At 70.9% G+C, this 113,147-nt stretch carries 99 protein-coding genes, 2 tRNA genes and 1 pseudogene (2 of these 102 cut by a window edge); 46 read left to right on the forward strand and 56 right to left on the reverse strand.

Translation table 11 applies throughout. The features are described from left to right. A protein-coding gene (locus ACTWQF_RS21765) for an RNA polymerase sigma factor SigF (RefSeq protein WP_443281287.1) crosses the window boundary here: on the forward strand, positions 1-955 show its 3' portion. The gene continues 35 nt to the left of window position 1, outside the view; only the last 955 of its 990 coding nucleotides appear in the window; its start codon lies off the left edge, out of view; the stop codon is at positions 953-955. 116 nt (positions 956-1,071) lie between these two features. On the opposite strand, the gene ACTWQF_RS21770 is transcribed toward ACTWQF_RS21765, so the two are convergent. From ACTWQF_RS21770 to ACTWQF_RS21780, 3 genes are read right to left on the reverse strand one after another with little or no spacing between them, the layout of a single operon-like run. Beyond that, on the reverse strand, positions 1,072-1,398 hold the full coding sequence (locus ACTWQF_RS21770) for an antibiotic biosynthesis monooxygenase family protein (protein WP_443281288.1): 327 nt from the start codon (positions 1,396-1,398) through the stop codon (positions 1,072-1,074). Further along, positions 1,395-1,838, reverse strand: coding sequence for a MarR family winged helix-turn-helix transcriptional regulator (locus ACTWQF_RS21775; RefSeq protein WP_443281289.1), 444 nt, complete (start codon positions 1,836-1,838; stop codon positions 1,395-1,397). The genes ACTWQF_RS21770 and ACTWQF_RS21775 overlap by 4 nt, the downstream gene beginning before the upstream one ends. Beyond that, positions 1,835-3,259: an MFS transporter gene (locus ACTWQF_RS21780; protein WP_443281290.1), complete on the reverse strand. Its 1,425-nt coding sequence runs from the start codon at positions 3,257-3,259 to the stop codon at positions 1,835-1,837. The genes ACTWQF_RS21775 and ACTWQF_RS21780 overlap by 4 nt, the downstream gene beginning before the upstream one ends. Positions 3,260-3,513: 254 nt before the next feature. Between ACTWQF_RS21780 and ACTWQF_RS21785 the strand changes: the two genes are divergently transcribed. Then, entirely contained in the window at positions 3,514-3,930 is a 417-nt protein-coding gene (locus tag ACTWQF_RS21785; RefSeq protein ID WP_443281291.1) for a helix-turn-helix domain-containing protein, read from the forward strand. 16 nt (positions 3,931-3,946) lie between these two features. Here the strand turns inward: ACTWQF_RS21785 and hutI are convergent, their stop codons facing one another. From hutI to hutU, 4 genes are read right to left on the reverse strand one after another with little or no spacing between them, the layout of a single operon-like run. Beyond that, on the reverse strand, positions 3,947-5,137 hold the full coding sequence (hutI, locus tag ACTWQF_RS21790; RefSeq protein ID WP_443281292.1) for an imidazolonepropionase: 1,191 nt from the start codon (positions 5,135-5,137) through the stop codon (positions 3,947-3,949). A gap of 25 nt (positions 5,138-5,162) precedes the next feature. Next, entirely contained in the window at positions 5,163-6,578 is a 1,416-nt protein-coding gene (locus ACTWQF_RS21795; protein WP_443281293.1) for a formimidoylglutamate deiminase, read from the reverse strand. Further along, positions 6,575-7,789: an allantoate amidohydrolase gene (locus tag ACTWQF_RS21800; protein ID WP_443281294.1), complete on the reverse strand. Its 1,215-nt coding sequence runs from the start codon at positions 7,787-7,789 to the stop codon at positions 6,575-6,577. Before ACTWQF_RS21800 ends, ACTWQF_RS21795 begins: the two co-directional genes overlap by 4 nt. Further along, a complete protein-coding gene (hutU, locus tag ACTWQF_RS21805; protein WP_443281295.1) occupies positions 7,789-9,477 on the reverse strand; it encodes a urocanate hydratase in 1,689 nt (562 codons plus the stop codon). Before hutU ends, ACTWQF_RS21800 begins: the two co-directional genes overlap by 1 nt. 257 nt (positions 9,478-9,734) lie before the next feature. On the opposite strand from hutU, the gene ACTWQF_RS21810 reads away from it, so the two are divergent. The 4 genes from ACTWQF_RS21810 (at position 9,735) to ACTWQF_RS21825 (ending at position 12,794) form a co-directional block, all read left to right on the forward strand. Beyond that, on the forward strand, positions 9,735-10,448 hold the full coding sequence (locus ACTWQF_RS21810; protein WP_443281296.1) for a type 1 glutamine amidotransferase domain-containing protein: 714 nt from the start codon (positions 9,735-9,737) through the stop codon (positions 10,446-10,448). Between the two features lie 135 nt (positions 10,449-10,583). Continuing rightward, positions 10,584-11,480, forward strand: coding sequence for an aldo/keto reductase (locus tag ACTWQF_RS21815; RefSeq protein WP_443281297.1), 897 nt, complete (start codon positions 10,584-10,586; stop codon positions 11,478-11,480). Positions 11,481-11,695: 215 nt separating this feature from the next. After that, the gene (locus tag ACTWQF_RS21820; RefSeq protein ID WP_443281298.1) at positions 11,696-12,094 is read left to right on the forward strand and encodes a VOC family protein; all 399 of its coding nucleotides are present in this window, start codon (positions 11,696-11,698) and stop codon (positions 12,092-12,094) included. 4 nt (positions 12,095-12,098) lie between these two features. Next, on the forward strand, positions 12,099-12,794 hold the full coding sequence (locus ACTWQF_RS21825; protein WP_443281299.1) for a TIGR03086 family metal-binding protein: 696 nt from the start codon (positions 12,099-12,101) through the stop codon (positions 12,792-12,794). Here the strand turns inward: ACTWQF_RS21825 and ACTWQF_RS21830 are convergent. Both ACTWQF_RS21830 and ACTWQF_RS21835 read right to left on the reverse strand, forming a co-directional pair. Beyond that, on the reverse strand, positions 12,782-13,351 hold the full coding sequence (locus ACTWQF_RS21830; RefSeq protein ID WP_443281300.1) for a GNAT family N-acetyltransferase: 570 nt from the start codon (positions 13,349-13,351) through the stop codon (positions 12,782-12,784). The genes ACTWQF_RS21825 and ACTWQF_RS21830 overlap by 13 nt on opposite strands. Before the next feature lie 225 nt (positions 13,352-13,576). Further along, complete coding sequence (locus ACTWQF_RS21835) at positions 13,577-14,428, reverse strand: MurR/RpiR family transcriptional regulator (protein ID WP_443281301.1); 852 nt, start codon at positions 14,426-14,428, stop codon at positions 13,577-13,579. Positions 14,429-14,575: 147 nt separating this feature from the next. On the opposite strand from ACTWQF_RS21835, the gene ACTWQF_RS21840 reads away from it, so the two are divergent. Next, the gene (locus ACTWQF_RS21840; RefSeq protein ID WP_443281302.1) at positions 14,576-15,013 is read left to right on the forward strand and encodes a hypothetical protein; all 438 of its coding nucleotides are present in this window, start codon (positions 14,576-14,578) and stop codon (positions 15,011-15,013) included. A gap of 161 nt (positions 15,014-15,174) precedes the next feature. Here the strand turns inward: ACTWQF_RS21840 and ACTWQF_RS21845 are convergent, their stop codons facing one another. Then, complete coding sequence (locus ACTWQF_RS21845; RefSeq protein WP_443281303.1) at positions 15,175-16,563, reverse strand: cystathionine beta-synthase; 1,389 nt, start codon at positions 16,561-16,563, stop codon at positions 15,175-15,177. A gap of 314 nt (positions 16,564-16,877) precedes the next feature. On the opposite strand from ACTWQF_RS21845, the gene ACTWQF_RS21850 reads away from it, so the two are divergent. The 3 genes from ACTWQF_RS21850 to ACTWQF_RS21860 all read left to right on the forward strand — a co-directional run bounded on the left by ACTWQF_RS21850 (position 16,878) and on the right by ACTWQF_RS21860 (position 20,756). After that, positions 16,878-17,918 carry an SGNH/GDSL hydrolase family protein gene (locus tag ACTWQF_RS21850; RefSeq protein ID WP_443281304.1) on the forward strand — a complete coding sequence of 347 codons (1,041 nt, stop codon included), beginning with the start codon at positions 16,878-16,880 and terminating at the stop codon, positions 17,916-17,918. Between the two features lie 291 nt (positions 17,919-18,209). Beyond that, the gene (locus ACTWQF_RS21855; RefSeq protein WP_443281305.1) at positions 18,210-19,430 is read left to right on the forward strand and encodes an acetyl-CoA C-acetyltransferase; all 1,221 of its coding nucleotides are present in this window, start codon (positions 18,210-18,212) and stop codon (positions 19,428-19,430) included. A 285-nt stretch (positions 19,431-19,715) separates the two neighbouring features. Next, entirely contained in the window at positions 19,716-20,756 is a 1,041-nt protein-coding gene (locus tag ACTWQF_RS21860; RefSeq protein WP_443281306.1) for a hypothetical protein, read from the forward strand. Here the strand turns inward: ACTWQF_RS21860 and ACTWQF_RS21865 are convergent. Continuing rightward, positions 20,743-21,108, reverse strand: coding sequence for a hypothetical protein (locus ACTWQF_RS21865; RefSeq protein ID WP_443281307.1), 366 nt, complete (start codon positions 21,106-21,108; stop codon positions 20,743-20,745). The two genes, ACTWQF_RS21860 and ACTWQF_RS21865, sit on opposite strands and share 14 nt — an antisense overlap. A 114-nt stretch (positions 21,109-21,222) precedes the next feature. Here ACTWQF_RS21865 and ACTWQF_RS21870 point away from each other — a divergent pair, with 114 nt between their 5' ends. Continuing rightward, the gene (locus ACTWQF_RS21870; RefSeq protein WP_209237481.1) at positions 21,223-21,450 is read left to right on the forward strand and encodes a DUF4287 domain-containing protein; all 228 of its coding nucleotides are present in this window, start codon (positions 21,223-21,225) and stop codon (positions 21,448-21,450) included. Between the two features lie 175 nt (positions 21,451-21,625). Here the strand turns inward: ACTWQF_RS21870 and ACTWQF_RS21875 are convergent, their stop codons facing one another. Together ACTWQF_RS21875 and ACTWQF_RS21880 are read right to left on the reverse strand one after the other, a co-directional pair. After that, complete coding sequence (locus ACTWQF_RS21875) at positions 21,626-22,501, reverse strand: Bax inhibitor-1/YccA family protein (protein WP_443281308.1); 876 nt, start codon at positions 22,499-22,501, stop codon at positions 21,626-21,628. Positions 22,502-22,667: 166 nt separating this feature from the next. Beyond that, the gene (locus ACTWQF_RS21880; RefSeq protein WP_443281309.1) at positions 22,668-23,246 is read right to left on the reverse strand and encodes a DoxX family protein; all 579 of its coding nucleotides are present in this window, start codon (positions 23,244-23,246) and stop codon (positions 22,668-22,670) included. 118 nt (positions 23,247-23,364) lie between these two features. On the opposite strand from ACTWQF_RS21880, the gene ACTWQF_RS21885 reads away from it, so the two are divergent. Further along, the gene (locus tag ACTWQF_RS21885) at positions 23,365-23,874 is read left to right on the forward strand and encodes a MarR family winged helix-turn-helix transcriptional regulator (protein WP_443281310.1); all 510 of its coding nucleotides are present in this window, start codon (positions 23,365-23,367) and stop codon (positions 23,872-23,874) included. Here ACTWQF_RS21885 and ACTWQF_RS21890 read toward each other — a convergent pair. The 4 genes from ACTWQF_RS21890 to ACTWQF_RS21905 form a co-directional block, all read right to left on the reverse strand. Next, positions 23,823-24,728, reverse strand: coding sequence for a nitroreductase/quinone reductase family protein (locus tag ACTWQF_RS21890; protein ID WP_443281311.1), 906 nt, complete (start codon positions 24,726-24,728; stop codon positions 23,823-23,825). The genes ACTWQF_RS21885 and ACTWQF_RS21890 overlap by 52 nt on opposite strands. A 458-nt stretch (positions 24,729-25,186) precedes the next feature. Beyond that, positions 25,187-26,413: an aminotransferase-like domain-containing protein gene (locus ACTWQF_RS21895; protein WP_443281312.1), complete on the reverse strand. Its 1,227-nt coding sequence runs from the start codon at positions 26,411-26,413 to the stop codon at positions 25,187-25,189. A 77-nt stretch (positions 26,414-26,490) separates the two neighbouring features. Beyond that, positions 26,491-27,273, reverse strand: coding sequence for an SDR family NAD(P)-dependent oxidoreductase (locus ACTWQF_RS21900; RefSeq protein ID WP_443281313.1), 783 nt, complete (start codon positions 27,271-27,273; stop codon positions 26,491-26,493). Between the two features lie 88 nt (positions 27,274-27,361). Then, the gene (locus tag ACTWQF_RS21905) at positions 27,362-27,790 is read right to left on the reverse strand and encodes a VOC family protein (protein ID WP_443281314.1); all 429 of its coding nucleotides are present in this window, start codon (positions 27,788-27,790) and stop codon (positions 27,362-27,364) included. Positions 27,791-27,986: 196 nt separating this feature from the next. Between ACTWQF_RS21905 and ACTWQF_RS21910 the strand changes: the two genes are divergently transcribed. Then, the gene (locus ACTWQF_RS21910) at positions 27,987-28,346 is read left to right on the forward strand and encodes a hypothetical protein (RefSeq protein ID WP_443281315.1); all 360 of its coding nucleotides are present in this window, start codon (positions 27,987-27,989) and stop codon (positions 28,344-28,346) included. A 201-nt stretch (positions 28,347-28,547) separates the two neighbouring features. On the opposite strand, the gene ACTWQF_RS21915 is transcribed toward ACTWQF_RS21910, so the two are convergent. Further along, positions 28,548-28,633 (reverse strand) — tRNA-Leu (locus ACTWQF_RS21915). A gap of 532 nt (positions 28,634-29,165) precedes the next feature. Here ACTWQF_RS21915 and ACTWQF_RS21920 point away from each other — a divergent pair. Beyond that, positions 29,166-29,915 (forward strand): ABC transporter ATP-binding protein, encoded by a 750-nt coding sequence (locus ACTWQF_RS21920; RefSeq protein ID WP_443281422.1) that lies wholly within the window; start codon positions 29,166-29,168, stop codon positions 29,913-29,915. 224 nt (positions 29,916-30,139) lie between these two features. Further along, positions 30,140-32,677, forward strand: coding sequence for an ABC transporter permease (locus ACTWQF_RS21925; RefSeq protein ID WP_443281316.1), 2,538 nt, complete (start codon positions 30,140-30,142; stop codon positions 32,675-32,677). A gap of 89 nt (positions 32,678-32,766) precedes the next feature. Here the strand turns inward: ACTWQF_RS21925 and ACTWQF_RS21930 are convergent, their stop codons facing one another. Further along, the gene (locus tag ACTWQF_RS21930) at positions 32,767-34,182 is read right to left on the reverse strand and encodes a class I SAM-dependent methyltransferase (protein WP_443281317.1); all 1,416 of its coding nucleotides are present in this window, start codon (positions 34,180-34,182) and stop codon (positions 32,767-32,769) included. A 205-nt stretch (positions 34,183-34,387) separates the two neighbouring features. Continuing rightward, the gene (locus ACTWQF_RS21935; protein ID WP_443281318.1) at positions 34,388-35,836 is read right to left on the reverse strand and encodes an NAD(P)/FAD-dependent oxidoreductase; all 1,449 of its coding nucleotides are present in this window, start codon (positions 35,834-35,836) and stop codon (positions 34,388-34,390) included. A 486-nt stretch (positions 35,837-36,322) separates the two neighbouring features. Here ACTWQF_RS21935 and ACTWQF_RS21940 point away from each other — a divergent pair, with 486 nt between their 5' ends. The 7 genes from ACTWQF_RS21940 (at position 36,323) to ACTWQF_RS21970 (ending at position 43,118) form a co-directional block, all read left to right on the forward strand. Continuing rightward, complete coding sequence (locus ACTWQF_RS21940) at positions 36,323-36,982, forward strand: lysoplasmalogenase family protein (protein WP_443281319.1); 660 nt, start codon at positions 36,323-36,325, stop codon at positions 36,980-36,982. Between the two features lie 82 nt (positions 36,983-37,064). Further along, positions 37,065-38,339 carry a cytochrome P450 family protein gene (locus ACTWQF_RS21945; protein WP_443281423.1) on the forward strand — a complete coding sequence of 425 codons (1,275 nt, stop codon included), beginning with the start codon at positions 37,065-37,067 and terminating at the stop codon, positions 38,337-38,339. 179 nt (positions 38,340-38,518) lie between these two features. Continuing rightward, a complete protein-coding gene (locus tag ACTWQF_RS21950; protein WP_443281320.1) occupies positions 38,519-39,562 on the forward strand; it encodes a transglycosylase family protein in 1,044 nt (347 codons plus the stop codon). Between the two features lie 143 nt (positions 39,563-39,705). Continuing rightward, positions 39,706-40,986: a phosphopyruvate hydratase gene (gene eno, locus ACTWQF_RS21955; RefSeq protein ID WP_443247983.1), complete on the forward strand. Its 1,281-nt coding sequence runs from the start codon at positions 39,706-39,708 to the stop codon at positions 40,984-40,986. Positions 40,987-41,081: 95 nt separating this feature from the next. Further along, entirely contained in the window at positions 41,082-41,567 is a 486-nt protein-coding gene (locus ACTWQF_RS21960) for an FtsB family cell division protein (protein ID WP_443281321.1), read from the forward strand. 49 nt (positions 41,568-41,616) lie between these two features. Next, complete coding sequence (locus ACTWQF_RS21965) at positions 41,617-42,156, forward strand: DUF501 domain-containing protein (protein WP_443281322.1); 540 nt, start codon at positions 41,617-41,619, stop codon at positions 42,154-42,156. A gap of 2 nt (positions 42,157-42,158) precedes the next feature. Continuing rightward, entirely contained in the window at positions 42,159-43,118 is a 960-nt protein-coding gene (locus tag ACTWQF_RS21970; protein WP_443281424.1) for a Ppx/GppA phosphatase family protein, read from the forward strand. An 8-nt stretch (positions 43,119-43,126) separates the two neighbouring features. Here the strand turns inward: ACTWQF_RS21970 and ACTWQF_RS21975 are convergent, their stop codons facing one another. After that, positions 43,127-44,101, reverse strand: a complete 975-nt coding sequence (locus tag ACTWQF_RS21975; RefSeq protein ID WP_443281323.1) for a nucleoside triphosphate pyrophosphohydrolase — start codon at positions 44,099-44,101, stop codon at positions 43,127-43,129. 53 nt (positions 44,102-44,154) lie between these two features. After that, complete coding sequence (locus tag ACTWQF_RS21980; RefSeq protein ID WP_443281324.1) at positions 44,155-44,823, reverse strand: SurA N-terminal domain-containing protein; 669 nt, start codon at positions 44,821-44,823, stop codon at positions 44,155-44,157. A gap of 252 nt (positions 44,824-45,075) precedes the next feature. On the opposite strand from ACTWQF_RS21980, the gene ACTWQF_RS21985 reads away from it, so the two are divergent. After that, entirely contained in the window at positions 45,076-46,338 is a 1,263-nt protein-coding gene (locus ACTWQF_RS21985) for an FUSC family protein (protein WP_443281325.1), read from the forward strand. Here the strand turns inward: ACTWQF_RS21985 and mfd are convergent, their stop codons facing one another. The 6 genes from mfd to ACTWQF_RS22015 form a co-directional block, all read right to left on the reverse strand. After that, complete coding sequence (gene mfd / locus ACTWQF_RS21990) at positions 46,339-49,926, reverse strand: transcription-repair coupling factor (RefSeq protein WP_443281326.1); 3,588 nt, start codon at positions 49,924-49,926, stop codon at positions 46,339-46,341. A 189-nt stretch (positions 49,927-50,115) separates the two neighbouring features. After that, the gene (locus tag ACTWQF_RS21995; RefSeq protein ID WP_443281327.1) at positions 50,116-51,036 is read right to left on the reverse strand and encodes a cellulose-binding protein; all 921 of its coding nucleotides are present in this window, start codon (positions 51,034-51,036) and stop codon (positions 50,116-50,118) included. Positions 51,037-51,126: 90 nt separating this feature from the next. Then, positions 51,127-52,137: an LCP family protein gene (locus ACTWQF_RS22000; protein ID WP_443281328.1), complete on the reverse strand. Its 1,011-nt coding sequence runs from the start codon at positions 52,135-52,137 to the stop codon at positions 51,127-51,129. 70 nt (positions 52,138-52,207) lie between these two features. Continuing rightward, positions 52,208-54,655: an SUKH-4 family immunity protein gene (locus ACTWQF_RS22005; protein WP_443281329.1), complete on the reverse strand. Its 2,448-nt coding sequence runs from the start codon at positions 54,653-54,655 to the stop codon at positions 52,208-52,210. A gap of 7 nt (positions 54,656-54,662) precedes the next feature. Further along, the gene (locus ACTWQF_RS22010) at positions 54,663-55,676 is read right to left on the reverse strand and encodes an SMI1/KNR4 family protein (RefSeq protein ID WP_443281330.1); all 1,014 of its coding nucleotides are present in this window, start codon (positions 55,674-55,676) and stop codon (positions 54,663-54,665) included. A 101-nt stretch (positions 55,677-55,777) separates the two neighbouring features. Continuing rightward, complete coding sequence (locus ACTWQF_RS22015; protein WP_443281331.1) at positions 55,778-56,629, reverse strand: hypothetical protein; 852 nt, start codon at positions 56,627-56,629, stop codon at positions 55,778-55,780. Between the two features lie 186 nt (positions 56,630-56,815). Between ACTWQF_RS22015 and ACTWQF_RS22020 the strand changes: the two genes are divergently transcribed. Beyond that, positions 56,816-57,457: a YwqJ-related putative deaminase gene (locus tag ACTWQF_RS22020; RefSeq protein ID WP_443281332.1), complete on the forward strand. Its 642-nt coding sequence runs from the start codon at positions 56,816-56,818 to the stop codon at positions 57,455-57,457. Further along, complete coding sequence (locus tag ACTWQF_RS22025; protein ID WP_443281333.1) at positions 57,454-57,996, forward strand: SUKH-3 domain-containing protein; 543 nt, start codon at positions 57,454-57,456, stop codon at positions 57,994-57,996. Before ACTWQF_RS22020 ends, ACTWQF_RS22025 begins: the two co-directional genes overlap by 4 nt. Positions 57,997-58,025: 29 nt before the next feature. On the opposite strand, the gene ACTWQF_RS22030 is transcribed toward ACTWQF_RS22025, so the two are convergent. Next, positions 58,026-59,618 (reverse strand): sensor histidine kinase, encoded by a 1,593-nt coding sequence (locus tag ACTWQF_RS22030; RefSeq protein WP_443281334.1) that lies wholly within the window; start codon positions 59,616-59,618, stop codon positions 58,026-58,028. A 226-nt stretch (positions 59,619-59,844) separates the two neighbouring features. Between ACTWQF_RS22030 and ACTWQF_RS22035 the strand changes: the two genes are divergently transcribed. The 5 genes and pseudogenes from ACTWQF_RS22035 (at position 59,845) to pth (ending at position 64,365) form a co-directional block, all read left to right on the forward strand. After that, positions 59,845-59,915, forward strand: a tRNA-Gln gene (locus ACTWQF_RS22035). A 131-nt stretch (positions 59,916-60,046) separates the two neighbouring features. Further along, positions 60,047-61,492 (forward strand): annotated as a pseudogene (glmU, locus tag ACTWQF_RS22040) (bifunctional UDP-N-acetylglucosamine diphosphorylase/glucosamine-1-phosphate N-acetyltransferase GlmU); the annotation flags it as partial. 302 nt (positions 61,493-61,794) lie between these two features. Beyond that, on the forward strand, positions 61,795-62,772 hold the full coding sequence (locus ACTWQF_RS22045; protein ID WP_209267267.1) for a ribose-phosphate diphosphokinase: 978 nt from the start codon (positions 61,795-61,797) through the stop codon (positions 62,770-62,772). A gap of 252 nt (positions 62,773-63,024) precedes the next feature. Then, positions 63,025-63,633 (forward strand): 50S ribosomal protein L25/general stress protein Ctc, encoded by a 609-nt coding sequence (locus ACTWQF_RS22050; protein ID WP_443281335.1) that lies wholly within the window; start codon positions 63,025-63,027, stop codon positions 63,631-63,633. Positions 63,634-63,774: 141 nt separating this feature from the next. Next, positions 63,775-64,365 carry an aminoacyl-tRNA hydrolase gene (gene pth / locus ACTWQF_RS22055; protein WP_443281336.1) on the forward strand — a complete coding sequence of 197 codons (591 nt, stop codon included), beginning with the start codon at positions 63,775-63,777 and terminating at the stop codon, positions 64,363-64,365. Between the two features lie 15 nt (positions 64,366-64,380). Here the strand turns inward: pth and ACTWQF_RS22060 are convergent, their stop codons facing one another. The 8 genes from ACTWQF_RS22060 to ACTWQF_RS22095 form a co-directional block, all read right to left on the reverse strand. Further along, on the reverse strand, positions 64,381-65,184 hold the full coding sequence (locus ACTWQF_RS22060; RefSeq protein WP_443281337.1) for a hypothetical protein: 804 nt from the start codon (positions 65,182-65,184) through the stop codon (positions 64,381-64,383). 197 nt (positions 65,185-65,381) lie between these two features. After that, positions 65,382-66,014 carry a hypothetical protein gene (locus ACTWQF_RS22065; protein WP_443281338.1) on the reverse strand — a complete coding sequence of 211 codons (633 nt, stop codon included), beginning with the start codon at positions 66,012-66,014 and terminating at the stop codon, positions 65,382-65,384. 1,099 nt (positions 66,015-67,113) lie between these two features. Then, positions 67,114-67,857, reverse strand: coding sequence for a methyltransferase domain-containing protein (locus ACTWQF_RS22070; RefSeq protein WP_443281339.1), 744 nt, complete (start codon positions 67,855-67,857; stop codon positions 67,114-67,116). 50 nt (positions 67,858-67,907) lie between these two features. Further along, on the reverse strand, positions 67,908-68,483 hold the full coding sequence (locus tag ACTWQF_RS22075) for a DUF421 domain-containing protein (RefSeq protein WP_443281340.1): 576 nt from the start codon (positions 68,481-68,483) through the stop codon (positions 67,908-67,910). A gap of 191 nt (positions 68,484-68,674) precedes the next feature. Next, positions 68,675-71,044: an MMPL family transporter gene (locus tag ACTWQF_RS22080; protein WP_443281341.1), complete on the reverse strand. Its 2,370-nt coding sequence runs from the start codon at positions 71,042-71,044 to the stop codon at positions 68,675-68,677. A gap of 123 nt (positions 71,045-71,167) precedes the next feature. After that, on the reverse strand, positions 71,168-71,437 hold the full coding sequence (locus ACTWQF_RS22085; RefSeq protein WP_443281342.1) for a hypothetical protein: 270 nt from the start codon (positions 71,435-71,437) through the stop codon (positions 71,168-71,170). Then, entirely contained in the window at positions 71,434-71,763 is a 330-nt protein-coding gene (locus tag ACTWQF_RS22090) for an ArsR/SmtB family transcription factor (RefSeq protein ID WP_443281343.1), read from the reverse strand. Before ACTWQF_RS22090 ends, ACTWQF_RS22085 begins: the two co-directional genes overlap by 4 nt. Before the next feature lie 145 nt (positions 71,764-71,908). Further along, positions 71,909-73,177: an SUKH-4 family immunity protein gene (locus ACTWQF_RS22095; RefSeq protein ID WP_443281344.1), complete on the reverse strand. Its 1,269-nt coding sequence runs from the start codon at positions 73,175-73,177 to the stop codon at positions 71,909-71,911. Positions 73,178-73,332: 155 nt separating this feature from the next. On the opposite strand from ACTWQF_RS22095, the gene ACTWQF_RS22100 reads away from it, so the two are divergent. Then, positions 73,333-73,848 (forward strand): hypothetical protein, encoded by a 516-nt coding sequence (locus ACTWQF_RS22100; protein ID WP_443281345.1) that lies wholly within the window; start codon positions 73,333-73,335, stop codon positions 73,846-73,848. Positions 73,849-73,980: 132 nt separating this feature from the next. Here the strand turns inward: ACTWQF_RS22100 and ACTWQF_RS22105 are convergent, their stop codons facing one another. Continuing rightward, positions 73,981-74,556: a CGNR zinc finger domain-containing protein gene (locus ACTWQF_RS22105; RefSeq protein ID WP_443281346.1), complete on the reverse strand. Its 576-nt coding sequence runs from the start codon at positions 74,554-74,556 to the stop codon at positions 73,981-73,983. A gap of 109 nt (positions 74,557-74,665) precedes the next feature. Between ACTWQF_RS22105 and ACTWQF_RS22110 the strand changes: the two genes are divergently transcribed. Beyond that, positions 74,666-75,847, forward strand: a complete 1,182-nt coding sequence (locus ACTWQF_RS22110; protein WP_443281425.1) for an epoxide hydrolase family protein — start codon at positions 74,666-74,668, stop codon at positions 75,845-75,847. A gap of 222 nt (positions 75,848-76,069) precedes the next feature. Here the strand turns inward: ACTWQF_RS22110 and ppc are convergent, their stop codons facing one another. Further along, the gene (gene ppc, locus ACTWQF_RS22115) at positions 76,070-78,805 is read right to left on the reverse strand and encodes a phosphoenolpyruvate carboxylase (protein WP_443281426.1); all 2,736 of its coding nucleotides are present in this window, start codon (positions 78,803-78,805) and stop codon (positions 76,070-76,072) included. Positions 78,806-79,202: 397 nt separating this feature from the next. Here ppc and ACTWQF_RS22120 point away from each other — a divergent pair, with 397 nt between their 5' ends. From ACTWQF_RS22120 to ACTWQF_RS22135, 4 genes are all read left to right on the forward strand, one after another. Then, positions 79,203-80,333, forward strand: coding sequence for an acyl-CoA desaturase (locus ACTWQF_RS22120; protein WP_443281347.1), 1,131 nt, complete (start codon positions 79,203-79,205; stop codon positions 80,331-80,333). Between the two features lie 157 nt (positions 80,334-80,490). Then, positions 80,491-81,093 carry a TetR/AcrR family transcriptional regulator gene (locus tag ACTWQF_RS22125; protein ID WP_221506569.1) on the forward strand — a complete coding sequence of 201 codons (603 nt, stop codon included), beginning with the start codon at positions 80,491-80,493 and terminating at the stop codon, positions 81,091-81,093. A gap of 258 nt (positions 81,094-81,351) precedes the next feature. Further along, positions 81,352-82,005 carry a TetR/AcrR family transcriptional regulator C-terminal domain-containing protein gene (locus ACTWQF_RS22130; RefSeq protein ID WP_443281348.1) on the forward strand — a complete coding sequence of 218 codons (654 nt, stop codon included), beginning with the start codon at positions 81,352-81,354 and terminating at the stop codon, positions 82,003-82,005. Between the two features lie 111 nt (positions 82,006-82,116). Next, a complete protein-coding gene (locus ACTWQF_RS22135; RefSeq protein WP_443281349.1) occupies positions 82,117-82,677 on the forward strand; it encodes a GNAT family N-acetyltransferase in 561 nt (186 codons plus the stop codon). Between the two features lie 121 nt (positions 82,678-82,798). Here ACTWQF_RS22135 and ACTWQF_RS22140 read toward each other — a convergent pair whose 3' ends face one another. After that, on the reverse strand, positions 82,799-83,602 hold the full coding sequence (locus ACTWQF_RS22140; RefSeq protein WP_443281350.1) for a trans-aconitate 2-methyltransferase: 804 nt from the start codon (positions 83,600-83,602) through the stop codon (positions 82,799-82,801). 71 nt (positions 83,603-83,673) lie between these two features. Between ACTWQF_RS22140 and ACTWQF_RS22145 the strand changes: the two genes are divergently transcribed. After that, positions 83,674-84,171 (forward strand): MarR family winged helix-turn-helix transcriptional regulator, encoded by a 498-nt coding sequence (locus ACTWQF_RS22145; RefSeq protein ID WP_443281351.1) that lies wholly within the window; start codon positions 83,674-83,676, stop codon positions 84,169-84,171. A 112-nt stretch (positions 84,172-84,283) separates the two neighbouring features. Next, the gene (locus ACTWQF_RS22150) at positions 84,284-85,045 is read left to right on the forward strand and encodes an SDR family NAD(P)-dependent oxidoreductase (RefSeq protein WP_443281352.1); all 762 of its coding nucleotides are present in this window, start codon (positions 84,284-84,286) and stop codon (positions 85,043-85,045) included. A gap of 21 nt (positions 85,046-85,066) precedes the next feature. Here the strand turns inward: ACTWQF_RS22150 and ACTWQF_RS22155 are convergent, their stop codons facing one another. The 5 genes from ACTWQF_RS22155 to galT form a co-directional block, all read right to left on the reverse strand. Then, positions 85,067-85,498 (reverse strand): PPOX class F420-dependent oxidoreductase, encoded by a 432-nt coding sequence (locus ACTWQF_RS22155; protein ID WP_443281427.1) that lies wholly within the window; start codon positions 85,496-85,498, stop codon positions 85,067-85,069. Positions 85,499-85,605: 107 nt separating this feature from the next. Further along, on the reverse strand, positions 85,606-86,547 hold the full coding sequence (locus tag ACTWQF_RS22160) for a response regulator transcription factor (RefSeq protein ID WP_443281353.1): 942 nt from the start codon (positions 86,545-86,547) through the stop codon (positions 85,606-85,608). Positions 86,548-86,827: 280 nt separating this feature from the next. Further along, positions 86,828-87,985 (reverse strand): galactokinase, encoded by a 1,158-nt coding sequence (galK, locus tag ACTWQF_RS22165; RefSeq protein WP_443281354.1) that lies wholly within the window; start codon positions 87,983-87,985, stop codon positions 86,828-86,830. Then, positions 87,982-88,989, reverse strand: a complete 1,008-nt coding sequence (galE, locus tag ACTWQF_RS22170; RefSeq protein ID WP_443281355.1) for a UDP-glucose 4-epimerase GalE — start codon at positions 88,987-88,989, stop codon at positions 87,982-87,984. Before galE ends, galK begins: the two co-directional genes overlap by 4 nt. 82 nt (positions 88,990-89,071) lie before the next feature. Further along, complete coding sequence (gene galT / locus ACTWQF_RS22175) at positions 89,072-90,184, reverse strand: galactose-1-phosphate uridylyltransferase (protein ID WP_443281356.1); 1,113 nt, start codon at positions 90,182-90,184, stop codon at positions 89,072-89,074. A 259-nt stretch (positions 90,185-90,443) separates the two neighbouring features. On the opposite strand from galT, the gene ACTWQF_RS22180 reads away from it, so the two are divergent. Then, positions 90,444-92,114 (forward strand): sodium:solute symporter family protein, encoded by a 1,671-nt coding sequence (locus ACTWQF_RS22180; RefSeq protein ID WP_443281357.1) that lies wholly within the window; start codon positions 90,444-90,446, stop codon positions 92,112-92,114. A 28-nt stretch (positions 92,115-92,142) separates the two neighbouring features. Next, complete coding sequence (locus tag ACTWQF_RS22185) at positions 92,143-92,451, forward strand: hypothetical protein (RefSeq protein ID WP_443281358.1); 309 nt, start codon at positions 92,143-92,145, stop codon at positions 92,449-92,451. A gap of 105 nt (positions 92,452-92,556) precedes the next feature. On the opposite strand, the gene ACTWQF_RS22190 is transcribed toward ACTWQF_RS22185, so the two are convergent. The 6 genes from ACTWQF_RS22190 to ACTWQF_RS22215 form a co-directional block, all read right to left on the reverse strand. After that, on the reverse strand, positions 92,557-93,234 hold the full coding sequence (locus ACTWQF_RS22190; RefSeq protein WP_443281359.1) for a helix-turn-helix transcriptional regulator: 678 nt from the start codon (positions 93,232-93,234) through the stop codon (positions 92,557-92,559). A 258-nt stretch (positions 93,235-93,492) separates the two neighbouring features. Further along, the gene (locus ACTWQF_RS22195) at positions 93,493-95,304 is read right to left on the reverse strand and encodes an outer membrane protein assembly factor BamB family protein (RefSeq protein WP_443281360.1); all 1,812 of its coding nucleotides are present in this window, start codon (positions 95,302-95,304) and stop codon (positions 93,493-93,495) included. A gap of 305 nt (positions 95,305-95,609) precedes the next feature. Then, positions 95,610-97,478: an ABC-F family ATP-binding cassette domain-containing protein gene (locus tag ACTWQF_RS22200; RefSeq protein ID WP_443281361.1), complete on the reverse strand. Its 1,869-nt coding sequence runs from the start codon at positions 97,476-97,478 to the stop codon at positions 95,610-95,612. A 76-nt stretch (positions 97,479-97,554) separates the two neighbouring features. Beyond that, complete coding sequence (locus ACTWQF_RS22205; RefSeq protein WP_443281428.1) at positions 97,555-98,415, reverse strand: EamA family transporter; 861 nt, start codon at positions 98,413-98,415, stop codon at positions 97,555-97,557. A 140-nt stretch (positions 98,416-98,555) separates the two neighbouring features. Then, positions 98,556-100,199: a penicillin-binding transpeptidase domain-containing protein gene (locus ACTWQF_RS22210; RefSeq protein ID WP_443281362.1), complete on the reverse strand. Its 1,644-nt coding sequence runs from the start codon at positions 100,197-100,199 to the stop codon at positions 98,556-98,558. Between the two features lie 316 nt (positions 100,200-100,515). After that, entirely contained in the window at positions 100,516-102,312 is a 1,797-nt protein-coding gene (locus tag ACTWQF_RS22215) for a dolichyl-phosphate-mannose--protein mannosyltransferase (protein ID WP_443281363.1), read from the reverse strand. A 103-nt stretch (positions 102,313-102,415) separates the two neighbouring features. On the opposite strand from ACTWQF_RS22215, the gene rsmI reads away from it, so the two are divergent. The 5 genes from rsmI (at position 102,416) to ACTWQF_RS22240 (ending at position 106,727) form a co-directional block, all read left to right on the forward strand. Further along, positions 102,416-103,312, forward strand: coding sequence for a 16S rRNA (cytidine(1402)-2'-O)-methyltransferase (gene rsmI, locus ACTWQF_RS22220; RefSeq protein WP_443281364.1), 897 nt, complete (start codon positions 102,416-102,418; stop codon positions 103,310-103,312). A gap of 168 nt (positions 103,313-103,480) precedes the next feature. After that, positions 103,481-103,771 carry a hypothetical protein gene (locus ACTWQF_RS22225; protein WP_443281365.1) on the forward strand — a complete coding sequence of 97 codons (291 nt, stop codon included), beginning with the start codon at positions 103,481-103,483 and terminating at the stop codon, positions 103,769-103,771. Between the two features lie 67 nt (positions 103,772-103,838). Next, positions 103,839-104,729 (forward strand): TatD family hydrolase, encoded by an 891-nt coding sequence (locus ACTWQF_RS22230; RefSeq protein WP_443281366.1) that lies wholly within the window; start codon positions 103,839-103,841, stop codon positions 104,727-104,729. Positions 104,730-104,805: 76 nt separating this feature from the next. After that, the gene (rsmA, locus tag ACTWQF_RS22235; RefSeq protein WP_443281367.1) at positions 104,806-105,777 is read left to right on the forward strand and encodes a 16S rRNA (adenine(1518)-N(6)/adenine(1519)-N(6))-dimethyltransferase RsmA; all 972 of its coding nucleotides are present in this window, start codon (positions 104,806-104,808) and stop codon (positions 105,775-105,777) included. Beyond that, positions 105,774-106,727: a 4-(cytidine 5'-diphospho)-2-C-methyl-D-erythritol kinase gene (locus ACTWQF_RS22240; RefSeq protein WP_443281368.1), complete on the forward strand. Its 954-nt coding sequence runs from the start codon at positions 105,774-105,776 to the stop codon at positions 106,725-106,727. Before rsmA ends, ACTWQF_RS22240 begins: the two co-directional genes overlap by 4 nt. Before the next feature lie 90 nt (positions 106,728-106,817). Here the strand turns inward: ACTWQF_RS22240 and ACTWQF_RS22245 are convergent, their stop codons facing one another. The 4 genes from ACTWQF_RS22245 to ACTWQF_RS22260 all read right to left on the reverse strand — a co-directional run bounded on the left by ACTWQF_RS22245 (position 106,818) and on the right by ACTWQF_RS22260 (position 110,975). Next, positions 106,818-108,029, reverse strand: coding sequence for a serine hydrolase domain-containing protein (locus tag ACTWQF_RS22245; protein WP_443281369.1), 1,212 nt, complete (start codon positions 108,027-108,029; stop codon positions 106,818-106,820). Between the two features lie 253 nt (positions 108,030-108,282). Beyond that, the gene (locus ACTWQF_RS22250; RefSeq protein WP_443281370.1) at positions 108,283-109,083 is read right to left on the reverse strand and encodes an energy-coupling factor ABC transporter ATP-binding protein; all 801 of its coding nucleotides are present in this window, start codon (positions 109,081-109,083) and stop codon (positions 108,283-108,285) included. Continuing rightward, complete coding sequence (cbiQ, locus tag ACTWQF_RS22255; protein ID WP_443281371.1) at positions 109,071-109,835, reverse strand: cobalt ECF transporter T component CbiQ; 765 nt, start codon at positions 109,833-109,835, stop codon at positions 109,071-109,073. The genes ACTWQF_RS22250 and cbiQ overlap by 13 nt, the downstream gene beginning before the upstream one ends. A 15-nt stretch (positions 109,836-109,850) precedes the next feature. Continuing rightward, a complete protein-coding gene (locus ACTWQF_RS22260) occupies positions 109,851-110,975 on the reverse strand; it encodes an energy-coupling factor ABC transporter permease (RefSeq protein WP_443281372.1) in 1,125 nt (374 codons plus the stop codon). Between the two features lie 284 nt (positions 110,976-111,259). Here ACTWQF_RS22260 and ACTWQF_RS22265 point away from each other — a divergent pair, with 284 nt between their 5' ends. Beyond that, on the forward strand, positions 111,260-111,673 hold the full coding sequence (locus tag ACTWQF_RS22265; RefSeq protein WP_443281373.1) for an SsgA family sporulation/cell division regulator: 414 nt from the start codon (positions 111,260-111,262) through the stop codon (positions 111,671-111,673). 129 nt (positions 111,674-111,802) lie between these two features. Here the strand turns inward: ACTWQF_RS22265 and ACTWQF_RS22270 are convergent, their stop codons facing one another. After that, positions 111,803-113,147, reverse strand: partial view of an MMPL family transporter gene (locus ACTWQF_RS22270; RefSeq protein WP_443281374.1) — the 3' portion only. Its footprint extends 899 nt past the window's final position; only the last 1,345 of its 2,244 coding nucleotides appear in the window; its start codon lies beyond the right edge, outside the window; its stop codon occupies positions 111,803-111,805.

The raw sequence follows: 113,147 nt of genomic DNA on the forward strand, positions 1-113,147 counted from the left end.
CGCGCATTCGCAGGTCGCGACCGTTCCCGCCGTTCCGGAGCAGCACAGCACGGACCGGCTGCCGGATTCCCAGTCCCTGACCCACGAAGCGCTCACCGAGCAGACGAGCGCCGAGCAGATCGCGGATGCGGTCGAAGCCGACCTCTTCGACCAGCTCCAGCTTCCCGAGATCCCACCCTATGACGAGGTCGGTCCGCTGGACGCGCGGGCCCTGTCCAAGACGCTGTTCGAGCGGCTGGAGAACCTCGAAGAGGGCACCCACGAATACGCGTACGTACGCAACACCCTGGTCGAACTCAACCTCGCCCTGGTGAAGTTCGCGGCCTCCCGGTTCCGCTCGCGCAGCGAGCCCATGGAGGACATCGTCCAGGTCGGCACCATCGGCCTCATCAAGGCGATCGACCGCTTCGAGCTGAACCGCGGCGTGGAGTTCCCCACCTTCGCGATGCCGACCATCGTCGGCGAGATCAAGCGTTTCTTCCGTGACACGTCCTGGTCGGTGCGGGTACCCCGGCGCCTTCAGGAGCTCCGGCTGGATCTGGCCAAGGCGGGCGACGAACTCGCCCAGAAGCTGGACCGGTCGCCGACCCCCGATGAGCTGGCCAAACGGCTCAACATCTCCAGCGAGGAAGTCATCGAGGGCATGGCGGCGAGCAACGCCTACACCGCCAGCTCGCTGGACGCACAGCCCGAGGAGGACGACACCGAGGGCGCGCTGGCCGACCGGATCGGCTACGAGGACCACGGGCTCGAAGGCATCGAGTACGTCGAGTCGTTGAAGCCGCTGATCGCCGAACTCCCCGCGCGGGACCGCAGAATCCTCTCGCTGCGCTTCGTGGCGAACATGACCCAGTCGGAGATCGGTGAGGAGCTCGGCATCTCCCAGATGCATGTCTCCCGCCTGCTCTCCCGGACCTTGGGCAAGCTCCGCAAGGGGCTGATGATCGAGGAGTGACACGGGGCGCCGCCCAGCGTGGTGCGGCGACTCCGCGTGCCGAGGGCCCGGCCGGACTTTGCAGCACAGTCCGGCCGGGCCCTCGGCGTTGCTCAGGGCTCCGCTGAGTAGTCCGCTCAGAACTGCGCGACTATGTCGTACAGCCCGGTATTCGGGCGCAGCGGTGTGTCCGTGGCCTGCTGCGCCGCCTGGGCGCGGCTCGCGAAGTCCATGTCGGTGCTGGCCGCTTCCCACGCCTCCTGGCTCTCCCAGTGGGCGACGTTCACAAGCTGGAAGCGGCCCTGGGCCGAACGGGCCTTGTGCAGCCGGGAGTCGAGGAAGCCCGGCTTGGTGCTCATCACCGCGGCGCGCTCGCGCCACTTGGCGGCGACCGCGTCGGCGTCCTCGGCGGCCACCTCGAAGATGTTGATGAACGTGACGAACGGCTGGTCGTCCTGCGTCATGAGTTTCCCTCCTGGGTGGTGAGTTTCGTAAGGATGCGGTCCAGGGCCGCCAGGTCCTCGGCGTCGAGCGCGCGCAGGGCCTGGGGCGGGGTGTCCGTCAGCCGGATCATCTCGGCCACGGCCGCCGCGCCCTCCTCCGTGACCTGGACCAGCTTCGAGCGGCGGTCCTCGGGATGGGGGGTGCGCGTGGCGAGACCGCGCTTGACCAGGTGGTCGACGGTGATCGTGGTGTAGGGCGCGTCGGCCATCAGCCCCGTCGACAGCTGCTTCAGCGTGAGGGGCCCCTCGGTGGCGATCAGGCGCAGTGCCTTGGCGCGGAAGAAGCTCATGCCGAGCGCGTCCATGACCTGCTTGCGTTTGTCGGCGCTCTCCAGGACGTACGTACGCATCGCACGCCAGGCGCGTACGGCCGCCTCCGGCTCCGTGTCCTTGGAACTCATCGCGGTGTCACCTCGCTCTGCCGGGGCGCGGCCGGTGCGGCGGGCCCTTCCTCCTCCAGATTCCGCGCGGCCCGCTCCGCCGTGGCACGTGCCCGGCGGCCCGTGGTGAGCGCCCCAAGGACGAGAACGGCGAGGCCGCAGGCCGCGATGATCCACCACGCCATACGCTGATCGGCCACGAAGCTCCCCGTGGCGCCCCCGCCGGTCACCGTCGCCGAGGCCGTGACCGCGCCGATCACGGCGACGCCTAGCGAGGTGCCGACCTGGCGGCTGGTGGAGGCGAGCCCGGCGGCGACCCCGGCCTGGGCGCGCGGCATGCCGGAGACGGCGGTGTTGGTGATCGGCGCGTTGACCAGCCCGAAGCCGATGCCGAAGACGACGAAGCCCGCGAGAAGCACGCCCGGGTGGAGGTCCCTCGATGCGGTCAGCGCGAAGAGCGCGCCGGCGGCCGTCATCGTCACGCCCGCGACGAGCAGCGAGGGGCGCGGCCCGCGCGCGCCGACGAGGCGCCCCGAGAGCGGTCCGCAGAGCAGGGTCATCGCGGCCATCGGCAGCAGATACAGCCCGGTGTGCAGGGCACTCAGGCCGCGTACCCCCTGGAGGTAGAGGGTGTTGAGGAACAGGAAGCCGCCGAGCGAGGCGAAGGCGCACACCGCGATGACCGTGGCCCCGGCCAGCGGCACGCTGCGGAAGAAGCGCAGGTCGATCAACGGCTCGGCGCGGCGCGGCTCGTACCGGAGCAGGCCGAGCAGCGCCAGCACCGCCAGCGCGGCGCAGCCCAGCACCACCGGGGAGGCGTAGCCGTGCTGCGGGCCCTCGATGATCCCGTACGTCAGGGAGCCGAGGAGGACGATCATCAGCGTCTGCCCGACGGGGTCGGCGCGGCGGGCGCGCGGGGCGCGGGACTCGGGGACGTAGCGCCCGGTGAGGGCGAGGGCCGCGAGGCCGATGGGAACGTTGACCCAGAAGACCGCCTGCCAGCCGCGCCAGTCCACGAGCAGCCCGCCCAGCAGCGGCCCGGCCGCCATGCTGATGCCGACGACGCCACCCCACACCCCTATCGCACGGGCGCGCTCGCGGGGCTCGGTGAAGGTGTTGGTGATGATCGACATCGCCACGGGGTTGAGCATCGAGCCCCCGACGGCCTGGAGCACCCGCGCCGCCACCAGCCACCCCAGGCTGGGCGCGAGGCTGCACGCGAGGGAGCCGAGGACGAAGAGCACGAGCCCCGTACGGAAGACCCGGCGCCGCCCGATCCGGTCGGCAATCGAGCCCGCGAGCATCAGCAGCGAGGCGAGCACAAGCGTGTACGCGTCGAGCACCCACTGCAGCCCGGAGACGGAGGTGTGCAGGTCCTCCCGGATCGCGGGCAGTGCGACATTGAGCGCGGTGACGTCGATGCTGACGATCAGCAGCGACATGCAGCAGATCGCCAGGACCAACGTCCGGCGACGCGGCGTGAGTTCGGCTTCGGGCAAGGCGGCCCCCGATTGCTTATAGAGCTACAACAGTTGTAACTCTACAACCAGCCACCGACTACCGCCTCGGGACGACCCGGGCGCCGGCTCAACCCCTGGTTCGACCCGGAGTTGGAACCAGCACGGGATTCGCCGCGACCTGCGGCTTCCTATCGTCCGGAGGGCTGGAACAGCTTCTGACCTTCCGGGGGGACGACATGGTGCACATCTGCCGGCAGGAGCGCCCGGTGGCGACGGCGGCCGGCGCCCAGGAGACCGTCGACCACCGCCGCGCCCTGTTCGCCCGGATCCAGAGCTTCATCTGGGAACACCTGGGCGACCCCGCCCTGTGCCCCGACGCCGTCGCCGCCGCTCACCACATCTCCACGCGCAGCCTGCACCGGCTCTTCCAGAGCCAGGGCTGCACCGTCAGCTCCTGGATCCGCCGCCAGCGGCTGAACCGCGCCCGCCGCGATCTGGCCGACCCGCAGCTCGGCGACCACACCATCCAGGCCGTCGCCGCCACCTGGGGCTTCCCACGCGCCGCCGACTTCACCCGCACCTTCCGCGCGGCCTACGGCATCACCCCGCAGGACTTCCGCAGCGAAGCCCTGGGCCGCTCCCGGCGCCCGTAGGGGCAACCGCCCCGTCTCACACCTGGCGCACGCCCTGCCGCCAGACCTCCGCGACCAGGGGGACGCCCGGGCGGTAGGAGAGGTGGACATGGGAGGGAGCGTCCAGCAGCGCGATGTCGGCCCGGGAGCCGGGAGCCAGCCGGCCGACATCCGTACGGTGCAGCGCCTGGGCCCCGCCCGCCGTCGCGGACCAGAGCGCCTCGTCGGGCGTCATGTTCATCTCCCGTACGGCGATGGCGATGCAGAACGGCATCGAGGAGGTGTACGAGGAGCCCGGGTTGCAGTCGGTGGACAGCGCGACCGTGACGCCTGCCTCCAGGAGGCGGCGGGCGTCCGGATAGACGGCACGGGTGGAGAACTCGCAGCCGGGCAGCAACGTCGCCACCGTTTCGCTGTTCGCCAGTGCGTCGACGTCTGCGTCCGTGAGGTGCGTGCAGTGGTCCGCCGATGCCGCACCCACTTCCACCGCCAGTTGCACACCCGGACCGTGGGTGAGCTGGTTGGCGTGCACGCGGGGAGTGAGCCCCTCGGCCTTGCCCGCCAGGAGGATGGCACGCGACCGGTCCTCGTCGAACGCGCCCTCCTCGCAGAAGACGTCCACCCAGCGGGCGTACGGGGCGCACGCCTGAAGCATCTCGCCCGCCACCAGCGCGGTGTACGCGTCGGGGTCCGCCGCGTACTCGGGCGGAACGATATGGGCACCGAGGTAGGTGACCTCGTCCACGCCCGACTCCGCCGCGACCCGGAGGGCGCGGGCCTCGTGCTCGGGAGAGAGCCCGTAGCCCGATTTCGTCTCGACAGTGGTCGTCCCCTGGGAGCGCATCTCCCGCAGATGGGCTTCCAGGGTTGCCGCCAGGTCCTCGTCGGTGGCCTCGCGGGTCGCCTGCACGGTGGTGCGGATGCCGCCCGCCGTGTAGGGGCGGCCGGACATCCGGGCGTTGAACTCCTGGGTGCGGTCGCCCGCGTAGAGCAGGTGGGAGTGGCTGTCGACGAAGCCCGGGATCGCGGCCCTGCCGCCCGCTTCGTACGTCTCGTCGGCCGCCGGCGCCTTGTCGCTGGGGCCTACCCACGCCACCTCGCCGCCCTCGATGACGAGGGCGGCGTTCTCGATGATGCCGAGCGGGCTTCCGTCGCCCTGGCCGGGGTCGTTGGTGACGAGGGTCGCGATGTCGGTGAGGGAGAGGGAGCGTGACGTGGCGTGAGGCATGGGTCGGTTGTCCTTGGCGCAGGTGTCAGGGGCGGAGGGCGGCGACGGCTTCGGCGAGGGCCTTGGGGACGGAGTCGACGCGGGCGTGGGAGCCGTCCCGCACCACATGCCGGCCGCCCACCACCGTATGGCGCACGTCGGCAGCGGTCGCGGCGAACACCGCCGTCTCGGCGCCCAGCCGCACCACAGGCCCGGCCGTCCGCACCGAATCCAGCGCGACGGTGACGAAGTCCGCCAGCGCCCCCGTCTCCAGGCGGCTCGCCTCGGGCCAGCCCAGCGCGGCGTGCCCGCCCTCGGTGGCGGCCCGCAGCAGCTGCCCCGCGGTCCAGTGGCCCCGCGTACGGCTGGCGAGGCGCTCGTTCAGTTCCAGGGCACGGGCTTCCTCGAACAGGTCGATGACGGCGTGGCTGTCGCTGCCCAGCGACAGCCCGGCCCCCGCGTGGTCGAGCGCCGGCGCCGGGCCGATGCCGTCGGCCAGATCGCGTTCGGTGGTCGGGCACATGCACACACCCGTTCCGGAGCCGCCCACCGTGCGGATGTCGTCCGCCGACAGATGGGTGGCGTGGACGGCGGTGGTCCGGGGACCGAGTACGCCGTGCTCGGCGAGCAACGCGGTCGGCGTCATGCCGTGCACGCCCTGGCACGCCTCGTTCTCCGCGGTCTGCTCGGACAGATGGACGTGCAGCGGCGCGCCACGCTGTTCAGCCCACTCGGCGACAGTGCGCAACTCCCGTGCGGGCACGGCACGTACGGAGTGCACCGCGGCGCCGACCCGCGCGTGGCTGCCGTCCGGGCTGAAGGCGGAGGCACGTTCGGCCCATGCCTCGGCGGTGCCGTCGCTGAAGCGGAGCTGCTGCCGGGTGGGCGGCTCGCCGCGGCCCTTTTGGCCGATGCCGGAGGCGAGGTAGGCGGTGTCCAGCAGGGTGATGCGGATACCGGCGTCCGCGGCGGCGGAGACCAGCGCATGGCTCATCGCGTTGGGGTCGTCGTAGCGTTCGCCGCCCGGCGCGTGGTGCAGATAGTGGAACTCGCCCACGCAGGTGATCCCGGCCAGTGCCATCTCGGCGTACACCGCGCGCGCCAGCGCGTAGTAGCTGTCCGGGGTGAGCAGCGACGCCGTCTGGTACATGGCGTCGCGCCAGGTCCAGAAGGTGCCCGAGCCGACCTGGACGGTGCCGCGCAGGGCCCGGTGGAACGCGTGCGAGTGGGCGTTCGCCAGCCCGGGCAGCGTCAGCCCTTGCAGGGTGACCGCACCGGGCGGCGGTGTCCGCACGCCGGTACGGATGGCGCCGAGCCGGCCCTGTGCGGTCACCTCCAGGACGACGTGCGGTTCGACGGTGCCGTTGAGCCACGCGTGCTCGCACCAGTAGACCTTCTCCGCCGGAACGCCGCCGGGATCGGGGCCTGTCGCGTTGGGGTTCGTCCTGGTCCTCGTGGTCACACCAGACCCTCCAGTACGTCGGCGAGCGCGCTGACGCCCGCCACACAGTCGTCCTCCTCGGCGAACTCGGCGGGCGAGTGCGAGACACCGGTCGGGTTGCGGACGTACAGCATGGCCGTGGGCACCGAAGCGGACAAAATACCCGCGTCGTGTCCGGCGCCGGTGGGCAGTACCGGTACATCGCCGCCCAGCAGACCGACCAGTCGGTCCCGCAGCACATGGTCGAACTCCACCAGCGGCGTCTGAGACTCCCGCGTGACCTCGACGTCCACGCCGTCACGCCCGCCCCGCTCCCCGGCCGCGCGTTCGATCTCGGCAACGACGGCGGCCAGTGTCTCCTCGTCCGGAGCCCGCGAGTCGAGCCACCCGCTGACCAGGGACGGAACGGCGTTCACCCCGTTCGGCTCCACCGCCACCTTGCCGAAGGTGGCCAGCGCGCCCGCCAGCCGAGCCTTCTTGCGGGCTGCGAGGACGGTGTTGGCGTAGGTGAGCATCGGATCCCGGCGGTCCTCGAGCCGGGTGGTGCCCGCGTGGTTGGCCTCGCCCCGGAAGTCGAACCGCCAGCGCCCGTGCGGCCAGATCGCCGAGGCGACGGCGACCGGATGCGGGGTCTCGGACAGCGCGCGGCCCTGCTCGATGTGGAGCTCCACGAACGCGCCGATACGGGCGAGGCGCCCGGGGTCGGGGCCGAGCGCCTCGGGGCTGTACCCCGCCGCCTCCATGGCCCGTGGGAGGGTCACCCCGTCGGCATCCCGCAGCGCGTGGGCACCCTCCTGGGTGAGGGCGCCGGTCAGCAGGCGGGAGCCCACGCAGGACAGCCCGAAGCGGGCGCCCTCCTCGTCGGCAAAGTTGACGATCGCGAAGGGACGGGTGAACTCCACGCCGCGGTTGCGGAGTTCGTCGTAGGCGGCGAACGCCGAGATGACGCCGAGAGGGCCGTCGAAGGCGCCGCCCTCGGGTACGGAGTCGAGGTGGGAGCCGGTCACCAGCGCGTTCCCGGCGCTCCTGTCACCGGCCCACGCCCATTGGTTGCCGTTCCCGTCGACCTCGTACGCCAGCCCTCTGGCCTCCGCCTGCTCCCGGAACCACGCCCGGCACTCCATGTCGGGCCCCGACCAGGCGAACCGGCGGTAGCCGCCGCCGCTCGCCTGGCCGAGCGGGAGCAGCTCTTTCCACATCTGGTGGAAGGACGGTGGGCCGTCCCCGTCCATCACAGCTCTCCCTCCCGCATCGGAATGCGGACTCCGCGGGTTTCCGCGACCGCCTCGGCCTCGGGGTACCCCGCGTCGACGTGACGGATCACTCCCGTGCCGGGGTCGTTGGTGAGCACGCGTTGCAGCTTCTCGCCCGCCAGGGCCGTACCGTCGGCGACCGTGACCTGGCCGGCGTGGAGGGAGCGGCCCATGCCGACCCCTCCCCCGTGGTGGAGGGAGACCCAGGAGGCGCCGGAGGCGACGTTGAGCATGGCGTTCAGCATGGGCCAGTCGGCGATGGCGTCGGAGCCGTCCCGCATGGCCTCCGTCTCGCGGTAGGGCGAGGCGACGGACCCGCAGTCCAGGTGGTCACGGCCCAGCACGAGCGGGGCCTTGAGCTCCCCTGCCGCCACCATGTCGTTGAACCGTTCGCCGGCCGCGGCCCGCTCCCCGTAGCCGAGCCAGCAGATCCGCGCGGGCAGCCCCTGGTAGTGCACGCGCTCACCGGCAAGCTTCAGCCAGCGCGCCAGCGACGCGTTCTGCGGGAACAGGTCGAGCAGCGCCCGGTCCGTCGCGGCGATGTCGGCCGGGTCGCCGGACAGCGCCGCCCAGCGGAACGGGCCCTTGCCCTCGCAGAAGAGCGGGCGGATGTAGGCGGGGACGAAGCCGGGGAAGTCGAACGCGCGCGCGTACCCGGCGAGCTGCGCCTCGCCGCGGATGGAGTTCCCGTAGTCGAAGACCTCGGCGCCGGCGTCCTGGAAGCCGACCATCGCCTCGACATGCGCGGCCATCGACTCCCGTGCGCGCCGGGTGAAGTCGGCGGGCTTCTCGGCGGCGTACGTGGCCATGTCCGCGAAGTCGACACCGACGGGCAGATAGGCGAGCGGATCATGGGCCGAGGTCTGGTCGGTGACGATGTCGATGGGGGCACCGTCGGCGAGCAGCTGGGGCAGTACCTCGGCGGCGTTGCCCAGCAGCCCGATGGACAGCGGGCGGCGCGCGTCCCTGGCCTCGACGGCGAGCCGCAGCGCCTCCGCGGTGTTCGCGGCCCGGACGTCCAGATAGCCGTGTTCGATACGGCGCTCGATGCGCGAGGGGTCGCACTCGACGACGATGGCGACGCCGTCGTTCATGGTGACGGCGAGCGGCTGGGCGCCGCCCATCCCGCCGAGCCCGGCGGTCAGGGTGATGGTCCCGGCCAGCGAGCCACCGCTGTGTTTGTTTTCAGAAGCGAGCTTCTCGGCCACCGCCGCGAACGTCTCGTAGGTGCCCTGGAGGATGCCCTGGGTACCGATGTAGATCCACGAACCCGCGGTCATCTGGCCGTACATGGTCAGACCGAGCTGCTCCAGGCGCCGGAACTCCTCCCAGTTGGCCCAGTCGCCGACCAGGTTGGAGTTGGCGATCAGCACGCGCGGGGCCCACTCGTGGGTGGTCATCACCCCGACGGGACGGCCGGACTGTACGAGCATCGTCTCGTCGCCGCGCAGCGTGCGCAGGGTGCGGATCATCGCGTCGAAAGACGCCCAGTCGCGGGCAGCCTTTCCGCTGCCGCCGTAGACGACGAGCTTGTCGGGGTGCTCGGCGACCTCGGGGTCGAGATTGTTCTGGAGCATCCGCAGTGCGGCCTCCTGCTGCCATCCGAGCGCGCTCAGCTCGCTGCCGCGCGGTGCCCTGACCGGGCGCGGTCCTGCGGTGCTGGTCATGTTGGCCCTGCCTCCTCGACTCGCGTCGTACGCGCACGCCAGTGGTGTCGTGCCGGACGCGCACGCCTGTGGTCGCGTAACGAATCTATTCACCAACGATACGCGCTGAATAGTTCTAGTCAACGGGGTCCTCGGCCTCCCCGGGCTGCGGCGGCCAGGGGATGCGGCGGGCTCGCCCGGTGACGTCAGCCGCTGTGGGCGCCCGCAGCGGCCTACCGTCGTCGGGTAGCCCTCCCTCGCAGCCCCCGGAGAACGACATGCCGCAGATCCTTTTCGTGCTGACCGGCGCCCGCCACTGGACGCTCGCCGACGGCACCCAGCACCCCACCGGCTTCTGGGCCGACGAGGCCGTCGCCCCCTACGAGGCGTTCAAGGCGGCGGGCCACCAGGTCGTCGTCGCCACCCCCGGCGGGGTGCTCCCCAGCGTCGACCAGGCCAGCCTGTCCGCTGACGCGAACGGCGGACAGGCAGGCGCCGACCGGGTGGCCGGGGGGCTGGAGTCCTTCACCGAGCTGGGCCAGCCGCTGAGCATCGAGGACGTACGGATCGACAGCGGCGGCGGCCCGGCAGGCTTCGACGCCGTCTTCTACCCCGGCGGGCACGGCCCCATGGAGGACCTGGCCACCGACTCCGACTCCGGCACGCTGCTGGTGCGGACGCTGGCCTCCGGCAGGCCCCTCGGCGTGGTCTGCCACGGGCCCGCGGCGCTGCTGGCCGCCCACACCCAAGAGGGCGCCAGCGCGGTGTACGGGTACCGGCTGACCGGCTTCACCAACTCCGAGGAGCACCAGACGGGGCTGGCCAACAAGGCCAAGTGGCTGCTCCAGGACCGGCTCGTCGAGGCCGGGGCACACTTCGACGCGGGTGAGCCGTGGGCGCCGCACGTGGTCGTGGACCGCAACCTGGTCACCGGTCAGAACCCGGCGTCAGCGGGGCCGGTGGCCGCCGAGGTCATCAAGATGCTCGGCTGAATCGGTCAGCGTCACCCCCGCCGAATCGGCAGGCGTCACCACGCCGCCGAACCCCTCAGGCGTCACCGCGCCGCCCAACCCCTCAGGCGTCACCGGCGCCGAATCGTCAGGCGTCACCGACGAAGGGAACGACTCGTGTCCGACTCCCCAGCAGCCTCAGCAATCCACGCCGGCCGGCCCGTCGGCGCCGCCGGAACCTTCTCGCTCGGCGGACAGCTGCCCGTCAACCGGCTCGGCTACGGCGCCATGCAGCTCACCGGCCCCGGCGTCTGGGGCGAGCCCCGGGACCCGGACGAGGCCGTACGGGTGCTGCGGCGCGCCGTCGAGCTGGGCGTCAACTTCATCGACACGGCCGACTCCTACGGCCCGTTCGTCAGCGAGCGCCTCATCCGCCAGGCCCTGCATCCGTACCCCGACGGGCTGGTCGTCGCCACCAAGGGCGGACTGACCCGGGCCGGCCCGGACGACTGGCGCCCCGTGGGCCGGCCCGCGTACCTGCGCCAGCAGTGCGAACTGAGCCTGCGTCACCTGGGCCTGGAGCGTATCGACCTCTACCAGCTGCACCGCATCGACGAGGAGGTGCCGGTCGCCGACCAGCTGGGCGAGCTGTCACTGCTCCAGCAGGAGGGCAAGATCCGGTTCATCGGACTGTCCGAGGTCTCGGTGGCAGAGCTGGAGGAGGCCCGGAGACTGGCGGACGTCGTCTCCGTACAGAACCTGTACAACCTCGCCGACCGCAGCGCGGAGCCGGTGCTGGAGTACGCCGAGCAGGAGAACGTCGCCTTCATCCCCTGGTTCCCCATCGCCACGGGTGAACTCGCGCGCCCGGGCGGCCCACTGGAGACCGCCGCCCAGCAGCACGGCGCCACCCCCTCCCAGCTCGCTCTGGCCTGGCTGCTGCGCCGCTCCCCTGTGATGCTGCCGATCCCGGGCACCTCACGGCTCGCGCACCTGGAGGAGAACGCGCAGGCGGCCCGGATCGAACTGACCGACGCGGAGTTCGAGGAGCTGGCGGCCGCGGTCCAGGTGTGAGGTACGTGGCATGAGGCTGCGCCCCGAAGGGGCGCGGGGAACTGCGCGACCAACCACAACTCACGTGCACCCCACAAGCGTCGGGCAGGGGCACACCCCTCACCGGAACAAGGGAAATCGGCACCCGGCGATGAGTTTTCCGGCCGGTCCCGGTCCATCTCCTCAAGAGCCGGAGCAACGTGCCCGGCGTCCGACAGTTGCGGGAGGCAGACCTCATGACCGAAGCGACCGGTCCCCGGGTGGGCGGCATCGTGCTGGGAAGCACGGACCCGAAGAAGCTGTGGGAGTGGTATCGCGCCGCGTTCGCCCCGGACGCGGAGGACGGCGACGGGCCGGTGCTCGCCCTGGAGCTGTCCGGGACGTATCTCATCTTCGAGAGCCGGGACGACGTGGGCCGCAGGTCCGTCGAGCCCGGCAGGATCCTGGTCAACTTCGAGGTGACGGACATCCACGGCATGGCCGAGCGGCTGACCGAGCAGCTCGATCCGCGCTGGGTGCGACCTGTCGAGGCAGCGGACGAGCACGTCCTGCTGGGCACCCTGGAGGACCCGGACGGCAACTACGTGCAGCTCTTCGAGACCACCGACGGCTCCGACACCAAGTCGTCCTCCTAGCGACATGTTCCGCGAGCAGGAAGACGGAGAACCGCGGGACGGTGGTGGCAGCCGGGACAGCACCGCGCGGGCGACCGAACTGCTGCGGCACGCGGTCGGCTACGCACTGGGCACCGCGCAGTGCGTGACCCCGGCCCTGCTGCACCTGCCCACCCCGTGCACGGAGTGGGACCTGGGCGGGCTGATGGCCCATGCGGACGACTCCCTGGCGGCGCTGCACGAGGGCATCGCGGAGGGCACTGTCTCGCTGCACCCGAACCGGGCGCCGGGGACCACCGCGGAGAGCGGGGATGCCGCAGAGAGCGGGTGCACCGCGGAGCCCGGGGACGCCGCGGGGGGCGACCCCGCGGCGGCCTTCCGGCTGCGGGCGGCCCGGCTGCTGGGGGCGTGGACCGCCGCCGGTCCGGGCCGCCGCCTGATCGTGGTGGCCGACGCACCACTGACGGCGACGGCCCTGGCGCTGACGGGCGCGGTCGAGATGGCGGTGCACGGGTGGGACATCGCACGGGCCACCGGCAGCGCCGACCGGCCCATCCCGGCGCCGCTGGCGGCCCGGCTGCTGCCCGTGGCCCGGCAGTTGGTGCCGCACGAGGGTGCCCGGCATCCGCTGTTCGCGCCGGAGGCCCCCGTCGCACCTGGCGCCCCACCGGGGGACCGGTTACTGGCCTTCCTCGGCCGCGATCCGGCCTACGGCCGGTAGACGCACTCCGTCAGGATGCTGTGCGCTTTCCAGCCCAGCGTCTCGTAGAGCGCCCGCCCCTGCGGAGTGGCGCCCAGCAGGCCGAGGGTGGCGCCCGCGGCCACCGCGCTGTCGGTGAGGGTGCGCATCACGAGGCTGCCCAGGCCGCGGCGGCGGTGTGCCTCCTGGGTGACGATGCGGTCCATGACGGCGTTCCCGCCCAGCACGGACGCCTGGCCGGAGGCCGCGTTCTCGTCTGTCGCGTCGTCGCGTACGCACACATAGGTGACACCGTCGCGGGTCTCGACCGTACGCGAATAGCCCTCGGGCGGCACCGGCCCGGTCACCTGCAGATCAACGGTCATGAGGTGGCCGGTTTCCGCGTGGTCCACTTCCCAGCCGCGCGGCAGCCAGGCGGCGACCTGTTCCGGCTCGTCGAAGACCATCAGCCAGGTCTGCGGCACGGTCACCGCGGCGGCGGCCTGGTGCACCGTCGCCTCGTCGGCGTGCAGCAGCACGTGCCGCCCCACCAGACGCTCGTCGCCTACCGCCATGTAGACCCCCCACGGGCGCTCCACCGGTGCGGGGGTACCTCGGGAGGCGGCCCAGCCCGCCACCCAGTTCCTGATGAGCTCGGGGTCCGCGGCAGGGTGCGGCAGACCCGTAAAACGGGAGTCGTGCAATCAGGGCTCTCCTATGGGATGCGCATGAGGTGCGTATATGACGCGCATGCGATGCATGGCTTACGGCCGCGCACAGTACGACAGAACGCGCCCTGGAGCACCCGGATTTCGGCCCTGCGCTCACTCCGCGAAGAGGCCGCGCTCGCTCGCCCTCGCGTCGAACTCCTCCAGCCGAGCCTGCGCGTCCGGCAGCCCGTCACACATCGCCTCCAGCAGCACCCGCCCCAGCAGCATGGGGGCGCAGGCCGTGTCGAAGGCCAGGCCCGTACCGACGGCGGCGGGCAGCAGCAGATCTCCTGGGTGCGCAACGGGTGCGAAGGCGCTGTCGGCGACGGTGACGATCGACAGCCCCGCCTGCCGCGCACTGTCGAGCGCCTCCACCGTCTCCTGCGGGTGCCGCGGCAGCGCGAAGCACAGCAGCGCGTCGGCCCCGGCCCGTACGCAGCCGTCGATGCGGTCCGCCAGCATGGAGCCGCCCTCGGTGAGCAGCCGTACGTCGGGGTGGACCTTGGCGGCGAAGTACGCGAAGCCGCTCGCCTGCGCGGCTGCGGCCCGCAGCCCGAGTACGGGCAGCGGTCGGGAGGCGGCCAGCAGTGCTCCGGCACGCTCGACCGGCGCCGGGTCGTCCAGCAGCGCGGCCAGGTGCCGCAGATTCTCGATCTCGGCGTGCACGGCCTGCTGGTACTCGTTGAACCCGCCCGGCCCCTCGCCCTCGCCGGTGGACTCGGCCCCCTCGGGCGGCTCGCTCTCCCGCAGGTGGCGGCGGAGCGCCGGATAGCCGTCGAAACCGAGCGCGACCGCGAACCGCGTCACGGAGGGCTGGCTGACCCCGGCCAGCTCGGCGAGCTCGACGCTGGAGAGGAACGGCGCGTCGCCTGCCCTGCGGACCATGCAGTGCGCGATACGGCGCTGCGTCGGGGTCAGCCGGTGCCCCTCGAAGAGCTTCAGCAACCGCGCGCTCGCGCTGCTCATCCCGCACCTCTCATTCAGCCCGCTCCTCCCCTGCATAAGGCTATGCAGCACCGGCCGCCTCCGGCAAGGCGCAGCCGGAACGGACGTCCGGCAGAAGTAGTGCTAGCACCACTGCCCCGGGGGCGCGGCGCCCGTACTGTAACGGGTATGAGCGCACCCGACCCCGAGCTGAAGAAGGAACTCGACGCGACCGTGCAGACGCGCCGGGAACTGGGCCCCGAGTACGAGGACGAGCTGCTGGACTCCTTCCTGGAGAAGGTGGAACAGCGGCTGGACAACGTCGTCGACAAACGGGTGCGCCGCCAGCTGGCCGAGCAGCAGATGGTGGTCGCGCGGGGCGGCAGCACCGGCGTACGGCAGGAGCGGCAGACGCCGCCGCACGGCTTGCCGGACGGGATCGGCGCCCGGCTGGGCCTGGCGGTGGCCTCCCTGGTGCTGGCGATCCCGCTCTCGGCGATAGCCGTGGCCAACGCGGGGCTGACGGGCCTGGTCACCTGCTGGGCGGGCATCGTCGCCGTCAACGGCCTCCAGGCCAGCCGCTCCTGGTTCTCCCACGGCGAACGCGGCGGAAAGGACACCGAGTAGGGCCCGGTAAGGCCCGGCCGAGCAGGGCTCCGAGCGCGCCCGGCGACAGCGCCCCCGCGCCGCCTCACCGTCGAAGAACGGGAGGACAGGCGCAGGGGCCACATCACACATCACCCACGCACGTCTCACCACACGCACATCTCACCGCACGCGCGGCGCCCTCACCGGCCCTCGTTCGCCAGGAACGCCAGCAGGTCCTGACGGCTCACCACCCCGCTCGGCTTGCCCTCCGCGAGGACGATCGCCGCATCGGCCCCCTCCAGTACGGCCATCAGGTCGGCAACGCTCTCCCCCGCGCCCACATGCGGCAGCGGCGCACTCATGTGCTTGTCCAACGGATCATCCAGGGAGGCCCGCTGAGTGAACAGCGCATCAAGCAGCTCCCGTTCGACGACGGACCCGATCACTTCGGCGGCCATCACATCCGGGTGCCCGGCGCCGCGCTTGACGACGGGCATCTGCGAGACGCCGTACTCGCGCAGCACCTCGATGGCCTCGCCCACCTTCTCCTCCGGGTGCATATGCACGAGGGAGGGGATGGGGCCCGCCTTGAACCGCAGCACCTCGCCGACCCGCGCCCCGGTGGTGCCGCCCTCCTCCAGGAACCCGTAGTCGTTCATCCATTCGTCGTTGAAGATCTTGCTCAGATAGCCACGCCCGCCGTCCGGCAGCAGCACGACCACCACATCGTCAGGTCCGAGCCGCTTGGCCACTTCCAGCGCACCGACCACGGCCATCCCGCAGGAGCCGCCGACCAGCAGCCCCTCCTCCTTGGCCAGCCGCCGCGTCATCTGGAAGGAGTCCTTGTCGGAGACGGCCACGATCTCGTCGGTGATGTCCCGGTCGTAGGCGTCGGGCCAGAAGTCCTCACCCACTCCCTCGACCAGATACGGACGGCCCGAACCGCCCGAGTAGACCGAGCCCTCCGGGTCGGCGCCCACGATCCGGACCCGGCCACCGCTGACCTCTTTCAGGTATTGCCCGGTGCCGCTGATGGTGCCGCCGGTGCCGATGCCCGCCACGAAATGGGTGATCCGGCCGGCGGTCTGCTCCCACAGCTCGGGGCCCGTCGTTTCGTAGTGGGAGCGGGGGTTGTTGGGGTTGCTGTACTGGTCGGGCTTCCAGGCGCCCGGGGTTTCGCGGACAAGCCTGTCGGAAACGTTGTAGTAAGAGTCGGGATGTTCGGGATCGACGGCCGTTGGGCAGACGACGACCTCCGCTCCGTAGGCCCGCAGCACATTGATCTTGTCCATGGAGACCTTGTCGGGGCAGACGAAGAGGCACCGATACCCCTTCTGCTGCGCCACGATGGCCAGTCCCACGCCGGTGTTTCCCGAGGTCGGCTCCACAATCACCCCACCGGGCCGTAGTTCGCCGGACTCCTCTGCCGCCTCGATCATGCGCAGCGCGATCCGGTCCTTCACGGAACCGCCTGGATTGAAGTACTCGACCTTGGCAAGGACGGTGGCCTGGATGCCGTCCGTGACACTGTTGAGCTTGAGCAGCGGGGTGTTTCCGACAAGCTCGATCATCGACTCGTGATACTGCACCGTGGTCTCCGCGCGTAGTCGTGGTCGCAGGGCCGCGGGGTCGCGAGCCCGTTCCCGACAGCCTATGGGGCAACACGTGCACACCTCAGGCGCGTTGCAGGGCGGGCCGCACGGGGCAACACAGTCATGGGGGTTGCGAGCCCCGGCGCACGTACGGACAGTGCGCTCCCGGAGCACACCGGACCCGGAACCCAAGGACCGGAAACGCACGACCTCATGAACAGACGGACGTACCAAGCAGACGTACCAAGCAGCCACGAACCCATGACCGCGAGAACCGGTGGGACCGAAAATTCGGGAGGCGGAACAGCACAATGCCGATGTCGAAGGCGTCGAGCGCGAGAGTAGCCCGGCGAATCGCGACCGCAGCCGCCTACGGAGGCGGCGGACTCGGCCTGGTCGGTGGAGCGGCGGTCGGGCTGCTCTTCACCGAGCTCCAGCTGGCGAAACGTCATATCGGCGGCTCCGAGGACGAGCCGCCCAGGGCCGACGGTCTGTACGGCAGCGCCTTCGGCAGGCTCTACTCCGGACGGCCGCTGCGCGTTGCCTTCCTCGGCGACTCCACGGCGGCGGGCCAGGGTGTGCATCGCCCGCGCCAGACCCCCGGCGCGCTGCTGGCCTCGGCGCTTGCCGCCATCGCCGAACGCCCCGTCGAGCTGCGCAACGTGGCCCTCTCCGGCGCCATGTCCGACGATCTGGAGCGGCAGATCACCCTGCTGCTGAGCGAGCGGGAGCTGTCCGAGGCGCCGGACGTATGCGTCATCATGGTCGGGGCCAACGACGTCACCCATCGCATTCCCCCGGCCCGCTCGGTCCGCTATCTCTCGGACGCGGTGGCGCGGCTGCGCACGGCCGGCTGCGAGGTGGTGGTCGGCACCTGCCCCGATCTGGGCAGCGTCGAGCCGGTCGGACAGCCGCTGCGCTGGATCGCGCGGCGGCTGTCGCGTCAGCTGGCGGCGGCCCAGACCATCGCCGTCGTCGAGGAGGGCGGCCGTACGGTCTCGCTGGGCGATCTGCTGGGACCCGAGTTCTCCGCCAATCCTCGCGAGTTGTTCGGACCCGACAACTACCATCCCTCCGCCGAGGGGTACGCCACGGCCGCGATGGCCATACTGCCCACGCTGTGCGTGGCGCTGGGGCTGTGGCCGACCGAGGACGAGCGGCCGGACGCCCGTCGGCGCGAGGGCATCCTGCCGGTCGCCCGCGCGGCGGCGGAGGCTGCCGCCGAGGGCGGCACCGAGGTCGCCGGGATGCGCGGCCCCTGGGCCCTGCTCAAGCACCGCCGCCGACGCCGGCTGCCGCCTCCGGAGGAGGCCCGCCCCAAACCCCCCGAGGGCGTCGCCGAAAACCGCTGACGACCGGCTCTCATGCGGGCCCGCAACGGATTGCAGCCGCCACGGAGGGTGCCCCCGCTGCGGCGGGAAGGTGGGGCGGCGAAAGTTCGCGGGCCCACCATTGAGCGCGGGCCCCCACTTGGGGGCCCCATTGAGCGCGGGCCCCATCGGTGGCGGCGCTCTCTTGACCGGGAGGCGGAAAAAGCAAACGCTTATAAGAGGCCCGCATCACATCGCCGGGGCCGTGACCCGCACCCTACGGGCGGGTAGCTTCCGCAGCGTAGCCACTCGCCGACTCCCTCAGGAGCCCTGATGCCCGAAGCAGTGATCGTCTCCGCCGCCCGCTCCCCCATCGGCCGCGCCTTCAAGGGCTCCCTCAAGGACGTCCGCCCGGACGATCTGACGGCCGAGATCATCAAGGCGGCGCTCGCCAAGGTGCCGGAGCTGGACCCGGCCGACATCGACGACCTGATGCTGGGCTGTGGCCTCCCGGGCGGCGAGCAGGGCCACAACCTCGGCCGGGTGGTGGCCGTCCAGCTGGGCATGGACCACCTGCCGGGCTGCACCATCACGCGCTACTGCTCGTCGTCCCTCCAGACGACCAGGATGGCGCTGCACGCGATCAAGGCCGGCGAGGGCGATGTGTTCCTCTCGGCAGGCGTCGAGATGGTCTCCCGCTCGGTGAAGGGGAGCTCCGACGGGATGCCCGAGACCCACAACCCGCTGTTCGCCGAGGCCGAGGCTCGCACCTCGGCCCGCGCCGAGCAGGGAGGTGAGGGGTGGGCCGACCCGCGTGCGGAGGGGGAGGTCCCGGACGTCTACATCGCCATGGGCCAGACCGCCGAGAACCTGGCGCGTCACAAGGGCATCACGCGCCGTGAGATGGACGAGTTCGGCGTACGGTCCCAGAACCTCGCCGAGAAGGCCATCGCCGACGGCTTCTGGGAGCGCGAGATCACGCCCGTGACCACCCCCGACGGCACCGTGGTCAGCAAGGACGACGGCCCGCGTGCTGGCGTGACGCTGGAGGGCGTCGAGGGGCTCAAGCCCGTCTTCCGCCCCGATGGCATGGTCACGGCGGGTAACTGCTGCCCGCTCAACGACGGTGCGGCCGCTCTCGTCATCATGTCCGACACCAAGGCCCGCGAGCTGGGCCTGACGCCGCTTGCCCGGATCGTCTCGACCGGCGTCTCCGCGCTCTCCCCCGAGATCATGGGCTACGGCCCCGTCGAGGCGAGCAAGCAGGCGCTGGCCCGCGCGGGCATGTCGATCAGCGACATCGACCTGGTGGAGATCAACGAGGCGTTCGCGGCCCAGGTGATCCCCTCCTACCAGGACCTCGGTATCGACCTGGACAAGCTCAACGTCAACGGCGGCGCCATCGCCGTGGGTCACCCCTTCGGGATGACCGGCGCCCGTATCACCACGACGCTGCTCAACTCGCTCCAGTGGCACGACAAGCAGTTCGGCCTGGAGACCATGTGTGTGGGCGGCGGCCAGGGCATGGCGATGGTGCTCGAGCGGCTGAGCTGACGCACAGAAGTCGCCACGTACCGGTATACAACGACGAGACCGAAGCGCCCTCAGGATGTGATATACACCCTGAGGGCGCGGCGTTCTCGCAGGTCACAGCGGTGCGTGCGAGGCGGGTTCCGGAGTTCCTCTGTCCAGTTCGACGGGATTTGCACTACGGTCGAAGAACCTTGAACAACCTTCCCGACGACGCTGTTGTTGTAATACAGCGCTGTTGTAGGAATGCAGGGGCAATGACCGGGGGGACCGCGTCAGGGGACCGAACCGGAACCGGGAGTCAAGTCAGTGAGCGCCATATCCCTCATCCTGCTGTGCGCGGCGGCCGCGGCCACCGCGTTGGGCGGTGCGGCACTGCACACGGCGCGCGGTCTGCGCCGCCAGTTGACGGCGCTGCGTGCACAGCTGGAGACGGCACCGACGGCGGCCCGGGCCACCGCGATCCCGCGGGCCCGCGACGCCGCGACGGCCGACCGGCAAGCCGACGAACACGGTGCGGACGGGGAGAAGCCGGCCGCCGCCTTCGCGCACGAGATCCGGGCCGCTGTCGCCGCCGCGCTGGCCGACGAGCGCGAGCGCGAACTGGCGGAGGCCCGCGCCTTCTGGGCCGCCCAGGAGGCACGCGACGCGGGCCCCGGGACGGGCTCGCTGCTGGCCGGCCATGGCACGGAGTACGAGGTGGCACCGGACGACGTCGGGGACGAGTTCACCGACGACCTCGACGCGCTGCTGGAGCCCGAGGCCCGCGGACTCTTCATCCCCCGCCAGCTCGGCCCCGAGGACGGGGACACGGACATCGAGCCGGATGCCGCCCCGTACGACCGCGCGGACGACGAGCGCGGTGCGGACGAGGAACTCCGCGCGGCATCCGACGCGGCCCGTACCGATGACGAGGACGACACCGCGGAGGCGGAGTCCCCGGGGCTGGCAGCGGCGCGGCGCCGTCACCCGTCCCAGCCGGACTACAACCTCAACGGGGAGCCGGTCACCCCCGGTGCCGCTCCGTCTCCGGCGACCCCCACCGTCACGTTCCACGAGCGCACCGTCGAGCGGCTGGCCGAGCTCGCCGATTCGCGTACACCGCTGGCCGACGTTCGCCCCGGACCGCTGGGGACGCTGGACGTATACGTCTTCGAGGACGGTACGACGGTGTGTCTGTCGCCGGGCCATCGCGCCACGAGCGAGGCGCTGGCCGACGGCATACGCCGGGGCGAGCCACCGGTTCTGATGGGCGGCTCCGGCATCGCCGGCTCCTACACACTCACCTTCGGCTTCCCCGACGGCAGGACCGCCTACCTGCTGGCCGACCGGATCATCACGCCCCTGTAGCGCCCCGCGGGAAAGCCCTCCGCGAGGACAGCGGGGAGCTCGCCAGCAGATGGAGGGCTTCCCGCAGGGCGGGTTCCGCAACGGCGGGAGGGGCCGTTTCCAGGGCCGCAACCACATCGTGACCTGCGACCGCGAGTTGATCTCCGACGGCGAAGACACCGGCGTCGGGCAGCACCCGGGACATGCAGTCCCCGGGGAACTCGAGGCGCTGGGCCAGCAGCGCCAACTCCCTCGCGAGCGCGAGCCCTTCCGCAGCGGCCCCCCGCTGCAAGGTGCTCTGCGGGAGGGTCCGCAGCCGGTCGGCGAGCCGTTCCACGGCATCGGTCAGGGGGCGGGTGTCGAGCCAGGGCACATCCCCACCTTATTCGGCCGTGCTCCGGCGCAGCGCCTCCGCACTGTTGCCAACACACGAACGCTCAGGCAACGTGTCGTCAAGGACTCATTGCAGAAGCGTCCGGAGGCGCCGATGTCCCAAGTCTTCTCCGAAGAGACCCACCGGAACATGCTGTCCCGCATTCCTCAGTGCACTGGTCGTGAAGTCTCAGAATGGCTCCGCGCGGTCGACGAGGGCCCTGCCCTGCTCCGTTTCGAGGAGAAGGTGAGCTGGCTCCGCGGTGAGCACAACCTCGCCTACGGGCACGCCAAAGCAATCATCCACGAGCACGATCTGCGGCGCGCCGCGCGCCACCGTTAGGCCGGGCCTCGTGCCCCGGTCCGGACAGACGACCCGAAGACCCGGAAGACCCGGAAGACCCTAGGACAAAGGACGCGAGCACGCCGAGGGCCCGGGAGGTTCAGTTACCTCCCGGGCCCTCGCGGTGCTTCGGCGTCGGGGACCGGCGGCTTTCGTCACCTGCCGCCGACGACGGCTAGTTGTCGCCCTGCAAGATGGCGATCAGACGCAGGAACTCCAGGTAGATCCACACCAGGGTCAGCGTCAGCCCGAAGGCGGCGAGCCACGACTCCTCCTTGGGGGCGCCGTAGGCGATGCCGTCCTCGACCTGCTTGAAGTCCAGGGCGAGGAACAGCGCGCCGAGCACGACGCCGATGACGCCGAAGAGGATGCCCAGGCCACCGCTGCGGAAGCCGAGCCCGTCACCGCCGTTGAAGGCGGCGAAGAGCAGGTTGACGGCCATCAGCAGCACGAAGCCGATCGCGGCGGCCATCGCGAAGCGGTAGAACCGCTGGGTGACGCGGATGATGCGGGTCTTGTAGAGCACCAGGACGGCGGTGAACACCGCCAGCGTGCCCAGCACCGCCTGCATCGCGGCACCGTTCACGAACTGGTTGACGAAGTTGCTCAGCGCACCGAGGAAAAGACCCTCGAAGGCGGCGTACGCCAGGATGAGTGCGGGCGACGGCTTGCGCTTGAACGCCTGCACGAGCGACAGCACCATCGCCACGAGGCCCGCGCCGAGGGCGAGTGGCAGCGACAGTCCGGTGATCCAGGCGAGGGCGGCGGTGACGATGACGAGGCCGAGGGTCATACCCGTACGGGCGACGACATCGTCGATCGTCATCCGCCCGGCGGACGGCGGTGCGGCCGGCGGCGCGTACGGCTGGCCGGGGGCCTGGGTCTGCTGGGCGGCGTACGGACCTGGCTGCTGTCCGTACGGGTTCGCGGCGTAAGGGTTGGTCGCGTAGGGGTTCCCGGCCTGCTGCGGCTGCTGCTGGGCGTCGAAACCGGCATAGCCGCCTGAGCGGCTGAACCCCCGTCGCGAGAAGACCGGGTTGCTGCTCCTCATCTCACTCCTCCATGGCCACACTGCGCGGCCTTGCAGTACAGCGTAATGCGTTAGCAAAAACAGCACGCTAGTGCAGAGTCAAGAACGAGCGAAAGCTGTCTGTTGTTCCCTTCCCCTGCGCGGCGCCGACCTCACCCGGGCGGATCTCATGTCGCCCCCGAGAGGGTCACGAACGCATGAGGAGCACAGCGCCCGCGAGTACGGCGCCGAGCACGAGCAGGGCCACGCCGTGGGTGAGCCGGTGGGGGCGCGGCAGGGGCAGCACCCGGTCGGCCGCCAGCCGACCGGGGCCGGTGAGGATGAGCGCCCCGGCGCCGGCGGTAAGCAGCAGTTCGTACTCGACGCCCTCGGGCGCGAAGAAGCCGCCGCCCCACTTCACCGCGAGCACGTTGAGCATGGTGCCGAACACCGCGGCACCCGCGAGCGGAGTGAGCAGGCCCAGCACGAGGCCGAGGCCGCCGAGGGTTTCGGTGAGCCCGGCGACGACGGCCATGGTCTTCGCCGAGGGGTAGCCGGAGGCGCCGAAGAACTGCGCGGTCCCGTCGATCCCGCCACCGCTGAACCAGCCGAACAGTTTCTGTGATCCGTGCACGGCCATGGTGAGGCCGACCGCCAGGCGCAGCACGAGCAGTCCGGCGTCGTAGCCGGACTGCTCGGCGGGTGCGGCGTCGGGACTGCCTGGGACGCCGGCCGTCGGGGCGTACCGAGCGGTGTCAGTGGTCTCTGGGGCGTGGGGGGACGACATGAGCGGAGCCTCCTGCACCTGTGCGGCGGGACAGGCCGGACAGGTTGTTGAGATTTGAATGGCGGGCCTCGACCGTAACAAGAGGTTCGAATTTGAACAACCGAGTAGGATGGATGCCATGGCTGGAACCAGGTGGCTCGATGAGCGCGAAATGGCGGCCTGGCTGGGCTTTCTGGAGGCCACCAGCCGGGTGTCCCGCCATGTGGAGCAGCAGCTGAAGGACGAGGCGGGGCTCTCCCATGCGCAGTACGAGATCCTCGTCAAGCTCGCCACGGCACCCGACGGCGAGGCCCGGATGACCGATCTGGCACACGGCCTGTTCACTTCCAAGAGCGGCCTCACCTACCAGGTGAGCCAGCTGGAGAAGCGCGGCCTGGTCGAGCGCCGCTCCTGCCCCACCGACGTACGGGGCGTTCTGGCGGTGCTCACCCCGGAGGGCCGCGACACGCTGCGTGCCGCGGCCCCCGGTCATGTGGCCGCCGTCCGCGCCGCCCTGATCGACGTGCTGGAGCGGGACGAACTCGATGCCGTCGCCCGCGCGCTGGGCCGCGTCGGCGCGCGGCTGCGGCCTCCGGATCAGGGCCCGGGCATGGCGGCCAGCGGCGGGATCAGCACCTCCTCCTCGTAGTCGAGGTGTGCTTCGAGCTCGCCCGTCATCCGGGACAGTTCGGCCCGGAAGCGGTCCGGATCGGCCGTCGCCAGATCGGCCAGCAACGCCTCCAGCTCGCCACGGATCCGCTCCACCGTGCGGTGCTCGGCACGCAGCCGTTCGAGCGCCGGGGCCAGGTGCGGGAACTTCTGCGCCAGTACGGGAAAGACCCCCTGGTCCTCCGAGGTGTGGTGGACGTGCAGGGACTCGCAGAAGGCGAGGCAGTGCTGCCGGATCTGCAGTCCGAGCGGGGGCGGCGGGGTGTCATCGGTGGCGCTCCGCGCCGAGAAGTGCGCCTCCGCCTCGGCCGCCACATGGCGCAGCTGCTCACGCAGCCAGGTGTGCACCTCGAGCAGCTTGTCGACGAGGCCGGTGAAGGGTGCGTCCGCGTACGGGCGTTCGAGCCGGATCACGGGCAGCGGTCGGTCCGTCCGCGCCTGGTAGTCGGCGTACCCGGGCTGCTGCCGCACCACGTGCGCGAACAGCCGTGCCCGCTCGGCCCCCTCGGTGGGCACGGCCACGGCGCCGAACGAGTCGGACCCCACCTCCACGCGGACCATCGGGTGTGCGAGGAGGTTGTGGTACCAGGCGGGATTGCGGGGCGCGCCGCCCGCCGAGGCGACGACGAGAAGGTGACCGTCTTCGTCGCGGACGAACGCGAGCGGTGAGGTCTGCTCCAGGCCGGTACGGGCTCCGCGAGTGGTCAGCAGCAGCAGATCACCGCCGGCGAACGGCCCGCCGACCCGGCCGGAGTTGGCGCGGAACTCCTCGATGACAGCGCGGTTGAAGTCCGTGACGCGGGGCGGGTCGGACTGGATGGGTGAAGGGGTCAAGAAAGCAGCTCCATGGGAAAGGGAGCTCTCCCCAGGGCATGGGTGAGCGCACGGGTGGCCGGAACGGCACGCGGGCACCTCCGGGCAGGGGAGAGCCCGGCGAGGAAAGTGGAAGAGAAAGGGCGCGCTCGCTCTGTCAGCAGGCGGCGCGGGACGGCGGCTGCGCTGCGCGCAGGCCGTCAGAGATCACGTGTCAGACGAGCCCTGCGGTGTGTGTACCCACGATGCACTCCTCACGTCAGGGTGCCTCCATGACACTGCCGTACAAGCGACAGCGGCACGCGGCACGGTTGGCTATTCAACCGGCCGCGTGCCCTCTGTTTCAAGAGTTCCCGGGATCCGGCGGACGAACGGCAGAAGCGAAAGACCGGCCGCGTGTTCGTCGCGCTGACAGGCGTGCTCGGCGTCATCGCACTGCTCGCGCTCCCCCGCGCCCGGCCCGCTCCGGGCCCGGACGGCTACCGCTCGGCCGGCCGCAGCACCCCGCCGAGCCGCCGCAGCCCCTCCCGGATCTCCTGAGGGGTGTGCGTGGTGAACGACAGCCGCAGCGCGGCAGGGTCGGGAGAGCCCGCGAAGAAGGGCGCACCCGGAACATAGGCGACGTCCTTCGCGACGGCCTCGTGCAGCAGCTCCGTCGCGTCGTACCCCTCCGGCAGCCGTGCCCAGACGAACATGCCGCCCTGCGGGTGGTTCCACGTACTGCCCGGCGGCAGTGCGGCGGACAGCCCGTCGAGCAGCGCGTCACGGCGGTCGCGGTAGGCGTCGCGGACCCGCGTCAGATGCGCGTCCAGGTCGTTGTCCGCCAGATAGCGGGCGGCTGCCGCCTGGTCGACGGTGGAACAGTGCAGATCCAGCGCCTGCTTGGCGATGACGCAGGCGCGGCGCAGATCGGCTGGGGCGCGCAGCCAGCCGAGCCGCAGTCCGGGCGCCATCACCTTGGAGAAGCTGCCCAGCAGCACCGTGCGGTCGGCGGCCTGCGGCAGCGAGGCGACCCACGGCTCGTGCTCGCCCTCGAAGCGCAGCTCCCCGTACGGATCGTCCTCCACGATCCACATCCCGTACCGCGCGGCGACCTCTGCTACGGCCTGCCGGCGGGCAAGCGGGAGGGTGCGTCCGGTCGGGTTCTGGAAGGTGGGGATCAGATAGAGCATCTTGGGACGCTCGCGCTCCACCACCTCCGCCAGCGCCACCGGGTCGACACCCTCGTCGTCGGCGTGGACGGGCACCACGCGCGCACCCGCGAAACCGAAGCACTGCAGCGCCGCCAGATACGTCGGGTCCTCCACCAGCACGGTGTCGCCCGGCTCCAGCAGTGCGGTCGCCAGCAGGGTGAGGGCCTGCTGCGAACCGGTCGTCACCAGCAGTTCGTCGGGCCCGGTCGGCAGGCCGCGCTCCCCCAGCCGCCGCGCCACGGCCCCGCGCAGCGCCGGATCGCCCTCGGAGGTGGAGTACTGAAGCACCCGCTGCGGCTGCTCCGCGAGCACCCGGTCGTAGGCGGCCCGTATCGCCTCGGCGGCGAAGAGCTCGGGCGCCGGGAGCCCACCGGCGAAGGAGATCACCTCGGGCCGCTGGGTCAGCGCCAGGATCTCCCGTACGGGCGAGGAGCCGACCGAGGCGGCGCGGGCGGCGAGCGGGGGTGCGGGAACGGTGGCGGGAGCGGGCCCCGGGAGCGTGCTGGGAGTCATTCCCGCAGCTTAGAAGCGTCCTGCGGAACCGCCCCAGTGGTTTCCGGAACGTGGACAGCGGGCGTGGGTCCGCCGCTTCAGAGCGCGTGACCGCCCGCGGTCTGGAGGACCTGACCGGTGATCCAGCGGGCCTGGCGGGAGGCGAGGAAGACCACCGCGTCCGCGATGTCGTCCGGCAGCCCGACCCGGCGCAGCGGGATCTGCGGGACGACCTGCTCGACGAGTTCGTCCGGCATCCACCCCGTCTGCACCGGACCTGGTGCGACCGCGTTGACGCGGATGCCGCGCGGGCCCAGGTCGAGTGCCGTCGCCCGGGTGAGGGCCTCCAGTGCCGCCTTGGAGGTGCCGTAGGCGGTCTGTCCGGGGAAGGCGCGGGCTGCGTCCGTGGAGATGTTGACCACCGCTGCCTCCCGGCCCCGCCGGGCGAGGTCGGCGATCAGCAGGGCGGGCGCGTAGGTGTTGACCCGGTAGGTGCGCTCCAGGGACTCGGCCGTCAGCTCGTCGGCGCTGTCGACGACCTCGCAGTGCGCCGCGTTGTTCACGAGCACATCGACGGGGCCGAGGCGGGCGGCGACGGCGTCGAGCAGCGGACCCGCCGCCGCACCGTCCGCGAGGTCGGCGGGGAAGAGCTCGGCCGCCGCCGCGCCCGCGGTGTGCAGCCGCCGCAGCGCTGCCTCGGCTTCCTCGCGCCCCGGCGTCCGGTGCGCGAACGGGACGCTCTGCGGGCTGCCGTCGGCCGGATACCAGTGCGCGGCGACCCGGGCGCCGAGGCGGGCGAAGGCGAGCGCCGTCGCCTCACCGATCCCGCCCACGGCGCCGGTCACCAGCACGGTGCGTCCGGAGAGTCCAGGATCGATCATCACTTGACCGTGACAGCGGACCCTGACCCGCTCAACCGGTTTTCCGACGGCGGCACCTGGCCCAGGACCCCTCCCCGCCCCGCTCGCCTCAGTGGCCCTCGCCCGCTGTCCCGGCCTGGATCAGCCAGATGTGGCCGTCCGGATCGGCGAAGGCGCCCGAATAGCCCCAGGGCTGGTGTGCCGGTTCGCTGACCGTCCGGGCACCGGCACGGACGGCGCGGGCGATCATCTCGTCCACGTCGCTCTCCTCGCCGACCGGCACCGCGAGGACACACTCGCTCTGACCGGGCTCCGCGACGGTGTGGTCGCCGGTCACCCAGTCGAAACCGCCGGTGGGGATGAGCATCAGCCGCAGCCCGTCGTTGACGATGAACCGCAGCGGCTCGGGCACCCCGTCCTCGGCGAGCTTTCCGACAGCCTCCAGGCCCAGCCCGTCCCGGTAGAAGGTGTACGAGGTCATGCGCTCGGCGACGGGCAGGCTGACGGTGACGGCTCCGAGCGTTCGGGTGGCTGCCATGGGTACCTCCTGGGAGTGGTTGCGGACCTTCGGATACGGACCATCCATCGCACCCTTCTTCATCGCTCCGGCACGGTTGCTTCGGCACGCGCGCCGCACCGGGGGCGCGAATCGCCGGTTGGGGTCACGCCGAACGGGTACCTGCGGGCCGATATTGGGCCCTGGAGCGAATTCGCGAGAAAGGGAGGCCCGCACCATGACGGCGGAGATGTCCGAAGGGGAGATGGAAGTATCCGTGGAGCTCAGCGGCTGTGCCTGCGAGGACGCCGAGGCGGTCTTCGGGGTGCTGAGCGGACTGTTCCCCTCGGACTGGACGGAGCTGCAACCCGAGGGCCGCAAGGCCAACGTATGGCTGTCGCGGTTCGACGTCTCAGGCGACAGCGGGCGCCCGGAGGCCGTGACGCTCGGCGCGCAGGTGACGGCGGAGCTGCAGGGCTCCCCGCAGGCGGTCGAGCGACTGCACCGCGTACTGCTGGAGGCGTTCGGCGTGGTGGAGGTGCTGGAGGTCGCCGGCGACCAGGAGAAGCAGCTCCGGCTCCGTCTGGAGACCCGCTGAACGCACGCTGAGCTCCTCGGCGCGGAGTCCGTAGGATCGCTTGCGAACGTCGCTGCTGCGGATTCCGTAGGGTCGCTCGCAAACGTCGCTACTGCGGATTCGGTACGAGCGCTTGCGAACGTCGCTGCTGCCCATTCCATACGAGCGCGATGCAGATTCCGTACGGCTGGGATGGCTCCAACGGGTCGGCGTTCGGCCGGTTGGTGCCCGGAGCCGGACTTGAACCGGCACGGCCCTTAGGGCCAACGAGGTTTAAGCTCGTCGTGTCTGCATTCCACCATCCGGGCACCGGCTCCTGGACCGCGTCGTACGCCGCCGGGCGCAGACGGCCCTCCCCAGGGCGCGGGACGAGCCTATCCAGGGTCATCCCCCGAACAGCGGATCGACAGACCGATGTTGTCTTATTTTATTGGCAACTGACGGGCCATCAGTGTCACATGCACCACTTCGCAGCGGTCTCCCCTCCGCGCCCGGCTCGCCAGGAATGACGGAAAGTCGCCGTTCAGTCACGGGAGTTCGCGACCCAAGTCCACCAGGGTCATATGCCAGTGGCGTTTGCCGCCGCAGCTCCCTCCTCCGTCTCAGGGTCGGCCGTCATACCCAAGGATGACCGCGGGGACCGGAGGTCCCTCCGAAGGCTGCCCCGGAAACAAGAGCCGGGGCTGATCCAGCCGCGCGGATCCGACGGAACGATGGAGGCACATGGAAAGTTCCGTCTCTCACCAGACCAACATCCGACAGGAGCACCGCGCCGTGACGACCAGCACCCGTCAGCACCACACCGCGGGCGGCCCGTACCCCGGAGCCCCCGCCGACCGTATGAGCACCGGCGTCGCCGCGGCGCGTGCCACGGACCTGTCCAAGGTCTACGGCCAGGGCGAGACCAAGGTGGTAGCGCTCGACCGGATATCGGTCGAGTTCCGGCAGGCCGAGTTCACCGCGATCATGGGCCCCTCGGGCTCCGGCAAGTCCACGCTGATGCACTGCATGGCGGGGCTCGACTCGATCTCCAGCGGCAGCGCCCGCATCGGTGACACCGAACTGACCGCGCTCAAGGACAAGAAGCTGACCCAACTGCGGCGCGACCGCATCGGCTTCATCTTCCAGGCGTTCAACCTGCTGCCCACGCTCAACGGCCTGGAGAACATCACGCTGCCGATGGATATCGCGGGCCGTAAGCCCGACAAGGCGTGGCTGGACCGCGTCATCCAGACCGTCGGCCTCGCCGACCGGCTCAAGCACCGGCCCAACCAGCTCTCCGGCGGTCAGCAGCAGCGGGTCGCCGTGGCTCGGGCGCTCGCCTCCCGACCGGAGATCATCTTCGGGGACGAGCCGACCGGCAACCTCGACTCCCGCGCCGGCGCCGAGGTCCTCGGCTTCCTCCGCAACTCCGTACGCGAACTGGGCCAGACCGTCGTCATGGTCACCCACGACCCGGTGGCCGCCTCCTACGCGGACCGGGTCGTCTTCCTCGCCGACGGCCGCATCGTCGACGACATGGCCGGTCCGACGGCCGACAGCGTGCTGGAGCGGATGAAGTCCTTCGACGCCAAGGCCCGGACGAGCTGAGCCGGGCGAGCCCGCTCCGCACTCCCGCGCCGTCCGGCGCCGGTCAGCGCGGCGCCGGTCCGCGCCGTACGTGCTCTCACGCCGTACGCGCTTCCGCGCCGTAACGCTCGGGCGCCGCACCCGGTTCGCGCCGTACACGCTTCGGCGCGCCGTACACGCTTCCGCGGCCGGCCTCCCGCCGCCGGCTTCTCGCCTCTCGCAGAAGGACCTTCCAGGACTTCCTCATGCTCCGAACAGCCTTGCGCAACGTCTTCGCGCACAAGGCCCGGCTGCTGATGACCATGCTCGCCGTGCTGCTCGGCGTGGCCTTCGTCTCCGGCACCCTGGTCTTCACCTCGACCATCTCCGACGCCTTCCAGAAGAGCTCCGAAAAGGGCTACGCGAACGTCGACGTCTCCATACGCCAGAAAAACGGCGACTCCCCCGAAGACCGGGGCAGCGTCTCGCCGTTGAGCCAGCGCACCCTCGACCGGGCCGGCCGGCTGCCCGGCGCCAAGTCCGCGACCGGTGTCGTCTCCGGCTTCGCCGCCCTCTCCGACAAGGACGGCAAGCTCGTCGGTGACGGCTTCTCCACCGAGGGCGCCAACTACTACGCCGGCCGGGACGGCAAGGGCAGCGACCCCCGCTATCCGATGAAGGACGGCGCGGCACCGCGCGCCCCCGGCCAGATAGCGCTGGACGCCAAGACCGCAGAGCGCACCGGCTACAAGGTCGGCGACACCGTCCGCATGTCGGTGAACGGCCCGGTACGCAAGGAGAAGGTCACCGGCATCTACACCACCGACGACGGCAACGTCTCCGCCGGGGGCTCTCTCGTCCTGTTCGACAACGCCACCGCGCAGAAGCTGTTCGCCAAGCCCGGTGAGTACACCGAGATCCAGCTCAAGGCCGAGCCGGGCGTCTCGCAGGCCGCGCTCAAGCAGCGGGCCGAGAAGATCCTGCCCTCCGACGCCGAGGCCGTCACCGGCAAGAAGCTCGCCGACGACGAGTCCCAGCAGATCGAGAACGGCATGTCCGGCATGAAGACCAGCCTGCTGGCGTTCGCCGGGATCGCGCTGTTCGTCGGCATCTTCATCATCGCCAACACCTTCACCATGCTGGTCGCCCAGCGCACCAAGGAGCTGGCGCTGCTGCGCGCTGTGGGTGCCAGCCGCCGCCAGGTCACCCGTTCGGTGCTCATCGAGGCGCTGGCCGTGGGCGTCGTCGCGGGGCTGACCGGGATGGCCGCGGGCGTCGGCATCGCGATCGGACTGCGCTCCCTCGTCGGCAGCATGGGCACCATGCCCGACGGACCCCTGGTGATCGAGCCGAACACGGTCGTCATCTCGCTGTTCGTCGGCGTCGTCATCACCGTCCTGGCGGCCTGGCTGCCGGCACGGCGCGCGGCCAAGATCCCGCCGGTCGCGGCGATGGGCAGCATCCACGCCCCCGCGACGACCCGCTCGCTGATCGTCCGCAACATCATCGGCGCGCTGCTGTCCGCCGCCGGTGCGGTGCTGGTGCTGATGGCGACCAAGATGGACGACGGCGGCAAGGCCCCCATGGGGGCTGGCGCCGGACTGCTGCTGATCGGCGTGTTCGTCCTCACCCCGCTGCTGTCCCGCCCGCTGATCGCGGCTGCGGCCCCGGTGCTGCGGCTCTTCAACGTCAGCGGCAAGCTGGCCCGCCAGAACGCGGTACGCAACCCGCGCCGCACGGCCGCCACCGCCTCCGCGCTGATGGTCGGCCTGACCCTGATCACCGGTCTGACGGTCATCGCCAGCGGCGTGCAGCATGCCATCGACAAGATGGCGTCCGACTCGCTGAAGGCCGACTACACCATCTCCATGGCCAACTTCACCCCGCTGTCGCCGACGGTGGAGAAGAAGCTCGCGCAGATGGACGAGGTCAGCGACACCTCTCCGCTGCGCAATGTCAGCACCGACATCGAGGGCGACAGCCACAACATCACGGGCGTCAACGGCGCCACCATCAGCAAGCTCACCTCGCTCGACTTCACCCAGGGCGGCTGGTCCGGCATCAGCAGCGGCAAGCGGGTCGTCGTGGACACCGACACCGCCAAGAAGTACGGCTGGAAGCCCGGCTCCCGCTTCCAGATGACGTACGAGGACGGCAAGAAGGGGCAGCTGACGGTCGGCGGGCTCTACAAGGGCAACGAGCTGATCACCGGCATCCTCGTCGACAACAAGACCGTCACTCCGCACATGACCAAGGTCATGGACATGCAGGTCCTCGCCAAGACGAAGGACGGCACGACCGACGCGGTCAAGGACTCCCTCAAGAAGCAGCTCGGCGACAATCCCGCCGTCAAGGTCGAGGACAAGAAGGACATCTCCGAGGGCATCGCTCAGATGATCAACATCATGCTGAACATGCTGTACGGGCTGCTCGCGATGGCCGTCATCGTCGCCGTGCTGGGCGTGATCAACACCCTCGCCATGTCGGTCTTCGAGCGCGGCCAGGAGATCGGGATGCTGCGCGCCATCGGTCTCGACCGGCGCGGGGTCAAGCGGATGGTACGGCTGGAGTCGCTGGTCATCTCGCTGTTCGGCGGGGTGCTCGGGATCGGCCTCGGCGTCTTCTTCGGCTGGGCCGCCGGTGAGCTGATCGCCAGCTCGCTGGGGACCTACTCGCTCGTCCTGCCCTGGGGGCGTATGGGTATCTTCCTCGGGCTGGCCGCGCTGGTGGGCGTCCTCGCCGCGCTGTGGCCCGCACGCCGGGCGGCCCGGCTCAACATGCTGGCCGCCATCAAGACGGAGTGAGCCCTCCGGGGCCCCTTTCGCGGGGCCCCGGACCCCGACCGGGGTGGGGCAGGGGTTGGTCTGGCCCCTGCTCCACCCCTATCCGTTTCTCAGGGGAGCGCGTCCGCGTCCGCCGTCCACCGGCGGGTCCGCAAGGGCAGCCCCGAGGCGCCGGACTCGGGAGTCTTCACGGCCAGCACCTGGTTGACGCCGATACGGTTACGCTCGAACGCCAAGGCGGAAGCCGCCATGTAGAGGCGCCAGACCCGCGCGCGGCCCGGCGTGGTCAGCCGCGCGGCCCGCGCGAAGTCGGCCTCCAGATTGCGGACCCAGGCGCGCAGCGTCAGCGCGTAGTGCTCGCGCAGCGACTCGACGTCCCGCACCTCGAAGCCCGCCTGCTCCAGCAGCCCCACGGTCTGCCCGAGGGGCGCGAGTTCCCCGTCGGGAAAGACGTAGGCGTCGATGAACGGGTCCACCTCGTACGACTCTTCGTCGGCGACCGGCCGTCGCGCGATCTGGTGGTTCAGCAACCGCCCGCCGGGCTTCAGGAGGGCGTTCAGATTGTCGGCGTACTCGCGGTAGCGCGCCCCGCCGACGTGCTCGGCCATGCCGACCGACGAAATGGCGTCATATGGGCCGTCGTCGATCTGACGGTAGTCCTGTACACGGATCTCCACGCGGTCCGCCAGTCCCTCCTCGGCGATCCGCTTGCGGCCGTAGACGGCCTGCTCGCGGGAGAGGGTGACGGCGACGGCGCGTACTCCGTATTCGCGCGCCGCGTGCAGCACGAGGGAGCCCCAGCCGCCGCCGACGTCCAGCAGCCGCTGGCCCTCGCGCAGTGCGAGCTTGCGGCAGATCAGGTCGAGCTTGTCGCGCTGAGCGTCCTCCAGTGAAGGGGCCTCCCTGGGGGTACCGCCCGGCCGAAGGCTGGGGGAGGAGCCGGGGGAAGCGTCCGGCTGCCAGTAGGCGCAGGAGTAGACCATGCTGGGACCCAGCACCAGCTCGTAGAAGTCGTTGCCGACGTCGTAGTGGTGGCTGATGGCCTTGCGGTCGCGGCCGAGAGTGTGGCGCAGCCCGGTGCGGCTCCGGGCCTCCTCGGCGGGGGGCGGGGGCGGCAGCCCGGGCCCTGCCATGCGCAGCAGCTCGGTGGCGGCCTGCCGCGCTGCCGAGTTCCGGGCCAGCGACAGCGCGCCCCGTGCCCAACCGGGGCCGATCGCAGGGGTGTTGTCCGGTTCGGCCGCGGCCGCGGGTCCCTCGTCCCGCTCCCAGATCAGTCCGGCCAGCAGGCCGAGCGCCTGGTACAGATCGCCCTCGACATCGATTTCCCCGGCGACCCAGGCCCGCGCCAGCCCCAGTTCTCCCGGCCGCCACAGCACCCGGCGCAGTGCCCGACGGCTCCGTACGACCAGTACGGGGGCTCCGGGCGGCCCCGCCTCGCTGTGGTCCCACGCCCGCACCCTGACCGGGAGCGGGTTCCCCAGCAGCTGCTCCGCGAGCGCAACAATCCGTTGGGCGTCACCGGCCATTGAGCACACCTCCGTGTCAGGAAGGGGTGGGTTCCCCGTACACATAACGTGTGCGGGGCTGGGTGTATGCCCACTGTGCCCAACGGAACGGCCGATTCGGTACTGACGAATACGACGAGAGGGGCGTGCGCCCCACGGATGGCGCACGCCCCTCTCGGGGTGCCTTCGGCCGGCCCTGCTGCGGGCCGGCCTGCAGGTCACGAGGTCAGGAGGAGGCAGCTGCCTTCTCGCTCTTGCCGCCCACCGGGCTGTCGGCCCGGCTGTCGGCGGTGGCCTTGCTGGTGTCGGCGGGCGCGGACGCCTCCGACTTGCCGAGCGCGGCTGCGGACACCGGTGCCGCCGCCTCGTAGAACTCGCCGCGCGGGTGCTCCATGGCACCCAGCGAGACGACCTCGCGCTTGAGGAACATCCCCAGCGTCCAGTCGGCGAAGACCCGGATCTTGCGGTTCCAGGTCGGTACGGCCATGCCGTGGTAGGCACGGTGGAAGTACCAGGCCAGCCGGCCGCGCAGCTTGATCTTGGTCTTGCCGAAGACGATCATCGCGACGCCCTTGTGCAGACCGAGCCCGGCGACGGCGCCCTTGTTCGCGTGCTTGTACTTGCCCTGCGGGAAGCCGCGCATCCCGGAGATGACGTTGTCACCGAGCACCTTGGCCTGCCGCAGCGCGTGCTGCGCGTTGGGCGGGCAGAACGCGCCCTCCTTGCCGGCGGCCAGATCCGGAACCTGCGCGTTGTCGCCTGCGGCCCAGGCGTAGTCCACGCCCTTGACCTGCATGCTGGCGTCCACGTCCACGTGGCCCTTGGGGCCGAGGGGCAGGCCGAAGCGGGAGAGCACCGGGTTGGGCTTGACGCCCGCGGTCCACACGATGGTGCTGGAGTCGACCTCCAGCCCGTTCTTGAGCACCACATGGCCGTCCACGCAGGACTCCATGGAGGTGTTCAGATAGACCTCCACGCCGCGCTTCTTGAGGTGTTCGAGGCCCCACTCGCCCAGCTTCGGGCCGACCTCGGGAAGGATCCCGGGGGCCGCGTCGACGAGGACGAACCGCATGTCCTCGCGCCTGACGTTGGGGTAGTACTTGGCGGCATCACGCGCCATGTCCTCGACCTCGCCGATCGTCTCGGCACCGGCGAAGCCGCCACCGATGAAGACGAAGGTGAGGGCCTTGCGGCGGGCCTCCTCGTCCTGCGTGGAGTCCGCCTTGTCGAGCTGCTCGAGGACGTGGTTGCGCAGGCCGATCGCCTCTTCCACACCCTTCATACCGATGCCGTTCTCGGCGAGACCGGGAACCGGGAAGGTACGGGAGACCGCGCCCATCGCGATGACCAGGTAGTCGAAAGGCAGCTCGTACGCGTCGCCGACCAGCGGCGAGACGTGGGCGACCTTGCGGTCCTGGTCGATGGAGGTGACGCGGCCGGTGAGAACCTCAGCCTTGGGGAGCACGCGTCGCAGGGGGACCACGACGTGGCGGGGTGAGATGCTGCCGGCGGCAGCTTCAGGGAGGAAGGGCTGGTACGTCATGTACGACCGCGGGTCGACGACCGTGACGGTCGCCTCGCCGTAGCGCATCTTCTTCAGGATGCGCCGCGCTGCGTACAGACCGACGTACCCGCCACCCACTACGAGGATTCGGGGACGCTCCGTGGTGCTCATGAAATCGAGTATCCACCCACCTGCGGGGGTCACCTCGTGAGGGTCTTCACAAGCAAGGGCGCACCCTCTGCTACACTGCGCCGCCCCGTGATCGAGCCCACACCCTTTTCATGAGGCGTACGGGGAACCACCGGGCGGCGTGAGGCGTTGCTGGAGCTTTTGAGCTGCGGGTATCAGCAGGGCATCGGGTAGACCACGCGGCGGCGGCGAAGCCGCTCACACCCGGCCGACCGGACGGCGCGTGCCCGTTGCGGCGAGGGCACATCCGGAACCCTGCCTTCCAACCCAAAAACCTGGGCTCACCGGGCACTTTCTCATGTGAAACAATTCACGAAACTCGTGCGCCGCAGCGCTCACGGGCCCTCGTGAGGCCCCTCCAACACCTATCAGCAGAGAGATGCTCTGCTCAAGTGAGAGCTTGCCGCCCCCTCACCGGCGTCCCGCCGCAGGGTTGACGGCGCTCTACTCGGCAGTAACACTGCCCGGATGGCGATCACCAAGGGGAAGACCCTCGGAACGTTCGCCGCGCTGGCCGCCGCGGACCTGTACGCCACCGCGAAAGCCCCGAGAGGCCCGGCACGCGCGGCGAAGCCCTTCCTCATGCCCGCACTCGCGGCGCACGCCCGGCGCACCGCACAGCCCGGACGCCCGCCCGCAGCGCTGCTGGCCGGGCTCGGCTGTGCCACCGCCGGCGACACCGCACTGCTCTGGGACCGCCACCACCGTGCGCTGCTGACCGGTATGGCCGCCTTCCTCGGCACCCAGGTCAGCTACACCGCGGGGATGACGGCGCAGCTCGGTGCCGTACGGGGGCTGCGCACCCGCCCGAAGCGCGCCGCCGTCGCGTTCGCCGCATGGGGGGCCGTCAACGCGGTGCTCGCCCCCACGCTGGAGCGCCGGCTGCGGCTCCCGGTGGCGGGCTACAGCCTCGCGCTCGCCGCGATGGGCGCCGCGGCGCTCGGCGTCGGCGGCAAAGTCGCCACCGGCGCCCTGGCGTTCATCGCCTCGGACGCGCTGATCGGGCTCCAGGCGGCGGGGTACGAGTTCCCCTCCCAGGAGGTGCTGATCATGGCGGGGTATCTGCTGGGCCAGTACCTCATCACGACGGGCTGGCTGGAGCGCGTACCGTCCCCCGCACCAGCCTGAGCGCGACCCGCGGTCAGCGCATACCGTCGTAGACGTGCACGACCCGAACGCCCCCAGCTCTGTGCCCGCGTCCGCGCCGCCCATGCCGCCGCTCTTCGACTGGCGGTTCGCTGCGGACCCCTATCCCGCGTACGCCTGGCTGCGCGAGCACGCGCCCGTACGGAAGACGCGGCTGCCCAGCGGGGTGGAGGCGTGGCTGGTGACCCGGTACGCCGACGCGCGGCAGGCGCTCGCCGACCCGGGGCTGAGCAAGAACCCGCACCACCACGGCGAACAGGGCGCACACGGCAAGGGCAAGGTCGGCATTCCGGGCGAGCGCAGCGCGAACCTGATGACGCATCTGCTCAATATCGACCCGCCGGACCACACCCGGCTGCGCCGGCTGGTCTCCAAGGCGTTCACCCCGCGCCGGGTCGCCGCCTTCGCGCCCCGGGTACGGGAACTCGCGGACGGTCTCATCGACTCCTTCGCGACGCGCGGGGAGGCCGATCTGATCCACGAGTACGCCTTTCCACTGCCGATCTACGCAATTTGCGAGATGCTCGGCGTACCGCGTGAGGACCAGGAGGACTTCCGCACCTGGGCGGGCATGATGCTCCATCAGCCCGGCAGCCCACGCGGCGGCGTGGGGCGCGCGGTCAAGCGGATGCGCGCCTATCTCGCTGAGCTGATCCACCGCAAGCGCGCCGAACTGGCCGGTGCGGAACCGGCCGGTGCCGAGGGCGGCGAAGAGCTGACGTCGGGCGATCTGATCTCCGGGCTCATCCGCGCCTCCGACCACGGCGAGCACCTCACCGAGAACGAGGCCGCCGCGATGGCGTTCATCCTGTTGTTCGCCGGGTTCGAGACGACCGTCAACCTGATCGGGAACGGTACGTACGCACTGCTGCGCCACTCCGAGCAGCGGGCGATCCTCCAGCGCGCGGTCGCCGACGGGGACGAGGGGCTGCTGGCCGGTGCCGTCGAGGAGTTGCTGCGCTACGACGGCCCCGTCGAACTGGCCACCTGGCGCTTCGCCACCCGCGAGCTGACGATCGGCGGGCAGCGGGTACGGGAGGGCGAGCCGGTGCTGGTCGTCCTCGCGGCGGCCGACCGCGATCCGGAGAAGTTCTCGGCGCCCGACACCCTGGACCTCGCCCGGCAGGACAATCAGCACCTCGGATACGGGCACGGCATCCACTACTGTCTCGGCGCACCGCTGGCCCGGCTGGAAGGGCAGACCGCGCTGGCCGCGCTGCTGCGCCGGCTCCCCGATCTGCGGCTGGCCGCCGACCCCGCCGAGCTGCGATGGCGCGGCGGACTGATCATGCGCGGGCTGCGGACACTGCCGGTGGAGTTCACCGCGGCCGACAACTGAGGCCGGGGTTTGTGCGGGTGATGTGATGGTGCGTCATTTATGTGATCACGGCGTGATGTGGACGACATTGGCTTGTGACTGTCGGCGTTCGCAGCTACGTTCGGTCACCGACTTCGGTCATCGACTATCCTCAGCGACTTCGGTAGTCGTCCCGCTTGTCCGCTTACGAGAGGTCAACCATGCGCTCCGGGAACGGTCGGCATCGCCGCCCCCGCCAAGCCCCCGCTCTGTTCGTCACCGCCGGGGTCACAGGTGCCGGGATCGCCATTCCGCTGCTCGGCGCCACCGGCGCCCAGGCCGCCGACGCCGGCGTCTGGGACCGCGTCGCCAACTGCGAGAGCGGCGGGGTCTGGAGCGCCAACGACTCCAACGGGTACTACGGCGGGCTCCAGTTGGACCTGGACACCTGGAAGTACTACGGCGGCACGATGTACGCCGAGCGCCCTGACCTGGCCAGCCGCAGCCAGCAGATAGCCGTCGGCGAGAAGATTCTCGAGGCCGAGGGCCCGCGCGCTTTCCCGCAGTGCGGGGACGGCCTGGAGATCGAGGTACCGGGTCTGGACGACGACGAATCGCAGGACGCGGAACCGGCGCCGTCCGAGACGCCGTCGGAGACTCCGTCCGAGACCCCTTCCGATGATTCCGGCAAGTCCGACGAGCCGGAAGACTCCGGCAAGCCCGACAACAACTCGCCGGACGCGAAGCCGACGCCGGACGACAGCGCGAGCTCGTCGCCGTCGGACAAGGAGACCGACGCCCCGGAGGGCGGGCCTTCCGAGTCGCCGCAGCCGTCGAAGCCGTCCGACGACGCTTCGTCCGACGAGGGCGCTTCCGACCCCGCATCGCCCGACCCCAAGCCGTCCGACAGCGACTCGCCCGACTCGGACACCTCCGGCTGGTCGGGCCTGGGGCCGGGCGGCCCGGACCGGCTGCAGTCCCCGTCCGAGAAGGCCGAGAAACCCGACAAGCCCGGAAAGTCCGGCAAGGGCAAGCATCGTGGGCGCCCTGCCGACGACGACCGCGCTTCGCGCGGCAAGGACCGCGATCACTCCCGCGAGGGCGGCGGCAAGCACCGGGTCACCGTCCGGTCCGGGGACTCCCTCTCCCGGATCGCCGCGGAGCAGAACGTCGCGGGCGGCTGGGCCGAGCTCTACGAGCGGAACCGCGAGGCGATCGGCGACGACCCCGACCTCCTCCGCCCGGGTCAGCACCTGAAGTTCTGACCCCTGTTGCCCGCCGTCGGCGGCGCGGGTCGAGGGCCCCGGGTGGGACACCCGGGGAGGAAATGGGACAGCCGCGTGGGTGGGCTGGGTGGGGCGGTTAGGCTCGGGGCGGAGAAAGTCGTCCCAGACGAAGGAGAAACCTCGTGCCGTCCATCGACGTCGTCGTAGCCCGCGAGATCCTCGACTCGCGAGGCAACCCCACCGTCGAGGTCGAGGTCGGCCTCGACGACGGCAGCACCGGCCGTGCTGCCGTACCGTCCGGCGCCTCGACCGGCGCCTTCGAGGCGCTCGAACTGCGCGACGGTGACGCCGCGCGCTACAACGGGAAGGGCGTCGAGAAGGCCGTCCTCGCCGTCATCGAGCAGATCGGCCCGGAGCTGGTCGGCTACGACGCCACCGAGCAGCGCCTGATCGACCAGGCGATGTTCGACCTGGACGCCACCGCCGACAAGTCGTCGCTGGGTGCCAACGCCATCCTCGGTGTCTCGCTCGCCGTCGCACACGCCGCTTCCGAGGCGTCCGACCTGCCGCTGTTCCGCTACCTCGGCGGCCCGAACGCGCACCAGCTGCCGGTGCCGATGATGAACATCCTCAACGGCGGCTCGCACGCGGACTCGAACGTCGACATCCAGGAGTTCATGATCGCGCCGATCGGCGCGGAGTCGTTCTCCGAGGCGCTGCGCTGGGGCGCCGAGGTGTACCACGCGCTCAAGGGCGTGCTCAAGGACCGCGGCCTGGCCACCGGGCTGGGTGACGAGGGCGGCTTCGCGCCCAACCTGGGCTCGAACCGCGAGGCCCTCGATCTGATCATCGAGGCCATCCAGAAGGCCGGTTACAACGCGGGCCAGGACATCGCGCTGGCGCTGGACGTGGCCGCCTCCGAGTTCTACGAGGAGGGCGTCTACGCGTTCGAGGGCCAGAAGCGCTCCGCCGCCGAAATGACCGAGTACTACGAGCAGCTCGTCGCCGACTACCCGCTGGTCTCCATCGAGGACCCGCTGTTCGAGGACGACTGGGCCGGCTGGAAGACCATCACCGACAAGCTCGGCGACAAGGTGCAGCTGGTGGGCGACGACCTGTTCGTCACCAACCCGGAGCGGCTGGCCCGCGGTATCGAGGAGGGCGCAGCCAACGCGCTGCTCGTCAAGGTCAACCAGATCGGTTCGCTGACCGAGACGCTGGACGCGGTCGAGCTGGCGCAGCGCAACGGCTTCAAGTGCATGATGTCGCACCGCTCGGGCGAGACCGAGGATGTGACGATCGCCGACCTGGCCGTCGCGGTCAACTGCGGCCAGATCAAGTCGGGCGCCCCGGCCCGCTCCGAGCGCGTCGCGAAGTACAACCAGCTGCTGCGCATCGAGGAGATCCTGGACGACGCAGCCGTCTACGCCGGCCGTTCGGCGTTCCCGCGCTACAAGCGCTGAGTATCGGACGCTGAGCAGTCGGCCGACCCACGGTGCCGTACCACCTCGTGGTCGAGGGGGTACGGCACCGCAGGTAGCACCCGCAGGGGAGAGATATGGGAGCGGACCGGGACCGTTTCTCCACCGCGACGCGCCTGCGCGCCCTCGGCGCCCAGGCCGCCGAGCGGGTGTACCGCGCGCAGGGGCGGAAAGTACGCACCCCGCGCAAGGGGCGGCTCACCGGCCGGGCCGCGCTGTTGGCGCTCGTACTGTGCTCCCTCGTCGTGGCGCTCGCGTATCCGACCCGGCAGTACGTCACCCAGCGCTCCGAGATCGCCGACCAGCGGCGGCAGGCCGAGCATGCGCGGGCCGAGGTGAAGCGGCTGCGCGAGCAGCGGGCCCGCTGGCGCGATCCCGCGTACGTGGAGCGGCAGGCACGCACGCATCTGCACTTCGTACGGCCCGGCGAGACCGGTTACACCATGCGGGACGGCACGGCCGAGGTACGCCGCCCCCGCGAGCACGGGCCCGCCGACCGGGCCTGGTACCAGAACATGTGGGACGGTGTGGACAGCGCGGACCAGGCCGGCCAGGCCGAGTGAACTGGCCACACCCTCCCTCGACGAGACGAAGCGACGAGCACCCTCACCCATGGACACCCCACCGCCCCGGACCGAGCCGACTCCGCCCACCGACGCGGACATCGCGGCCTTCAAGGAGCAGCTCGGCCGCCCGCCGCGCGGGCTGCGCGCCATCGCCCACCGCTGCCCCTGCGGACTGCCCGACGTGGTCGAGACCGCGCCCCGGCTGGAGGACGGTACGCCGTTCCCCACCACGTACTACCTGACGTGCCCACGCGCCGCCTCCGCCATCGGGACGCTGGAGGCGGACGGCGTGATGAAGGAGATGACGGCGCGGCTGCGCGAGGACGCGGAGCTGGCCGACGCCTACCGCGCCGCGCACGAGGACTATCTGGCGCGCCGCGACGCCATCGAGGAGCTGGTCGGCTTCCCCAGCGCGGGCGGGATGCCCGACCGGGTGAAGTGCCTGCACGTACTGGTGGCGCACTCGCTGGTCGCGGGCCCCGGCGTCAACCCGCTGGGCGACGAGGCACTGGCGATGCTGCCCGAGTGGTGGCGCAAGGGCCCGTGCGTGACGGTGCCGGAGGAGAGCGAGGACGGTCAGGCATGACGATGAGCCGCGTGGCCGCGATCGACTGCGGCACCAACTCCATCCGCCTGCTGGTGGCGGACCTTGACCCGGAGACCGGCGCGTTGACCGATCTGGACCGCCGGATGGAGATCGTCCGGCTGGGGCAGGGCGTGGACCGCACCGGACGGCTGGCACCCGAGGCGCTGGAGCGGACGTTCGCGGCATGCCGCCGGTACGCCGATGTCATCGCCGAGTTCGGCGTACCGCCCGAGCGGACCCGCTTCGTCGCCACCTCCGCGTCCCGGGACGCGGAGAACCGGGACGAGTTCGTCCGCGGCGTGCTGGACACCCTCGGCGTCGAGCCGGAGGTGATCAGCGGCGACCAGGAGGCGGACTTCTCGTTCACGGGCGCCACCAAGGAGCTGGCGGAGGGCACGTTCGCACCGCCGTATCTGGTGGTGGACATCGGCGGCGGCTCGACGGAGTTCGTGCTGGGTGCCGAGAGCGTCGAGACGGCCCGCAGCGTGGACATCGGCTGCGTCCGGCTGACCGAGCGTCACTTCACGGTGGACGGCGTGCTCACCGAGACCCCGACCCCGGCGCAGGTGGAGGCGGTCCGCGCCGATGTCGAGGCGGCGCTGGACGAGGTGGCCCGCACCGTGCCGCTGGAGCGGGCCCGCACCCTGGTGGGCCTGGCCGGGACCGTCACCACCTTGGGGGGTGTCGCACTGGATCTGGACGCCTACGACTCGTCCCGCATCCACCACACCCGCATCCCGCTGCCGCGGGTCCGCGAGCTCACCGACCGGCTGCTGACCGCGACGCACGACGAACGCGCCGCCATCCCGGTCATGCACCCGGGCCGCGTCGACGTCATCAGCGCGGGTGCCCTCGTACTGCTGACGATCATGGAGCGGATCGGCGCCGAGGAGGTCGTGGTCAGCGAACACGACATCTTGGACGGCATCGGGTTCTACGCGGCGAGCGAGTCGCCTGCATAGCCGCTCCCCTACTGCTGCTCACTCTCCCGGATCAGCTCGCGGTACTCGCGGGCGGCGGCCCGCAACGCCGACTCCGGGTCGACGCCCTCCCGCTCGGCCTCCGCGGCCAGGGCCAGCAGGGCGTAGCCCACCCCTCTGCCGGAGCCCTCCGGCGCAGCGAGGCCGGCCGTGCGGGCGCGGCCCGCGAGCTTGGCGGCGAGCGAGAGGGCGGGCTGGCCCAGCGGAATGCCCTCGGTCACCGAGACCCGCTCGGTCTTCTCCAGGGCCTTACGGCGCCGCCAGTGCGTCTCGACCTCGGCCGCGGTCTCGGCGACATCGTCGCCGAACACGTGCGGGTGGCGGTGCACCAGCTTCTCCACCAGGGTTCCGGCCACATCGTCGATGCCGAACGGCTCGTCGGGGTCGTCCTGGGCGATACGGGCGTGGAAGACGACCTGGAGCAGCACATCGCCGAGCTCCTCGCGCAGCTCTGCGCGGTCGCCGCGCTCGATGGCGTCGATGAGTTCGTAGACCTCCTCGACGCCGTACTTGAGCAGATCCACGTGGGTGCGCAGGGCGCTCCACGGGCACTCGCGGCGGATCCGGTCCATGACCTGTACGGCGTCCAGCAGCCGGGCGCCCGGCAGGTCGTAGGAGCCGGGCAGCAGCTCCAGTTCGGGCATGGACAGCCGGCCGGAGCCCGCCAGCCGGGCCAGGCCGTCGGTGAGCGCGGGCTCGCCCTCGGCGGTGGCCAGCACCACGACCGAGCGGCCACCGCCTTGGGCGCACTCCTCCACCAGGGCGCGCGCGTCCAGCTCGACGCCGGCCTCGGCCTTGATGCCGGCGTCGCGTACGTACGGCAGCTGCGGGTGGGCCGGGTCCGCGCACAGCACGCGGTCGGCGGTGCGCAGCGCCTCCCAGGCGGGCCAGGACAGCAGTCCGGGCGCCACCCGGTGGGTGGTGGTCAGCAGGACGACACGGCCGGTCTCGGGGATCTCGTTCACCCTACGAACGTACTGCCCCGGACCGACATCGCGAGGCCGGGGAGTGCCCGCGGCTACAGCTGCTGGGCCTGGGCCCGGTCCGCCGCCTCGCCGGTCAGGTCGCGCAGCCACGGGGTCTTCGCCCCGGTGAGCGTGGAGCGGCCCGTGTCCCACCTGCCGTACCGCGGGTTCACATTGATCTTCATGCTCTTGGAGACCTTGGCCAGCTCCGTGGTGAGCTGCTGGTTCCCCTGCGGGGACGTCGGGTCGATGCCCTTGGCCTTGGCGATCTTCTCGACGAAGAGCTGCATACGGATGCGGTCGTCGATGTCGCGGGGCGCGACGCTCTGCTGCCGCAGCAGCACCGCCTCCAGCTGCTTGCTGCCGCCCGCCTGCGCTTCGAGCTGCCCGCGGATGCGCTGGACCTCGCGGCGGCTGACGCCCACCCCCGCTTCGTCGGCCGCCTGTTCGACGATGCGCTCGCGGATCATGCCGTCCAGTGTGGACCGGGTCAGCTTGCCGCTCTGCTTGATCATCTGCTCGCCCTGGGGCGCCTCGCGCTGCGCGTCCCGCACGGCCCCGACCCGGGACTGGAGCTGCGCCATGCTGATCCGGTCGCCCTTCACCAGCGCTGCGGCGCCGGGGTGCGCGTCGTCACCGCACGCGGTGAGCAGCGGTGCCGCGGCGACGAGCGCCGCGACGGCGGAAAGGGTGAGCGCGGACCTGCGGTGACGGCTTTCCATGGGGCCTCCCGGCGGCGGCGACGGTCACGCGTCCTCGCGCGACCCGGCGGTGATCGATGGTAGGGAGTCGAACGGGTCCATGACCACCGGTTCGACGTCAAATCGACCAACGATTCGTAAGCGGTTGGGTAGCTCTCCTCCCCGCACTCGTCGGCCGGTCGACTCAGCACCGGGCGGGCACGGAGCGGCCCGGTGTCACCCCGACGGCGCTCTTCCTGTGGCAACGGGAGGGAAAGCGGGGAGGGACGCAGGGTGCGCGAAGTCACCGACCCACTGCTGAACCTGGTGCGGCGGCACCGGGAGCCCGTGGTCGCCCAGACGGCCCGGTCGACCATCGCCGCCGTGATCAGTTACGCCGTCGCCCTCGAGCTCAGCAGCGAGCCCGCGCCACTGACCGCGCCACTGACCGCGCTGCTGGTCACCCAGGTGACCCTCTACACGACGCTGCGGACAGGTATGCGCCGCGTCAACTCCGTGGTCGCCGGGGTGCTGCTGGCCAGCGGCTTCAGCGCACTGGTAGGGCTGAGCTGGTGGAGCCTGGGGGTGGTCATCCTCATGGCGCTGATCGTCGGCCGCTTCGTGAAGGCCGGCGAGTTCGTCCCCGAGACGGCGATCAGCGCCATGCTGGTGCTGGGCGTGACCCAGAACCAGGTGGCACAGATGGCCTGGGACCGGATTCTGGAGACACTGATCGGCGCGATCGTCGGACTGGGCTTCAACGTGCTGTTCGTCCCACCCGTATGGGTGCAGCCCGCCGGGGAGGCGGTCATCGACCTCGCGGGCCGGATGCGGCGCCTGCTGGTGGGCCTCGGCGAGGACGTGTGCGGCTTCACCCCGGTCAGCCAGGCCGCCGACCGGCTGCACCAGGCACGCCAGCTCGACCACGACATCGTGGAGGTCGACGTCGAGCTGCGGCGCGCCGAGGACAGCCTGCGGCTCAACCCGCGCGTCCGCGAGGGTCTGCTTTCCCGCGTCGTGATGCGCACCGGGCTGGACGCCCTGGAGATCTGCGCCGTCGTGCTGCGTACGACGGCCCGGACGGTGACCGACCTGGCCAAGAAGCGTCTGGACGAGCCGCTGTTCAGCGAGGAGATCGCCACCAGCATGCGGGAGCTGTACGTCCACATGTCCGCCGCGGTCGAGGCGTTCGCCGTGCTGATCACCACGCCGGTCAGCGCCAACGCGGAGGAGGCCGAGGACCGGCTCGTCCAGGAGCTGGAGGCCAGCCGCGCCAGCCGGGACACCGTCGCCTTCCTCCTCCTCGACAAGGTCCGCGAGCATCCCCGGCAGTGGCAGCTGCACGGCGCCCTGCTCGCCGAGGCCGACCGGCTCCTCGACGAGCTGGACGTGGAGAAGCGCTCCGAGCGCCTGTGGGAGGAGCTGGACCGCCAGTCCCGCGAGCAGCGCGAGAAGAACCCCGTCCTCCGCCGCATCCGCCAGTTCCGCAACCGTGAACGCGCCCGCCAACGCGAGCAGGAGGAGGAGCGCGAACTGGAATGGGAGGAGGAACGCTGACTAGGCCCCCGGCACCGTGGCCAGGAACTCCCCCACCCACGCGAGGAGTTCGCGACCCGAGACGGGCTTGGCGCCGATCTTGGTGGGCTTGGGACGGGGGACCAGCACCTGGCGGGTGGCCTGCTTGACGACAGAGCCCGGGTAGAGGCGCTTGAGGCGGAGCTCCTGGGACTCCCGCAGCTCGACGGGGCCGAAGCGGATGTTGTTGCCCTGGAGGGTGATGTCGGTGACCCCCGCGGAGCGGGCCAGCATCCGCAGTCCGGCGACCAGCAGCAGGTTCTCCACCGGCTCGGGCAGCGGTCCGTAGCGGTCGGTCAGCTCCTCCCGTACGGCGGCGATGTCCTCCTCCGTGTTGGCGGAGGCGATCGACCGGTACGCCTGGAGCCGCAGCCGCTCGCCCGGCGCGTAGTCGTGCGGGACGTGCGCGTCGACCGGCAGCTCGATCTTGACCTCCAGCGGCGCCTCCTCCACCGGGCCCGCCTCCCCGGCCTCCAGGGCCGCGCGGTAGTCCGCGACCGCCTCGCCGACCATCCGTACGTACAGGTCGAAGCCGACCCCGGCGATGTGCCCGGACTGCTCGCCGCCGAGCAGGTTGCCCGCGCCGCGGATCTCCAGGTCCTTCATCGCCACATACATACCGGCGCCCATCTCGGTGTGCTGGGCGATGGTGGCCAGCCGCTCGTGCGCGGTCTCCGTCAGCGGCTTCTCCGGCGGGTAGAGGAAGTAGGCGTAACCGCGGTCGCGGCCCCGCCCGACCCGGCCGCGCAGCTGGTGGAGCTGGGACAGCCCGAAGGTGTCGCCACGCTCGACGACAAGGGTGTTGGCGTTGGAGATGTCGATGCCGTTCTCCACGATCGTCGTGGAGACGAGTACGTCGAACTTCTTCTCCCAGAAGTCGACCACCACCTGCTCCAGCGCCTGCTCGCTCATCTGCCCGTGCGCGGTGGCGATCCGGGCCTCCGGAACGATCTGCCGCAGCCGCGCCGCGGCGCGGTCGATGGACTCGACCCGGTTGTGGATGTAGAAGACCTGCCCCTCGCGCAGCAGCTCACGGCGGATCGCCGCGCCGATCTGCTTCTCCTCGAACGGGCCGACGAAGGTGAGCACCGGGTGCCGCTCCTCCGGCGGCGTGGTGATGGTGGACATCTCGCGGATGCCGGTGACGGCCATCTCCAGCGTCCGGGGAATCGGCGTCGCGGACATCGTCAGCACGTCCACGTTGGCGCGCAGCTTCTTCAGCTGCTCCTTGTGCTCGACGCCGAAGCGCTGCTCCTCGTCGACGATGACCAGGCCCAGCTCCTTGAACTTCGTCTCCGAGGAGAAGAGCCGGTGGGTGCCGATGACGATGTCGACGGTGCCGTCCCGCAGCCCGTCCAGCGTGGCCCGCGCCTCGGTGTCGGTCTGGAACCGGGACAGCGCACGGACGTTGACGGGGAACTGGCCGTACCGCTCGGTGAACGTCGAGAAGTGCTGCTGCACCAGCAGCGTCGTCGGCACCAGGACGGCCACCTGCTTGCCGTCCTGCACCGCTTTGAAGGCGGCTCTCACAGCGATCTCAGTTTTGCCGTAGCCGACGTCGCCGCAGATCAGCCGGTCCATCGGGACCGACTTCTCCATGTCCTCCTTGACCTCGCCGATGGTGGTGAGCTGGTCCGGGGTCTCCACGTATGCGAACGCGTCCTCCAGCTCCCGCTGCCATGGGGTGTCCGCGCCGAACGCGTGCCCCGGCGCGGCCATCCGCGCGCTGTAGAGCTTGATCAGGTCGGCGGCGATCTCCTTGACCGCCTTCTTGGCCCGGGCCTTGGTCTTCGTCCAGTCGGCGCCGCCCAGCCGGTGCAGGGTGGGCTGCTCGCCGCCCACGTACTTGGTGATCTGCTCCAGCTGGTCCGTGGGCACGAACAGCCGGTCGCCGGGCTGGCCGCGCTTGGCGGGCGCGTACTCCACCAGCAGATACTCGCGGGTGGCGCCCTGCACCGTGCGCTGCACCATCTCGATGTAGCGGCCCACGCCGTGCTGCTCGTGCACGATGTAGTCGCCCGGCTGAAGCGTGAGCGGGTCGATCTGCTTACGGCGGCGCGCCGGCATCCGGGTGCCGTCCTTGCCCGCCGCCTTCTGGCCCGACAGATCCGTCTCCGTCAGCACCGCCAACTTGAGGCCCGGGGCGACGAAACCGTTGTCGAGGGAGCCGCACGCCACGTGCACCAGTGAGGGGTCCAGCGCCAGCTCAGCTCCCTCCCCCAGACTTCGTCCGGGAGGTGCCCCCAGCCGAGCCGGCACGCCCTCCCCGCCGAGCACCTCGACGGTGCGGGCTGCGGGACCGTGCGCCTCGGTGACGTACACGCACCGCCAGCCCTCCGCGAGCCAGCCCTTGGTGTCGGCGAGCGCGCGGGCCGTGTCACCCCGGTACGACTCGGGGGCGTGCAGGCCGAGCTGGAGGGTGTCCCCGTCGGCCTCGGCCTCGGCGTCCGCGGCGAACTGGCTGACCGTCCACCACATCATGCCGAGCTCGCGGGCGTGCTCGCGGACCTCGGCGATGCCGCGCAGCGAGGCCGCGCCCACGTCGATCGGCGCCTTTCCGCCCTCCCCGTCGCCGCTGCCGGCCACCGCCGCCCACGACGCCTGGAGGAACTCCTGGCTGGTCGCCACCAGGTCGGCGGCGCGGGTACGCACCCGCTCCGGGTCGCACACCACGGTCATGCTGCCCGCCGGCAGCACGTCCAGCAGCAGCTCCATCTCGTCCACCAGCACCGGCGCCAGGGACTCCATGCCCTCCACCGCGATCCCCTCGGCGATCTTGCCGAGCAGTTCGTGCAGCTCCGGGTGGACCTCGGCCAGCTCCGCCGCGCGCCGCCGGACGTCGTCCGTCAGCAGCAGCTCGCGGCACGGCGGCGCCCACAGCCCGTGCTCGGCGATTTCGAGGGACCGCTGGTCGGCGACCTTGAAGTAGCGGACCTCCTCCACCTCGTCGCCCCAGAACTCCACCCGGATCGGGTGCTCCTCGGTGGGCGGGAAGACGTCCAGGATGCCGCCGCGTACCGCGAAGTCGCCGCGCTTCTCCACCAGCTCCACGCGTGCGTACGCGGCAGCCGACAGCGCGTCGACCGTCTCCTCCAGATCTGCGCTCTGCCCCTGCTTGAGCGATACGGGCACCAGTTCGCCCAGCCCTTTGACCTGCGGCTGGAGCACCGAACGGATCGGCGCGACGATGACCGAGACCGGGCCGGTCGCCGGGTCCGACGGGTCCGGGTGCGCCAGCCTGCGCAGTACGGCGAGGCGGCGGCCGACCGTGTCGGACCGCGGACTGAGCCGCTCGTGCGGCAGCGTCTCCCACGACGGGTACTCGACGACGCCCTCCTCCGGGAGGAGCGAGCGCAGTGCGGCCCCCAGGTCCTCCGCCTCCCGGCCGGTCGCCGTCACCGCCAGCACCGGCCGTCCGGCCGAGCGGGCCAGCGCCGCGACGGCGAAGGGGCGGGCCGCCGCCGGGCCGACGATGTCGACGTGGTGCCGATTGCCGTCGGCGGCGGCCTTGACGGCCTCCTCCAGCGCGGGGTCCTTGGTGACGGCATCGAGCAGACCGTGCAGGCTCATGAGGGCTTCGCTTTCGGCTTTCCGTCCGGGGGCGCACGGTTTGTTGCGCGAGGCGCGTGTGCGGGCTCCGTCGTGCTGGGCGCGCACAACGAGAGCCCGGCTCGCAAGCAAACCGGGTTCCTCCCAGGGTACGCCGCACCGGTGACACCCCCGCCCGGCCGCAGGAGGCCCCGACCGGGACGGGCCCTCTCAGTCCGTCGCGGCTGCCGATTGCTGGGCGGGGAGGGCGGTGTCTTCCGGGGTGCGGCCGGTGAGGGCCGCGAGGGAGGAGCGGACATGCGCCATGTGCTGCCGCAACTCCTCGGCCCGCTCGGCGTGCTCCCTCAGCACCCGTTCGGTCTCCCGCTCGATGCCCTCGGCCCGCACCCTGGCCTCCGCCAGGATCTCCGCGCCACGCGCCTCCGCGTCCTCCTGCCGGTGCCGCGCCGCCTCCTCGGCCTCCGCGTGCTCCCGCTTGGCGTCCGCGAGGGCGCGCTGGCCGCGCTCCTCCAGCTCGGCGGCGTACGCCTGGAAGTCGGCCTCGTGCTTGGCCAGCTCCCGGTCGGTGGCATCCGCCTGGGCTGCCTGTTCCTTCTCCTGTTCGGTGAGGAGCGCCGCGCACCTGCGGGACATCTCCCTCAGCGCATCGGACGCCTCCTGGCTGATCTTCTCGGCCTGCGTCCGCGCCTGGGCGCGCAGCTCGTCCGCGCGGTCCTGGGCGGCGTCGAGGGTCCTGGCGGCGGCGGCCTCGGCGTCCGCGCGACGGCGGGCGGCCGCCTCGCGGGCGGCGTCGCGTACGTCGCGCGCCTCTTCCTCGGCGCGCTCGGTCAGCTGTTGTGCCGCTGTCTCGGCCGCTGTCCGTACCTCGGCGGCCTCGGACTCGGCGGTGGCCAGCAGCCCTTGGGCACGCGGGCCGAGCGCTTCGTAGGTCTGCGGGGGCAGCGCGGCGGCCACGCCGCGCAGCCGTTCCGCTTCCTCGGCCAGTTCCTGGGTGTGCTGGGTGAGCTGTGCGGTGCGGTGCCAGGCGGCCTCGCGTTCCGCGTTCAGTTCGGCCACGCGGACGTCGACCTGTTCGGGCCGGTATCCGCGGCCCCGGACGACCGTGAAGCCGTGCGGCGACGACGCACTCATATCGAGCCCCTTATCTCGGCTATCCCGTCACTCTCTGCGATCTCGTCGATCCCCACGATCACGTACGAGACCGGCCCGCCCCAGGATGCGCTATTTCACAGGGGTTGCCGTAATCGGCACATCCTGCCGCAACTGATGAAAAAGAGAACGTGACCCGGATGGCTCCCAAGCGACCACGCTTCCGGCGCCCGGCACGCTGAGCCCGGGGTTCGCCACGGGAACGGTCGTCGTACCCCCGTCGCCCTCCGTCAGCCGCCTGATCTTCCAGCCCATTCGTGTGAGTGACAGCGCTGAGCTCCCCTTGTCGACGGTGACCGCGTCCAGGGCCGAACCGAGGAACGGATAGAACCGGAACGGGTTCCCCACAGTGGCCGGTCCCGTCCCCTCGCTCACGAGTGCGCTCAGCAGCCGGCGCTGCCGTTCGACCCGTCCGAGGTCCCCCTTCGGATCGCTGTAGCGCGCCCGGACGAACGCCAGGGCCTGCTCGCCGTCGAGCCGCTGGCAACCGGCGTGCAGATCGGCGCCCGACTTGCTGTCACGCAGTGGCTTCCCGAGGCAGATCCGTACGCCGTCGAGGGCGTCGACGACGCGGGTGAAGCCGAGGAAGTCGATCTCCGCGTAGTGGTCGAGACGCAGCCCGGTGGCCTGCTCGACGGTGCGGGTGAGCAGTCGGGGGCCGCCGCGCGCATAGGCCGAGTTGATCTTCCCGCGGCCGTGCCCCGGAACGGTGACGTACGAGTCGCGCGGGATGCTCACCAGATACGGGCCCGCCTTGCCGTAGTGCAGCACCATCACCGTGTCGGTGTTGCGCCGGCCGCCCCCGCCGACGTGCAGCTCCTCGCGCTGCCGCGGGCTGAGGTCGGCGCGGGTGTCGGTGCCGATGATCAGCCAGTTGGTGCCCTTGCCCGGAGAGGGTCGGCCCGGATAGCCGGGGAACGCCTCCGTGTGCCGCACCCGGCTCTCCGCCCAGCCGTAGGTGACGGAGAGCCCGACCGCGCAGGCAAGCAGCAGCACCAGGAGCACGAGCAGTGCGACCCGGGGCCACTTGCGCCGCCCCCGCGGGCCACCTGCGCGGTAGAGGGTGCTGCTCTCCCCGTACATGGACCGAGCGTCCCGCAGAGTGCGCCCGTCGGCACGCCGGAACGGTCCGTCCGCCGGAGTCCGCCGACAGCTAGAACAAGCCGTCCCACATCTGTTCGAGGAGCACCGACCACCAGTTCTCGGGCGAGGCCAGAGCGGCGGCGTCCAGCGCGGCGAGCTGGGTCTGGAAGTCGACGGTCCAGCGGCCGGCCTGATCGGGGGTCAGCCCGAACCGCAGCCGCCACATCCGCCCCAGCATGGCCATGCACCGCACGAACTCCGGCAGCCCGGTGTTCACGAACTGCGGCGGTGCGGGCTGCCCACCGGGCCCCGCCTCCAGCGGTACGGCGACGATGTTCGCCGTACCGTACTGCACGCACAGCTGCCGCCCGAAGTCCGTCCCCATCACCAGATAGGACCCCGCGTCGGAAGCGGGCTGTACGCCGCGCTCCTGGGCGAGCTCGGCCAGCGTCGGCACCGGGCGGCCAGGCTGGGCCTGGCCCCAGAAGAACGGCCCCATGTCGATGGGGACGCCCGCCCAGACCAGCGTCTGCGCCACGATGTCCGGCACTCCAGCGCGGGAGACGGCCCGCTGGTCGAAGCGGAAGACGCCTTGCGGGCCGAACGCCTGCATGAGCTCCTGCCCGATGGCGTCGGGCGGGATCGGCGGGGCCGGCGGGATCTGGCCGGGCGGCGGCAGCGGCACCCGGTTGGGCGCGGGCCGCGCGGGCCCGTCGGCAACCTGGTGCAGCTCGCCCTGATGCTCGATCAGATGCCGCATGCCCTGCTGCCGGGAGGTGTGATCGGTGCCGTACGAGGCGGTGTGGCTGACCCGCACCTGCGGCCAGTTCTCGCGGATCATGCGCGCGCAGTAGCCGCCCGGCAGGTCGCACGATTCCAGCTCGGTGTGGAGCTCGACGACCTGCTGCGGGGGCACGTTCATGGCCCGCAGCTCGTGCAGCAGCTGCCACTCCGGGTGCGGGGTGCCCGGCGCCGAGCGGCGGATCAGCTGCTGCTCGGAGCCGTCGGGCGCGCGGTAGCGGAGCACGGCCATATAGCCGGGGCCGACCGTGGGCTGCCCCGGCTGCGGCTGCGGAGCGCCGGGCGGCGGTGCGCCCATGCCGGGCCCCATGGCGGGAGCGGGAGCGCCGGGCGGCGGCATGCCGGGGGCGCCGGGCGGTGGCGTACCGGGAGCGCCGGGTGCACCGGGGGGTACGGGCGCGGTGGGGCCGCCGGGACCGGGGCCGGCGAGCATCGTCGCCGCCTGGTGCACGCCGCCGCCCGTGCCGCCGGGCGGCGGGGTGGCGGACTCGCCGGGGGTGTCCACCTTGGGCTGCTGCCCGCTCTGGTTGATCTGTTCGGCGAGCTCGTCGGCCGAGACCATCTGCGTCGGCACGTAGCCACCGCCGCCCGGGGCGCTCGGAGCACCGGGTGCGGCAGGCGCGGCGGGCGCGGCGGGCGCTCCGGGCGCGGAGGGCGGCGGCGGGGTGCCGTGGCCGCCGGCGCCGGAGCGGGAACCGGGGGCGCCCGGTGTGCCAGGGGCGCCCGGGGCACCGGGCGGCGGCGGTACGGAGGGGCCCGGGCCGCGGGACGCGGGCCGCGCGGGCGCTGCACCGCGCGGGGCACGGCTGGTCGCGGCATCCGAGAGGTCATCGGCGCCGGGCGCGCCCGGCATCTGGAGGCCGCCCTGGGAGGGGTCGGCCAGCATGGTGGCGGCGTGATGCACTCCGCCACCACCCGAACCGTCACCGCCTGAACCGGTGTCGTTGCCAGGCACACCACCTTGGGGCGGCTGCCCCGGAGTCTGCTGGGGCTGCTGGGGCGGCGGCATCTGCGGCGGCTGGGCCTGGTCCGGCGCCTTGGACAGCGACTGTCCGAAGTCGGCGCCCGGACCGGCGTCGATCGCAGGGGCCACAGTCGTCCTGGGCAGCGCGCTGCCCTCCGGCAGCAGTGCCGTACGCGCCTCCGAGCCGGGCGGCGGCGGGGTGTCGTCCTCGTCGCTGCCCATCAACGGCGGCGCGAACACGGTGGCCGGCGGGGCCTGTGCCTCACCGCTTCCGGCACCCCCGGTGTCGGCGCCGTCCCAGGGGCTGGCTCCGGCGGCCTTCCCACCGAGCGAGTCGTCTACGGAGGCGGCGGGAGCGGACGGGCTGTCCGTGCGCCGGTCCGGGATGCCCATCTTGTCGGCCGCCTGCTGGAGCCACTCGGGCGGCGTCAGCAGGAACGAGGTCGCTTCCAGGTCGAGCCGCTGCTGAGGCGGCGGGGGCGTCGCGGCCGGTTCCTCGCCGTACTCCTCCTCGTAGCGGCGGATGACCTCGCCCACCGGCAGCGCGGGCCACAGCGTCGTCTCCCCGCTGTCGCGGGCGATGACCAGCCGGACGTTGCCGCCGTCCGAGGCCGGTCCGCTCTCGCGGTCCTCGGCCCAGGCCACGAAGCCCAGGTCGAACTCGCGTACGCGCACCTCGCGGTGCTGGTATGCGGGTACGTCACCGTTGACCCAGCGCTCGGCGCGCTCCTGGGCCTGCGCCAAGGTCACCATCGCGCTCTCACCTCTCCAACGGGACGGCGCGGGCGAAGCCGCCGTCCACCATCAGGTTCGCCACGGTCTCCAGCTCCGGCGGGTTACCGGCCAGCCGCAGCAGGAACTCGTCGAAGTCCGCGCCGCACGGCCGCAGCAGCCGCTCCACCCGCTCCTGGACCGGTATGCCGTCGGCGTCCCGGGCATCGTCGTACGCGCAGAACCACACCGAGCCGAGCGCGTCGCCCTTCACCTTCACGGCGACCAGCCCGCCCTGCACGAAGCCGACCCCGAGGTAGTCCTTGGTGAGGTGGTCGCGCAGACACTTGTTGATGTAGACGAGGTCGTTGACGGCCGCGTCGTCGCGCACCGTGAAGAACGGCTGGTCCACCAGCAAGCCCAGCTCCGCGTCGAGCGCGACACCCTGCGGGGCGCAGCCGCCGGCGACCTTCAGGAACGTCCGGTAGGCGCCCGGCAGCCGGTAGCCCAGCCGCTCCTCGATGTCCACGATCTGCCGCTCGCTCACCGCCGACTCGGGGCCGTGCGGGACGGCGAAGTGCGCGGGCCGGGTCTCCTGGAGCGGACGCGTACCGGTCTTCTCATGATCCACGGCCGCCGTCGTCAGCCCTCCGTGGTGCCGCAGCAGCGCCTTGACCTCGACCGGGACGAGTTCCATCCGGCGGCTGTGCGGTACGTGGTGCCACGTCCAGCCGTGCGGGGTCGCCACGGGCGGCAGGTCCGCCCACAGCTCGTGCCCCTCGGCGTGCAGCGCGGCGTTGGCCGACACGTAGTCCGTCAGGCGCAGTTCGTCGCCGCCGAAGCCCTCCGGGGGCTCCGCGATCTCCGCAGCCGCACGGGCGTACGCGGAGAAGTCCGGGAACCCGCTGTGGTCGACCCGCACCCCCTGGGGGTAGCGGGCCGCCCTGACGGGATCCGGGAAATTCACAACCTGCCCGGCGTACGCCCGGTTCGGTGGTGCGGCGGCATTCCCCCGGCCCTGGGGGCCGGGAGGTGCCCCCACCCCAAGCCGACCTGTCGTCATGGCGTTGGCTCCCTGCTGCTTCTGGCTGGTACCGAACAGCCTATGCGGTACGGCAGCAGGCAGACACCGCCCCTGGTGGTCGGCCCGTGATCAGCCCGTGATCAGCCTTCCCCGGCGCTCTCCAGCTTCGCCAACTGCTTGTCCACCAGCTGCTTCGGCGACTCGCCCCCCTTGCCCGTCAGCGAGGTCGACATGAAGGTCATGGTGTTGGCACCGGAACGGACAACCGTCACCTGAACCCCATAGGGCTTGTTCTCGGTATTGGTCATGGCGAACCGGACCGAATCGTCTCCCAGTCCCGGCGAGGGCTGCGGCTCGACCATCACCTTCTCCTGCTTCCCGCTGCCGTCCGGCGTATCGACGATCTCCGGGCACTTGTCCGTCGCGGTCTTCAGGTTCCCCAGGAACGTCTCGGCATCGCCCGGCTTGTAGGCGGAGAGCAGGATCTGGTGGATCGTGCTCTGGGTGCTGAACTGGCCCTTGCCGCCCTTGACCAGGCTGGCAGCCACCCAGGCGGTGCGCTTCTGCTCGGAGTCCTTGCTGAAGAGGTCGATCAGCGGGCGGCACTCCTCGCCGGTCTGCGGGGGGTCGTCGTCGAGCGCCGTCTTGCTCTCCTGCGCCCGATAGCCCGGTGCGTCCTTGGCGTTGAGGAGCGCGGAGCGCAACTGCTCCTCGCTGAGCGGCTTCGCGGGGCCCTTGTCGGGCTTGCCGGTCTCGTCGCCCTTGCCGCCGCCCGTGCCGTTGTCCTCGCCGCCCTTTCCGCCGTCTGCTTCACCACCCTTGCCGCTGTCTTCGCTGCCGCCGCTTTTCTTGCCGCTGCTCTTGGCTCCCCCGCCGTCGTCTCCGCCGCTGTCGCAGGCGGCGAGCGGCAGCAGCAGCGCGGGCAGTACGGCGGCAGCCGCGAACGTACGGCGCAGCGCGCGGGAACGCGCACGCCTCGTCGTGCGGGTCATGGCCACACCTCTCAGTTGGGACTGGCCATCATCCGTTGCCCCCTGGGGGGCGACAAGGCACCCTTCACCGCACCATCACCACCGCCACAATTCCATGACATCACCGGCGGAATGATCGACTCGTGCGCCACACTGCATACTTGGGCGAGCCCCGGCGCAGAGGGGACACTTCGGGAGGAAGCTCCATTGCACACGGCACCACAGGCGCATACGCCGCGGCAGCAAGAAGCGCCGCAGTCGCAGCACGGCTCGTACGCCACCTCGTACAGCAGCGGCGACCCGCGCGTCGGCTGGATAGCCGCCGTCGACTCCCTCAGCGCCACCGCACCGGTACTGCTCCAGCGCCGCGACGGCATTCTGCCAGCCGTCGCCGCCGCGCTGTCCATTCGGGGCGAGACCCTCACCTGCACCGGCAGCAAGGGCGAACGTCCGCCCACCCACCACCCCTTGGTGCAGGACTTCCTGGACACCCTCACCACGGAGCGCCGCTCCCGCCAGACGGGCCGCTGTCCCGAGGCCGTACTGCTGTCGCGCTATCTGACCGCCACCGAGGCCGCCCGCGCGGAGAAGCGCAGCGGGCGCGCCAAGAGCGCCAGGAGCGGCCGGGGTGCGGCAGGCAGGGCGTCCCGTTCCGCGAAGGCACCCAAGCCGCTCACGCTCAACGAGGCCAAGCGCGCGCTCAAACACGCCAAGCTCACCGCGCGCCGTATCCGCGAGGACGGCGACCCGCTGCACGGCAGCTACGCGCCGCCATGCCGCTCCTGCGGAGCCCTGCTGGCCCACTTCGGGGTGCGGGCCGTCGACCCGGCACAGGAGAGCGCGCAGTGACAACCCGTTTCCCCGTCGCCGTCGACGACCCGCTGCGCAACGCCGGGTGGAAGCCCGGTCGCTGGGACATCCGGCAGGCCGAGCAGTGGGCCGACGCCCTGCGCGGCCACATCTCGGCCGGCGGCCACCGGCACGCGGTCTTCCCCGCCGCCGTCGAGGTGTGGGCCGAGTTCGGCACCCTGCACATCACCCCCACGGGCCCCGGCCGCCACCTCGCGCCCTCCGCCGTGTACATCGACCCGCTCCCCGGGCTGTACTCGGCACGCACGTTCTCCGACCTGGGCCGCGCGCTCGGCACCCAGGTCTGCCCGATCGGCACCGAGGGCGAGGACGAGGCGCTGCTGGCCATCGACGCCGAGCGCCGCGTCTACAGCATCGATGCGACCGGCGACTGGTATCTGGGCGCCGACTTCGACTCCGCGCTCTCGGCACTGCTGATGGGCCTGGTCCCGGCCAGACTGAGCACCAGCCCGCCGCCGCCCGTCCCCCACCAGGAGAGCACCGGGCCCGAGGGACTCACGGACGCGCATACGGGATGACCGAGGGTGCTCACGAAGGCGTATCAGGCTTACGGGCGCGCGTACGGGATGATCGCCGAGACGCGGAAGCCGCCCGCGTCCGTCGGCCCGGAGACGAAGCCACCGCCCAGCGCCGTCACCCGCTCCCGCATTCCCACCAGGCCGTTGCCGCCGCTGGGCAGGCCCGCGTCGGCCGCGCCGTCGGCAGCCGGGTCGTTCTCGACCTGGAGCGCGACCTCTGCCGCGCGGTGCGCGACCCGGACCCGGGTGGCAGCGCCCGCCGCGTGCTTGTGCACATTGGTCAGCGCCTCCTGCACCACCCGGTAGGCGGTCTGCTGCACGGGCGGCGGGCAGGAGCCGTCGGGGCTCCCCTCGACGCTGAGCTCCACGGTCATCCCCGCGGCACGCGACTGCCCGACCAGTACGTCGAGCTGCGCGAGCGAGGGTGCGCCGGAGGACGCCGCACCGTGGTCGGCGCGGAGCGCGCCGTCCTGCGCTCCCGGGTGCGCTCCCTCTTTCCGGGCGTCCGCAGCACCTGCGCTCACCCGCCCGGCTGCCGCCGAGGCGAACTCGGCCAGCCGCGAGGACGCCTCGGCAGCACCGTCACCGGACTGCCGGAGAGCGGAAGCCTCCGAGGTCCCGGATGCCCCGGAAGCTCCGGTGGCACGGGAAGCCCCAGAAGCGACGGAACCGGCGTAGGCAGTGGAAGCGCCGGAGGAGGCGCCGGAGGCGGAGACATCGGCCGGGGAGGCACCGTCGAGACCGGCCCGCGCCCCGTTCCCGGCCTTCTTCTCAGCCCTCTCCGTCTTCTTCTCCCCCTTCTCCGGTTCGCCGGACCGCAGTACGCCCAGCATGGTGCGCAGTTCGTTGAGGGCCTGGCGGCCCATGTCGCCCACCAGTGCGGCGTTCCTGGCGGCCTTCTCCGGGTCCTTGAGCGCAACCGCCTGGAGCGCCGCCGCGTGCACCACCATCAGGCTCACCCGGTGTGCGACCACGTCGTGCATCTCCCGCGCGATGCGGGTGCGCTCCTCGTTACGCGCCCACTCGGCACGCTCCTCCGCCCGGTCGGCCAGCAGCGACAGCTCGCGCTCCAGACCGTCGGCGCGCTCCCGCAGCGACTCCACGAGCCGCCGCCGCGCCCCCACGTACAGGCCGGCCAGCACGGGCGGGGCCGTCACACCGATCGACATGAGAACCGAGACGAGGGGGACGAACCAGGCCGAGGGGTTGAAGTCGGGGTCCTGTCCGATGCTCTGCTCGAGCCGGAAGGTGGTGATCACCAGCATCCCGATGGCGGCCATGGAGGCCAGCAGGCCGGTGATCCGCCGCGGTACCTCGGTCGCGGCGAGCGTGTAGAGGCCGACGACACTGAGGAAGGTGCCCATTTCGGCCGGTATGACGGCGATGGCGACCAGGACGACGGCTATCGGCCAGCGGCGGCGCAGCACCAGTGTCGCCCCCGCGACAGCACCCAACAGCACCGCGAGCACACCGGGGATCCCCGTTTCCTGGGCGAAGCCCTGCCCCTGGATGGCACACTCCGCGGCGGAGGCCGCGCCCAGGGTGATATCGAGCACCGCACTCCGTGGTCTCTCCCACCACCACGGCCCGCCCCGCGTACGGTTTTCCCCCGTCTCGGTCATACCGACCACCCTACGACCGCAGGCCGCCACCTTGTCCGGCCGATCCCCGGAACATCCCATTCCGCTCGTTCGTCCGTGACCGGACGGTTTCACTGGGCAACTTGGAGGGCGGTGCGACCGGACAACACCCCTGCCTGCTCGCCATTACCGTCGCGTGCGGGCCTGATCGTGCGGCATAGTATGGGGTGCCCGATCAGCCGGAACGGCATATCGGACGTACAGTTAATCCCGGGTCGACTAAGGGCAAGTCAGCGGTTTTTGGTGCCGTCGATGGGGGTTCGAATCCCTCCCCGGGAGCCCTGTCCTCCCTTCACGGGTGATCTCCCCTTCCCTTCACCGCTGCCACGCGTACCCGTCGACGCCGCCGCGCGCCGACCCACCGGTATCCTGCGGGACAGCACCCACCCCCGAAGCCGAAGGGCACACCCGTGAGCGTCACTCGCCCGGCAGCCGTCGTCGTTCTCGCAGCGGGTGAGGGCACCCGCATGAAGTCGGCGACCCCCAAGGTCCTGCACGAGATCTGCGGCCGTTCGCTGCTCGGCCATGTGGTGAGCGCCGCCCAGGCGCTGGACCCCGAGCAGCTGGTCGTGGTCGTCGGGCACGCGAGGGAGAAGGTCACCGCGCATCTGGCGCAGCTGGACACCGGCATCCGGACCGCCGTGCAGCACGAGCAGAACGGCACCGGTCACGCGGTCCGGATGGCCCTGGAAGAGCTGGGCGGGGACGGCCCCGCCGGGACCGTACTGGTGACCTGCGGCGACACCCCGCTGCTGACCGGTGAGACGCTGCAGCAGCTGGCGGACACCCACACCGCGGACGGCAACGCCGTGACCGTGCTGACGGCCGAGGTCCCGGATGCGACCGGTTACGGCCGCATCGTGCGGGAGAGCGGCGGCGGCCCGGTCACCGCGATCGTGGAGCACAAGGACGCGAGCGAGGAGCAGCGCGCGATCCGGGAGATCAACTCGGGAGTGTTCGCGTTCGACGGCCGGCTGCTGGCACAGGCGCTGGGCAAGGTCCGTACGGACAACAGCCAGGGCGAGGAGTACCTCACGGACGTACTCGGCATCCTGCGGGAAGCCGGTCACCGGGTGGGCGCAGCGGTGGCAGGCGACCACCGGGAGATCGCGGGCATCAACAACCGTGTGCAGCTGGCCGAGGCGCGCCGGATGCTGAACGGCCGACTGGTGGAGGACGCCATGCTGGCGGGGGTCACGGTCATCGACCCGGCCACCACCTGGCTGGATGTGAGCGTGACCTACGAGCCGGACGCCCTGGTCCACCCGGGCACCCAGCTGCTCGGCAGCACACATCTGGGCGCGGACAGCGAGGTGGGCCCGAACACCCGGCTGACGGACACCCGGGTGGGCACGGGCGCGACGGTCAGCAACACCGTCGCGCAGGGCGCGGAGATCGGCGAGGACGCCTCCGTCGGCCCGTACACCTATCTGCGTCCGGGCACCCGGCTGGGCCGCAAGGTGAAGGCCGGCAGCTACGTGGAGATGAAGAACGCCGAGATCGGCGAGGGCACGAAGGTGCCGCACCTCTCCTACGTGGGTGACGCGGTGATCGGCGAGCACAGCAACATCGGCGCCGCGAGCGTCTTCGTGAACTACGACGGTGAGAACAAGCACACCACGACCGTCGGCTCGCACTGCCGGATGGGCGCGGACAACATGTATGTGGCTCCTGTCACGGTCGGGGACGGCGCCTACAGCGCTGCCGGGTCCGTGATCACCAAGGATGTGCCGCCCGGCTCGCTGGCCGTGGCGCGCGGCCAGCAGCGCAACATCGAGGGCTGGGTGGCCCGGAAGCGCCCGGGCAGCGCCTCGGCGCAGGCCGCCCAGGAAGCCCAGGAGCGGCACGCGGAAGGTCCCCGGGGGGCGCGGAAGGACTCTGCGGCAGGTGCCCAGGGGGCGGCAGGAGCACACTCCGGAACAGCTTCCGACGGGGCCGAAACCGCCCGTTCCGCCAGGTCCACGTCCGGGCACGTTCCCGCCGAGGAGGGTTAAGACCGGGTATCCGGTTGTAAGACGCTGGGCGTACGGTTATGGGGAGCCTGATTGGCCATGCGGCCGAAAACCGACGCCGCCCCCCGTTGACCGATGCGGCCCCGCAAACCGACGCCGCCCCCCGCTGAGCCGCCGTGCGGCGCACACACAGGGAGACAACAGCAGTGACCGGGATCAAGACGACCGGCGAGAAGAAACTCATGCTCTTCTCCGGCCGCGCCCACCCCGAACTCGCCGAAGAGGTCGCCAAGCAGCTCGGTATCGGCGTGGTCCCGACCAAGGCTTTCGACTTCGCGAACGGTGAGATCTACGTCCGCTTCCAGGAGTCCGCGCGCGGCGCCGACTGCTTCTTGATGCAGAGCCACACGGCCCCCATCAACAAGTGGATCATGGAGCAGCTCATCATGATCGACGCCCTCAAGCGGGCGTCGGCGCGGAGCATCACCGTGATCGTCCCGTTCTACGGCTACGCCCGGCAGGACAAGAAGCACCGCGGGCGCGAGCCGATCTCGGCGCGGCTGATGGCGGACATGTTCCAGTGCGCCGGCGCGGACCGCATCCTCACCGTGGACCTGCACACCGACCAGATCCAGGGCTTCTTCGACGGCCCGGTCGACCACCTGTTCGCGCTGCCGCTGCTGGCGGACTACGTGGCGGCCAAGACCGACCGCGACAAGCTCACCGTCGTCTCGCCCGACGCGGGCCGGGTCCGGGTGGCCGACCGCTGGGCCGACCGGCTCGGCGCCCCGCTGGCCATCGTCCACAAGCGCCGCGACCCGGACGTGGCGAACCAGGTGACCGTCCACGAGGTCGTCGGCGATGTGAAGGGCCGGGTCTGCGTCCTGGTCGACGACATGATCGACACCGGCGGCACCATCTGCGCAGCGGCGGAGGCCCTGTTCGCGAACGGCGCCGAGGACGTCATCGTCACCGCGACGCACGGCGTGCTCTCCGGCCCGGCCGCCGACCGGCTGAAGAACTCCAAGGTCAGCGAGTTCGTCTTCACCAACACGCTGCCCACCCCGGGCGAGCTGGAACTCGACAAGATCACGGTGCTGTCGATGGCACCGACGATCGCCCGCGCGGTGCGCGAGGTGTTCGAGGACGGCTCGGTGACCAGCCTCTTCGACGAGCAGGCGTAGGCCTTGCGGTCCGCCGGGTCCGGCCGACCGCACTGATCGCCGCCCGGTGATCGATTTCCGACCGGCCTCCCTCGCCGCGTAGACTCTGCGAGTCGCTCGGCGAGGGAGGCCGGTCGGTTTGCGTACGCACTTCGGTACGGCGTATCTCCGGCTCGGATGCTCCGTTATCGACGCGCGCTCTTCGTAGCAGGTCCGTCGGGACCGAGTGGCACCGCAGACATCCGTATCACCGTCGCTTACGAGGAGCGCAGCATGGCTGACGTCAACATCAGCGCGACCATCCGCAACGAGTTCGGCAAGGGCTCGGCGCGTCGTCTCCGCCGCGAGGAGAAGGTTCCCGCCGTCATCTACGGTCACGGCGCCGACCCCGTCCACGTGGCCCTGCCCAGCTACGACATGATGATGGCGCTCAAGACCCCGAACGTCCTGATCCACCTGGACGTCGAGGGCAAGAAGGAGCTCGTCATCCCCAAGGCCGTCCAGCGTGAGGCCATCCGCGGCTTCCTGGTCCACATCGACCTGCTGACGGTCAAGCGCGGCGAGAAGGTCCAGGTCGAGGTCCCGATCCACATCGAGGGCGAGCTGGCCCCGGGCCAGAACCTGATCGAGCACGTCTACAACTCGCTGCCGGTCGAGGCCGAGGCCACCCACATCCCCGAGTCGGTGACCGTCTCCGTCGAGGGCCTGAACGCCGGCGACCAGATCCTCGCCAAGGACATCACCCTGCCGAGCGGCACCACGCTCGCCATCGAGGGCGACGAGACCGTCATCCAGATCCTCGCCGCGCAGGCCGAGGAGCCGGCCGCCGAGGCCGAAGAGGCCGCCGAGGGCGAGGCCGCGGCTGCCGAGGCCGCCGAGTAAGACCCTCGCACCCCTGTGTGCACCCCTGTGTTCCGCGAGCGCCGGACGGCCTGCTGACAGAGGTCCGTCCGGCGCTCGCGGACCGGGAACCCCAAGGGGACCGGCGCAGCCGGGCAACATCTGACGACCGGAGGACCACCCATGTCGGCCACCACCCCGTGGCTCATCGCCGGACTCGGCAACCCGGGCCCCGACTACGCCGGCAACCGCCACAATGTGGGCTTCATGGTCGCGGACCTGCTCGCCGGCCGGATGGGCGGCACATTCAAGTCACACAAGGCGGCCCGCGCCCAGGTGCTCGAGGGCCGCATCGGTATCCCCGGCACCACCAGCACCCGCGTGGTGCTCGCCAAGCCGATGTCGTACATGAATGTCTCCGGCGGCCCCGTCAAAGCACTGCTCGACTTCTACGGCATCGGGACCGACCGCCTGGTCGTCGTCCACGACGAGCTCGACATCGACTACGGCACCCTCCGCCTCAAGTTCGGCGGCGGCGACAACGGCCACAACGGCCTGAAGTCCCTCACCAAGGTCCTCGGCCGCGACTACCACCGCGTCCGCTTCGGCGTCGGCCGGCCCCCCGGCCGTATGCAGGTCGCCGACTATGTGCTCAAGGACTTCTCCTCCGCGGAGCGCAAGGAACTTGCCTACTTCGTCGACCGCACGGCCGACGCCTGCGAGTCCCTGATCACCGACGGCCTGGAGAGGGCTCAGAGCACATACAACAGCTGACGCCCGGTTGTTGTTTCAGTCGCGGTTGATGGACTGAATCTCCCGCACAGTGACGGCCACTTCCTCGACGGACTCCCCCTGAGGCATCCCATGGCGCGGGGTTCCGTCCGGACTGTCCCCCTCCGCCCAGGAGACGCGCCACATCAGATACGCCTTGAGCGTGCGGGGCGCTCCCTTTGCGGTGGCGCGGCGGTAAGTGATGTTGCAGTCGGCGTTCTTGGTGTTCACCGCATAGCCGCCGTCGCTGCCCTTGCCCAGGTCGTACGTGCACGAGGCGGGGTCCGCGTCGCGCGCACCCGCCTCCAGCCGCAGCCGGTCGGGTTCCGCGACCGTGGTCGCGGCCAGACCCAGCCCCGCCTCCTGGATGCGGGCAGTCACCCACACGCGGCTCAGTTTCTTGGAAAAGCGGGCATGGGTGTCGAGGTTCACCACCTGATTCCCGGGCTTCGGGGAAAGGGTGAGCGGGGGCGCGGGCAGCGTGGTCTTCTTGTAGGCGAGCCCCGCAAGGATTTCCGGATCGAGGACCGGTGCGTTCGGCGGCGCCGGGTCGTCGGGCCCGATGAAGACGAAGCCGTTCTGGTCCAGACACTCCTTGGGGGTGCCACCGGTTGTGTCGGTGTCGTACCGCATGACGTACCACTCGCCTTTGTCCCCGATGTGCATATCGGGGTACTTCTCCCGCACCCCACCTTTCCCGTTCCTCGCTTCCCCATGCCGGACATCCACCTGCGTCGCGTACGCGGAGAACTCCTCGGGCGAGTACCGAGGCTCGTACCAGCACGCGGGCGGCTCCCATTCCACGCCTTGGCCGGGGGCCATGGGAGTTCCGCCGGATTCCGGGACGTTATGGAGGGAGAACTGGACGCGGGAGGTGATGTCGTTGGGGTTGCTGTTTTGTGGGGCCGGCGATTGATCTGCGTCATCTCCTCTGCTTCCGCCGCCTCCCGCTAAGGCAGCAGGCGTTGCGGCGAATAACGTCGCGCTGGCCAGCGCTACCGCCGCTGTCAGCTTGCGACTCAGCGCGCGCATTTCTCATCACTTCCCTTGGACGTCATGTGGATGACCACCCAGGTGTTGCCGCGCTTTTCGAGAATGTCCTTGGCGCTGGTGAAATCGCTCAGGCTCGGCTTGGTCCGAACAACTTTCCCTGTCTTCACCATCTTGGCGAACGCGTCGCGCTGGCTCTCGCAGAACGTGACGGCCGCAGCACTCTTTCCGACGGTCACTTTGCGGTCGTAGTATCGGTACGTGCCCGTGCCCACCTTTCCCTCCGCTCGATAACTCTTGACGTTGGCACGGAGTCGCGCGCCAGCGGAGTCCTGGTAGTAACGGCCGATTACCGACCAGTCAGGCTTGTCTGCCGAGTACGCAGAGCCCATTGCTTTGACAGCGTTCTCGTGGGCACGCAGAACCTCGTCCTTCTTCGGATCACCGGTCATGTCGTCGTCATCGAAAACAGTGTGGACGCCATTGGGAAGGTCGAACTTCGGAGCGTCCGAATCCTCCGACGCACTCGAACTCGGCGACGCCGAGGCCGACTTCTTACCGTCCTTCGCCCCCTCGATGTCGTCGCCCTTGCCGGAGCCGTCACCACCACCGCAGGCACTCAGCAACACGAGACCGGATACCGCCACCGTCGTCATCACCACTCGGCTAACCGAAATCACTGGCTACCTTCCCCTCTCTTTATTTTGACCGGCCCCTTAGGAAGCTCATCGGCGCCCTTGCACTTGTAGATCTTCTGGGTGAGGGTGCGGGCTGCGTAGCCGGTGAGGTCTGCAAGTTTCGACGCCGCGTTCTAACGTTTCGCGGCTCCCACCTTGTCTTCGGCAGCCCGATTCCGTCGGCTCGACCCCTTTCACTGCCGCGTCCGAAACACTGTTGTCTCCAGGCGGGTTGCATCGAGTTGCGAAGAACTTCCGCCGAAACCGCGTGGAAGGAATGCGTAATAGAGGCATAACCGTCCGGGCCCTGAGAAGCCGTCCACAGGAAGCGGTTGAGCTCATCACGTATGTAATCGGCAGCCATACTCCCCGTATGGGGCTGGAGTGGTTCCAAGGCCCTCCATGCTCCACCAGCGGAGCATTTTCCTTACTCCCGAGCCGTTCAACGACACGCCGGAACAAGTCCGCCTGGTCCTGCGTGGGTCTCAGCGGTGGGCCCTCGGCACCCGGTGGGCGTCCTGTCGTGGCGGCTTCGAGGGCGCCGCCCCTCTCCCATGTCGCGTTCCGCGCCTTCCGGCTCATATCGTTCTCGGCTTCGGAAGCCCGCGTCTTCAGTTCGCTCTGGATCTGTTTCCAGCCCGCCACGGCTGATCCGAAGCTGGATAAGTCCACCGACACCAGGTCGCTGTATGTGATCCGGGACTCCTTCATCCCCCGCCGATCCCCCTCGCATGGCGATGGCTCAGTGCTCAGTGCAGCAGTTTGGAAATCGTGTCCGAGATCGTCTCGCTCGACGAGCAGCCATCCGGATCCGTCCGTACGGCTACCGCCTGCTGGTCCGGTGTCGGGCGTGGTGGCCTGATCGAGTCGCATGGCAGTCGATTCCGTCCCACCCGCGTCGCTCTTGAGGTTGTTCCACTCCTGCTCGAAGGACATTCCGTCCACCGCTCCATCCGATCCCGGGCTGTCACCCACGGGGCGTGTCTCTACTGTTACGTACAGGCACTCTCGGGGAGAGTAGTGGCCTTGTCACTCTCTGGGGAGAGGATTACGGCACTCCGGGTACGGAGTTACGGGGCACAGGTCAGAGGTCGGCCAGCAGGAGCCGGTAGCCGACGTCGATGGTTTCGTGGGTGAGCAGCTCGGCGTAGCGGGTGTGCCAGCGGCCGGTCGTGAGGTCGTCGGCGAGGCGGGCCAGGCCAGGGGCGACGGCGTCTTCTCCGGTCTGGGCGAGCATGGAGATCCCCGCGCGCACCTGCGGGTCGAGGTAGGCGTGCGGACGGCGCCAGAATGCGGCGCCGAACCCGTCCGCGCAGTCATGGGGGACCTGGACCGGCTCCTCGCGCACCCCGCCGAGCAGACCGGCCAGTCGGTCGGTCGGCACGGTGCGGGTGTCGTCGAAGGCGGCAGCCTCCGGGAGGTAGTCCCGCACCAGCCAGAACCGTTCGCGGAAGATGCGCTGGTCCCACGTCAGGATGACGATGCGGCGGCGGGCGACCCGGCGCAGCTCGCTGATTCCGGCTGCCAGGTCGGCCCAGTGGTGGACGGTCAGCAGCGCCATGACGGCGTCGGCGGCGTTGTCGCGCAGCGGTAGGTGCTCGGCGACCGCCTGCACGGCGGGCGCGGATTCCGGCGGGCGCTGGGCGAGCATGACCTGGCTGGGTTCGACCGCGAGGACCGTCTGCGGCGGTTCGTACGAGCCGCTCCCCGCTCCGACGTTGACCACGTCGGAGGCGTTTCCGAGTGCGGCGTGGATCTGCGCGGCGATCCGCGGATCGGGTTGCCGTGTCCGGGCATAGGTCGCGCCCAGCGAGTCGTAGGTGGCCATGCCGGTCAGTATGCGAAAGGGCGTGCCCGCCGGGGGGATTTCCGCGTATCTCAGCGGCTGCCACCATCCCTGTCGGCCCGCAGCAACTCCTCGATGGCAGCCAGTCGTTGCGCGAGGTCATCGATGTCGGCGCGGGTGGCCTGGAGGGCTTTCGGCTGGAGTACGACGAGCAGCCGGCCGTCCGGTTCCAGGCTGCCGCGCTCGACGCGATCGATGCCGCTGCCCGTCTGCAGTCGTACTGCCATCTCGACCTCCCCGGAGCGCAGTCCGAGGTGCCGCACCGCCCGCCGCACGATCCTGCCGTTGTCGATGACTGTCGTCGGCCTTCCCTCCAGCAGCCGGGCGGCGTTCCCCTCGACTGCCAGCACCCGGTTGACCAGCGCGTTGACCGCCACGAGCGTGGCGGCGCCCACGATGCCGCCGAGCAGGCTGTCGTCGTTGCCGATGATGGCGTTCTGCACGACGTTGGACAGCAGGAAGATCACGACGAAGTCGAACGTGTTCATCGACGCCAGCCCCCGCTTACCGGCCAGCCGGAACAGCACGACGATGACGGCGTACACCAGAACGGTCCGCAGGATCTTTTCGACGACCGGGATCTGGATCGTCAGCATGTCGTGCCACATCTGCCTTGGCCTCCCTCTCGGTTCCGAACAGCCCAACAGTGGAGTTGAGGCCGCCCGGAGCGCGCCGCAACGCGCGGAGGGAGCAGGAAATGCCGCAGCCCCGCCACTGCGGTGAGGCGGGGCTGCGGGCTGCGGACTGGGGGCTGCGGGCTGCGGGCTGCGGGCTGCGGGCCGCCGAAGCTGCCGAGCTGTCACATGGGCTCAGGCGTCCGGGGCCCGGGGGCCGGCGGCGCGGATGTGCCCGGGCCGCGTCGGAGCGGGGGCGGCAGCCGCCAGGCACGCTCGCCGAGCAGGGACATCACGGCCGGCAGCAGCACACCGCGCACGACGGTCGCGTCGATGAGGATGGCCGATGCCATACCGAGGCCCAGCATCTTGTACTCGATGGCGGACAGGGTGAGGAAGACCGAGAAGACGCCGATCATGATGAGCGCCGCACCGCTGACGACGCCGGCGCTGGCGGCGATTCCGCCGACGACCGCCTCGCGCGGCCCCGCACCCGCGAGCCACCGCTCCCTGATCCGGCTGAGGATGAAGATGTGGTAGTCCATGCTCAGGCCGAACAGAATGATGAACATGAACAACGGGAGCCAACTGACCACGCCGCCGTAGGAGTTGAATCCCAGGAGTGCTTCCAGGTTGCCGTCCTGGAAGACCCAGGCCAGCACACCGTACGCGGCGCCGATGGACAGCAGATTGAGCAGGATCGACGCCAGCGGGATGGTCCACGACCGGAACACCACCATGAGCAGGAGAAACGCGAGTCCGAGTATGAAGGCGAAGACGACCGGGGTCCGGCTGTTCACCCGCTCCGCGAAGTCGTGCGGCATGGCCGTCTTGCCCGCGACTGCGTACTCGACACCCTCCACCGTGCCGAAGGCGGCCGGAAGCGCCTGATCGCGCAGGGCCGTCAGGGCGCGGTCCGCGGCAGGATCGGTGACGGCGCCCGCGAGCGGTACCCGTACCACCATGGCGTCGCCGACCGGCACGGCCGTGATCGGCTCCCGCAGCGCGCCGCCGCTGTCGGCTGCCTGCTCGTGCAGCTCGGCGATCGACTCCCGTATCCGGGGGGTGTCGGCCGACGCGCCGTCCGTACGGTCGATGACCACCCGGGCTGCGGTGGCCGACCCCGGAAATTGCTCCTGCATGTCGGTCGCCGCGTCCACCGCCGCCGAGGCGCCGGGGGGCAGGCTGGCCGTGACGGCGGCGTCCTGGAGCCGGATACCGAGCGCGGGCAGCGCCATGACCAGCAGGGCCACGGCCGCTGATGTTCCGGCAATCAAGGGCCGCCGTACGACCGAGCCCGCCACCCGCCCCCAGAAGTGCGACTCCTGTGCCGCGATCCTGCGCCGGCCCAGCCAGGGAATACGGGCTTTGTCGACCCGGTCGCCGAGTGCGGCGAGCAGCGCGGGCAACACCGTCACCGAGCCGAGCACCGCCAGGCCGACCACCAGGACCGTTCCGGCGGTCAGGCCCTTGAAGACATCCACACCGGTGAACAGCAGCCCGACCATGCAGACCATCACGGTCAAGCCCGAGGCCACGACGGCATGGCCCGAGGTGCGTGCCGTGATCCGCAGCGCTTCGCGTACCGAGTGTCCGGCTGCCCGTTCCTCGCGTACCCGGCGCAGCGAGAACAGCGAGTAGTCGATGCCTACCGCCATGCCGATCAGCAGCACGATGGAGGAGGCGGCACTGTTGAACGGCACCCAGTGACTGACCAGTTGCAGCAGCCCGAACGCGGCCGCGACAGTCGTCGCCGACAGGAGCAGAGGTATCCCCGCAGCGATCAGCGAACCGAAGACGGCCAGCAGAACGAGGAGCGTGAGCGGCAGGGAGGTCGTCTCCGCACGCCTGAAGTCGTCCTTGATCCCCTCGTTGACCGCCTCGGAGAGACTACGGTCGCCCGCCTGGGCGAGCCGTACGCCCGGGTGGCGCTCCCGTACCTGCTTCACGGCCTCGACGGCAGCCGCGTAGTGCTTCTCGAACCGGTCGTCAGGTCCGGCCACTTCGAAGGTCACCAGCCCGGAGCTGCCGTCCCTCGATATCCAGCGCCGGCCCTGCCCCTCCAGCGGGGAGCCGAGGTCACGTACCGCGCCCGGCTCCCGACGCAGCTCGGCCACCAGGTCCTCGGTGGCCGCACGCAGTTCGGGATCGGCTGCGAACTGCCGGTCGCCATCGGCAGCACGGGACTGGATCAGCACGTTCTCCCGGATCGAGTCACCGCTGCGCTGGGCTTCCACCAGCTGCTGGGCGCGACCGGCCTCCCCCGGATCGACCGCGCGGGCCGCGTCACCCGTCACCGGCATGCTGGACAGTACGGCGAGCACGACCAGCACCAGCCACCCGCTGATCGCCAGGGCGCGGTGCCGCGCCGACCACACCGCCACCGCCTCGATCACTCCCCGGCGCTCCGGCGTGACCGTCCCCTCCCCAGACCCGGGCGGCAGGCGCCCGCCGTCCGCGTCGTCCGCAGGGTCCGCGCTGCCGTCCGCAGTGCTGGTACTGCCCGCGGCAGTGCTGTCGGGTGGGCTGTGGACAGACTTGCTTTTGGGCAGCATGAGCTGCTCTCCTCTTTCTCGGTGGAGTGTTCCTGCGCAAACTCGCCCGCGGCGAGGTGGTTCGGCTCCGCGTTGCCCGGGCCGTCGAGTTGCAGCTCGACGGCCCGGGGTGTGTTCACGGGGCTACTCGACGTCCTTGAGGACCCGTTCGATCGTGTCGGTTCGGTTCCGCAGGTCGGAGACCTGGCTGCCGATCTCGGTCAGTTGCTGCTCGATCCGCTGCTGTCTGTCGGCAGCGGCTTCGGCGAGCTTCTTGTACTCGCTCTCCCGGGCCAGCTGAGCCTTGGCCCGCCGACCGGCTGCGGTCTGCCAGATGACAGTGACGACCACGGCAATGAGCAGAGTGAACATGCCGATGGTGCCTATGACTTCCTGCCACTCGTGCTCGTTCATCGCGGTGATCCCTTCTCGATGGTCAGCGTCTCGGCGGCGCTCGCGAGGAGTTCCGGTGTCAGGTGGACCGAGAAAGGGTTCACCTCGTAGAACTTCATTGCCTTTCCGTCTTCCGACAGCTCCAGCTGGGAGGAGACCAGACCGGCCGCCTCCAGCTTTTTCAGATGGACCTGGAGCAGCGCCCTGCTGATGTCGAGCTCGCGCGCCAGCCGACTCACGTAGTTCCGCCCGCCCGCGAGAGCCGCTACGACACGCACCCGGTGCGGGTTGGAGAGGGTGGCCAGCACCCGCACCAGGTCGTCGCCCGTCGACGTGGGGTCTCTCATCGCACCATCCCGCACCAGCAGTGGCAGCACATTACCTGCAAAAAAACATTAGCAGATGCCCGTAGCCATTGGCTGGTAACGGAACCCTGAGCGGACCCTGATACGCGGAGGGGGGAGCGGACCCTGATACGCGGAAGACGACGTATCAGGAACAGAGCAGGCCGCCGGTGTGGTCGTCGTTCTCCATCTGGGGCCACGAGTGCCACTCGGTGGCCCACGCGGCGGGGTCGACGGCTTCCACCAGGGAGGCCACCCGGCACTCCAGGAGGTGCTTCGGGGAGTAGACGAGCCAGGGCGCTGGCTCGCCGCCCGCGCCGATGTCCCAGCGGGCCCAGGCACGGTGCGCCTGCTGGTAGGTCCAGCAGGCGAACAGCAGGGCCGACAGGTCCTGGTGGAGATAGGCGGCGGGGCTGCCGTGGTCGAACCAGTCGGGGAGTTCCACGCGGCCGGTGGTGCCGTCCAGGGCGAGCGCGACGTCCGGCGCCCACCAGCCGAGGGCGAAGAAGTCGCGCTGGTAACCGCGGGTGGGCAGTTCGGCGTCGGCCTCGAAGTAGTGCGGGTGGGCCTCTGCCATGGTGCGCAGGGGGCCGTCCAAGAGGGCGAACATGTCAGCCACGCGAGGCAGCCCGATCTCGGTGAGAAGCCGGCGGGTGGGCGCGTGGGTGAGCTCGGCGGGGAGCTCGGCCTCGGTGAACCGGCGTATCCCGCCGCCGCCTCCGCCTCCGCCTCCGGTTCCGCCTTCGGCGAGCTCTGCGACCATCTCCGGCTCGATCTCGTACGCGAGGTCCCCCGGCGCGCCCGGCCGTGCCGCCCGGTGCAGGGTGCGGACGAGCAGTGCGGTGCCCCAGTGCGCGGGCTCACGGACCGGCTCTTCCGCGTCGTACAGCTCGTAGAGCCGTGGGTCGGCACGGCGCAGCCGCTGTTCGGTCTCCGCGCGCACCTGCGCGAGGGCGGCGGCGCCGCGCGACCGACCGGGCGGTACGGGGTCGAGGGGCGAGCCGGAGACGGCCTCGATCTCGCGGATCAGCCCGGCCAGTTCGGGCAGCCCGGAGGCGATCAGGTCGTGGCACAGGTCCTCGCCCTCCCAGGCGACCAGGTGCACTCCGCCTCCGTCGCCGTCGAGCACCAGCCGGGCCTCCCAGTGATCGGTGCGGCCGAGAACGAGGAACTGTCCGTCGAGCGCGACCGGTGCGTCGGCCGCCAGCACATCCTCGGTGAGCGGCGGCAGATGTCCGTCCCGGACGCTGGTGAAGTCCAGTTCGGCGGCCTGTTCGGGCAGGCCGACCTCGGTGAGGAAGCGCCGGCTCGGCTCGTGCCGCAGGGTCTCGGGGAGCGATGCGGCGTTGAGTCGGCGCCACGGGCGCGTGGGTGAGTCCGCCGCCATGTCATCCCCCTCGTCTCCGGAATCCCTCATCTCCGGAATCGCGCATCTCCGGGAGCGCGCATCTCCGGAATCGCGAGCAGTCTGCCCCTCGGCACCGGAAGACGCGACTCCGATAGTGACCCAAGCATGCGCAAGCCGGTCAGCCGAGGTTGACCGACTACCGTCAAGTGGCCAGGATCTCCGCCATGTCTCCACGAGCCGCACAGACAGAAGCCAGGCGCAGCCGGATGCGGCGGCTCGGCGAGAGCGCCTTCGGGATGCTGCTGCTGGCGCGGGCCGGGCTGATGGCGCTGATTGCGCTGGTGCTGGTGGTGGCCGGGGTGTGGACGTCATGGGACACCGCGACCACCGCCATGTCGGGGGCCGAGCGCGGCACCGTCACCGTCAAGAAGTGCGGGGAGGACGAGTGCACCGGGACGTTCCTCAACAAGAAGACGTCGAAGCCCGAGAAGGTAACCGTTTCCGAGTTCGTCTCCGGCGGCAAGGGCCAGACGCTCGATGTGGCCGTACAGCCCGGTACGGACCACGTCATACGGACCGGGCCCGCCGGGGTTCTGTACGCGTGGGTGCCGCTGGGCGGTGCGCTGCTGCTGGCCTCGCTGGTGATCGCGGGCGGCCTGCGGATGCGGAAGACGGCCGTGGCCATCGGGGTGTGCGGGGCACTGATCATGGGCGGGGCCTGGGCGCTGCTCAGCTTCTGATGTCCCCGAAGAGGACCGGGGTGCGCCGGAGCGCGCGGCGCGGCGCGGGTACAGACGAGGATCGCGGTGCCCCAGTGCGCGACAGATGTGCCTCAGGCGTGGGGCCACACTCGGACGTACCGAGGGTAACGATCACTCCGCTGATCTGGGGTTTTTGCGCTGGTTGGCATTGAAGCGCGCTTTCTTCTGACGATTCCCGCACGTGTTCATGTCGCACCATTTGCGGGTGCGACTTTGACTGGTGTCGAAGAAGGCGGCTTGGCATGTTGGTGATGCGCACAAGGCCAATTTTCCGTCTCGTTCGCCCGCGATGATGCTGATCGCGTCGGCGGCGATCACGCTGAGGGCATCTTCCACGCAGGAAGCCGAGCTGAGCCGCCATTGCCGCTTGCCCTCGGCCGTCAGGATCGCTGCGGCCCGACCCTGAGCGCTGCAGTCATTGATGACTTGGACAGCAGATGCAGGGAGAGCGTCCTGGATCGCGGCCGCTGTCGCGGCGGCGTGAATCGACTCCCTCAGTTCCCGAGCGAGGTCGAGCTGGGCAGTGGTGCAGGAGTCCACGGCGAGGCCGCTCACTGCCAGCCAGTCGACGAGTCGGTGCGGCGTGGGAATGCGCTCCACAGCGTTGCCATGACGCTCCGACAGAGTCCCCGTGAAGCTGGTCGCCAGCACGCTACCGAGGCGGAAGTCAGGGAACCGAGCGCTCATGGAACCACCTTAGGGGGTTGCAGCGTGGCTCGACAACCTGCTAGAACCGTCTTAGCCGGTTCGCGACAGATCGTAGCCGGTTCCACGATGACCAGGAGGTCTCATGCCCATGAACCGCCTAACCAGCGACGTGCAAGCGTTTGAAGCCCACGCAACTGACGCTGACCTCGACGACCTGCGCGCGCGACTGGCCGCAGCGCGGCTGCCGGAAGCTGAGACGGTCCATCGCGCAGCGCCCGACCCTCGCCGATGGGAACAGGGCGTTCCGCTCGCCGACCTCGTCGATGTCGTGAACTACTGGCGCACCGGGTACGACTGGCGGTCGTTCGAAGCGCGCCTTAACCGGATCGACCAGTTCCGCACGACCATTGATGATCTGGGAATCCACTTCCTGCACCGCCGATCCGCGCGCGCGGATGCCATTCCTCTGATCCTGACGCACGGCTGGCCGGGCAGCATTGCTGAGTTCATCGATGTAATAGACGAACTGGCAGATCCGAAAGACGCGGACGCGCCGGCGTTCCACGTCGTGGTCCCGTCGTTGCCAGGCTTTGGCTACAGCGACAAGCCGGCCACCACCGGGTGGGGAATCGAAAAGATCGCGGCCGCATGGGTGGAACTGATGGGAAGGCTCGGCTACAGCAAGTTCGTAGCCCACGGCGGCGACTGGGGAGGTGTGATCACCACGGTCCTCGGCGGCAGGTTCCCGGCGCACGTTCTCGGCATCCACACAGTGACCGCGCAGGCACCGCCCGGGTTGACAACGGACGGGCTGACGGCGGCCGAGCGCAAATGGACCGAGGACACCCGCGATTTCTGGAGCCACCACGCGGCGTACGCGAAGCAGCAGGCGACCCGACCGCAGACCATCGGCTACTCGCTCGTCGACTCACCGGTCGGGCTTCTCGCCTGGATCCTCGACAAGTTCGCCGAGTGGACAGATACCGAAGACAGCCCGTTCGAGACGATTTCCAGAGACCGCATTCTTGACGACGTCACCCTGTATTGGCTGACGCGGACCGGCGCATCGGCGGCCCGCATTTACTACGAAAGCCACGGTGGCGTCAACTCGCTCGACCCCGAACTTCGGGTCGACGTCCCGTCAGCAATCAGCGTGTATCCCCGCGACATCGAGAAGTGCCCCCGCGCCTGGGCACAGGAGCGGTACCGACAGATCGTCCGATGGACGACGCCCGAAACCGGGGGACATTTCCCGTCGCTGGAGGTTCCCGAGTATTTCGTCAAAGATCTGCAAGAGGGCCTCGCGGCAGTGCTGGCCGCTAGTCGGTGAACGCGACTGCGCGCCGGCACTCGATCACCGCCTGATCCGGCTCAAGGCGTTGCCCGACGGCTTCCGGACCGAGTTCATCGAGACGGCAGAACGTGGTCAGACAGGGCGCGGCGAAGATAGCGTGGGCGGGGCCTGGGCGCTGCGCAGCTTCTGAGACAGCCCCCAGGCCCCCGGCCCTAGCCCTCAGCCTTCGCCCCTCGGCCCTCGGCCCTCGGCCGGACGTCAGCCCGTGTTGCGCAGGCCGGCCGCCACGCCGTTGACGGTCAGCAGCAGCGCACGGCTCAGGTTCTCGTCCGGCTCCTTGCCCAGTGCCGCGGCCTGCCGCTGGCGGTGCAGCAGGGAGACCTGGAGGTAGGAGATCGGGTCGAGGTAGGCGTCGCGGATCTTCAGCGTCTTCTGGAGGACCGGGTTGGCCTCCAGCAGCTCGCTCTCGCCTGTTATACGCAGCACTTCCTCCACCGTGCGGACGTGTTCGGCCTCGATGGTGGCGAACACGTGCCGCAGTTCCTCGGGGACCAGCGTCTCGACGTAGTGGCGGGCGATCCGCAGATCCGTCTTGGCCAGCGTCATCTCGACGTTGGAGAGGAAGTTGCGGAAGAAGTGCCAGTGCGTGTGCGCCTCTTCGAGCACGCTGTCGAGCCCGGCCTCGCGGGCGGCCTTCAGGCCCGTACCGACCCCGAACCAGCCGGGGACGATCTGCCGCGACTGGGTCCAGCCGAACACCCACGGAATGGCCCGCAGCCCGTCCAGGCCCGCGCCGGTGTCGGGGCGGCGGGAGGGGCGGGAGCCCAGATGGAGCTCGGCGAGCTGGTCGACAGGGGTGGAGGCGAAGAAGTACGCGGGCAGGTCCGGGTCCTCGACCAGCTCGCGGTAGGCACGGTGCGCCGCGTCGGAGACCGTGTCCATGGCCGCGTCCCAGCGGGCCAGCGCCTCGTCGGACTGGCGGGGCGCGGTGTGCAGGGCCGATGCCTGGAGGGTGGCCGAGACGGTCAGCTCCAGGTTCTCCCGGGCGAGGGAGGGCACCAGGTACTTGTCGGAGATGACCTCGCCCTGCTCCGTGACCTTGATCTCACCCTCCAGGGTGCCCCAGGGCTGGGCGAGGATCGCGTCGTGGGTGGGGCCGCCGCCGCGGCCGACGGTGCCGCCCCGGCCGTGGAAGAGCCGCAGCCGCACGCCGTGCCTGTGTGCTACGTCACGCAGTCGGCGCTGGGCGCGGTGGATCTCCCACTGGCTGGTGGTGATGCCGCCGAACTTGGAGGAGTCGCTGTAGCCGAGCATGACCTCCTGAAGATCGCCGCGCAGCGAGACCAGCTTGCGGTAGGAGGGGTCGGAGAGCATCGCGTCGAGCAGCTCGTCGGCGATCTTCAGCTCGTCGGTGGTCTCCAGCAGCGGCACGATGCCGATCTTCGCCCAACCGCCGTGCAGATCGATCAGCCCGGCCTCGCGGGCCAGCACGGCGGCGGCGAACACGTCGTCGGCGCCCTGGCACATCGAGATGATGTACGACTCGATGACCTCGGGCCCGAAGGTCTCCAGCGCCTTGCGGACCGTCTCGAAGACGCCGAGCGTCTTGGCGCCGGCCGCGTCCAGCGGCGCCGGGCTCGGGGCGAGCGGGCGGCGGGAGCGCAGCTCCTTGGCGAGCAGTCGCTGCCGGTAGTCGCGCGGCATGTCGGCGTAGCGCCAGGACTCCTCGCCGAGCCGGTCGAAGAGCTGGCCGAGCGCGTGGTGGTGCGCTTCGGCGTGCTCGCGGACGTCCATGGTGGCCAGCTGGAGGCCGAAGGCCGCCGTCGTGCGGATGGCGCGCTCCAGGCGGCCGTCGGCGACCAGGCCGCCGCGGTGCTCGCGCAGCGAGTCCTGGATGAGGGCGAGGTCGGCCAGCAGCTCGCCGGTGCCCAGGTAGTCCCAGCCCTCGGTGTGCGGGAGCTTCTCGGCCAGCCGGGTGCGGGTGTTCAGCAGCTTCTGCCGGATGCAGGTGGCCTTGAGCCGGTAGGGCTCCTCCGCGTTGAGGCGCTTGTAGCGGGGGCTGATCTCCGGGAGCCGGGCGAGGTCCTTCTCCAGGGAGTCCAGCAGCGGCTGCGTGGCGCCGCAGTTACGGATCGAGTTGGACAGGGCGCCGCGCAGCTCGTCCACGTGTGCGAGGGCATCGGTGATGCCGTGCTCGTGCTGGAGCAGCAGCACGTCCCAGGTGACCTCGGGCGTGACGTTGGGGTTGCCGTCGCGGTCGCCGCCGATCCAGGTGCCGAAGGTCAGCGGGCGGGTGCCGGACGGCAGCGGCGCTCCCGCGCGCTCCAGCTCGGCGGCCAGGTCCTCCAGCACGTCGCCGACGGCGCCGCGGTGCAGCTCGTCCAGGTAGTAGATGGCGTTGCGCGCCTCGTCGGCGGGCTCCGGGCGGGCGACCCGCAGCTCGTCGGTCTGCCAGATCAGGTCGACGTTCTCGGCCAGTCGCAGATCGGCACGGCGGCGCTCGGCCCCGCCCAGCTGCCCGTCGGACTCCTCCAGCAGCTCCGCGATCTTGCGGAGCTTCGTCAGCACCGAGCGGCGGGCCGCCTCGGTGGGGTGCGCGGTGAAGACGGGGCGTACGGAGAGGTGACGCGCGGTGTTCGCCAGGTGCCCCGGATCGGCGTCCTTGAGCATGTCGGCGGTACGGGCGAGCATCCCGCCGTCCCCGGAACGGCGCTGCCGCAGCTCGCGGCCGCGGTGCACCTGCTCGGTGACGTTGGCCAGGTGGAAGTAGGTGGAGAAGGCCCGCACCAGCTTGGTGGCGGTCTCCAGATCGGTCTCGCCCAGCAGCTCGGCGGCTGCCTCACCGTTGCTGCGGGTGAGCGCGCGTACCCGCTCGACGAGATCGAGCAGCTCCGCGCCCTCCTGGCGGACCAGCGTCTCGCCCAGCAGATCACCCAGCCGGCGGATGTCGGCACGCAGCGCGGAGGTCGACTCGGCCGTGTCAACGCTGTCCATGCTGACGCCGTGGCTGCCCGGTGACTCCCCGGAGGACGCCCCGCCGGAAGCCTTCCAGCCGGAGGCGCTTCCCACCGTCCCGGGGTCACTCGATCCGGGCAGGTTCTCGGACGGCTCGGGGGTTCGCTGGTTGCTGTCGGCGCTGCTCACAGGTGCGGCTCCCTTGCGGGGTTGCTTCCCTTGCGGGGTTGCTTCGGGCAGGTGGCGGACCGCGCTGTCCGACGGAACAAGGATAGGTCGGCCTCAGCGTGGTACAGGACTCCCGTCCGAGGGGTGGGCAGCGCGGCGGACCCCGCCCCGGCGCGCACCCCTCTTGTCCCGTGACTTACGGCTGCCATACTTACGTCGCCGTAGGTTACGGAACCGTAGCCAAGCCGAGGTCCAATGAGGGACATCTATGACGACAAGCCCGGACGTGCTCGATAGTTCGCCGCAGGCCGCCCCCGCCGACTCGCCGCAGGGCCCCGACTCGCCGCAGGCACGCGACCCACTGCCCTCCGCGACGCTGGGCGGTGAGAAGCGCCGCTCCGCGGAACAGATCGCGCTGCTGCTGTTCATCACCGTTCCGTTCGTCGCGCTGGTGGCCGCGGTGCCGCTGGCCTGGGGATGGGGGGTGAGCTGGCTGGATCTGGGGCTGCTGGTCGCGATGTATTTCATCGGCTGCCACGGCATCACGATCGGCTTCCACCGCTACTTCACGCATGGCTCCTTCAAGGCGAAGCGCCCGCTGCGCATCGCACTTGCCATCATGGGCTCGCTCGCCGTGGAGGGCCCGCTGGTGCGCTGGGTGGCCGACCACCGCAAGCACCACAAGTTCTCCGACGCGGAGGGCGACCCGCACTCCCCGTGGCGGTACGGGGAGACGATCCCCGCGCTGATGAAGGGCCTGTGGTGGGCGCACGTCGCATGGATGTTCGACGAGGAGCAGACGCCGCAGCACAAGTACGCGCCCGACCTGGTCAAGGACCCCGCGCTGCGCGCCGTCTCCCGCCAGTTCGTGATGTGGACGGTCGTCTCCCTGATGATCCCGCCGCTGGTCGGCGGACTCGCCACCTGGTCGTGGCAGGGCGCGGTGACCGCGTTCTTCTGGGGCTCGCTCGTGCGCGTCGCACTGCTGCACCACGTCACCTGGTCGATCAACTCCATCTGCCACGCCGTCGGCAAGCGCCCGTTCAAGTCCCGCGACCGGTCGGGCAACGTGTGGTGGCTGGCGGTCCTCTCCTGCGGCGAGTCCTGGCACAACCTGCACCACGCGGACCCCACCTGCGCCCGGCACGGTGTCGAGCGCGGACAGATCGACTCCAGCGCGCGCATCATCCGCTGGTTCGAGAAGGCCGGCTGGGCGTACGACGTGCGCTGGCCGAAGCACGACCGGCTGGACTCGCGCCGCAACACGGACAGCTCGCGGCGCCGTAAGACAGCACAGCCGGAGCAGAGCGCCCCGCACAGCCCGGAACAGGACTCGGCGGCCGACGAGGCGTCCGGCTCGGACTCCCGCCGTCCGGAGCAGTCGGCCAGGGCGGCATGATGCTGTGCTGACCCAGGGGCCAGGCCAGACCCCTGGGCTCCCAGCAAGCCATACGACAGGGAAGGCCCATCCCGTGCCGACCGACGAGACGACGCCGCCGTCCAGCGGCGGGACGCCGCCGTCCAGCAGCAGCCCCAAGAAGCGCGCCCGCCGCCGGATGACCGGAAAAGAGCGCCGCGAGCAGCTGCTGGACATCGGCCGCACCCTCTTCGCCGAACGCGGCTTCGAAGGAACGTCGGTCGAGGAGATCGCCCACAAGGCCGGGGTGTCCAAGCCGGTCGTCTATGAGCACTTCGGCGGCAAAGAGGGCCTGTACGCGGTCGTCGTCGACCGCGAGATGCGGCGCCTGCTGGACATGGTGACGGGGGCGCTCACGGGGGGCCACCCCCGTGAGCTGCTGGAACAGGCCGCGTTCGCCCTGCTCGACTACATCGAGCAGTACACCGACGGCTTCCGCATCCTGGTGCGGGACTCCCCGCTCCCCCAGTCGACCGGCACGTTCGCCTCGCTGATCTCCGACATCGCCACCCAGGTCGAGGACATCCTCGGCCGCGAGTTCAAGAACCGGGGCTTCGACGCCAAGCTCTCCCCCCTCTACGCCCAGGCCCTCGTCGGCATGGTCGCCCTGACGGGACAGTGGTGGCTCAATGTCCGCAAACCCAAGAAGGCCGAGGTCGCGGCCCACCTCGTCAACCTCGCCTGGCACGGCCTCGACGGCCTGGAACAGAAGCCCCGGCTGATAGGCCACCGCCGGTCCTGACCACACGCGAGGCCCGGGGGGCGGGAGCGGGAGCGTGGCGGCGCACTCGCCGTCGGGGGGGGTGCCGTTGTTTCGTCACCGGCTGGAGCGGTGACGAAAACGGGAATGGGGAAGACCGAGGGCCATGGTCATGGCGTGCAGGGCCTCGGCAGGGTCAGCGTCCCGGCGTGCAGCGGATCGGCGCAGCGGGCGCCCGTAGAATCGGCCGCGCCGCCTCCGCTCCGACAAGCCGCCCTGCACCCCCTGGAGCCGTCCCCCATGCCTCGCCCGCCCCGGATCTCCCGCCCCGCAGTGCTCGACGAGGCGCTGCGCACGCTGGACGAGGAGGGCATCGGAGCCCTGTCGATGCGCAGGCTGGCGCAGCGCCTGGGGGTGACCAGCCCGTCGCTCTACAAGTACGTACGGGACCGGGAGGGCGTGTTCGATGCGGTCGTGGACGCGATCGTCCAGGAGATCAACGAGGGCTGGAGCCCGACGGGAAGCTGGCGCGCGGAGTTGGACGGGCTGGCCCGCCGTTACTTCCGCACCTTCCGCCGGCACCCCAACGCGGTGCCGCTGGTGATGCACCGTCCCACGCGCAACCAGCGCTCCCTCGACAGCTTCGACACCGTGCTCAGCGTGCTGACAGAAGCGGGCTGGCCGGTGCAGGACGCGGCCCGTGCCGTGCTGCTGACCGAGTCGTACGCGCTGGGCGCCACGTTGACCGCCGTCAGCCCCGGGATCCCGTTCACCTCCGAGGAGTTGGCGAACCGTCCCACCCTCGCTGCGGCCCTCACCGGCGAGCACAGCACCTTCCGTCTCACCGAGGACGACTTCGAGCACGGTCTGAAGCTGGTCCTGGACGGCATCGCCCGCGAAATCGCCCCGGAAGGGCGCCGGTTGGAGAGAGCACAGGGCGGCACGGAGCGCTGATCAGCGCTGCTCGGAGCTGCGCGGAAAATCCCTCGGTGCGCGCGCCGGCGTGTGCGAAGCTCCCCTCGCAGTGTGCCCGAGGTGTGCACACGTTCACTGCGGAGGACGAGGATGTTCGCGATATCCCTGGGTGACGACGGCGCCGAGCTGCGCCCCCTCGAACCGTGGCAGGCAGAGGAGTTCCTGGCCCACATCGAGCGGGGGCGGGAGTTCATCGGACAGCACGTGGGGCTGCCGGACGCCAACAAGGATCTGGAGTCGGCCCGCGCCTTCCTCCAGTCGTACGCGGAGAAGGCCGCCACCGACACCGGGCGGATCTACGGCATCTGGACGGCGGACGACAAGCTGGTCGGCGGGGTGCTCTTCCGGACGATGGACCTGCCTCAGGGCACCGCCGAGGCAGGCTGCTGGCTGGAGCCGTCGGCGGTGGGCAAGGGCCTGGTGACCCGTGCGGCACGCGTCATCATCGACTGGGCCGTGGAGGAGCGCGGTATCCACCGCGTCGAGTGGCACGTCTCCTCGGTGAACGAGCCCAGCATCGCCGTTGCCCGCCGGCTGGGCATGACGAAGGACGGCGTGCTGCGGGAGAGCTTCTTCTACCGGGGCACACGGGCCGACATGGAGATCTGGTCGATCCTCGCTCCGGAGTGGCGAGCCGCCAAGCGGATGTGAGGGGGCGCCCCGTCAGGGGCGCGGGGAACTGCGCGACAAGCCACAACGACTCTGCAGCCTGCGGGAGCCGGGCAGGGGCACCCCCTTGCCAGAACTGGGCGGGGTAACAGGGCGTGAGGGCTCAGCGCTTCACCGCGACGACGAAGACGCGGCGGAACGGAAACGCCGTCGTCCCGTCCGCGCCGCGCGGATACGCGGCGCGGAGCGCTTCCGCGTACTCGGCGAGGAAGCTGTCGCGCGCCCCGGGGTCGTCGGCGAGGCGGGCCAGTACGGGGCGGAGGGAGGTGCCCTTGGTCCATTCGAGGACGGGATCGGGACCGGTCAGCCGGTGGAGGTAGGTGGTCTCCCAGGCGTCGACCTCGCAGCCGTCGGGGCCGAGAGGCGCGAGGATGGCGGCGTACTCGGCCGGGCTGAGTACGGCGTCGGTGCGCAAGGGGGCGCCGACGCGGTGCCGCCAGCGTGGGGAGTCGCGCAGTTCGGCCAGCAGGGTGTGGCTCGGCGCTGCGAAGTTGCCGGGCACCTGGAAGGCGAGGGTGCCGCCGGACGGCAGGGCCGCGATCCAGTCGGGGAAGGCGTGCTGGTGGCCGGGCACCCAGTGGAGGGCCGCGTTGGAGAAGAGCAGACCGAAGTTCTCGGCGGGGTCGGGGCGCCAATGGGCGAGGTCGGCGTGGGCGAAGTCGAGGCGGCCCGGCCGGGTCTGCGCCTCGGCCTCGCGGAGCATCTCCGGCGAGTTGTCGAATCCGGTGATGTGCGCTTCGGGCCAGCGTTCGGCGAGGGGCGTGCTGGGACCGCCGGGACCGCAGCCGAGGTCGGCGATCCGGACGCGGGGATGACCGGGCAGTCGGTGGGGAACATGTGCGAGAAGATCGAGTACGGGGCGCAGGCGAGGGCCGGAGTGCCGGAGATACTGCTGGGGGTCCCACATGGCAGCAGGGTGCATGCAGTCTCTCTTGACGTCAAGAGACTTCACGTCGACACAACCTCTACACTGATCCCATGGAGGACGAGGTCGACCGTTTGGTGGCAGCTTGGCGTCGGGAGCGCCCTGACCTCGACGTCGAACCGCTCGAGGTGCTCAGCCGGGTCAGCAGACTGGCCCGGCATCTGGACCGCGCCCGCCGTATCGCGTTCTCCGAGCACGGACTGGAGCCCTGGGAGTTCGACGTACTGACCGCGCTGCGCCGCGCGGGCACCCCGTACCAGCTCTCCCCCGGCCAGTTGCTCACCCAGACGCTGGTCACCTCCGGGACGATGACCAACCGCATCGACCGCCTCGCCAAGAAAGGGCTGGTCGAGCGGCTGCCCGACCCCAGCGACCGGCGAGGCGTCCTGGTCCGGCTCACCATCGAGGGGCAGGACCGCGCGGACAGCGCGCTGGCCGGACTGCTCGACCAGGAGCGCGCCATCCTCGCCGAGCTCTCCCCCTTGCAGCGCCGCGAACTGGCCTCGCTGCTGCGGCAGCTGACGGCACCGTTCGACAACATCCCCACCTGAGCCACGGATCCCGGCCCCACCCGACGGCGCCCCGCCCGAGCTCTCTCCGCGACCGGGCCCGGCCGGCCAAGTGCCCTACCCCGCGCCTGTTCCGGGCCGTACGATCACGCGCATGGCCATGGGCGCGCGGTTCGAGGGACGTACGGTCGTCATCACCGGGGGCGGCTCCGGCATCGGTGCCGCGACGGCGCACCGGCTGGCCGACGAGGGGGCGGCCGTCGTCATCCTCGACAAGGAGGAGGCCGGGGCGCACCGCACCGCGCGGGAGATCACGGCCTCGGGCGGCCGGGCGGCGTTCGTCCTCGGTGACGTCACGGACGAACCGGCCTGGACCCGCGCGGTGGAGACGGCACGTCAGGGGTTCGGCCCGGTGGACGGGCTCGTCTGCAATGCGGCACTGGTGCGCACCGGTGCTGCCGACGAGATCTCCCTCTCCGACTGGGAGGCCCAGCTCGGGGTGAATCTGACCGGAGCCTTCCTCGGGGTACGGGCCTGCGTGCCCGATCTGCGCGAGCGGGGCGGCGCCGTGGTGCTGACCTCCTCCGTGCACGCCCTGGTCGGACTGCACGGGCGGCCCGCGTACGCCGCCAGCAAGGCGGGGCTGACCGGGCTCGGCCGCCAGCTCGCCGCGGACTTCGGCCCCCGGGTACGGGTCAACTCCGTGCTGCCGGGCCCGATCATGACGCCCGCCTGGGACGGGGTCGAGGAGGAGGACCGGCGGCAGGCCGCGGCGGAGACGGTGATCGGCCGCCATGGGCGCCCCGACGAGGTCGCCGCCGCCATCGCCTTCCTGCTCTCGGAGGACGCCTCCTTCGTGACCGGCGCGAGCCTGGTGGTGGACGGGGGCTGGAGCGTCTTCAAGAACTCGGTGTGAGCGGGCCCCGCCCCTCCCTCCTCAGTCGGCGATGTCGGCGTAGGCGACGGCCCGTTCGACGCGAGCCCGGACCAGATACTCGCCGGGGACGGCGTTGCGCTGCCCGTACTCTTCGGCGCGGTCCGCGCCCATGTAGCGGCCGCCGATGCGGGTGGCCCACTCGCGCATCAGCTCCAGGTCGTCGAGGAATTCCGCGGCGACGCACTCCAGCATCACGAAGCTGAAGGGGGGCTCCTGGTCGTCCACGCACAGGGCGAAGCGCGGATCGCGGCGCAGGCCGTGGTACTTCAGCGAGTTGCTGCCCGTGTTGAAGAGGAGCCGACCCTCGTCGTCCAGCAGGAACCACACCGGGGTGACATGAGGGCGCCCGTCCTTGCGGGTGGTCGCCAACTTGCCGGTGCGGGTGCCCGTCAGGACGAAGTCGCGCCACTGGGCTTCGGTCATCTGCTGCATTGCCACGTCTCCACGGTCGTCAGGCTTCCGATGTGATCAGAAGTGATCAGACCGCAGAGCCTAGAGCGAGGGGCCGACAACCAGGCCGCCGCCACGGCGCAAGCGCGTCAGCGTGCTCCCGCCGGCTCCAGCTCCGCCGGGCCCACCCCGGCGCGCCGGGCCAGGGCGACGGCCTGCAGCGTGGAGTGGACGCCCAGCTTCCCCAGGACGTTCTGCATATGGGTCCGCACCGTGTGCGGCGACAGATACAGCCGCTCCGCGACGGCCTTGCGGCCCAGCCCCGCCACCATGCACCGCAGCACCTCCCGCTCGCGCGGGGTCAGGGACTCCACGAGGCGTTCGCTCTCGGTGCGGTGCTTGCGGCTGGCGGTCAACTCCTTGAGGACGCCGGTGAGGAGAGCGGGCGGCAGATGTGTCTCGTCCTTGAGGACGCCGCGGATCACCTGGAGGAGCCGGGAGAGGGAGCAGTCCTTGGCGACCCAGCCTCCCGCGCCCGCCTGGAGCGCCGCGGCGGCGTGCCGGGGGTCGTCGCGCTCGGCGAGGACGACGGTGCGCACCGCCGGATAGTCGGCACGGACGCGCGCCACCAGCGGTAACCCGCCCGTTGCGGGCATGGCGGCCGGGGCGTCGGCCGCTGCGGGCGCGCCGCCGGCGGGCCCGGCGGCACTCGCGCCCACCGCGGTGTCGTCCGGCACGCCGAGCAGCTTTCCGGGGGCAGGGGCGGGTGCCGAGGCGGGCTTCTCGCCGTTCGACCGCGCCATGCCCGGGTGGGGCGGCCCGCCCTGGCCGGGCACCGGCCCCGGTCCGGGCAGCGCGCCCTGGTGGGACGGTGACGGTGCTGTCCCGTTCAGCGACGCGCCCAGGTCGGCGTCCACGAGCAGGACGTCGAACCGGCGGCCCTCGGCCGCGCCGCGTTCCAGATGACGCAGCGCCGCCGCACCGCTGCCCGCGGCGCCCACTTCGACATCCTGCTCGGCCGCGAGCGCGGCGGCCAAGGACTCGGCGAAAATGCGGTGGTCGTCGACCACCAGCACGCGAATACGTTGCATGGCACCCCCTGGCAGTGCGGGCACGGCGCCCATACGCGGGAAAGCGCGCTATCGACACGGCCGCCGCCGTGTTCGCTGTCTACCCCGCCCCTGGGCGTCGTACCCGGCTGTCTCGCCCCCTGATCAGCACCGGCCCCCACCGATGCTGCACACAAGGTTCAGAGTACGTCCGAGCTGTGACAACGGAAGGCAAATCACAAAAGTCGTTCTACTCGTGACCCCGTGGGGGTGCACCAGGGCGCGTCGGGAGCGCGCGTATGCGGGCGGCGACACGCGCGCCTCACAAGCGCCGCGCGCCCGCGCTCGGTACCGCCTCGAACACGTGCGGCACCAGGTGGCCCGCAGCCTCGAACGCCGAGGTCACCGCCTCGCCGATCTTCTCGGTCTGGCTCTCCTCGGCCAGCACGATCGCCGAGCCGCCGAAGCCGCCGCCGGTCATCCGGGCACCGAGCGCGCCAGCGGCGAGCGCCACGTCGACCACCAGGTCCAGCTCCTCGCAGGAGACGCGGAAGTCGTCCCGCAGAGAGGCGTGCCCCGCGGTCAGCACCGCGCCCACCGCGCGCGGGTCGCCGGCGTCCAGCAACGCGATCGTCTCCTCGACCCGGCGGTTCTCCGTGACGATGTGCCGCACACAGCTGCGCACCTCCGGATCGTCCAGCCGGGCGTCCAGGCGTGCGAGGGCCGCGTCGAGCTCCTCGTACGCCACATCGCGCAGCGCCGGCACGCCGAGCGCCGCCGCGCCCGCCTCGCACGCCCGGCGCCGTCCGGCATAGGCGCCGTCGGCCAGGGTGTGCTTGACGCGGGTGTCGACGACGAGCATCCGCAGCCCCTCGGCGGCGAGGTCGAAGGGCACCTGACGCTGGGTCAGGCTGCGGGCGTCCAGGTGGAGTACGTGGCCCTCGGTGCAACAGGCGGAGGCCATCTGGTCCATGATCCCGCAGGGCATGCCGACGAAGTCGTTCTCGGCGCGCTGGCACAGCCGCGCCAGCTGGGGCCGGGACAGCCCCAGCTCGTACAGCTCGGACAGCGCGAGGCCGGTGGCGACCTCCAGTGCGGCCGACGAGGAGAGCCCGGCGCCGGTGGGCACGGTGCTGGAGATCTGCACATCAGCACCGCCGACCGGCAGCCCCGCCTCCCGCAGCGCCCATACGACACCGGACGGATACGCGGCCCAGCCGCCGTCCGCGCCCGGCCTCAGCTCGTCGAGGCGCAGCTGGTAGGCGGCGCCCGGTACGTCCGCCGAGTGCAGCCGCAGCACGCCGTCGTCGCGCCGTGCGGCAGCGACGTGCACGGTGTGCGGGAGGGCGAGGGGCATCACGAAACCGTCGTTGTAGTCCGTGTGTTCGCCGATGAGGTTGACCCGGCCGGGCGCCGCCCAGACACCCTCCGGCTCGGCACCGTAGACCTCCCGGAACCCCTCCCGGGCGTCCTGGCTCACGGGGTCTCCTCCGGCGTGCGCTCCTGTGCGACACCCGAGGCGTGCTGCGCGAACCGCCAGGCGTCCGCCACGATCTCCTCCAGTCCGCTGCGCTCCGGCCGCCAGCCCAGCGCCTGGCGGGCCCGTTCGGCGGAGGCGACGAGTACGGCGGGGTCGCCGCCCCGGCGCGGGGCGACCTTTTCGGGCACCTCATGGCCGGTGACCTTGCGGACGGTCTCGATGACCTCCCGTACGGAGAAGCCGTTGCCGTTGCCGAGGTTGCAGATCAGATGCGCGCCCGGCGCGGCGTGGTCGAGGGCCAGGAGATGTGCCTTGGCCAGGTCGGCGACGTGGATGTAGTCGCGTACACAGGTGCCGTCGGGGGTCGGGTAGTCGTCGCCGTAGACGGAGATCGCCTCGCGCCGCCCCTGGGCGACCTGGAGGACCAGCGGGATGAGATGCGACTCGGGGTCGTGGCGCTCCCCGTACGCGGTGCCGTCGGTGGTGAAGTAGGCGCCCGCGACGTTGAAGTAGCGCAGCGAGGCGGCGGCAAGACCGTGCGCCTGGCACTCGCCGCTGATCATGTGGTCGACGGCCAGCTTCGAGGCCCCGTACGGGCTGGTGGGCGCGGCGGGGTCGGTCTCGGTGATCGGGGTGCGCTCGGGTTCGCCGTAGACGGCGGCCGTGGAGGAGAAGACCAGCTTGCGGACCCCCGCCTCCCGCATGGCGGCCAGCAGCTCGACGGTGCCGCCGACGTTGTTGCGCCAGTACTTCTCGGGCTGCTCGACGGACTCGCCCACCTTGGAGTGCGCGGCGAAGTGCAGCACGCCGTCGTACGAGGCGTCCAGCACACGCGCGGCGTCCTGGATACGGCCCTCGACGAACTCGGCGCCGGACGGTACGCCCTGGGGGAAGCCGGTGTCGAGGTCGTCGAGCACCGTGACGGTGTGTCCTGCCTGCAGCAGGTGCGCCGCCACCACGCTGCCCACATATCCGGCCCCGCCGGTCACCAGGTACTTAGCCATTGCGCCTGTCCTTTGTTCGGTCGCCACTCCACCACGACGCCCACGAAACCACCTCTCCCTGTGTGATTCACGAAACCACCCTTCACGAAGCCACCTCTCGCAGGCGCCTCGCCGCGGCTTCCGGCGGCACGTCGTTGATGAACACGTTCATGCCGGATTCGGAACCGGCGAGGAACTTCAGCTTGCCGGGAGCCCGTCGGATGGTGAAAAGCTCCAGATGCAGCGCGAACTCCTCGCGCGTTGCGAGGCGGGGGTCGTCCTCGCGGAGGAACGGCGCCTGGTGCCAGGCGGCGATGTAGGGGGTGCGGGGCTCCTGCTCGCCGAATATGCGGTCGAAGCGGCGCAGCAGCTCCAGATAGATCCCGGGGAACTCGGCGCGGGCCTCCTCGCCGAGCGCCCGCAGGTCGGGCACCCGGGACTTGGGGTAGAGGTGCACCTCGTACGGCCAGTGCGCGGCGTAGGGGACGAACGCCGTCCAGTGTGCGCCGTCGATGACGACCCGCTCCCGCGCGGCGAGTTCGGCCGCGACGAGCTCGTCGAAAAGGTTGCCGCCGGGCCCGGTGCCGTACTCGGCCAGGGAACGCAGCATGCGCGCTGTACGCGGGGTGGTGAACGGATAGCCGTAGATCTGGCCGTGCGGGTGGGAGAGGGTCACCCCGATCTCCTCGCCGCGGTTCTCGAAGCAGTACACCTGCTCGACGCCGGGCGACTGCGACAGCTCGGCGGTGCGGTCGGTCCAGACGTCCAGGACGAGGCGGGCCTGCTCCTCGTCGAGATCGGCGAAGGAGGCGTGGTGGTCGGAGGTGAAGCTGACGACCTCGCAGCGGCCGGCGCCGGGCGCGTGCCGGAAGAGTCCGGAGGGGCCCTCGCTCTCCTCCTTGCCGGGTGCGCCACGGAAGGAGGGGAAGCGGTTCTCGAAGACGGCGACGTCGTAGTCGGACTCCGGGATCTCGCTCATCCGCCCTTCGCGGGAGGGGCACAGCGGGCACTCGTCGGCCGGCGGATGGTAGGTGCGGGCGTTGCGGTGTGCGGTCACGCCGACCCACTCGTCCAGCAGCGGATCGTGCCGGATCTCGGAGAGCGCCTCCATGGCGGGCATCGGACGCCGGTCGACGGCGGTACGGACAGCATCGTCGCGGAGGTCGTAGTAAACGATCTCGCGGCCGTCGGCCAGACGGCCTGAGGTCTTCTTCACCGGGTGGCTCCTCGTTCCTGGACCTCAAACATAATCACACACAAGGAACCAGGAGCCAACATAGGGGCCGAACGTTCCGGGCTTGGCTTGCCCCTACTCCTCCCCCAACCTCCGACCGGGAGGTACCACCACAGACCTTCACCCTCGACCCCCGGGAATCATCACAATCAAACAAACTCTTGCAACACGACCTTTCAAAAGTTGAAACATCAGGGGTACGTTCGCGTCCGTTCCGATCGCGCTATGAAGCGAGTGACCCATGTTGCACCTGGCCGAAGGGCTACGGCTCCCCACCAACGGACTCGATTACACACTTCTCGGCATCTACTTCGTCGTGGTGCTCGGGATCGGCTTCGCCGCCCGGCGCAGTGTGAAGACCAGCCTCGACTTCTTCCTCTCCGGCCGGTCGCTGCCCGCCTGGATCACCGGTCTGGCCTTCGTGGCCGCCAATCTCGGCGCCACCGAGATCCTCGGCATGGCGGCCAACGGCGCCCAGTACGGCGTCTACACCGTGCACTGGTACTGGATCGGCGCCATCCCCGCCATGGTCTTCCTCGGCCTGGTGATGATGCCGTTCTACTACGGCTCCAAGGTCCGCTCGGTGCCCGAGTTCCTGCTGCACCGGTTCGGGCCCTCCTCCCACCTGCTCAGCTCGGTCATCTTCGCGGTCTCCTCCGTGCTGATCGCGGGCGTCAACCTCTACGCGCTCGCGCTCGTGCTGAAGGCGCTGCTGGGCTGGGAGCTGTGGATTTCCGTCGTGGTCGCGGGCTTCTTCGTGCTCGCGTACATCACGCTCGGCGGGCTCTCCTCGGCGATCTACACCGAGGTGCTCCAGTTCTTCGTGATCCTCGCCGCGCTGATCCCGCTCACCGTCGTGGGCCTCAAGCGCGTCGGCGGCTGGGGCGGCATCACCGACACCCTCTCCGGTGAGAAGGGCGGCGCCTTCATGACCGCGTGGGACGGCACCGGGATCGGCTCCGGCAACCCGCTGGGCGCCAACTGGCTGACCATCGTGCTGGGCCTCGGCTTCGTGATGAGCTTCGGCTACTGGACGACCAACTTCGCCGAGGTGCAGCGCGCGCTGTCCGCCAAGAACCTCTCCGCGGCCCAGCGCACCCCGCTGATCGCGGCCTTCCCCAAGATCTTCATCCCGGCGGTCGTGGTCATACCCGGCCTGATCGCGCTCGTCATGGAGCCGACGCTGGGCAAGACCAAGGACGGGCTGCAGTACAACGACGCCATCCCGGTACTGATGCGCGATCTACTGCCCAACGGTGTGCTCGGCATCGCGGTCACCGGTCTGCTGGCGGCGTTCATGGCCGGTATGGCGGCCAACATCTCCTCCTTCAACACCGTCTTCACCAACGACATCTACGCGGCGTACCTGAAGAAGGACCGGGCCGACGAGCACTATGTGGCCACGGCGCGCTGGGTCACCGTCGTCGGCGTGCTGATCGGCATGGGGACGGCGTTCATCGCCTCCGAGTTCAGCAACATCATGAACTACCTCCAGACGCTGTTCTCCTTCTTCAACGTGCCGCTGTTCGTCGTCTTCATCATCGGCATGTTCTGGAAGAAGACCACGCCCGCCGCCGGCTTCTGGGGACTGCTGACCGGCACCGTCGGTGCGATGGTGAACTACTTCTGGTTCTACAAGCAGGGCGTCATCGACATCCCCAGCGACCAGGGCGCCAACTTCGTCTCCTCGATCGTGGCCTTCGTGGTGGGCGCGGTGGTGATGGTGGTCGTCACGCTGTTCACCAAGCCCAAGCCGGCCGAGGAACTCGCGGGGCTCGTCTACGGCACCCGCTCGCCCGGCGAGCCGGAGCCGCCCGGCGAGGGCGACGACGCGTGGTACCGCAAGCCCGCACTGCTGGGCTGGGGCGCCATGATCCTCGCCGCCCTCTGCTACATCCCCTTCTCCTTCTGAGCTGCGACGCGAAGGACACTGAAGCGCAATGAGCGACAACAGCACCCCAAAGCCCGCCGCCCAGCAGGTGGCCAAGGAAGTCGAGGAACTGGAGCGGCGCTCCCAGACCGCGGCCCGCCTCTTCGACGTACGGCGCATCATCGGCGGTCTGTTCGTGGTCTACGGCGTGATCGTCACCATCGCCGGGATCTTCGCCTCGGAGGAGGACCTCAAGAAGGCACAGGACATCAACATCAACCTGTGGACGGGCCTCGCCATGCTGGCACTCGGCGTGGCCTTCCTCGTCTGGTTGAGGCTGAGCCCGACGATTCCGCCGCCGGCGACAGACGACGAATAAGGGCTGACCCTTCCCGTTGTCCGCGGGGCGCGGGCCCGTCGTGGCCGCTCGCGCAGTTCCCCGCGCCCCTGACGGGGCGCGGCCCTGCGCAGTCGTTCCCACGGGTTACGCGCCCGCGGCCCCACCTGCCCGCTCCAGCAGCCCCGTGCGGGCGGCCAAGGCTGCGGCCTCCAGCCGCGAGCCGACCCCCAACTTCATCAGCACGCGCTGCACATGCGTACGTGCCGTCGACGGCGCGATGCCCATCCCCGCGGCGATCAGCCGGGTGTCCTCGCCCTCGGCGACCCGCACCAGCACCTCCACCTCCCTCGGCGTCAGCATCTGGAGCAGCCGGGCTCCCTCGTCGTCCGGCTCCGCCGCCGGGTTCAGCAGCTCGGCGAACGACTGCGTCAGCAGCTGCGGTGCGACGGCCGCCTCCCCCGCCCGGGCCTTGACCATGGCCCGTTCGACGCCCTCGATCCGCTCGTCGTGCCGTACATAGCCGGACGCCCCCGCCGCGAAGGCGGAGGCGATCCCGCGAGGGCTCGGCACCGGACCGAGCACCACCACTGCGATCTGCGGTTTCTCTCTCTTGATCCGCACCACCGGATCGAAGACGCCTGGTTCGGCGGGCGTCGCCGTACCCAGCAGGCACACCTCCGGTGCTCTGCTGATCACCAGCTCGGCCGCGCCGCCGCTGGGCGCGGCAGCCGCGAGCACGCGGTGCCCGCGCAGCTTCAGCGCCGAGGCAAGAGCCTCGGCGAGCAGGCGATGGTCGTCGACCACCATGAGCCGCACGCTCATCAAGCTCGCTCCCCCCACAACACTCCCGATGGCCCCGTCACCCCCGAAACGCAGCCCCTCTTTGTTCTCGGGAAGCTACACGCTCACTCGCCGTTCCGCGCCCCTTACGGGGTGAAATCCCCAAGGTAGGGCTTGAACCAGGTGCCTGAAGACGCCGGTTGGCCCGCCACGGCGCACCGTGACGGGCCAACGCGGTCGCTCGGACCACTTGTTCGACGCCGGTTCAACTGTCTTTCAACCGGCGTCCGGCAGCTGTGCTCAGCCGCTGGTCGGCGCGAACCCGACGGCCAGCCGCGGCGCCGAGTCGCTGATGGACGAGCGCTCCGAGATCAGGTTGTCCTGGAGGAAGAACCTGTTGTTCTCGAAGATCAGCGGTGCGTCCACCGAGTAGGCGTCGACGGAGAACGCCTGCTCGCCCTCGTCGAAGTCGGAGGCGGGCATCTTCAGCAGCGTCGTCTGCTTGCCCTTCTTCGGGTCGACGCTGACGATCTCGCCGCCCTTCCCCAGGCTGGGCGTCTTGTAGCCCAGCACATGGGTGCCCTGCATCTTGAACGGGATGATGTTGCGGTCGGCGCCGGCGGGCGACTTCCACTTCGGCTTACCCGTGTTGAAGTCGAAGGCCATGATCTCGTTGGTGTCGGACAGGCTGTCGCCCTTGCCGTCGTGCTCGGCCGTGGAGAGGTAGACCGTGTCGGGACCGACCGCCATGCCGTAGCAGCCGTTGACCTCCAGCTCGCAGGGCTTGTTGTAGCGGTCGCCCAGCGAGATCCTGCCCTTGATCTTCTTGTCCTCACCGATGGTGAACACGTCCTTGGCCAGCTCGTCACCGGCGCCGGCGACCAGCACCAGCGGGTCCGTGGAGGCGATGCGGACGTTCTTGACGCCCTTGGGCGGCTCGAACTTCCACTTGGCCTTGCCGGTGTCCGGGTCGAGCTTCTGGACGGAGACCTGCGGCTTGTCGTAGTCGTTGCCGCACTCCACGACGGCGACCAGCGACTTGCCGCCCTGGTAGCCGGTGTCACGGCAGTTGCTGGGCTTGGCCTCCCAGAGCTTCTTCTCCGAGGAGATCTTGTAGCCGACCGAGCCGCCGATCCACGCCGAGGCGACGGTGTCACCGCTGATGGCCACGTTGTCGATGGACCTGGTGTCCGAGTTGGGCATCGTCTTGTCCCAGGCGATCTTCTTCGCGTCCAGGTCCACGATGACCATACGGGTGCAGTCGGCGCTGGGGGAGATGGTCTCCTGGACGATGACGGCGACCTTGTTGTCCTTGGTCTTCTCGTTGGAGGCCGCGCAGACGTTGCCCTTGAGCGGGATCTTCGTCTCGTTCTTCGTCTTGAGGTCCTGGACGAGCATCTCCCGGACCGAGGACTTGGCGAAGACCTTGTCGGTGGCCCAGGCGCCGGCGACGGTGGTGACGTCCTTGACCTCGGGCGCCTTCATGTCGACGATCTGCCTCGCCTGCGGGTCCTTCGGCGGCGAGTTGGGGTCCTTCTGCTGCGAGTTGTTCTCCCCGTCCTTGGACTCGTCGTTCTTCTTGTCGTCCTTGGTCAGGAAGAAGACACCGGCAACTGCTATCAACGCGACGACGACAACGCCCGCCACCACCGCGATGATCTTGGAGTTGTTGTTGCCGCCACCGCCCCCGGGCATGCCGCCCGAGGTGTTGGCGTAGGGGTAACCGGGCGGGGGCTGCTGCCCGTAGCCGCCGGGCGGCGGGCCGGGGGGCGCGGGCGTTCCCGGGGGCGGGCCGGGCGGTCCGGGCGGCCCCGAGGGCGAGGGCACCGCGCCGAAGGCGGCCTGCGTGGGCGCCGCGTGCGCGCCCTGCTGCGGGTAGCCGTAGCCGGGCGGCGCCGCGGGCGTGGGCGGCTCCGACGACTTCCCGAGCGAATGCGGGGGCTGCTGCGGAGGCTGCGGGGGCTGCTGCGGATAGCCGTAGGACGACTGGCCGGAGTCCGGCTGCTGCGGGTAGCCGTAGGACGACTGATCCTGCGGATCACGCGGCGGTTCCTGCGGTGCGCCGAAGCCTCCGGATGGCGGCTGGCTAGGCGGCGGAGGCGGCTGCGACATGAACAATCCCTCGTTACGGGCAGACCGGCGCCGGACCTTCAACCCCTTACGGGCAAACCCCCGTAGGGCCGAGCGAATCGGACATGTGGCCTGCCAATGGCAGACTTCAGAGCGGAAGTTCTTTCTACCATCGGACACGATCCAGCCACCGCGCCGGTTCCCGGCCCCCGCCCGCGTGACACCGAGTCGCAATCACCTCGGGACCGAGTCGGAACGCGCGACTGCGTAGTACGGGGGGATGCGCCCCCGCAAACGGAGGGGCGGCGCAAGATCCCGCCGGACACGCCGCCCGCCGCCGAGCTCCCTCAGTCGCCTTCCGACTCGGCCAGCTCCAGCCAGCGCATCTCCAGCTCCTCGCGCTTCTCCCGCACCTCACGCAGCTCCGCGTCCAGGCCCCCGATCCGCTCGAAGTCGGTGGCGTGCTCGGCCATTTCGGCGTGCAGGGCCGCCTCGCGCTGCTCGGCCTTCTCCAGCTGGCGCTCGATCCGCTGCATCTCCTTCTGCGCCGCACGGGAGAGCGCGGCGGGCTTGGCGGGCGCCTTGGCCGACGTGGCCGGCGCCTTGGCCGCGGTCCCGTTCCCGGCCGGTGCCGCCGCGGGGACCGCAGCGGCGGCCCTGGCCTCCATCCGGGCCCGGCGCTCCAGATACTCGTCGATACCGCGCGGCAGCATCCGCAACGTCGCATCGCCCAGCAGCGCGTGGACGCGGTCCGTGGTGCGCTCGATGAAGTACCGGTCGTGCGAGATGACGACGAGCGAGCCCGCCCAGCCGTCCAGCAGGTCCTCCAGCTGCGTAAGGGTCTCGATGTCCAGGTCGTTGGTCGGCTCGTCCAGGAAGAGGACGTTGGGCTCGTCCATCAGCAGCCGCAGGATCTGCAGCCGCCGCCGCTCACCGCCGGACAGGTCGCCCACCGGCGTCCACTGCTTCTCCTTGGCGAAGCCGAACCGCTCGCACAGCTGCGAGGCCGTCATCTCCCGGCCCTTGCCCAGGTCGATCCGGGAGCGTACGGCCTCCACCGCCTCCAGGACGCGCAGCGTGGGCTCCAGCTCGGCGACCTCCTGGGAGAGGTACGCCAGTTTCACCGTCTTGCCGACCTTGACCCGGCCCTCGGTCACCAGCGATGACGTCTGCTCGCCGCCGGTGCGTGCCGTGTCGGCGAGAGCCCGCAGCAGGGACGTCTTGCCCGCGCCGTTGACCCCGACCAGGCCGATCCGGTCGCCGGGCCCCAGCTGCCACGTCAGATGCTTGAGCAGCACCTTGGGCCCGGCCTGTACGGTCACGTCCTCCATGTCCAGGACCGACTTGCCCAGCCGGGAGTTGGCGAACCGCATCAGCTCCTGGCTGTCCCGGGGCGGCGGCTCGCCCTCGATCAGCGCGTTCGCCGCCTCGATACGGAAGCGCGGCTTGCTGGTACGCGCCGGAGCGCCGCGCCGCAGCCAGGCCAGCTCCTTGCGCATCAGGTTCTGCCGCTTGGTCTCCTCCTGTGCGGCGATACGTTCCCGCTCCGCGCGGGCGAAGACGTAGTCGGAGTAACCGCCCTCGTACTCGTGCACCGCACCGCGCTGCACGTCCCACATCCGGGTGGCGACCTGGTCGAGGAACCAGCGGTCGTGCGTGACGCACACCAGCGCGGAGCGGCGGGCCCGCAGATGGCCGGCCAGCCAGGAGATGCCCTCCACGTCGAGGTGGTTGGTCGGCTCGTCCAGCACGATCAGGTCCTGCTCGGCGATGAGCAGCTTGGCGAGCGCGATCCGGCGGCGCTCGCCGCCGGAGAGCGGGCCGATCACCGTGTCCAGGCCCTGCGGGAAGCCCGGCAGGTCCAGGCCGCCGAACAGCCCGGTGAGCACGTCGCGGATCCGCGCGACGCCCGCCCACTCGTGGTCGGCCATGTCGCCGACCACCTCGTGCCGGACGGTGGCCTGCGGATCGAGGGAGTCGTGCTGTGTCAGCACACCGGTACGGAGACCGCCGGCGTGGGTGACCCGGCCCGCGTCCGGCTCCTCCTCGCGGGCCAGGATCTTGATGAGGGTGGTCTTGCCGTCGCCGTTGCGGCCGACGACGCCGATCTTGTCGGCCTCGCTGACACCCAGGGAGACGGCGTCGAGGAGGGTGCGCGTGCCGTGCACCTTGTCGACGGCTTCCATGTTGACCAGGTTGACGCGGTTGCCAGCCATCTCACTCCTGTTGGGGACCAGCCCCCAAGGGTAGCCCCGCGCGGGCCGCCGCCGGGCAGCGGCCGGGGCCGGGGCCTCAGCTGCCGTGCAGCATCAGCGCTATGCCGCCCACCATCAGCACGCTCGCCGCGGTGCGGGGCCAGCCGAAGCGCTCCTTGAAGAAGACGGCACCGATCGCGGCCCCCGCGATGATCGAGGACTCCCGCAGCGCCGCCACCGGCGCCAGCGGCGCCAGCGTCTGCGCCCACAGCACCAGCCCGTACGCCAGCACCGACAGCGCGCCGCCCAGCAGCCCGCGCAGCGCGATGGGGCGGAGCTGCGCGGCCAGCTCCCGGCGGCGGGTGGCGATCGCCCATACGGGGATCGCCAGGCCCTCCAGGAGCATCAGCCATGCGATGTAGCCGAGCGAGGTGCCGGAGGCCCGTACGCCCACCCCGTCCACGACGGTGTACGCGGCGATGGCGAGCCCCGTGCACACGGCGGCCGTCAGCGCGGGCCACTGCGGCCCCGCGCCGCTGCGCCCCTTGCCCCGCAGTCCCCACAGGGCGACCCCGACCAGCCCCGCCGAGGCCAGCAGTACCCCGGCGAGCTGCCAGTGGTCGGGCATCTCGTGCACGAAGACCGCCGCGAGCACGGTGACCACCAGCGGCGCCGTACCCCGTGCGATGGGGTACATCTGCCCGAACTCCCCCATCCGGAAGGAGCGCATCAGCAGCGCCTGGTAGACGACGTGCAGCGCCGCCGAGACGAGGAGGGGCAGCCAGGCGCCGGCGGCCGGCAGCGGTACGAAGCAGGCCAGCACGGCGCCGCACAGGCTGCCGCCACCGCCGACCAGGGTGAAGGCGAGCAGCTGGTCGCGGATGCCGTGCGCCAGGGCGTTCCAGGTGGCATGGATGAGCGCCGCGGCCAGCACCGCGGCGACGACTATCGGCGTCACCGGTCGCCGTCCACTGCGCCCGTGCGGGGTGAATGCGTCATGCACGGGACGCTACCGCCGGGTTGACCTGCCCCCTTCCTGCGGGGGTGCCGACGCCCACCCGCCCCTGAGGGGACGGGTGGGCCGAGCATGCGCGGGGATCAACCCCCGGCGGATTCCAGGACCTTGCGGACGACGGGTCCCGCGTTGTCACCACCGTGTCCGGAGGCGGGCACGACGGCCGCGGAGGCGATGTCACCGGAGTACGCCGTGAACCAGGCGTTGGGCTTCTTCTGCCCGTCAACCTCGGCGGAGCCGGTCTTGCCGCCCACGTCACCGCTGAGCCCCGACAGGGCCTTGGCGGCGGTACCGCTGGTGGCGGTGAGCTTCATCAGTGCCTTGAGGTCCTTCTGGACGCCGGGCTTCATGGCGCGCGACGCCTTGGCGAGGGTGCGCTTGTCGAGGGAGGCGGACACCAGGAACGGCTGCTTGAAGGCGCCGTTCTGCACGGTGGCGGAGACGGACGCCATGGTGAGCGGGTTCATCCGCACGCCGCCCTGGCCGATGAGGGAGGACGCCATCTGGGCGTCGGACTGCACGGGGACGCTGCCGTCGAAGGTGCCGGTGCCGGTCTTCCAGTTGAGGCCGATGCCGAAGACGTCGCGGGCCTCCTTGGTGAGGTCGTCGTCCTTCAGCTTGGGCGCCTGGGTGATGAAGGCGGTGTTGCAGGAGCGGGCGAAGCTCTGCGCGAAGCTGCCGTTCTTGATCTGGAACTTGTCGAGGTTCTGGAACTTCCAGCCGCCGTACGTCGAGTACTTGGGGCACGGGTGCGGCTTGCCGGGCGAGGTGATGCCCTTGTCGAGCAGCATCGCGGTGGTGACGACCTTCATGGTGGAGCCGGGGGCCAGCGAGCCGCGCAGGGCGCTGTTGAAGCCCTTGGCGGGGGAGTTGGCGATGGCCAGGATCTCGCCGGTGCTGGGCTTGACGGCGACGACGGACGCCTTCGGCTTGCCGCGTACGGCGGCCTCGGCCGCGCGCTGCACCTTGGCGTCGAGGGTCGTCTTCAGCTTGCCCGGGGTGGGCTTGGACAGCTGCCGCAGCACGGACTTCGTCTTGCCCTTGGAGTCGACGATGCGGGTCTGCACACCCGGCGAGCCGTCGGTCTTGTCGCCGTAGCGCTTGCCGATGTCGCGGATCACGTCGGCAAGGGTGGGGTAGGTGTCCGTGCTGAGCGTCGAGCCGTCGCGGTCGACCGCGGTGACGGGCGGGGTGCCCGACTCGTCGGTCCTGATCGTCTGGCCGTCCTTGAGCTTGGGATGCAGCACGGACGGCTTCCAGTCGACGACCGGCTCGCCGGTGCCGGAGGACCGGACGATCTCCAGCGCGGAGTCGTACGTCCAGGCGGAGCGCTTCTGGCCGTAGGCGACCCGCGCCGCTACGTGGAAGGGCACCTTTTCGCCGTCGGCCGCCCTGGGCGTGACGGCGACCTTGGAGATGTGGGCCTTGCTGCGGAAGGCGGCCAGCGCCTTGCCGGCCGTTCCGGGGTCGTCGGTCAGCTTGGCGGCCTTCCGCGGCTCGCCGCCGGCCCAGGCACCGAGGAACTCCTTCGCGGCGGTGCGCACTTCCTGCGCGCTCAGCGGGCCCTTCTTGACCTTGCGCGGCGCCTTGCCCTCGTCGTCGGCGGCGACGGTGCTCTTGGGCTCCTCACCGTCGCTGTCGACCAGGGCGTAGACGCCGACGCCGGTGAGCCCGACGACGACGGCGGCGACCCCGCCGATCACGGCCATCTTCTGTGTGTCGCGCATCCGAGTTCTGCCCCTCCACCCCGCCTTGGCCTTGTGCGGCCGAAGTCCTGACGCGAGGCACCCTAGAGCACGTCCATGACAGAACGTGTCCTGGTATGCCCGTTCGGCCCCTTCTTCCGCGGATCTGGCTTCCAGGATTCACCGGTTCCGGGAAACCCTGCCTAAGAGCGGAACCACCGCACCGCGGCGGCCGCGCGCCCGCAGCCCTGAGGCAGACGAGCAGCGTGGGGCGATCGGTTCCAGATCACGGCCATGTGTCCGAATCGCGATCTTCGAGTCATCCGAACGTTGTGCTGCGTTCAGTCCGCGGACACCTTCAGATCCACGAATCCAGCCACATCCGGTGCCGCCACTCCCCCAGCGGAATCGTCTCTCCGGTGTAGATCGGCCAGAAGTAGACGAAGTTCCAGACGATGAGCAGCCCGACGACGCCCACCGTGATCACGCCCATGGTGCGCCGTCTGTCGTCCGTACCCGGTGGTCCGGCCAGCGCGCCGGCCGCCATGGCCAGGCCGAGGCACAGGAAGGGGAGGAAGATCACGGCGTAGAAGAGGAAGATGGTGCGCTCCTGATAGGCGAACCAGGGCAGATAGCCGCCCACCACCCCGCACAGGATCGCGCCCGCGCGCCAGTCGCGGCGGAAGAACCAGCGGTAGAAGACGTAGACGAGCGCGGCGCAGGCGGCCCACCACAGCACCGGGGTGCCCAGCGCGAGGACTTCCCGGGCGCAGCCCTCGGCCTTGTCCGTACAGCCGTCGGTGCCCGCCTTGGGCGACTCGTAGAAGAAGGAGACGGGACGGCCCAGGACCAGCCAGCTCCACGGGTTCGACTGGTAGGTGTGCCCCGATGTGAGGTTGACGTGGAAGTCGTAGACCTCGCTCTCGTAGTGCCACAGGCTGCGCAGCGGTCCGGGCAGCCAGCCCCAGGGGCCCGCGGCGCCCTGCTTGTCCGCCCAGTCGCGGAAGTAGCCCCCGGACGTGGCGAACCAGCCCGTCCAGGAGGCGATGTAGGTGACCACCGCGACCACCGGCAGCGAGACGAAAGCGGGCAGCGCGTCCTTGCGGAGCATCGCCACGAGGGGCCGCGAGGCGCCCGCGGTGCGGCGCGCGCCCATGTCCCACAGGACGGTCAGGATCCCGAACGCGGCCAGTACGTACAGCCCGTTCCACTTGGTGGCGCAGGCCAGCCCCAGACACACCCCGGCCGCCAGCCGCCAGGGCCGCAGGCCCAGGCCCGTCCGGTCGCCCACGAAGGCGTCCGGCAGCGGCACACCGGTGTCGGGCCCCTCGTCGGTGCCGCCGCATGGCAGCCGCCCCGCGAGCCGTTCCCGGGTCCGGTCACGGTCGACGAGCAGCGCGCCGAACGCGGCCAGCACCCAGAACATCACCACCAGGTCCAGCAGCGCGGCGCGGCTCATCACGAAGTGCAGCCCGTCCACCGCCATCAGGGCGCCCGCCAGGCACCCCAGCGCCGTCGAGCGGAACAGCCGGCGCCCGATACGGCACAGCATCAGCACCGAGAGGGTGCCGAGCAGCGCCATCATGAACCGCCAGCCGAACGGATTCAGCCCGAAGAGGGCCTCGCCGAGCCCGATGATCCACTTGCCGACGGGCGGGTGGACGACGTACGAGCCCTCCGGCGAGAGGGGGATGCGCTGCGGATCGCCCAGGATCTTGTCGTTGGCGTTGTCCGGCCAGGTCCCCTCGTACCCGTGGTGGATGAGCGACCAGGCGTCCTTGGCGTAGTACGTCTCGTCGAATATGACGGCGTGCGGGGAGCCCAACTGCCAGAAGCGCAACGCCCCCGCCACCAGCGCGACCAGCAGCGGCCCGCCCCAGGCCGCCCAGCGCGCCAGCCGCAGCGACACTTCGGGGGCGAGCCCGAAGACGGCGCCCGGCCGCGGATCCGGTTCCGGGAACGGCGGGGTGAGCCGTTCACGGACACCGGCGCGTGGCCGGGCCGCATAGCCGAACCGGCGCAGCCGCGCCTGCCACCTGGGGAGCCTCGGGGGGCCGTGCCCGCTCCCGGTGCTGCCCTCGCAGTCCGGGCTGTCAGGCCCGCCCTGTTTGCGGTCGGCGTCCCCCACGGTGTCACTGGTCGTCACGCGGGCCATCGTAGGGATCGCGGGGGCGCCGTGTGCGAGCGCGTCGCCGCCGGTGCGCGGTCGGACGGGTGATGCGGCCAGGACTGCCGGTGGACGCTGCGAGGATGGACGGGTGACTGGAACCCTCGTACTCGCCGGAACCCCCATCGGCGACCCCTCCGACGCCCCGCCGCGGCTCGCGGCCGAGCTGGCCGCCGCCGATGTCGTCGCCGCCGAGGACACCCGGCGGCTGCGCAAGCTGACGCAGGCGCTGGGTGTGACACCGGCCGGGCGAATCGTCTCCTACTTCGAGGGCAACGAGGCCGCCCGTACGCCCGAGCTGGCCGAGGCACTGGTGGACGGGGCGCGGGTGGTGCTGGTGACGGACGCGGGCATGCCCTCGGTCTCGGACCCGGGCTACCGGCTGGTGGCGGCGGCCGTGGAGCGCGGGGTGCCGGTCACCGCCGTCCCCGGCCCCTCGGCGGTGCTGACGGCGCTGGCGGTCTCCGGGCTGCCGGTGGACCGGTTCTGCTTCGAGGGATTCCTGCCGCGCAAGCAGGGCGAGCGGCGCAGCAGGCTGCGGGAGGCGGCCGAAGAGCGGCGCACGCTGGTGTATTTCGAGGCTCCGCACCGGCTGGAGGCCACGCTCTCCGCCATGGCCGAGGTCTTCGGCGCGGAGCGGCAGGCCGCCGTCTGCCGGGAGCTGACCAAGACCTACGAGCAGGTACGGCGTGGTCCGCTGGGCGAGCTGGCGCAGTGGGCCGCCGAGGGCGTGCGCGGCGAGATCACCCTCGTCGTACGGGGTGCCGAGGCGCCGGCGGCGGGCGAGGCGGACGCGGCTGAGCTGGCCCGCCGGGTGGCGGAGCGCGAGCAGGCGGGCCAGCCGCGCAAGGAGGCGATCGCGGAGGTGGCCCGCGAGGCGGGCGCACCGAAGCGGGAGGTCTTCGACGCGGTGGTCGCCTCCAAGAACGCCGCAGGAACCTCCCGGCCGGGCGCCGGCCCGGGCCCACGAGGGCGGGCAGCCGAGTAAAGAAGTTGCGCGGTAAAGCAAAGGGAAGGTCCATGGAAGCCTTTTACCTTGACGCTTCGCCCAAATTTCCCCAAACGAAGGAAAAGCACTACTGAGCTTCCTTCCGGTGCGCTCATACGAGGAGTCCACTGGCAGTGGGCGTCATTCGCCCCCCAGGAAGGAGCTGCCATGAAGGACGAGAGCGGCATCGGCAAGGACATCGCCGACTCTGCGCGGAAAGCGGTGCACGAGGCGTACGCGTTCGCCTGCATGAAGTGCGGGCACGGGTGGGAGCAGGAGTACGAAATACAGCACCTGGAATACACCGACGGCAGGCCCTTGGTCGTGTATTACGAGGACGGCAAACGCGTTCCCTCGCCGCTCACCAAACCCACGTGCCGCTTTTGTGACGGACACATCGTCCGCATCATGCGTTCGGGGCGCGTCTCCATCGCGGAGTCAGCACTTCCGCACCACTGAGGGGTCACCTCGCTGAGGGGTCGCCTCCCCCGGAAGGCGAACAGCACCGCGCTTTATCATCGCCGGTATGTCCACCTCCGCGACCCCGAACAGCGCAGCGAGCTCAGCAGCGACGAACGCCGCGAAGGCTCGGGCGGCGCAGGCACCCCCGCCGCCGCCCGAGCCGCTCGCCGTTCCGGTCGCGGACTCCCACACGCACCTGGACATGCAGGAGTCCGCGGTCGCCGACGCGCTCACCGCGGCCGCCGCCGTGGGTGTGACGACGGTCATCCAGGTCGGCTGCGATCTGGAGCGCTCACGGTGGGCCGCCGAGACGGCCGCCGCGTGGAAGAACGTCTGGGCCGCCGTCGCGCTGCACCCGAACGAGGCCCCCAGGCTGAGCGCCGAGGGCGGCGAGGAGGCGCTGGACGAGGCGCTCGCCGGCATCGAGAAGCTCGCCGCGCTCCCCCACGTACTGGCCGTCGGCGAGAGCGGCCTGGATTACTTCCGCACCGGCCCGGAGGGCGTCGCCGCGCAGCAGCGCTCCTTCCGCGCCCACATCGAGCTGGCCAAGCGGCTGGACAAGGCCCTGGTCATCCACGATCGCGAAGCGCATACGGACGTGCTGCGCATCCTGGACGAGGAGGGCGCCCCCGAGCGGACCGTCTTCCACTGCTTCTCCGGCGACGCCGAGATGGCCCAGCTGTGCGCCGCCAAGGGCTACTTCATGTCCTTCGCCGGGAACATCACGTTCAAGAACGCGCAGCCGCTGCGGGAAGCGCTCGCCGTGGCGCCGCCAGAGCTGCTGCTGGTGGAGACGGACGCACCGTTCCTGACCCCCGCGCCGTACCGGGGCCGCCCCAACGCGCCCTATCTGATCCCCCTCACGCTGCGCGCCATGGCCCGCACCAAGGGCATGGACGAGGAGCGGCTGGCCCGGCATGTCGCGGCGAACACGGCGCTGGCCTTCGGCTACTGAGGCACCGGCCCCTGCTGCTGCGGGCCGGGCCCGGGCGGCGGTCTCCGCGGCCCGTGCGCGGCCGTAAACTGACGCGGTGAGCGCTGCCCCTTCCGACCCGTCCACCACGCCCGACGCCTCCGGCAGCGGCGTGCTGCTCGGCCCCGCAGAAGTGCGGGAGCTGGCGGAAGCGCTGGGGGTGCGGCCCACCAAGCAGCGCGGCCAGAACTTCGTCATCGACCCGAACACGGTGCGCCGCATCGTGCGCACCGCCGAGGTCCGCGACGACGACGTCGTCCTGGAGGTCGGCCCCGGGCTGGGCTCGCTCACCCTGGCGCTGCTGGAGACGGCGGCACATGTCACCGCGGTCGAGCTGGACGACGTGCTGGCCGCCGCCCTGCCCGCGACCGTACGGGCCAGGCTGCCGGAGCGCGCCGGGCGCTTCTCCCTGGTGCACGAGGACGCGCTGCGGGTCACCGAGCTGCCCGGACCGGCGCCGACCGCGCTGGTAGCCAACCTCCCCTACAACGTGGCCGTTCCCGTGCTGCTGCACCTGCTGGCGACGTTCCCGAGCATCGCCCGGACGCTGGTGATGGTGCAGTCCGAGGTCGCCGACCGGCTGGCGGCACCGCCGGGCTCGAAGGTGTACGGGGTGCCGTCGGTGAAGGCCGCGTGGTACTGCGAGGTCAAGCGCGCCGGGGCGATCGGGCGGAACGTCTTCTGGCCCGCGCCCAACGTCGACTCCGGGCTGGTCTCGCTCGTACGACGCACGCACCCGCCCGCGACCGCCGCGAGCCGCGAGGAGGTGTTCGCCGTCGTGGACGCGGCGTTCGCCCAGCGGCGCAAGACGCTGCGGGCCGCGCTCTCCGGATGGGCGGGCTCGGGCGCCGCCGCTGAGCAGGCGCTGCGCGCGGCCGGTGTCTCCCCGCAGGCGCGCGGGGAGTCGCTGACCGTCGCCGAGTTCGCCGCGATCGCGGAAGCCGGCCCGCGCCGTCACAGCACGCAGGCGGACGACGGCCGGAGCCAGGTGGACGACGACCGGAACGGAGACGAGGAGCACACCGCGTGACGCAGCCAGCCGCCGCCGCCCCCGCCGGGCCCACCAGGACGGTCACGGTCCGGGTTCCGGCCAAGGTCAATGTGCAGCTGTCGGTCGGCGGGCTGCGCCCCGACGGCTTCCACAGCCTGGCCAACGTCTTCCTCGCCGTCGGCCTGTACGACTCGGTCAGCGCCACCCGCGCCGACGTGCCCCGGCTGACCGTCTCCGGACCGGACGCCGCGCTGGTGCCGCAGGACCGCACCAATCTGGCGGCGCGCGCCGCGGAGCTGCTGGCCGAACGGCACGGGCTGGCGCCCGAGGTGCATCTGCACATCGCCAAGGACATCCCCGTCGCGGGCGGCATGGCGGGCGGCAGCGCGGACGCCGCGGGCGCCCTGCTGGCCTGCGACCGGCTGTGGGGCCTGAACACCCCGCGCGAGGAGCTGCTGGGGCTCTGCGCCGAGCTGGGCTCGGACGTGCCGTTCAGCTTCGCGGGCGGTGCCGCGCTCGGCCAGGGCCGGGGCGAGATACTGACGCCGCTGGAGGTGGGCGGCACCTTCCACTGGGTGTTCGCCGTCGCGGACGGCGGCCTGTCCACGCCGGACGTCTACCGCGAGTGCGACCGGCTGCGGGAGGCGGACGGTACCGGCTCCTCGGTGGCCGACGTACCCGAACCGGTCGCCTCGGAGCCGCTGTTGGCCGCACTGCGCGCGGGCGACGCACCGGCGCTGGCCGCAACCCTGCGCAACGACCTCCAGCCCGCCGCGCTCTCGCTGCGGCCCTCCCTCGCCGAGACCCTCAACACCGGGCTGGCCGCAGGCGCGTTGGCGGCGCTGGTCTCCGGCTCCGGCCCCACCTGCGCCTTCCTGGTGACCGACGCCGACTCCGCTGCCCGTACGGCGCACACCCTCACCGCCTCCGGCACCTGCCGTACCGCTCGCGCCACCTCCGGCCCGGCCCCGGGTGCGACGGTGGTGTGACAGGGCGCCCCCCGAAGGGGCGCGGGGAACTGCGCGACCAGCCGAAGCGAACCCGCAGCCTGCGGACGGCGGACAGGGGCTGCCCCCTCCTCAGCAGGCGGCGCCCATCGCGGAGCGCAGCGCGCGGATCAGGGCCTGCGGGCGCGGGTCGCTGGTGACCGAACGGTGCAGCGCACCAGTGACGTAGCCGAAAGAGATCCCCGTCTCCGGGTCGGCGAAGCCGAGGGAGCCGCCCCGCCCGGGGTGGCCGAAGGAGCCGGGGCCCAGCAGCGGGCAGGCCGGGCCGTGCAGCATGTAGCCGAGGCCGAACCGGGTGCCCACGATCAGCACCCGGTCGGCTCCGTCCGACTCCAGGGAGCGGGCCTGGGTCAGGGTCGCGGGGGTGAACAGGCGGCGGGCCGTACCGAGAGGGCTCAGCAGCGCCGCGTAGAACGCGGAGAGGGAGCGTGCCGTGGCGATGCCGTTCGCGGCGGGGAGTTCGGCGGCGCGGTAGGCCGGGTCGTTCTCGTCGGGCTTCGGCGCGATGGCACCGAAGGCGCGGCGGGTGAGCGAGCCGGGGTCGGTGTAGGCATCGGTCACCGAGCGCTTGGGGCGGGTCCGCAGCGCGCCGGGCTCCGGCGCGGGCGCCTCCCGTTCGGCGACCCGAGCCACCCGGCCGTCGGCCGCGATCCCGTCGGGCAGTCCGATCCACAGATCGAGCCCGAGCGGCCCGGCCACCTCGTCGGCGAACCAGCGCCCCAGGGTGCGGCCGCCGCTGGCGCGTACCACCAGTTCGCCCAACAGCCAGCCGAAGGTGTGCGGGTGGTAGCCGTGCGCCGTGCCCGGCTGCCACTCGGGGGCCTGTGCGGCGAGCGCACGTGCTGCCCGGCCCGGCTCCAGCACCTCCTCGGGGGTGAGCGGGACTTCCAGCACCGGCAGTCCGGCGCGATGCGCCAGCAGGTGGCGGACCAGGACGCGTTCCTTGCCCGCCGTCTTGAACTGCGGCCAGTACGAACCGACGGGCGCGTCCAGATCCAACTGGCCGCGCTGGTGCAGCAGATGCGGGACGGCCGCCGCCAGGCCCTTGGTCGCCGAGCGGATCACGACTGCGGTGTCCTCGCTCCAGGGTGCCGCGTCGGGGTCGGCCGGGTCGGTGCTGCCGCCCCACAGGTCGACGACTTTGCGGCCGTCCCGGTGCACGGCCAGCGCCGCTCCCTGCTCGCCGCGCTGCTCGAAGTTGCGTATGAAGGCGTCCCGGACGGGCTCGTACCCGTCCGCCACCGTGCCGTGCACCGCCACCACTGTGTGAACGACCTCTGCCACGTTTCCTTCGCTCCTGTCGCCTGAGGGCGCTTTTGTGACGCCGCGCCCCCATGGTCCTACGTGGGTGATGGTCTCTGGCGAGGGGGTGCCCCTGCCCGTCGTCTGCAGGCTGCGGCTGCGTCGTGGCTTGTCGCGCCGTTCCCGCGCCCCTTACGGGGCGCGTCCCCTGTGCTGCGAAGCTTGGGCAGTCTGCGCCAGGGGCGCAGGGTGGGCAAGCGCAGCCCCCCATGCCGGGCACGCAAGACGACAGGCCCTATGCCACTGGCGCCGTCACCGAGCGAGGGTCGAATCCGAAGGGCAGCTCCAGACGATGTGCCCGCATCAGCTCCGCGTCGGAGAGCAGCTCCTGCGTCGTGCCGTCAGCAACCAGCACCCCGTCGCTGAGCACCACCGACCGTGGGCACAGTTCCAGCGCGTACGGCAGATCGTGGGTGACCATCAGCACCGTCAGATCGAGCGAGCGGATCAGATCCGCGAGCTCACGGCGGGCCGCCGGGTCGAGGTTGGAGGAGGGCTCGTCCAGTACCAGGATCTCGGGGCGGCCGGCCAGCACGGTGGCGACCGCGACCCGGCGCCGCTGGCCGAACGAGAGGTGGTGCGGGGCCCGGTCCGCGTACTCGGCCATCCCGACCCGCTCCAGCGCCTCGTGCACCCGCGCCTCCAGCTCGGCGCCGCGCAGCCCGGCGGCGGCGGGCCCGAAGGCCACGTCCTCCCGGACGGTCGGCATAAACAGCTGGTCGTCCGGGTCCTGGAAGACGATGCCGACCCGGCGCCGGATCTCCGCCAGATTGGGGCGTTCGGCCTTCAGCCCGGCGACGGTGACCGACCCGGCGCCCGGCCTCAGGATGCCGTTCAGATGCAGCACCAGCGTGGTCTTGCCGGCGCCGTTGGGGCCGAGCAGCGCGACCCGCTGGCCGCGCGGCACGGTCAGATCGACGCCGAACAGCGCCTGGTGGCCGTCCGGGTAGGCGTAGGCGAGGCCGCGCACTTCGAGCGAGGGAACCTCGGCAGGTCCCTCAGGGACGCTTTCGGCAGTGGAGCTCACAGGGTCCATCCCAACAGGCAGATCGCGAGGGCGGTCAGCGGCAGTGCTGCCGAACGGGCCCACTCCGTCCGGCCGGCGGGCCCGTCGCCGAGCGCGGCCGGCATGGTCCCGGCGTAGCCGCGGCTGAGCATCGCCAGGTGCACCCGTTCACCGCGCTCGTAGGAGCGGATGAACAGCGAACCGGCCGACTTGGCCAGCACCCCCCAGTGCCGGGGCCCGCGTGCCTCGAAGCCGCGGGAGAGGCGGGCTGTACGCATCCGGCGCATCTCGTCGCTGATGACATCGGCGTAGCGCACCATGAACGTGGCGATCTGGCATAGCAGCGGCGGCATCCGCAACCGCGCCAGCCCCAGCAGGAGTTCGTTCAGCCCCGTCGTCGAGGCGAGCAGCACCGAGGCGGCCACTCCGAGGGTGCCCTTGGCCAGCACGTTCCACGCGCCCCACAGTCCGGACTCGGACAGCGACAGGCCCCAGACGCTGATCCGCTCCCCCTCCGCGACGAACGGCAGCAGCACCGCGAACGCCACGAACGGCACCTCGATCGCCATCCGGGTCAGCAGATGGCGCGGCGGCACCCGGGAGACGGCGGCGACGGCCGCCAGCAGCACCGCGTACGCACCGAACGCCCACACGGCCTCGCGCGGGGTGGCGACGACCAGGACGACGAAGCAGAAGACCGCGGCCAGTTTGCAGTGCGCGGGCAGCGCGTGCACGGGCGAGTGGCCGTGCTTGTAGAGCTTGTGCGCGTGTCCGGCACCCATCTCGGCCGCCCTCCCCTAGCGCTCGGCGGCGGGCACCGAGCCGGCGGACCCGGCCTCGGTCGCCTCGGCCGGGGACCGGTCACGGCGGCGGCGTACGACGAGGAAGACGCCGGAGCCCACGGCAAGGGTGGCGCCCACCCCGATGACGCCTGCCAGACCGCCGGAGAGCCGGGTGTCGGCGATGTCCTTCACCCCGTAGTCCGCCAGCGGGGAATCCTCCGCGGCGTGCTTCTGCTCCTTCTTGTCGATGCCGTTGTCGGCGGCGACCTTCTCCAGCCCGTCGGGGCTGGACGAGGCGTAGAAGCTGAGCCCGCCCGCGCACAGCAGGGTGACGACGAGACCGCTGATCCACAGCGGACGCAGGGAGCGGCGGCGAGCGGCAACAGGCGCCGGGGCGGGGTCGGGGGCGGGCCCGGGCGCCGCGTCCTGGCCGGCCGACAGCGGCGAGGGCCGCAACTCCAGCCGTACGGCGAGCCGGTCGCGCGCCGCGTACACCAGGTCGGGGCGGACGGCCGCCACGGCGCCCACGGTCGCGGCGGTGATCACGGCCTCGCCGATGCCGATGAGGACATGCACCCCGACCATCGCGCCGAAGACCTTGCCCAGCGCGACATCGGTCGTCCCGCCGAGCGCGTAGATCGCGGTGAAGGCGACCGCCGCCGCCGGTACGGAGACGAGCGCGGCGACGAAGGACGCGCCGGTCACCATGGAGCGCCGGCGCGGCAGCACCCGCAGCAGCCCGCGGAAGACGGCGTAGGCGACGAGGACGGTCACCACACCCATGTCCGTGATGTTGGTGCCCAGCGCCGTCAGCCCGCCGTCCGCGAACAGCACGCCCTGGAGGAGCAGTACGACGGAGACGCACAGCACACCCGTGTACGGCCCCACGAGTATCGCGGCCAGCGCACCGCCCAGCAGATGGCCGCTGGTGCCCGCCGCCACCGGGAAGTTGAGCATCTGGACGGCGAAGATGAACGCGGCCACCAGCCCTGCCAGCGGCGCCGTCCGCTCCCCCACCTCGCCCGGGCCGCCGTCCAGTTCGCGCCGGGCGCCACGCAAGGAGACGGCGACGGCTGCGGCAGCGACGACTCCCGTACCGGCCGAGACGGGGGCGTTGATGAATCCATCAGGTACGTGCATCGAGGCGCTCCGCTTTCTCACGGCTTCTCACAACGGCCCGGCAATGGCCTGGCAGTGGCCGTCTCCAGCCTTTTGAGAATACCGGCCAGATGCAAAGAATTCGCAAGAGGGCGATTGGAATGCCCGGATTGGGAGGGGACGTCAGTCCCTGTCCCCTGGCCTGTGGTGGAGCTCACCAGGCTTGCTGGGTGACTGAGCCGCTTTGCTGAGCGTCTGACAGGGCGAAGGGGCAACCCGGCCCGAGCGATGAGCGCACCGGGAACCCCCGACCCAGAGGAGCAGATGTGTCCAAGGTCATCACCCGCACCGTGCAGGCTCAACTGATCACCCGGCCGCCCGCGACCCGGCCTCTCGCACCTGCTCTCCGCTACGAGACGGACGACCCGCTGGCCGTGCGGATCGTCTTCCCCGCCGAGATCTCCCTCGACGGCGCGGAAGTCGCCTGGGCCTTCTCCCGCGATCTCCTCACCGAGGGGCTGCGCGGGCCCGCGGGCGAGGGCGATGTCCACATCTGCCCCTGCGGTCAGGAGCGGACGGTGATCGAACTGCACGCCGGCGAGGGCGTCGCGGTCCTGGAATTCCGCGCCGCCGACCTGGGCGCTTTTCTGCGCCGCACCTACGACCTGGTCCCGGCCGGCGCCGAGACGGCCCTCCTGGACCTGGAGGAGGGCTTTGCGGCACTGCTGCGCGGCGTGTGAGAGGGCCGGCGGGTGAAACGGCCGACGTGTGAAACGGCTGAAGCGCCGGGCGGGCTGTTACCAGCACTGTCCGGCGCTTCAGTCTGTTCGGCGCTTCAGTCTGTTCGGCGCTTCAGCAGGGGTGCTCCGTCACACCCCCGTGCGCTCCGGCTCCCGCGGCGGGGGAACCATGACAGGTGCCTCCTCGGAGTGGAGCTCCTTCCGCAGCTTTTCGCCCTCGACATCGACGTTGGGCAGCAGCCGGTCCAGCCAGCGCGGCAGCCACCAGGCACGCCGACCCAGCAGTGCGAGCACCGCGGGCACGATGGCCATCCGCACCACGAACGCGTCGAAGAGGATGGCGATGGCGAGGCCGAAGCCCATCATCTTGATCATGGATTCGGACGAGCCGATGAACCCGGCGAACACGCTGATCATGATGACGCCCGCGGCGGTCACCACCCGCGCGCCCAGCCGGAATCCGCTGACGATGGCCTGGCCGGGGTTCTCCCCGTGGACGTACGCCTCGCGCATCCGCGTCACCAGGAAGACCTCGTAGTCCATCGCGAGCCCGAAGATCACGCCGATCATGAAGATCGGCATCATGCTCATGATCGGCCCGGTCTGTTCGACACCGATGACGCCGGCCAGCCAGCCCCACTGGAAGACGGCCACCACGGAGCCCAGCGCCGCCAGCACCGACAGCAGGAAGCCGAGCGCCGCCTTGAGCGGCACCAGCACCGAGCGGAAGACCAGCATCAGCAGCACGAAGGCCAGGCCCACCACCAGCGCCAGATAGGGCACCAGTGCGTCGTTCATGACCTGCGAGAAGTCGATGGCGACCGCTGTCGAGCCGGTGACCAGCAGCGTGGCGCCGGTCTTCTTCTCGATCGCACCCGACTGGTCCCGGATGTCGCGCACGATGTCCTCGGTGCGCGAGTCACTGGGCCCGTACTTCGGGACGGCGGTCAGCGTGGCGGTGTCGCCGCTCTTGTTGAACTGCGCCGGGCTGACCGCGACGACGCCGTCCACCTTCTTGAGCCGCTGCTGCACCTCGGCGGCCGCGGCCTTGGGGTTGTCGGCGTCCTTCAGGTCGGCCACAGCCATCAGCGGACCGTTGAAGCCCGCACCGAAGCCGTCGGAGAGCAGGTCGTACGCCTTGCGCTGGGTGGTCTTCTCCGGCTGGTTGCCCTCGTCGGGCAGGCCCAGCTTCATGGCGCCGACCGGCAGCGCCAGGGTGCCGAGCGCCAGGACCGCGGTGACCAGCACCAGGATCGGGCGGCGCAGTACGAAGCTCGCCCAGCGGGCGCCAGCCTTCGGGCGCTGCCCCTCGGCGTCGGCGGCGGGCGGTACCCCGGTGGCCGGGTTGGCCTTGCGCACCCGGCGGCCGAAGATCCGCTTGCCGACCATGCCGAGCGCCGCGGGCACCAGCGTGAGCGCGATCAGCACGGCGATGACGACGGTGCCGGCGGCGGCCAGGCCCATCTTGGTGAGG

This window comes from Streptomyces sp. 8N114 (assembly GCF_052245835.1).
Lineage (GTDB): Bacteria > Actinomycetota > Actinomycetes > Streptomycetales > Streptomycetaceae > Streptomyces.

Excerpts from the sequence above, each read along its gene's own strand:
- hutI (WP_443281292.1), bottom strand. The coding sequence starts at position 5,137 with ATGCCTCACGCCACGTCACGCTCCCTCTCCCTCACCGACATCGCGACC.
- ACTWQF_RS21960 (WP_443281321.1), top strand. The coding sequence starts at position 41,082 with ATGGGAGCGGACCGGGACCGTTTCTCCACCGCGACGCGCCTGCGCGCC.
- ACTWQF_RS21840 (WP_443281302.1), top strand. The coding sequence starts at position 14,576 with ATGAGCGCACCCGACCCCGAGCTGAAGAAGGAACTCGACGCGACCGTG.
- ACTWQF_RS21910 (WP_443281315.1), top strand. The coding sequence starts at position 27,987 with ATGACGGCGGAGATGTCCGAAGGGGAGATGGAAGTATCCGTGGAGCTC.
- ACTWQF_RS22250 (WP_443281370.1), bottom strand. The coding sequence starts at position 109,083 with ATGGACCCTGTGAGCTCCACTGCCGAAAGCGTCCCTGAGGGACCTGCC.
- galE (WP_443281355.1), bottom strand. The coding sequence starts at position 88,989 with ATGGCTAAGTACCTGGTGACCGGCGGGGCCGGATATGTGGGCAGCGTG.
- ACTWQF_RS22190 (WP_443281359.1), bottom strand. The coding sequence starts at position 93,234 with ATGAGCGTGCGGCTCATGGTGGTCGACGACCATCGCCTGCTCGCCGAG.
- ACTWQF_RS22060 (WP_443281337.1), bottom strand. The coding sequence starts at position 65,184 with ATGGCCCCCGGCCAAGGCGTGGAATGGGAGCCGCCCGCGTGCTGGTAC.
- ACTWQF_RS21945 (WP_443281423.1), top strand. The coding sequence starts at position 37,065 with ATGCCGCCGCTCTTCGACTGGCGGTTCGCTGCGGACCCCTATCCCGCG.
- ACTWQF_RS22260 (WP_443281372.1), bottom strand. The coding sequence starts at position 110,975 with ATGCACGTACCTGATGGATTCATCAACGCCCCCGTCTCGGCCGGTACG.
- pth (WP_443281336.1), top strand. The coding sequence starts at position 63,775 with ATGTCGGCCACCACCCCGTGGCTCATCGCCGGACTCGGCAACCCGGGC.
- ACTWQF_RS21930 (WP_443281317.1), bottom strand. The coding sequence starts at position 34,182 with ATGGCCGGTGACGCCCAACGGATTGTTGCGCTCGCGGAGCAGCTGCTG.
- ppc (WP_443281426.1), bottom strand. The coding sequence starts at position 78,805 with ATGGACAGCGTTGACACGGCCGAGTCGACCTCCGCGCTGCGTGCCGAC.
- ACTWQF_RS22120 (WP_443281347.1), top strand. The coding sequence starts at position 79,203 with ATGACGACAAGCCCGGACGTGCTCGATAGTTCGCCGCAGGCCGCCCCC.
- ACTWQF_RS22010 (WP_443281330.1), bottom strand. The coding sequence starts at position 55,676 with ATGACGACAGGTCGGCTTGGGGTGGGGGCACCTCCCGGCCCCCAGGGC.
- ACTWQF_RS21800 (WP_443281294.1), bottom strand. The coding sequence starts at position 7,789 with ATGGACGGGGACGGCCCACCGTCCTTCCACCAGATGTGGAAAGAGCTG.
- ACTWQF_RS21820 (WP_443281298.1), top strand. The coding sequence starts at position 11,696 with ATGACCGAAGCGACCGGTCCCCGGGTGGGCGGCATCGTGCTGGGAAGC.
- ACTWQF_RS22200 (WP_443281361.1), bottom strand. The coding sequence starts at position 97,478 with ATGGCTGGCAACCGCGTCAACCTGGTCAACATGGAAGCCGTCGACAAG.
- ACTWQF_RS21965 (WP_443281322.1), top strand. The coding sequence starts at position 41,617 with ATGGACACCCCACCGCCCCGGACCGAGCCGACTCCGCCCACCGACGCG.
- ACTWQF_RS21895 (WP_443281312.1), bottom strand. The coding sequence starts at position 26,413 with ATGACTCCCAGCACGCTCCCGGGGCCCGCTCCCGCCACCGTTCCCGCA.
- ACTWQF_RS22145 (WP_443281351.1), top strand. The coding sequence starts at position 83,674 with ATGGAGGACGAGGTCGACCGTTTGGTGGCAGCTTGGCGTCGGGAGCGC.
- ACTWQF_RS21785 (WP_443281291.1), top strand. The coding sequence starts at position 3,514 with ATGGTGCACATCTGCCGGCAGGAGCGCCCGGTGGCGACGGCGGCCGGC.
- ACTWQF_RS21835 (WP_443281301.1), bottom strand. The coding sequence starts at position 14,428 with ATGAGCAGCGCGAGCGCGCGGTTGCTGAAGCTCTTCGAGGGGCACCGG.
- ACTWQF_RS22185 (WP_443281358.1), top strand. The coding sequence starts at position 92,143 with ATGAGCGACAACAGCACCCCAAAGCCCGCCGCCCAGCAGGTGGCCAAG.
- ACTWQF_RS22090 (WP_443281343.1), bottom strand. The coding sequence starts at position 71,763 with ATGAGAGACCCCACGTCGACGGGCGACGACCTGGTGCGGGTGCTGGCC.
- ACTWQF_RS22140 (WP_443281350.1), bottom strand. The coding sequence starts at position 83,602 with ATGTGGGACCCCCAGCAGTATCTCCGGCACTCCGGCCCTCGCCTGCGC.
- ACTWQF_RS21885 (WP_443281310.1), top strand. The coding sequence starts at position 23,365 with ATGGCTGGAACCAGGTGGCTCGATGAGCGCGAAATGGCGGCCTGGCTG.
- ACTWQF_RS22195 (WP_443281360.1), bottom strand. The coding sequence starts at position 95,304 with ATGTCGCAGCCGCCTCCGCCGCCTAGCCAGCCGCCATCCGGAGGCTTC.
- ACTWQF_RS22150 (WP_443281352.1), top strand. The coding sequence starts at position 84,284 with ATGGCCATGGGCGCGCGGTTCGAGGGACGTACGGTCGTCATCACCGGG.
- ACTWQF_RS21810 (WP_443281296.1), top strand. The coding sequence starts at position 9,735 with ATGCCGCAGATCCTTTTCGTGCTGACCGGCGCCCGCCACTGGACGCTC.
- ACTWQF_RS22135 (WP_443281349.1), top strand. The coding sequence starts at position 82,117 with ATGTTCGCGATATCCCTGGGTGACGACGGCGCCGAGCTGCGCCCCCTC.
- ACTWQF_RS22155 (WP_443281427.1), bottom strand. The coding sequence starts at position 85,498 with ATGCAGCAGATGACCGAAGCCCAGTGGCGCGACTTCGTCCTGACGGGC.
- cbiQ (WP_443281371.1), bottom strand. The coding sequence starts at position 109,835 with ATGGGTGCCGGACACGCGCACAAGCTCTACAAGCACGGCCACTCGCCC.
- ACTWQF_RS22225 (WP_443281365.1), top strand. The coding sequence starts at position 103,481 with ATGAAGGACGAGAGCGGCATCGGCAAGGACATCGCCGACTCTGCGCGG.
- ACTWQF_RS22080 (WP_443281341.1), bottom strand. The coding sequence starts at position 71,044 with ATGCTGCCCAAAAGCAAGTCTGTCCACAGCCCACCCGACAGCACTGCC.
- ACTWQF_RS21825 (WP_443281299.1), top strand. The coding sequence starts at position 12,099 with ATGTTCCGCGAGCAGGAAGACGGAGAACCGCGGGACGGTGGTGGCAGC.
- ACTWQF_RS21855 (WP_443281305.1), top strand. The coding sequence starts at position 18,210 with ATGCCCGAAGCAGTGATCGTCTCCGCCGCCCGCTCCCCCATCGGCCGC.
- ACTWQF_RS22110 (WP_443281425.1), top strand. The coding sequence starts at position 74,666 with ATGAACCGCCTAACCAGCGACGTGCAAGCGTTTGAAGCCCACGCAACT.
- ACTWQF_RS21950 (WP_443281320.1), top strand. The coding sequence starts at position 38,519 with ATGCGCTCCGGGAACGGTCGGCATCGCCGCCCCCGCCAAGCCCCCGCT.
- ACTWQF_RS22130 (WP_443281348.1), top strand. The coding sequence starts at position 81,352 with ATGCCTCGCCCGCCCCGGATCTCCCGCCCCGCAGTGCTCGACGAGGCG.
- ACTWQF_RS22075 (WP_443281340.1), bottom strand. The coding sequence starts at position 68,483 with ATGTGGCACGACATGCTGACGATCCAGATCCCGGTCGTCGAAAAGATC.
- mfd (WP_443281326.1), bottom strand. The coding sequence starts at position 49,926 with ATGAGCCTGCACGGTCTGCTCGATGCCGTCACCAAGGACCCCGCGCTG.
- ACTWQF_RS22050 (WP_443281335.1), top strand. The coding sequence starts at position 63,025 with ATGGCTGACGTCAACATCAGCGCGACCATCCGCAACGAGTTCGGCAAG.
- ACTWQF_RS21940 (WP_443281319.1), top strand. The coding sequence starts at position 36,323 with ATGGCGATCACCAAGGGGAAGACCCTCGGAACGTTCGCCGCGCTGGCC.
- ACTWQF_RS21980 (WP_443281324.1), bottom strand. The coding sequence starts at position 44,823 with ATGGAAAGCCGTCACCGCAGGTCCGCGCTCACCCTTTCCGCCGTCGCG.
- ACTWQF_RS21850 (WP_443281304.1), top strand. The coding sequence starts at position 16,878 with ATGCCGATGTCGAAGGCGTCGAGCGCGAGAGTAGCCCGGCGAATCGCG.
- ACTWQF_RS21780 (WP_443281290.1), bottom strand. The coding sequence starts at position 3,259 with ATGTCGCTGCTGATCGTCAGCATCGACGTCACCGCGCTCAATGTCGCA.
- ACTWQF_RS22030 (WP_443281334.1), bottom strand. The coding sequence starts at position 59,618 with ATGACCGAGACGGGGGAAAACCGTACGCGGGGCGGGCCGTGGTGGTGG.
- ACTWQF_RS22000 (WP_443281328.1), bottom strand. The coding sequence starts at position 52,137 with ATGTACGGGGAGAGCAGCACCCTCTACCGCGCAGGTGGCCCGCGGGGG.
- ACTWQF_RS21995 (WP_443281327.1), bottom strand. The coding sequence starts at position 51,036 with ATGAGTGCGTCGTCGCCGCACGGCTTCACGGTCGTCCGGGGCCGCGGA.
- ACTWQF_RS21880 (WP_443281309.1), bottom strand. The coding sequence starts at position 23,246 with ATGTCGTCCCCCCACGCCCCAGAGACCACTGACACCGCTCGGTACGCC.
- ACTWQF_RS21775 (WP_443281289.1), bottom strand. The coding sequence starts at position 1,838 with ATGAGTTCCAAGGACACGGAGCCGGAGGCGGCCGTACGCGCCTGGCGT.
- ACTWQF_RS22160 (WP_443281353.1), bottom strand. The coding sequence starts at position 86,547 with ATGCAACGTATTCGCGTGCTGGTGGTCGACGACCACCGCATTTTCGCC.
- ACTWQF_RS21970 (WP_443281424.1), top strand. The coding sequence starts at position 42,159 with ATGAGCCGCGTGGCCGCGATCGACTGCGGCACCAACTCCATCCGCCTG.
- ACTWQF_RS21935 (WP_443281318.1), bottom strand. The coding sequence starts at position 35,836 with ATGAGCACCACGGAGCGTCCCCGAATCCTCGTAGTGGGTGGCGGGTAC.
- ACTWQF_RS22005 (WP_443281329.1), bottom strand. The coding sequence starts at position 54,655 with ATGGTGACCTTGGCGCAGGCCCAGGAGCGCGCCGAGCGCTGGGTCAAC.
- ACTWQF_RS21920 (WP_443281422.1), top strand. The coding sequence starts at position 29,166 with ATGAGCACCGGCGTCGCCGCGGCGCGTGCCACGGACCTGTCCAAGGTC.
- ACTWQF_RS21900 (WP_443281313.1), bottom strand. The coding sequence starts at position 27,273 with ATGATCGATCCTGGACTCTCCGGACGCACCGTGCTGGTGACCGGCGCC.
- ACTWQF_RS21925 (WP_443281316.1), top strand. The coding sequence starts at position 30,140 with ATGCTCCGAACAGCCTTGCGCAACGTCTTCGCGCACAAGGCCCGGCTG.
- ACTWQF_RS22180 (WP_443281357.1), top strand. The coding sequence starts at position 90,444 with ATGTTGCACCTGGCCGAAGGGCTACGGCTCCCCACCAACGGACTCGAT.
- ACTWQF_RS22215 (WP_443281363.1), bottom strand. The coding sequence starts at position 102,312 with ATGGCCCGCGTGACGACCAGTGACACCGTGGGGGACGCCGACCGCAAA.
- ACTWQF_RS22230 (WP_443281366.1), top strand. The coding sequence starts at position 103,839 with ATGTCCACCTCCGCGACCCCGAACAGCGCAGCGAGCTCAGCAGCGACG.
- ACTWQF_RS22105 (WP_443281346.1), bottom strand. The coding sequence starts at position 74,556 with ATGAGCGCTCGGTTCCCTGACTTCCGCCTCGGTAGCGTGCTGGCGACC.
- ACTWQF_RS22210 (WP_443281362.1), bottom strand. The coding sequence starts at position 100,199 with ATGCGCGACACACAGAAGATGGCCGTGATCGGCGGGGTCGCCGCCGTC.
- ACTWQF_RS21870 (WP_209237481.1), top strand. The coding sequence starts at position 21,223 with ATGTCCCAAGTCTTCTCCGAAGAGACCCACCGGAACATGCTGTCCCGC.
- hutU (WP_443281295.1), bottom strand. The coding sequence starts at position 9,477 with ATGACCAGCACCGCAGGACCGCGCCCGGTCAGGGCACCGCGCGGCAGC.
- ACTWQF_RS22095 (WP_443281344.1), bottom strand. The coding sequence starts at position 73,177 with ATGAGGGATTCCGGAGACGAGGGGGATGACATGGCGGCGGACTCACCC.
- ACTWQF_RS22070 (WP_443281339.1), bottom strand. The coding sequence starts at position 67,857 with ATGGCCACCTACGACTCGCTGGGCGCGACCTATGCCCGGACACGGCAA.
- ACTWQF_RS22125 (WP_221506569.1), top strand. The coding sequence starts at position 80,491 with ATGACCGGAAAAGAGCGCCGCGAGCAGCTGCTGGACATCGGCCGCACC.
- ACTWQF_RS22085 (WP_443281342.1), bottom strand. The coding sequence starts at position 71,437 with ATGAACGAGCACGAGTGGCAGGAAGTCATAGGCACCATCGGCATGTTC.
- ACTWQF_RS22015 (WP_443281331.1), bottom strand. The coding sequence starts at position 56,629 with ATGACCCGCACGACGAGGCGTGCGCGTTCCCGCGCGCTGCGCCGTACG.
- ACTWQF_RS22100 (WP_443281345.1), top strand. The coding sequence starts at position 73,333 with ATGTCTCCACGAGCCGCACAGACAGAAGCCAGGCGCAGCCGGATGCGG.
- ACTWQF_RS21875 (WP_443281308.1), bottom strand. The coding sequence starts at position 22,501 with ATGAGGAGCAGCAACCCGGTCTTCTCGCGACGGGGGTTCAGCCGCTCA.
- ACTWQF_RS21905 (WP_443281314.1), bottom strand. The coding sequence starts at position 27,790 with ATGGCAGCCACCCGAACGCTCGGAGCCGTCACCGTCAGCCTGCCCGTC.
- ACTWQF_RS21770 (WP_443281288.1), bottom strand. The coding sequence starts at position 1,398 with ATGACGCAGGACGACCAGCCGTTCGTCACGTTCATCAACATCTTCGAG.